We start from the raw sequence: 115,343 nt of genomic DNA, 5'->3' as shown, positions 1-115,343 counted from the left end.
AGCACGGTGAGCATGGCGGCGAAGCCGGCCGCGCGCAGGCGGCTGCGCAGCACCCCGGACAGGTAGAAGAACTGCAGCCCGATACAGGCCGCCGCCGAGACCAGATAGGCCTGCCAGAACGGGATGTGCTCGGACAGGCTGAGCAGCAGCAGGAAGAAGATCGCCAGCGCCAGGCCGACCAGCAGGTACTGCAGCGGGTGGATCGGCAGGCGCTTGATCAGTTCGAACAGGCCGAAGGCGACGAAGGTCAGCACCACGAACAGCAGGCCGTACTTGCTGGCGCGCTCGGCCTGGGTGTACACATCCACCGGGTCGACCAGATCCACGCGCAACGCGTCCAGCTCCTGGCCGCCGGATTCCGGAAGCGGCGACGGCCCGCGGGTGTCCAGCGCGGACTGCACCTGCGCCTGCGCGCCGGTCGCCAGCGACGACAGCGCCCAGTTCGCCTGGAATCCCTGCGCGGTGATGCGGCGCTCGTTGGGCAGGAAGCGGCCGCCGAACAGCGGATGCGGCCACGGCGAACTCAGCGCGATCTGGTTGTCGTCGCCCACCGGCACGATCGACAGCGCCTGGGTGCCGTCGAGCACGAACTCCATCTGCACGTCGTGCAGGTCGCTCAGCCGGCCCTGCTGCGGGTCGCGCAATGCCGGCAACATGGCGTGCACGCCCCTGGAGAGGCTGGCCAGGCCCTTCGATCCCGGCTGCAACGGCAGCGCACGGCCGTCGGTGCGCAGGTTCGGCGTACCGACCAGGCCACGCACGTCCTGCAGGCCGATCGCCAGGTACGGCGTGCCGTAGCGGCGGCCGTCGACGGCGGCGTAGTCGAGATCGTCGAATTCGGCCTTGAGCCGTGCATGCCAGCTGTAGACCTGCACCTTGAACAGGCCGATATGGCGCTGCGACGGCGTCAGCTCGCCCTCCACCTGCAGCCGCCGCGGCGCCTGCAGCACGTAGCCGGTCTCGGTCTCGCGCTTGGTCACACGCTTGCCGTCGGTGTCGAGGACGGCGACCTCACGGTCCTGGGTCCACGGGATCACCCGCAGCGGCCCGAGCAGGCGCTGTTCGCCCGCCTTGCTCTGCGACACTCGCTCTACCGCCTCGCCGCGGTAGTGCTGGCGGTCTTGCACGGTGCCGCGAATCATCAGCAACGGGATCAGCAACAACAGGATCAATCCGCCGATGGTGGCGAATCGCAGGAGCAGTTTCAGGGATTTCATGGCCGCCTCGCGTCTTGAGAGGGCGCCAGGATGCTGTCGCTGCGTGGGCAGGGTTTGAGGCGAATTTGAAGTGGGTGTGAAGTGGGAGGAGCCGGGATTGGGGATTGGGGAATCGGGATTGGTGGCCGGCATCCCGTCGACGCGGCGCCCCAACTGTGGGAGGGACTTCAGTCCCGACGAGGGAGCCTCGGCACCCCACTTCACGCGCTCTCGCGCGAATCGATCCGGCTCAGGCCAGCGGCAACGCCAGGCAGGCCACCGCGCCTCCGCCGGCGCGATTGCGCAGGCTGGCGTCGCCGCCGTGCAGGCGCGCCACCTCGCGCACGAACGGCAGGCCGAGGCCGGAGCTGCGCTGGCCGGTGGCCGGGCGCGCCAGCGAGTAGAAGCGCTCGAACACCCGCTCCAGCGCGTAGTCGGGCACGCCCGGGCCGGCGTCCTCCACCAACAGCAGCACGCGCGCATCGGCGCCGCGTTCGGCACGCAGCACGATGACCGCGCCCTCCGGCGAGAACGCGATGGCGTTGTCGAGCAGGTTGTGCAGCGCCTGGCGCAGCAGGTAGGGATCGCCCGAGACCACCAGGGTCGGGTCCGGCGCCTGGACCTGCAGTTGCAGTCCGCGCGCCTGCAGTTGCGGCGCCAGCGCTTCGGCCAGGTCGGCGCACAGCGGCGCCAGCGCCACCGGCGCGCGCCGCTGCAGCCAGCCATACTGCTCCACCTCGGCCAGCGCCAGCAGCTTGTCGATGGTCTCGGTGAGGCGCTGCTGCTGTTCGGCGATGTTGCGCACGAAGCGCTGCCGCTCCGGCTCCGGCAGCGGCTCCTGCAACAGTTCCGCGGCGCCGCGGATCGCCGCCAGCGGGCTCTTCATCTCGTGGGTCAGCGACTGCACGTATTGCTCGACGTATTGCTTGCCCTCCAGCTTGCGCCGCATCGTCTCCAGGGCGCGGCCGAGATCGCCGATCTCGTCGCGGCGCGGCGGCGGCGGCGGTACCGGCGCACCGGCGCTGACCGCCTGCGCGTAGCGGTTGAGCCGGCCGATCCCGCGCAGCAGGCCCCAGGTCATCAGGATGCCGATCAGCGCGGAGATGCCGATCAGCCAGGCGCCGCGCAGCAGGATGCTGCGCTGGCTGGCGACGATGAACGGCTCGATGCTGCGGTTGGGCTGGGACAGGCTCAGCACGCCGATCAGCCGCCGCGGGTCGGCCGGATCGTAGATCGGCGCGGCCACGTGCATCACCGTGTGGTTGGGGTCGCCGTCGGCCTCGGGACTGGAGCGGGCGCCGTATTCGCCGCGCAGGGTGCGGTACACGTCGTTCCAGCGCGCGTTGTCGCGGCCGATGTCCTGCCCGCGCGAGTCGAACACCACGATGCCTGCCGCATCGGTGATGGTGACGCGGTAGTCGACGCTGTGCTTGGGGAAGCGCCAGACCATGGCGCGCGGATCGCGCCGTTGCGCGGCGGCCAGGTCGCGGGCGAACCGGCCGCTGGCGATGCGCCCGTCCTGCAGATCCTGTGCGGCCATCTGCGCCAGCACGTTGGCCGCGTCCACCAGGGTCGATTCCATCGCCTGACGCACGCCCGGCTTGACCTCGTTGACGAACACCCGCATCACGAAGAACGCGGCCACGCCGACGATCAGGAAGAAGCCGAGGAACAGCTTCAGCCCCAGCCGCACCTCAGGCCTCCAGCGCGTAGCCGAGGCCGCGGTGGGTGCGGATCGGATCGTGGGCGGCGCCGGCCGCGCGCAGCTTGGCGCGCAGGGTCTTGATGTGGGTATCGACAGTGCGGTCGGCGCTGTCGGCGCTGCTGTCCCAGCCGCGGTCCATCAATTGCGCGCGGCTGAGGATGGCGCCGGGCCGCTGCAGCAGCGCCGCCAGCAGCGCGTACTCGTAGCGGGTCAGGTCCAGCACCGCGCCCTGCCAGCGGATGCGGCGGCCGTCGCGGTCGATGGCGAAATCGCCGTGCTGCCGCCAGCCGGCATCGGCATCGCCGACCACCACCGCCGGACGCCGCAGCCGCGCCCGCACCCGCGCGACCAGTTCGCGCGGCGAGAACGGCTTGGCCATGTAGTCGTCGGCGCCCAGTTCCAGGCCGAGCACGCGGTCGATCTCCTCGTTGCGCGCGGTCAGGAACAGCACCGGCACCTGGCTGAAGCCGCGCAGCGTGCGGCACACCTCGAACCCGCTCAGGTCCGGCAGGCCCACGTCCAGCACCACCACGTCGATGCCGCCCTCGCGCAACTGCGCCAGGGCCTCGCGCCCGAGCTGGCAGTGGCGCACCTGGTAGCCCTCGCTGCGCAGCGCGTACAGCACGGTGTCGGCAATGGCGGATTCGTCCTCGACCACGAGGACACAGGCGGCGGCAGGCGTGGACATGGCGCGCAGCATAGCCGCCACGCGGGCGCCGCGGCAGTCCGTGCCGCCAGCGCCGGCATTGGCCGTCATCGCCTCAGCTGGCGGCGCGTGCGTTGGCCGCGCCCGGCGGCAACGCCAGTTCCACCCGGTTGCGGCCTCCGTGCTTGGCCCGGTACAGCGCGGCATCGGCGCGCGCCAGCAGCGCCTGGCTGCTCTCTCCGGCACCGGCCTCGGCGACGCCGATGCTCACCGTCAGGCGCAGCCCCGGCACGATCGCATCGAACGCCTGCCGTTCCAGCACCTCGCGCAGCTGCCCCGCCAGCTGGCTTGCCTCGGCGCAGGTCGCCCCTGGCAGCAAGGCCAGGAACTCCTCGCCGCCGGTCCGGCCAAAGCTGTCGTTCCTGCGCAGGCGCTGACGTAGGGTCGTGGCGACCAGCCGCAGCACCTGGTCGCCCGCCGCATGGCCGTGCTCGTCGTTGATGCGCTTGAAGTGGTCCACATCCAGCGCCAGCACCGACAGCGGCATGCGCCCGCCGCGCGGCAGCGCCGCCAGCGCGGTGTCCAGTTCGCCCAGGACCTGGCGCCGCGAGGCGACGCCGGTGAGGCTGTCGATGCGCACCTCACGGCGCGCGCCGCGCAGGCGACTGAGGGTCAGGAACAGCACGCCGCCGAGTACCGCCAGCAACAGCAGCGCCGCTCCCAGCAGCGCGCGCCGCAGGGTCGCCTCGCGCTCCATCGCCTGCAGGCGGTTGCGCTGGGTTTCGGCTTTCTGCGCCAACTGCAGTGCCGCCAGGTCGCGCTCTCGGCTTTCCGATTCGGCGATCAGGAACTGCGATTGCTCGCGCTGCAGGCGCGTATCCAGTTCCTGCTGCACGCGCATCTGCGCCTCGCGCGCATCCAGCGCCTGGCGCCATGCGCCGAGCGCACGCAAGGCCCTGGCCTTGAGGTCCAGCACATCGCTGAGGCTGCGCAGGTCGCCGTTGGCGCGGTAGCCCTGCTCGGCCTGCTCGGCCAGCGCCAGGGCGGCGCGCGGGTCGCCGCTGCGCTCGGCGAGCAGTGCATCCACGTCGTCACGCCGCGCGCGCATCAGCCGCGTGGCGCCCATCGCGACCAGTTGTGCCTCGGCCTGCTGCCGCTGCGTCCGCGCCTGCGGCAGATTGCCCAACAGCGCGTTGACCCGCGCCGCGCGCAGCAGCAACGACGCCTGCGAGCCCTCCAGCGGATGCCGGCCATGCAGCTCGGCCGCACGCAGATAGGCCGCCAGCGCCGCCCGCAGGTCGCCGCGCTGCTCGGCGATGGCGCCTTCGCGCTCCGCTGCCAGCGCCTGCATGTAGCCGCCGTCGCCGTGCCTGGCCCGCTGCTGGACCTCGGCGACGACCTGTTGCGACAGGTCCGGCAGGCCCATGTCCAGGTAGGCGTCGGCGATCCCGATCAGGGTCAGCAGCGCCACCCAGCCGCCATCGCGCTGCGCGTCGAGCCGGCGCAGCTCCTGCAGGGTGCGCAGCGACTGCGCGTAGCGGCCGGCGTCGCGCTCGCCGAAGGCACGCATGCGCAGGGCCGCCGCGCGCAAGCGCGGGAACCGCTGCGCGTCGGTCAGCGTCAGGATCGTGGTGGCGGGCCGCAGGTAGGCAGGGCGCTGGCCGTCGTTGTACAGCGCGTAGGTCTCGCACAGCAGGTACTCCAGGCGCACCTGCACATGGGTCCGCGCGATGGCGCCGCGCTCGCCGCGCCGCGCCTGCTCCACCGCTGCGGCCGGCCCCTGCGGGAAGTGCTGGCAATCGAAGGCGTCCAGGCGCGCGCGCCGCACCGGATCGTCGGCCGGCAGCAAGGCCTGCAGGCGCGCATGCGCGACATGGTAGGCCTGCTCGTCGGCGGCCATGTCCTTGCCATGCGCGCCGACGTCCTCGATCAATGCATCGAACGCAGCGGCCTGCCCCGCGCGGGGGGCGGACGCCTGGTCACGGGCGGCGCCGAATGCGGCGAACGGCACCGCCAGCGCCAGGACTCCAAGCAACAGGGAAAAAGGCATCGACATGCGAACCGTGGCACTCGCCGGCCGCCCACGCGGCACCGGCACTGCGCACCCGAACGCTCCGAACGACGCCTGCGCCCGGATGCACAGGCCCATCGTCCACACCTTCCAGCCTCATGCCCGGCAGGCGCCGCGCGACCGCCAGCGGTCGCCCCGCTAGTGTACAGCGGCCGCGGACCGTCCCTGCGCCGACGCCGCAGCCAAGCGTGGCCGGCTGGCGTGGCGCCCCGTACACTGCGCGGATGAATTACCGCCATGCCTTCCACGCCGGCAACCATGCCGATGTCCTCAAGCACATCGTGCTGCTGGCGCTGCTCGATGCGTTCAAGCGCAAGGACAGCCCGTTCTTCGTGCTCGATACCCACGCCGGGCGCGGCCGCTACCTGTTCGCCGCCAACGAGGCACGCAAGACCGGCGAGGCGGCCGCCGGCGTGCTGCGGTTGATGGGCCAGCCAACCCTGCCCGAGGTGGTGGAGCGCTACCTGCGCGCGGTGCAGGCCGACAATCCGGTGGGGGCGCTGGTCGCCTATCCGGGCTCGCCGCTGCTGGTCGCGCAGGCGCTGCGCGCACAGGACCGGCTGGCCGCCTGCGAGCTGCAGGCCGAGGAAGCCGCCGAACTCAAGGCGCTGTTCGCCCACGACCGCCGCGTGCAGGTGCACGCCGGCGACGGCTATGCGGCGATCAAGGCGTTCCTGCCGCCGAAGTCCGGGGCCAACCGGATCGGCCGCGGGCTGGTGCTGATCGACCCGCCCTACGAGGCGCAGGATGCCGAGTACCCGCTGATCGTGGCCGCGCTGCGCGAGACCCTGAGCCGCTGGCCACAGGCGGTGTGCGCGGTGTGGTATCCGATCAAGCAGCGCCGCAGCCTGCAGCCGTTCTTCCGCAAGGCCGCGGCGCTGCCGGTGGCCTCGGCGCTGGTCGCCGAGCTGCAGGTACGCCCGGACGATTCGCCGCTGCGGCTCAACGGCAGCGGCATGCTGCTGCTCAATCCGCCCTGGCAATTCGAGCAGACACTGGCGCAGGCACTGCCGCCGCTGAAGGCGCACCTGGGCGAAGCCGGCGCCAGCACGCGCCTGGAGTGGCTCAAGCGCGAGGCGTGAGCGGACGGAACGCGGCGGACCGCAGCAGCTCGCGCGCAGCGCGCATGCGCACGCTCAGAAGCAATCCCAGTTGTAGGCGACGCGGCTGAAATCGCCGCGCCGCAGGTCGTCCGGATCGATGAAGAAATTGGCGACGCCGCTGTCGCCCCACATCATCTCCTCGTCGCTGTCCAACTGCAGCAGCAGGACCTGCCGGTCCTGCGGCGTCCGCGGGTCTTCCTGGGTGAACTCCGGGTAGCCGCCGAGCTTGTGCCCGCCCCGGCTCAGCGCATCGAACAACGCGTCGTCCACCGTATCCTGCGACACCGCGTGGTCACGGGCGGACGCGGCGGCGACCTCCTCCAGCGGCTTCCCCAGCACCTGCTCGAACCGCACGTCGCTGCTGCCGATGGTTTCCTCACCGGCGTCGAACCGCATCGCGCACGGCTTCGCCGGATCGAACGGCAACGTGTCGGCGGCCGGCAACGGCACCTCGACCTGCCGCGCCGATATCTTCGGCTGCGGCCAGTACACCACACGGAAATTGCGTTGTTCGCTCAGCGCAGCCAGGTCGATGCGTGCGTCGCCCAGGTTGGCGCCAAAGAAGTCGTCGCCGCCGATGAAGAACTGCAGCATGCCCTGGCGCGGATAGCCCGGCAGGGGCGGCATCCGCGCCAGATCGATCTGCGCCAGCAGCGCCAGCGGCTGGCCATCGGCCGCGTGCGGATAGGGCTTGCCACCGGTCCAATAGGGACGCCCGCCGACCTTGCTGGCCAGGCGATCGTCCTGCGCCATCGGCTGCAACTGCAGCTGCAGCACCGGCCGGCGCGTGGCCTGCAGGCGCGCCCGGTACGGCGCCAGCGCGCGTGTCGCCAGTTGCTCCGCATCGGCGGCAGGGGCGGCAGGGGCGGTCGTCGGCGTGGCACTGTGCTGCGTGCGCAGCAGCCACCGGCCGCCGCCCACCAGCAGCAGCACCAGCAGCGCGGCCAGTCCCAGCCCGATCGCCGCGGACACGGCGACGGCATGCGATGTCTTCATCGTCGTGCATTCCCTTGGACGAAGCGCCACTGTAGCAAGGCCACCGCAGCCGCACACGCGCAGGACGCTGCGTTCACGGACGCAGGTGTCGGCTAATGCGAGAATCCAGGCTTCGTCGAGGATCATACGGCCATGGCTACCCGCAACCGCATGCCTCCGTGGCATGAAACCTTCACCCTGCCCAGTGGGCGCGAATTGTTGATCCGGCCGATCCGGCCGGAGGACAGCGCGCCCCTGCAAGGCGCCTTCGGCCTGCTCGGGCCGACCGAGATCCGCGAGCGCTTCCTGCATTCCACGCAGGAACTGACCGAGGACATGGCGCAACGCCTCACCCATCCCAATCCGAAGTCGGAACTGATCCTGGTCGCGGCCGAGCCGCTGCCGCCGGGCGAGGCCGTGGTCGGCGCGGTGGCGCGCGCGGCGATCATCCCCGGCACCCGCGAGGCGCAGTACGCGATCCTGGTCAGCAACTTCGTCTCCGGCCAGGGTCTGGGCCGGCAACTGATGCGCAAGCTGGTCAAGTGGGCGCGTCGCAAGTACCTGGACCGGCTCTACGGCGACGTGCTCGAACGCAACGTGCCGATGCTGCAACTGGCCGAGTCGCTGGGCTTCCAGCGCATGCCGCATCCGGACAATCCGGACCTGGTGCGGGTGGTGCTGGAACTGGGCAACTGAGCCCGACGCGCACCGCCGCCCCTCACTCCATTCCCTCCCGCGCAGCCAGCCGGCGCGCGGCGTTTGCCGGGTCGCGCCGCGCCGGTCGCGGCACCCGGCTTTGCTAAACTCCACGGTCCATGCCGCCCCTTCCCTTCCCCGTTCCGCCGCTGCCCAAGTCCGGCCAGCTCCGCGCGCACTGGCGCGCTCCCGCCTCCTCCACCGCACTGGCCTGGCACATCGCCTGCGCCGCGTCCGCGCACCGCGGGCCGTTGCTGGTGGTGGCCCGCGACAACCAGAGCGCGCATCAGCTCGAAGCCGATCTGCACAGCCTGCTCGGCGACGACGCCAGCCTGCCCGTGGTGCCGTTCCCGGATTGGGAAACCCTGCCCTACGACCAGTTCAGTCCGCACCCGGACATCGTCAGCCAGCGCCTGGCGGCGCTGCACCGGCTGCCGACGCTGACCCAGGGCATCGTGGTGGTGCCGGTGCAGACGCTGATGCAGCGGGTGGCGCCATTGCGCTACATCGTCGGCGGCAGTTTCGACCTGCGCGTGGGCCAGCGCCTGGACCTGGACGCGGAGAAGCGCCGGCTGGAAAGCGCCGGCTACCGCAACGTGCCGCAGGTGATGGACCCCGGCGATTTCGCCGTGCGCGGCGGCCTGCTCGACGTGTACCCGATGGGCACCGATGCGCCGCTGCGGATCGAACTGCTGGACGAGGACATCGATTCGATCCGCGCCTTCGACCCGGAATCGCAGCGCTCGCTGGACCATGTGCAAGCGGTGCGCATTCTGCCCGGGCGCGAGGTGCCGATGGACGATGCCAGCGTGGAGCGGGTGCTCACGGCGCTGCGCGAGCGCTTCGACGTCGATACCCGGCGCAGCGCGCTGTACCAGGACCTGAAGGCCGGGCTGGCGCCGTCGGGCATCGAGTACTACCTGCCGCTGTTCTTCCAGGAGACGCGCAGCAGCGGCGCGCGCGAGGCCACCGCCACCCTGTTCGACTACCTGGGCGAGCACGTGCTGCCGCTGATCGCCCCGGGCGTGGGCGCCGCGGCCGATGCGTTCTGGACGCAGACCCAGGCCCGTTACGAGCAACGCCGCCATGACGTGGAGCGTCCGCTGCTGGCACCGGAGGAGCTGTATCAGGCGCCGGACACCTTGCGCGAGCGTCTCAACGGACTGCCGCGCATCGACGTGTGGGCCGCCGACCATCCGCGCATCGACGAGGCGCAGGCGCTGGGCGACCAGCCCCTGCCGCCGCTGCCGGTCGCGGCCAAGGACGCCGCGCCGGCCGCGGCACTGAAGAGCTTCCTCGACCACTACCCGGGCCGGGTGCTGATCGCCGCCGACTCGCCGGGCCGCCGCGAGGCGCTGCTGGAGGTGTTGGCGGCTGCGGACTTGAAGCCGGAGGTGTTGCCGAACTTCGCTGCATTCCTCCCTTCTCCCACCGGTAGAAGGTGGCGCGAAGCGGTGGATGAGGGTGCGGCTTCTGCACCATCTTCATCGAAGAAGACTGCTTCGTCCGCATCTTCTACAGCAGCACAGGCAAAACTCCCTGGCAGTCGTACCCTCACCCCAACCCCTCTCCCGGAAGGAGAGGGGCTTGATGCTGCGCGCTTCGCCATTGCGGTGGCGCCGCTGGACGACGGCTTCGCGCTGGAGGCGCCGCGCATCGCGGTGCTGACCGAGCGCCAGCTGTTCCCCGAGCGCGCCAGCCAGCCGCGGCGCAGCCGGCGGGTCGGGCGCGAGCCGGAAGCGATCATCCGCGACCTGGGCGAGCTGTCCGAGGGCGCGCCGATCGTGCACGAGGACCATGGCGTCGGCCGCTACCGCGGGCTGATCGTGCTCGATGCCGGCGGCATGCCCGGCGAGTTCCTGGAAATCGAATACGCCAAGGGCGACCGCCTGTACGTGCCGGTCGCGCAATTGCACCTGATCAGCCGCTACTCCGGCGCCTCGGCCGAGACCGCGCCACTGCATTCGCTGGGCGGCGAGCAATGGACCAAGGCCAAGCGCAAGGCCGCCGAGAAGGTGCGCGACGTGGCCGCGGAGCTGCTGGAGATCCAGGCGCGCCGCCAGGCCCGTGCCGGGCTGGCGCTGCAGGTGGACCGTGCGATGTACGAGCCGTTCGCCGCCGGTTTCCCGTTCGAGGAGACGCCCGACCAGTTGGCCGCGATCGACGCCACCCTGCGCGACCTGGCCAGCAGCCAGCCGATGGACCGCGTGGTGTGCGGCGACGTCGGCTTCGGCAAGACCGAGGTCGCGGTGCGCGCGGCCTTCGCCGCGGCCAGCGCCGGCAAGCAGGTGGCGGTGCTGGTGCCGACCACGCTGCTGGCCGAACAGCACTACCGCAACTTCCGCGACCGCTTCGCCGACTATCCGCTCAAGGTCGAGGTGCTGTCGCGCTTCAAGAGCAGCAAGGAGATCAAGGCCGAACTGGAGAAGGTCGCCGCCGGCAGCATCGACGTGATCGTCGGTACCCATCGCCTGCTGCAGCCCGACGTGAAGTTCAAGGACCTGGGCATGGTCATCGTCGACGAGGAGCAGCGCTTCGGCGTGCGCCAGAAGGAAGCGCTGAAGGCGCTGCGCGCCAACGTGCATCTGCTCACCCTCACCGCCACGCCGATCCCGCGCACCTTGAACATGGCCATGGCCGGCCTGCGCGACCTGTCGATCATCGCCACCCCGCCGCCGAACCGGCTGGCGGTGCAGACCTTCGTTACCCAGTGGGACAACGCGCTGCTGCGCGAAGCCTTCCAGCGCGAACTGGCGCGCGGCGGCCAGCTGTACTTCCTGCACAACGACGTGGAGAGCATCGGCCGCATGCAGCGCGAGCTGAGCGAGCTGGTGCCGGAGGCACGCATCGGCATCGCCCACGGGCAGATGCCCGAGCGCGAACTGGAAAAGGTGATGCTGGATTTCCAGAAGCAGCGCTTCAACGTGCTGCTGTCGACCACCATCATCGAATCGGGCATCGACATCCCCAACGCCAACACCATCGTCATCAACCGCGCCGACCGCTTCGGCCTGGCGCAGTTGCACCAGTTGCGCGGCCGCGTCGGCCGTTCGCACCACCGCGCCTACGCCTATCTGCTGGTACCGGACCGGCGCAGCATCACCCCCGATGCGCAGAAGCGACTGGACGCGATCGCCTCGATGGACGAACTGGGCGCCGGCTTCACTCTCGCCACCCACGACCTGGAAATCCGCGGCGCCGGCGAACTGCTGGGCGAGGACCAGAGCGGGCAGATGGCCGAGGTCGGCTTCAGCCTGTACACCGAGCTGCTGGAACGCGCGGTGCGCAGCATCCGCCAAGGCAAGCTGCCGGATCTGGACGCCGGCGAGGAAGCGCGCGGCGCCGAAGTGGAACTGCACGTGCCGGCACTGATCCCCGACGACTACCTGCCCGACGTGCACACCCGCCTCACCTTGTACAAGCGCATTTCCAGCGCCCGCGACAGCGACGGCCTGCGCGAACTGCAGGTGGAGATGATCGACCGCTTCGGCCTGCTGCCGGATCCGGTGAAGCACCTGTTCGCGATCGCCGAACTGAAGCTGCAGGCCAACGCGCTGGGCATCCGCAAGCTGGAACTCGGCGAGCACGGCGGGCGCCTGGTGTTCGAGGCCAAGCCGAACGTGGATCCGATGACCATCATCCAGATGATCCAGAAGCAGCCCAAGCTGTACGCGATGGACGGCCCGGACAAGCTGAAGCTCAAGCTGCCGCTGCCGGAAGCGGCCGATCGCTTCAATGCCGCACGCGGCCTGCTGACCGCGCTGTCGCCGCGCTGAGCGGCGCGGGCGATCCTGCCCGCGTCTGTTCACGCACCATCGGCCGCCGCACACGGGCCGTACTCTTTTCGTTCTGAAATACCGCCGCCACGTGCGGCGGCGTACGGCGCCTGCAGCTTGCACAACACCTGAACGCAGCGATCTTCACGTGAAGACCAAAGGACGCGCCCTGCGCGGCTTTTTTGACGTCCTCACGCCCTCTCGATTGGCACGGCACGTGCAACAGGACTGCAGGCACACCGCTCTGAGCCGTTATGGGATGCGCATCTTGCGTTGATCTGAACCACTCAGGCTTGTGTGCGGCGTGGGAGACAAATGCTTCACGCGCGCCAAATATTTCTAAATATTTCCTGTCCGCGCCGATATCGCTCTTACCGAAGCCGGCGATCCGGCTTTCCCCTCTTCCCTGCAGGAGACCCGCCATGCGCTCGACGCCCCCCGACGAACAGGATCCGCCACTGCAGCTGATCGTGGACGGCGACATGACCATCCGCCGTGCGGCCGAACTGAAGCCGCTGCTGCTGCCCGCGCTGGAGCATCCCGGCGGCCTGCGCCTGCAGTTGCAGGAGGTGACCGACATCGACGCCACCGGCGTGCAGCTGCTGCTGGCCACCCAGGCCGCACTGCGCGCGCTGGGGCGGCCGTTCCAGCTCGAGGGCTGCAGTACGGCGGTCGGCGATGCGCTCGCCCTGCTCGGCCTCGACGACGCCTTCGAGTGCGTCGGCGCCGACACTCTTCACTAATCGGCAGCACGACATGAACATGGATCAATTGCTGCAGACCTTCATCGCCGAGAGCCGCGACCTGCTCGAGGACATGGAACGCAATCTGCTGGAAGCCGAGCGCGGCGAAGCCGGTCCCGATGCGGTCAACGCGATCTTCCGCGGCGCCCACACCATCAAGGGCTCCGGCGGCCTGTTCGACCTGGCGCAGTTGGTCGGCTTCACCCACGTGGTGGAGAGCGTGCTGGACCTGGTGCGCGAGCATGCCGTCACATTGGATTCGGACTTGATCCAACTGATGCTGGCCTGCTGCGACCAGATCCGTGCGCTGGTGGAAGCCGCCGCCGGCGCCGAGGCCGACGAAGCCACGCTGGTCGCCCAAGGCGCACCGCTGCTGGAACGCCTGCAGACCTATTTGCAACCTGCCGCTGCGCCCACCGGCGCGGCGGGCGCAGCGGCGGCGGCAACGCCCGCCACGCCGGCAGCGCCCGCGCACACCGGCTACTGGCGGATTTCGCTGCAACTGTTCGCCGACGCGCTGCGTTTCGGCAATTCGCCGCTGCATCTGATCCGCTGCCTGCGCAGCCTCGGCAGCCTCGAAGCGGTGCGCACCCGCCACGAGCGCGTGCCGGCGCTGCCGGAACTGGATCCGGAGGCCTGCTACCTGGGCTTCGACATCCTGTTGCGCAGCGATGCGCAACAGGCCGCGATCGAGGACATCTTCGAGTTCGTGCGCGACGACTGCGACCTGCAGGTGCTGGCGGTGGAGCCGAACGGCGACGCCGCCAACCTGGACCTGCCATTGCTGGTGGCCGAAGCCGGCAGCCAGGCCAGCGCCGACGATTTCGCCGGGTTCGAAAGCGTCGACGCCCCGGCGGCCGCGCCCGCCGCCGCCGCACCGGCCATGGCCAGTGCGCCGGCCGCGGCCGCGAATGCCACCGCCAGCGCCGGCACCGCCAAGGCCGCGGGCGCACGTGGCGAAGGTGGCTCGATCCGCGTCGACGCCGACAAGCTCGACCGCATGATCGACCTGGTCGGCGAATTGATCATCGCCGTCGCCAGCACCGGCGCCAATGCGCAACGCACCGGCGATGCGCAGTTGCTGGAATCCACCTCGATCCTCGCCGGCCTGGTCGAGGAAGTGCGCGAAAGCGCGCTGCAGCTGCGCATGGTCAAGATCGGCGCCACCTTCAACCGCTTCCACCGCGTGGTCCACGACGTCGCCCGCGAACTGGGCAAGGACATCGCCCTGGTGGTCAACGGCGAGGACACCGAGCTGGACAAGTCGGTGGTGGAGAAGATCGCCGATCCGCTGACCCACCTGGTGCGCAACGCCATGGACCACGGCATCGAACCGGCCGAGGTGCGCCAGGCGCGCGGCAAGCCGGTGCGCGGTACGGTGCGGCTCAACGCCTTCCACGATTCCGGCAGCGTGGTCATCCAGATCAGCGACGACGGCGGCGGTCTCAACCGCGACCGGATCCTGGCCAAGGCGCTGGAGCGCGGCCTGATCGAACCCGGCCGCCAGCTCTCCGACCGCGAGGTGTTCGCGCTGATCTTCGAGCCGGGCTTCTCCACCGCCGAAAAGGTCACCAACCTGTCCGGCCGCGGGGTCGGCATGGACGTGGTCAAGCGCAACATCACCGCGCTGCGCGGCAGCGTGGACATCAGCAGCCAGCAGGACGTGGGCACCACCATCTCGGTGCGCCTGCCGCTGACGCTGGCGATCATCAACGGCTTCCAGGTCGGGGTCGGCAAGTCGGTGTTCGTGGTGCCGCTGGACGCGGTCGAGGAATGCGTGGAATTCGCGCCGAACTACCAGAGCGAGTACATCGACCTGCGCGGCAACGTACTGCCCTACGTGCGCCTGCGCTCGCTGTTCGCCATCGCCGGCGCGCCGCCGGCGCGCGAGAGCATCGTGGTGATCCGCCAGGGCGCGCAGCGTTTCGGCCTGGTGGTCGACACCCTGCTCGGCGAGTGGCAGACCGTGATCAAGCCGCTTTCCAAGGTGTTCGCGCAGGTCAAGGGCATCAGCGGTTCGAGCATCCTCGGCAGCGGCGGGGTCGCGCTGATCCTGGACGTGCCGTCGCTGCTCGGCCAGTTGCAACCCGGCGCCGAATCGCTGGCGGCCTGAGCCGTCGCGCCGCCGGTCATTCCCCCGCCGCACCCTTCATCAGGAATCCTTGTCATGTCCCAGAACCGGACGCTCCCGTTCCCGCTCTCGACGGCCGCCATCGTCGCCGTCGCCCTGCCTGCCGCCGCAACCATCGCGGCGCTGGCGCTGCCGCTGGCCGGCGGCCTCGCCTGGACGCTGGTCGCCGTGGCCACGCTGGCCGCCGCCGCGGTACTGGGCCGCAGCGTGCGCGCAGCGCAGCAAGCGGCCGCGGCCGCGCAGCGCGAACTGGAAGTGGCCCGCACCGGCCTGCAGGCGCTGGCGCAGGGCGAACTGGATCGCGTGGACGTGGCGGCGGCGGGCGGCAGCGAGATCGGCCAGGCCCTGCTCGCCGCGCAGCGGCCGCTGCGGCAGCTGCAGGCCGACGTGGCCCACATGGCCAGTGCGCACGCCGCCGGCGACTGCGACGTGATGCTGGACGCGGCAAGCGCCAACGGCGCCTACCGCATCGTGGCCGGCGACATCAATCAGCTGGTCGGCGGCCACATCGGCCTGTGCAAGCAGGCGATCGACTGCGTGGGCGAGTTCGGCCGCGGCAACTTCTCCGCTCCGCTGGCCGCGTTCCCGGGCAAGAAGGCCTTCATCAACGACACCATCGAGCAGGTGCGGCGCAACATGCTCGGCCTGATCGCCGAGATGCGCCGCGTCTCCGAGCAGCACGAAGCCGGCGAGATCGACGCCAGCATCGACAGCGCGCACTTCCAGGGCGACTTCCGCAGCGTGGCCGAGGGCATCAACCGCATGGTCGGCAGCCACATCGCGGTCAAGAAGCAGGCGCTGGGCGTGGTCGCCGAGTTCGGCCGCGGCAATTTCGACGCGGGCATGCCGCAGCTGCCCGGCAAGAAGGCCTTCATCAACGAGACCCTCGAGCAGGTGCGGCGCAACATGCTCGGCCTGATCGCCGAGATGCGCCGCGTCTCCGAGCAGCACGAAGCCGGCGAGATCGACGCCAGCATCGACAGCGCGCACTTCCAGGGCGACTTCCGCAGCGTGGCCGAGGGCATCAACCGCATGGTCGGCAGCCACATCGCGGTCAAGAAGCAGGCGCTGGGCGTGGTCGCCGAGTTCGGCCGCGGCAATTTCGACGCGGGCATGCCGCAGCTGCCCGGCAAGAAGGCCTTCATCAACGAGACCCTCGAGCAGGTGCGCGGCAACTTCAAGCGCCTGATCGGCGAGATCGCGCGCATGTCCGAGGAACACGACAGGGGCGACATCGACGTGCAGATCGACTGCACGCACCTGGACGGGCAGTTCTGCGCCATCGGCAAGGCCATCAACCGCATGGTCGCCGCGCACATTGCCGTCAAGAAGCAGGCGCTGAGCGTGGTCGCCGAGTTCGGCCGCGGCAACTTCGACGCACCGATGCCGCAGCTGCCCGGCAAGAAGGCCTTCATCAACGAGATCATCGAACAGACCCGCGGCAACCTGCGCAGCGTCGGCGACGTGATCAAGGTGATGGGCGCGATGGCCGAGGGCGACCTCAGCCGCCAGGTGCAGGGCCATTACGAAGGCGCCTTCGCCGACATGCAGCGCTACGTCAACGCCACCATCGACAAGCTCACCAGCATCGTCACCGAGGTCAACGGCAACGCCGCCACCCTGGCCAGCGCCGCCGAAGAACTGTCGGCGACCGCGCAGTCGCTGAGCCAGGCGGCCAGCGAGCAGGCCGCGGGCGTGGAGGAGACCAGCGCCTCGCTGGAGCAGATGACCGGCTCGATCGCGCAGAACGCCGAGAACGCCAAGATCACCGACGGCATGGCCGGCAAGGCCTCGCGCGAGGCCGCCGAGAGCGGCGAGGCGGTGCGCGCCACCGTCGCCGCGATGAAGGAGATCGCCCGCAAGATCGGCATCATTGACGACATTGCCTACCAGACCAACCTGCTGGCGCTGAACGCGGCGATCGAGGCCGCACGCGCCGGCGAGCACGGCAAGGGCTTCGCCGTGGTCGCCGCGGAGGTGCGCAAGCTGGCCGAGCGCAGCCAGGTGGCCGCGCACGAGATCGGCGATGTCGCCGGCACCAGCGTGAACCTGGCCGAGACCACCGGGCGCCTGCTCGGCGAGATGGAACCGTCGATCCGCCGTACCTCCGACCTGGTGCAGGAAATCACCGCCGCCTCCGAAGAACAAAGCACGGGCGTCGGCCAGATCAATGCCGCGGTGGTTCAGCTCAGCCAGACAACACAGCAATCCGCTGCCAACGCTGAAGAATTGGCCGCCACGGCCGAAGAAGTAAGCAGCCAGGCAGAACAGTTGCAAACGCTCATGAGCTTCTTCACCACCGGCGCCACCACCTCCCCGGCGCCGGCCCCGCAACCGCGACGCCTACCGATGTCGACGCAGCGCGCACCACGCGCCCGCAGCTTCGGTGGCCCGGCGGCCACCGCCCAGGCCGCGCGCCTGGAAGAAGCGGCATTCGTTTCGTTCTGAACTCTCTCCGTCCCGGCCTGTCAGGCCGGGGACTTTTCACCCGCACAGGTACACCGGCATGTCCAACTCCCTTTCGCTGTCCTCCAAGCTGTGGACCGGTTCGGCCATCGCCGTCGCGCTGCCATTGGCCGCCGCCGCGTGCGGGTTCGCGCTCGGCCTGCCCGCCGGGCAGACCCTGGCGCTGAGCATCGGCGCCACGGTGATCGCCGCCGCGGTGCTGGCCTATACCGTCCACGCCATCACCCGCTCGCTGCGGATCGCCACCACCACCCTGGCACGCTTCGCCACCGGCAATTTCGAGGTGGTGATGCCGACCATACGCAACGATCAGGCCTGCGAAGTACTGCTGGCGCTGCGCCAAGTGCAGACCGGGGTGCGCCAGATCAACGACGAGATCGTGCGCATGTCCGCGCAGCATGACGCCGGCGACATCGACGTGGTGATCGACAGCCAGCGCTTCGACGGCGAGTTCAAGGTCATCGCCGAAGGCATCAACCGCATGGTCGGCGACCACATCGCCACCAAGAAGAAGGCGCTGGCCTGCGTGGCCGAATTCGGCCGCGGCAATTTCGAGGCACCGCTGGAGACGTTCCCGGGCAAGAAGGTCTTCATCAACGAGATCATCGAGCAGGTGCGTCGCAATCTGCTGGGGCTGATCACGCAGATGAAGCACATGTCGGCCCAGCACGATGCTGGCGACATCGACGTGGCGATCGAGAGCCACCGCTTCGAAGGCGACTTCCGCAGCATGGCCGACGGCATCAACCGCATGGTCGGCGACCACATCGCCACCAAGAAGAAGGCCATGGCCTGCATCGCCGAGTTCGGCCGCGGCAACTTCGACGCGCCGCTGGAAGCCTTTCCGGGCAAGAAGGCGTTCATCAACGACACGGTCGAACAGGTGCGCTCCAACCTGCGCGCGCTGATCCGCGACACCAGCCTGCTGGCCGACGCGGCCGCGGCCGGGCGCCTGGACGTGCGTGCCGACGGCAGCCAGCACCATGGCGACTTCCGCCGCATCGTCGATGGCATCAACCTGACCCTGGATACGGTGATCGGGCCGATCAACGATGTCGGCGCCGTGCTCAAGGCGATCGAGGACGGCGACCTGACCCGGATGGCGGACGTGCAGTGCCAGGGCAAGCTGAAGGAACTGTGCGACAGCATCAATGCCACCGTCGCGCGGCTGGCGCAGGTGGTCGGCGAGGTCAACATCAACGCCGAGGCGCTGGCCAGCGCCTCCGAGCAGGTGAGCGCCACCGCGCAGTCCTTGAGCCAGGCGGCCAGCGAGCAGGCCGCCGGCGTGGAAGAGACCAGCGCGTCGCTGGAGCAGATGACCGCGTCCATCGCGCAGAACACCGAGAACGCCAAGGTCACCGACAGCATGGCCGCCAAGGCCGCGCGCGAAGCCAACGAAGGTGGCGATGCGGTGCGCTCGACGGTGGCGGCGATGAAGCAGATCGCGCAGAAGATCGGCATCATCGACGACATCGCCTACCAGACCAACCTGCTGGCGCTGAACGCGGCGATCGAGGCCGCACGCGCCGGCGAGCACGGCAAGGGCTTCGCGGTGGTCGCCGCGGAAGTGCGCAAGCTGGCCGAACGCAGCCAGGTGGCCGCGCAGGAGATCGGCCAGGTGGCCGAATCCAGCGTGGAACTGGCCGAGAACGCCGGCAAGCTGCTGGACCAGATGGTGCCGTCGATCCGCCGCACCTCCGACCTGGTGCAGGAGATCACCGCCGCCTCCGAGGAACAGACCTCCGGCGTCGGCCAGATCAACGCTGCGGTCGGCCAGCTCAACCAGACCACCCAGCAGGCCGCGGCCAACTCCGAGGAACTGGCCGCCACCGCCGAGGAAATGAGCGGCCAGGCCGAGCAGTTGCAGCAACTGATGAGTTTCTTCCGTACCAACCAGGTCGTGGCGCCGCGGCGTCCGACCGCCGTCCCCAGCGTCCCGTCCCGCAAGGCGGCGCCTGCGCGCAAACGTGGCTTCGGGGAGGTCGGCCTGGCGCTAGTGTCGGCGCCGGACGAAGCCCACTTCGATACGTTCTGACAATCACTTCCACGACATCACATCCAGGGGGATCACGATGTTTCAGCACATGAAAATCGGCACGCGTATCGGCATCGGCTTCGGCCTGGTGTTGCTGCTGTTGCTGGGGACCGGCATTTTCGCCACGATGCAGATGGCCCGCATCAACGGCTCCTCCACCGAGTTGGCCACCAACTGGCTGCCCAGCGTACGCAACGTCGAGGAGATGAGCGCGAATTTCAACAAGCTGCGTCTGCTCGAGCTGCAACGGGTCGTCGCCACCAGTCCGGCCGAGATGCAGGACTACGACACGCGCATGATCAAGACGCTCGAGGCCTTCGAGAACAACAAAAAGGCCTACATCCCGCTGATCTCTTCGCCCGAGGAGCAGGCGCTGTACGCGGATTTCGCCAAAAAATTCGACCGCTACAGCGAACTGCACAGAGAGCTGCTGGCGCTCACCGCGCAGGCAAAGACCCAGGAGGCGACGGCCGTGCTGAACGGTGAGCAGCGGCAGATCTTCCGTAGCACCGCCGAGGCGATCGACAAGCTGGTGGACCTGAACGTCAAGGGCGGCCAGGACGCCAGCGACAGCGGCGACGAACTCTATGCGTCCGCGCGCTCGCTGATCATCGCCACCATCGTGGTGGCCGTGCTGCTGGGCGCGGTCGTGGCGTTCTTCATCGTGCGCATCCTCACCCGCCTGCTGGGCGGCGAGCCGGCCTACGTGGCCGAGATCGCCAACAAGGTGGCGCAGGGCGACCTCAACCTGGAGGTGGCGGTGCGCGCCAACGACACCGGCAGCGCGCTGTATGCGATGCGGACCATGGTCGAGCGGCTGAAGCTGGTGATCGACGGCCAGCGCCGCGTGGTCGCGGCGGCCAACCGCGGCGACTTCTCCGAGCGCATCGCGCTGGACGGCCTGGCCGGGTTCCAGCGTGAGATGGGCCAGGGCCTGAACGAGCTGGCGACCACCACCGGCGGCAGCATCCAGGACGTGGTGCGGGTGATGGGCGGCCTGGCCGAGGGCGACCTGACCCAGAGCATCGACAAGCACTACGACGGCGCCTACGCCGAGATGAAGAACTACATCAACGACACCATTGCGCGCCTGTCGCAGGTGGTCAGCGAGGTCAACAGCAATGCCGAATCGCTGGCCAGCGCCTCGGAAGAGGTCAGCGCCACTGCGCAGTCGCTGAGCCAGGCGGCCAGCGAGCAGGCCGCCGGCGTGGAGGAGACCAGCGCTTCGCTGGAGCAGATGACCGCATCGATCTCGCAGAACACCGAGAACGCCAAGATCACCGACGGCATGGCCAGCAAGGCCTCCAGCCAGGCGCTGGACGGCGGCGAATCGGTGCGTGCGACCGTGCAGGCGATGAAGCAGATCGCGCAGAAGATCGGCATCATCGACGACATCGCCTACCAGACCAACCTGCTGGCGCTGAACGCGGCGATCGAGGCCGCGCGTGCCGGCGAGCACGGCAAGGGCTTCGCCGTGGTGGCCGCGGAAGTGCGCAAGCTGGCCGAACGCAGCCAGATCGCGGCGCAGGAAATCGGCGATGTCGCCAGTTCCAGCGTCGAACTGGCCGAGAACGCCGGCAAGCTGCTGGACGAAATGGTGCCGTCGATCAAGCGCACCTCCGACCTGGTGCAGGAGATCACCGCCGCCTCCGAGGAACAGACCTCCGGCGTCGGCCAGATCAATGCCGCGGTCGGCCAGCTCAACCAGACCACCCAGCAGGCCGCGTCCAACTCCGAGGAACTGGCCGCCACGGCCGAGGAGATGAGCGCGCAGGCCGAGCAGCTGCAGCAGCTGATGAGCTTCTTCAAGGTGCAGGGCACCCCGCCGGCCAGGACCGCGGCGCGGCGTCCCGGCACCGTGCGCGGCCGCAGCGGGCACGCCGGGGCCAAGCCGATCGCACGCGTCGCCAACGGCCAACTGGTCCTGGCCGACTCGCTCGACGAAGCCCACTTCGAAACCTTCTGAGACATGGCCATGAACGCTCCCGCTTCGCTCTCACCCTCCGACGCCGGCGACCTGGCGACGGACCAGTTCCTGACCTTCCTGCTCGGCAAGGAAATGTTCGGCGTCGGCATCCTCGGCATCAAGGAGATCATCGAGTACCGCACGCCGACCGACGTGCCGATGATGCCGCCCGCCCTGCGCGGGGTGATCAACCTGCGCGGCGCGGTGGTGCCGGTGGTGGATCTGCAGCAACGCTTCGGCCGTGCGCCCAGCGAGATCAGCAAGCGCACCTGCATCGTCATCATCGAAGTCGCCAGCGGCGAGGAGCGCCAGGTGCTCGGCCTGCTGGTGGACGCGGTCAGCGAGGTGCTGGAGATCGCCACGGCGGACATCGCGCCGCCGCCGGCGTTCGGCACCGGCATTCGCCGCGATTTCATCCACGGCATGGGCAAGGTCGGCGAGCGGTTCGTGATCCTGCTCGCCGCCGACGCGGTGCTGGCGCCTCAGGAGTTCGCCAGCATGGCCGGCCTCGACGCCCACGTGGAAGAAGGCATCGCCCCCTCAGCGGCCTTCGCCGCGTAGCGCCCTGCCCTTTCCTCGAAACGGATTTCGCATGCCCACGCCCCCCGACACCGCCGCCCTGCACCACTTCGGCACGGTCCTGGTGGTCGACGACAGCCAGGTCCAGCGCGAACATGCGCTGGCGCTGTGCCTGCGGATGGGCGCGGTGGCGGTGGAAGGCGCGGCGGACGGCCATGCCGCGCTGGCGCGGGTGACCGAGGGTTTGCCGCTGGGGCTGCTGATCGTGGATCTGGAGATGCCCGGCATGGACGGTGTGCAATTGCTCGATGCACTCGCCCGCTGCGGCGCGCGCGTGCCGATCGTGGTCGCCTCGCAGCGTGGCGCGGCCTTGATCGACTCGGTGTTGCAGGTCGGCCGCAGCAACGGCCTGCAGGTGCTGGCGGGATTGGAGAAGCCGCTGCGCGCCGCCCAGCTCGCGGCCGCGGTGCGCGCCCACGCGCCGCCGACCCCGGCGCCGCGGAACGAGGCCGAGGCCCCGGGCGAGGCGACCATGGCGGCGATGCTGCGCGAGGCGCTGCAGCGCGGCGAGATCGAGGTGGCCTACCAGCCCAAGGTGGACATGCGCAGCGGCCGGGTCGGCGGCGTGGAAGCGCTGGCGCGCTGGCGCCATCCCAGCGCCGGTCCGATCGCGCCGGACCGCTTCATCGCCGTGGCCGAGCGCGAGGGCCTGATCCACGCGCTCACCGCCTGCGTCGCCGACCAGGCGCTGGCGCGGCTGGCGGCGTGGAAGCAGGACGGGTTTCAGCTGACCCTGGCGCTGAACCTGTCGCCGCGGATGCTGCAGGATCCGAACCTGCTCGACGAACTGCTCGGGCTGCTGCGCAAGCATGGCCTGGCGCCATCCGACCTGGTGCTGGAGATCACCGAGAGTTCGCTGGTCTGCGGCAGCGCGCTGGGCATGCTGGCGCGGCTGCGGCTGCAGGGCTTCGGCCTGTCGCTGGACGACTACGGCACCGGCTTCTCCTCGCTGCAGCAACTCACCCGCATTCCTTTCACCGAGTTGAAGATCGACCGCATCTTCGTCCACGACGCACACCGCAGCCGCAACCTGCGCACGGTTCTGGAATCGGCGCTGGGCATGGCCCAGCGGCTGGGCCTGCACACCGTCGCCGAGGGCATCGAAACGGTGGAGGACTGGACCCTGCTGCAGGAGCTGGGGTGCGACTTCGGCCAGGGCTACCTGCTGGCGCGCCCGCTGGGGGGCGGCGCGCTGCACGCCTGGCTGCTGGAGCACCAGCGCCTGCTGCAGGAACACGGCCCCACCGGCGCCGCCAGCGCCCCCACTTCCGCCTCCACTCACTGACCGGCCACGACCATGACCAGCCACGACACCATCACCGAGCAGGAATTCGGCCGGTTCCAGCGTTTTATCTTCGACGCGGCCGGCATCACCATCTCGCCGGCCAAGAAGGCCATGCTGTGCGGACGCCTGGGCAAGCGCCTGAAGGCGCATTCGCTGCAGACCTACACCCAGTACCTCAAGCTGCTGGAAAGTCGCGAGGGCAGCGGCGAGGTGCAGACCGCCATCGACCTGCTGACCACCAACGAAACCTACTTCTTCCGCGAGCCCAAGCACTTCGATCTGCTACGCAGCGTCGCCGCCGCGCATACCGGCAGTGCGCCGTTCCGCTGCTGGAGCGCAGCCAGTTCCAGCGGCGAGGAAGCCTACAGCATGGCCATGGTGCTGGACGACACCCTGCAGGGCCGTCCCTACGAGGTGGTCGGCACCGACATCAGCACCCGCGTGCTGGAAAAGGCGCGGACCGGCCACTACCCGCTGATGCGCATCGAGCACATGCCGCCGGCCATGCTCAAGCGCTACTGCCTCAAGGGCCGTGGCGAGTACGAGGGTAGCCTGCTGATCGACCGCAAGATCCGCGACCACGTGCGCTTCCTGCACGCCAACCTCAACGCGCCGCTGCCCAACCTGGGCCAGTTCGACGTGGTGTTCCTGCGCAACGTGATGATCTACTTCAACGCCCAGACCAAGCGCGAAGTGGTGACGCGGGTGCTCGGCGCGCTCAAGCGCGGCGGCATCTTCTGCATCGGCCACTCCGAGAGTCTCAACGACGTCAACAGCGACGTGGTGCAGATCGCGCCGTCGGTGTACCGCAAACCATGAAGGCCGCCGTGCCAGGAGGGAACCCCGCATGACCACGATCAAGGCCATGGTGATCGACGATTCGGCGGTGGTGCGCCAGGTACTGGTCGCCGTGCTCAATGACGCGCCCGGCATCGAGGTGATCGCCGCCGCGGCCGATCCGCTGCTGGCGATGGACAAGATGCGCCAGCAATGGCCGGACGTGATCGTGCTGGACGTGGAGATGCCGAAGATGGATGGCATCACCTTCCTGCGCAAGATCATGAGCGAGCGCCCCACCCCGGTGGTGATCTGCTCCACGCTCACCGAGAAGGGCGCGCGGGTGACCATGGATGCGCTGGCCGCCGGCGCGGTGGCGGTGGTGACCAAGCCCAAGCTGGGGCTCAAGCAGTTCCTCACCGACTCGGCCGAGGAAATGATCGCCACGGTGAAGAGCGCCGCGCGCGCCAACGTCAAGCGCCTGTCGGCGCGTCCGGCGGTGGCGCCGGCCGAGCCGGAGATCAAGCACACCGCCGACGTGATCCTGCCGGCGCAGGGCAATCGCCCGCTGTCGCAAACCACCGAACGGGTGGTGGCGATCGGCACCTCCACCGGCGGCACCCAGGCGCTGGAGGAAGTGCTGACCGCGCTGCCGCGGGTCAGCCCGGGCATCGTCATCGTCCAGCACATGCCGGAGAAGTTCACCGCCGCCTTCGCCGCGCGCCTGGACACGCTGTGCCAGATCTCGGTGAAGGAAGCGGCCAACAACGACCGCGTGGTTCCCGGGCGCGCGCTGATCGCGCCGGGCGGCAAGCACATGCTGTTGCGGCGCAGCGGCGCGCAGTACTTCGTCGAGGTGCTGGACGGGCCGCCGGTGAACCGGCACCGGCCGTCGGTGGACGTGCTGTTCCGCTCCGCCGCACGCGCCGCCGGCGGCAACGCGCTGGGCATCATCATGACCGGCATGGGCGACGACGGCGCGGTCGGCCTGCTGGAGATGCGCCAGGCCGGCGCGCGCACCGTGGCCCAGGACGAACAGAGCAGCGTGGTGTTCGGCATGCCCAAGGAAGCGATCAAGCGCGGCGGCGCGGAGAAGATCCTGCCGCTGAACGCGATGGCGCGCGAGATCGGCCAGCAGTTGAGCTAGCAACCAACGCGGCGTTGACCGGACCGTAGGAGCGGCTTCAGCCGCGACGGCGCGTTTCGGTAAAAGCGCAGAGCTAGCAACCAAAAGCCGCGTTTGCTGTAGGAGCGGCTTCAGCCGCGACCGAGCTTTCCCATGGAAAGCCCGTCGCGGCTGAAGCCGCTCCTACGACGCAAGCAGGCTACGCACTGCGACCGCAGCAGCCAACCGACACCCGCGCACCCGCAAAGAAGTGCGCGGCATGCAGCACGCGCACCGCCCCCACAAGCCTCATCAACCCGAGTTGATGTGCTCCTTGCAGTACAGGCGCCGGTAGGCGCTGGGGGTCATGCCCAGGCGCTGGCGGAACACGCGCCGGAAATAGCCGCTGTCGCTGAAACCGGCGCGCTGCGCAACGTCGTCCACCGCACAGGTATTGACCAGCAGCAGCTTCTCGGCGAAGGCGATGCGCTGGCGGTGGATCGCCTCGGTCAGCGTGGTGCCGAAGCTGCGCCGGTAGATGCGCCCCAGGTAGTCCGGATTGCAGTGCAGCTGCGCGGCCAGCGACGAGGCGGTGAGCGCGGTGTGGAACTGGGTGCCGATCAGCTGCTTGGCACGGTAGGCCAGCGCCACCCCAGCGCGCTCGGACGCATGCGGATCCGGCCAGGCACCGGCCACGCATTGCAGCATCGACAGCACGATCGGCTCGAGCATCGGCAGCGTGCGCCGTTCCTCCTGCTCGGCCAGGAACCAGCGGAACAGGCCGACGAAACGGTCCGGATCGCGGATCGCGGTGCGCTGCGGCATCGACAGCGGCACCGCGTGGTCCGCCGGCGCCACGCCCGGTTCCAGTTCGAAATGCACCCAGTAGAACCGCAGGTCGTCCGGGAACTGGCCCAGCCCGGCATGCGCACGGCCGGGCCACAGCAGCAGCGTCTCGCCGGCGCCCACGTGGAAGTCGTTGTCCTGTTCGCGAATCGAGAGGACGCCGCGCTCGACGAAGATCAGCTCGTAGGACTGGATGACCCGTGCCGGATGCGCACCCACCCCGCGGGAGATGAACAGCCCTCCGTTCTGGACCCGGATCGGATAGGCGACAGCGAATTCGAGCATGTCGGAAACGTCTCCCTTTGTCTGTGCCGCGCTGCACTGCAGCAATCGAATGCGCGGTGCTGCCCATGGGCAAATCGGCCGCCATGGTCGGAATCGTACCGGTTTTATACCGCACAGACTCTTGTCGCAGTGGCGTCGCCATGCCACTTTGCGCTGGCGCCGGACCGGGCGCGCCAGGAGCCGCCCGTTGAACGCGACCGCCATCGGCCACGCCGCCGCAGACGCCGCACCGGCCGCCGCCACGCCACGCCTGTCGCGCCTGGAGAAGTTCGGCTATGGCCTCGGCGATGCTGGCGGCACGGTGGTCACCTGCCTGATCGCCAACTTCCTCACCTTCTTCTACACCGACGTGTTCGGCCTGACCCCGGCGCTGGTCGGCACCCTGTTCACCGTGCTGCGCGTGGCCGACGCGGTGTCCGATCCGGTGATGGGCCTGATCGCCGACCGCACCCGCAGCCGCTGGGGCCGCTTCCGTGCCTGGCAACTGTGGGTCGCGCTGCCGATCGGCATCGCCTGCGTGCTGACCTTCAGCGCGCCGCAGCTGAGCGCCGGCGCGAAGATCGCCTACGCCTTCGCCAGCTATTTCCTGCTGTCGCTGTGCTACACCGCGATCAACGTGCCCTACTGCGCGCTGATCAACAGCATGACCGGCGACCACCGGGACGTGGTCTCGGCGCAATCCTGGCGCTTCGTGCTGTGCGGCATCGCCGGCTTCCTAGTGTCGGTCGGGCTGCCATGGCTGGTGCGGGAACTGGGCAACGGCGACGCCGCGCGCGGCTACCAGCTCGGCGTGGGCGTGCTGGCCGCGCTGGCGGTGGCGATGTTCCTGTGCTGCTTCTTCGCCGTGCGCGAGCGCGTGCCGGTCAGCCTGCTCGGCGGCGCCGGCATCGGCGCGCACCTGCGCGGCCTGCTGCGCAACGACCAGTTGCGGCTGGTGCTGCTGATGTCGTTCCTGCTGATCAATGTGTACAACATCCGCGGCGGCGCCTATCTGTACTTCATCACCTACGTGCTCGGCGGCAGCAGCGGCTATGCCTCGCTGTTCTTCGCGATGGTGGCGCTGGCCACGGTGCTCGGCGCGATCGTGGTCAACGCGCTGTGCCGCCGCTTCGACCCGCTGGCGCTGTACCTGCACACCAACCTGGCGCTGGCCGTGTTCGGCGTGGCGCAATGGTGGCTGCCCACCGGGCCGGCGCAGCAGACGCTGTGGCTGGGGGTGATCTTCGTGCACTGCCTGGTGCTGGGTTTCGCGCTGCCGCTGCACTTCTCGCTGATGGCCTTCGCCGACGACTACGGCGCCTGGAAGAACCGGGTGCGCTCCTCGGGCATCAACTTCGCCTTCAACCTGTTCTGCATCAAGCTGGCGTGGGCCTCGAGCGCGGTAGTGATCAGCGCGCTGTTCGTGTACGCCGGCTACCGCGCCGGCGCCGCGCAGCAGAGTCCCGCGTCGCTGCAGGCCATCACCCTGCTGGAAACCCTGATCCCCGCCGGCCTGCACCTGCTGCTGGCCGCGGTGATCCTGCGCTGCAGGTTGCGCCGGCCGCTGCTGTCCAGCATCGCCGCCGACCTCGCCGCACGCCCGGTGCACTGACCTTCCCCACCCTCCAGGATCTCCGCTCCATGCCGCATTTGCCCGCGCCGTCCCCGGAACTGCCGCTCGCCCACCTGCGCATCGCCGATCCGTTCTGGCAGCGCTACCAGCGCCTGGTGCAGGAGGTGGTGCTGCCCTACCAGTGGGACGCGCTCAACGACAAGGTCGCCGATGCCGAACCCAGCCACGCCATCGAGAACTTCCGCATCGCCGCCGGCCGCAGCGACGGCGCGTTCTACGGCATGGTGTTCCAGGACAGCGACGTGGCCAAGTGGCTGGAGGCGGTGGCCTACCTGCTGGCGCAGCATCCGGACCCGGCGCTGGAGCGCGATGCCGATGCCACCATCGAACTGATCGGCGCCGCGCAGCAGGCCGACGGCTACCTCAACACCTACTTCACGGTGAAGGCGCCGCAGGAACGCTGGAGCAACCTGGCCGAATGCCACGAGCTGTATTGCGCCGGGCACATGATCGAGGCCGGCGTGGCCTACTTCCAGGCCACCGGCAAGCGCGCCCTGCTGGACATCGTGTGCCGGCTCGCCGACCACATCGATGCCGTTTTCGGCCCTGGCCCGACGCAGTTGCACGGCTACCCCGGGCATCCGGAGATCGAACTGGCGTTGATGCGCCTGTACGAGGCCACCGGCGAGGCGCGCTACCTGGCACTGGCACGTTATTTCGTCGAACAGCGCGGCACCACGCCACACTACTACGACGAAGAGTACGCCAGGCGCGGCCACACCTTCTTCTGGGGCGGGCACGGCCCGGCCTGGATGATCCAGGACAAGGCCTACAGCCAGGCACACCTGCCGGTGGCGCTGCAGGACACCGCGGTCGGCCATGCGGTGCGTTTCGTGTACCTGTACGCAGGCGTGGCGCACCTGGCCCGGCACAGCGGCGACGCCACCCTGCGCGCGGCCTGCGCGCGGCTGTGGGACAACGCCACGCAGCGACAGATGTACCTGACCGGTGCGATCGGCGCGCAGAGCTACGGCGAAGCCTTCAGCGTCGACTACGACCTGCCCAACGACACCGCCTACAACGAGAGCTGCGCCTCGATCGGGCTGATGATGTTCGCCAACCGCATGCTGCAGCTGGCACCGGACGGTCGCTACGCCGACGTGATGGAGCGGGCGCTGTACAACACCGTGCTGGGCGGCATGGCCCTGGACGGACGCCACTTCTTCTACGTCAATCCGCTGGAAGTGCACCCGCCCACGGTGCACGGCAACCACACCTTCGACCACGTCAAGCCGGTACGCCAGCGCTGGTTCGGCTGCGCCTGCTGCCCGCCCAACATCGCCCGCGTGCTGACCTCGCTCGGCCACTACATCTACACCCGCCGAGACGACACCCTGTACGTGAATCTCTACGTCGGCAGCGATGCGCGGTTCGAGGTCGGCGCGCAGACCCTGACCCTGCGCCAGCGCGGCGAGTATCCATGGCAGGACACGATCGCCTTCGACGTGGAGTGCAGCGCACCAGTGGACGCGGCAGTGGCACTGCGTTTGCCGGACTGGTGCCAGGCGCCGCAGCTGCGGCTCAACGGCGAGCCGGTAGCGATCGAGGCGCACCGCCAGCATGGCTACTGCGTGCTGCGCCGGCGCTGGCAATCCGGCGACACCGTGCAACTGCGCCTGCCGATGCCGCCGATGCGGGTCAGCGGGCATCCGCGCGTGCGTCACCTGGCCGGCAAGGTCGCGGTGCAGCGTGGACCGCTGGTGTACTGCCTGGAGCAGGCCGACAACGGCGCCGACCTGCATCAGTTGCGCCTGCCGGCCAGCGCCACGCTGCAGGCCGTGCCCGGCAGCGGCGCGCTGGACGGCCAGGTGCTGCTGCAGGCCACGGGCGAGCGCCTGCACGGCGATGCCGACGCCGCGGCCTCGCCGCTGTATCGCTACGACGCGCCGCCGCCGGCGCGGCAGCCGCAGACCCTGACCTTCGTGCCCTACTTCGCCTGGGCCAATCGCGGCGAGGGCGAGATGCGGGTGTGGGTGGACGCCAGCGACGGCTGAAGGCATCGCTGCGGGACGCAGCGTGTAGGAGCGGCATCAGCCGCACAAGGGGACAAGAGCCGCTCCTGCCGGGCACGCTGCATCCGGGTGAATCGTGGCGGAAGCAGGTCGCCGACGCGACGCCTGCGTGCGACGCTCCACCGGCCGCGTCGCATGCCCGCAACGACCGGCACACGCTCTAAGCTAGGGCCATGGATGCCCTGGCCCCCGTCGCAGCGCCGTTCGCCCGCCTCGCCCTCGGCGCGCATGGCATCGCCGTGCCGGACGCCTGGCTGCTGGCGTTCGAGGTCGGGGCCTTCGACAGCGAAGATTTCCAGCGCCACGGCTTGCAGCGGCCGGCGTCGATCGCGCGCAGCGTGCGCAAGCGCCAGGCCGAATATCTGGCCGGTCGGCGCGCGGCGCTCGCCGCGCTGCGGGCCGCAGGCAGCGCGGCAACCGATCTTCCGATCGGTGACGACCGCGCGCCAGTCTGGCCGGCCGGCTTCCTCGGCAGCCTCTCGCACACCGACGGCCTTGCGGTCGCCATCGCCTTGCCGGCATCCGCCGGGGCACATGGCATCGGCCTGGACGTGGAACGCGTGGTCGCGGCGGACCAGCTCGAGGCGATCCGCAGCGTGGCCCTGGACGCCAGCGATTGCGCCGCGCTGGCCGGCCTGGCCCGCGCCCGCGGCTGGCCGTACGCGCTGACCCTGGGCTTCTCGGCAAAAGAGAGTTTCTACAAGGCTGCGGCGGCGACCGTCGGCCGCTTCTTCGACTTCGACGCCTTGCGCATCGAAGGCTGCGATCCGCACAGCGGCAGCGTGGACACGCGCATCGCCGCGCCGCTGGCGCCGGCCTTGCCGGTTGGACAAGTGCATCGCCTGCGCTGGGTGGACGTGCAGCCCGGCCTGCTGCTCACCAGTTGCGTCTGGTAGCGCGTACTGGCGCCAACCCCTAGCAACTCATGAAGCATGCGACACGCCGCGCATTGCGCGCACTCGCACTGCGCCGTCTCGCCAGACCACGAAGACGCGCCGCCTGCCGCGGCGCCATGCACTCACACCGCGGCCAGGATCTGCTCGCGCCGGCGCACATACTCCGCGGCGTCGATCAGCCCTTGCGCCTTCAACTGCTCCAGCGCGCGCAGGCGCTGCTCGACCGAGGCGGTGGGCGGCAGTGGCGGCGGCGCGGCCGCCGGCCGACGCCGCTGGGCGCGGATCGCCAGCCACACCACCACAGCGATCAGCAGCGGGAAGGCGAGCACGACCAGGAGGACGAGCCAGTGCCAGATGCTGAATCCACCCATGACGTCCTCCTGACGACCGCGCGCCGGGCCGGGCGCTTACTTCGCCTTGCCCTGATTGGCCACCGCCTCGGCTGCCTTCTTCGCCGCTTCCGGATCGCCCAGGTAGCGGTAGGACTGCACCTGCAGGGTGTCGTCCAGTTCGAACAGCAGCGGGATGCCGGTGGGGATGTTGAGTTCGAGGATCTCCTCGCGCGACACGTCGTTCAAGTACTTGTACAGCGCGCGCAGCGAGTTGCCGTGGGCGGTGACCAGCACGGTCTGCCCGGCCTTGAGCTGCGGCGCGATGGCGTCGTGCCAGTACGGCAGCACGCGCTCGAGCGTGGTCGCCAACGACTCGGTGGCCGGCAAGGCGTTGCGGTCCAGGGTGGCGTAGCGGCGATCGTGCAGCGGATGGCCCGGATCCTCGGCGTCCATCGGCGGCGGCGGAATATCGTAGGAGCGGCGCCAGATCTTGACCTGGTCCTCGCCGTGCTTGGCCGCGGTCTCGGCCTTGTCCAGGCCCTGCAGGCCGCCGTAGTGGCGCTCGTTGAGGCGCCAGCTCTTGTGCACCGGCAACCAGTCCTGGTCCAGTTCCTTCAGCGCGCCCTGCAGGGTGTGGATGGCGCGTTTGAGCACGGAGGTATGGGCGACGTCGAACTGCAGGCCCTCCTCGCGCATCAGCCGGCCGGCGGCCACGGCTTCCTGGCGGCCCTGCTCGGTCAGGTCGACATCGACCCAGCCGGTGAAGCGGTTATCCAGGTTCCACTGGCTCTGGCCATGGCGCAACAGTACGAGTTTGCGGGTCACTGCGACGGTCTCCGTTGGGGGATGCGTGGATGGTGCAGCCCTGGATTGTAGCTCTTGGCTGGGAATGGGGAATCGGGAATGGGGAATGGCAACGGCTGGGTTCTCCAGCAAATCGGGCAGTCGGGCGCCGCCTGATCGCCAGAGCCGCGCGCGAACAAGCTTTCACGATTCCCCATTCCCGGCTCCCCACTCCCAGCCTCTCCACACCCCAGCCACGACCGCAGCGCGATCATTTACGCATGGAGACTTCCACGCACCCCGTGTTCGGCGACTGGGACGGCAGCATCGTGCAGGCGCGTGCGCTGCAGGCGACCCTGGCGCGCCAGGTCAGCCTGCAGGACGCGGTTCCCGACCCGCCGCGCTGGCTGGCCGGTTTCGACGTCGGCTTCGAGGACGACGGCCAGGTCACCCGCGCCGCCGCGGTGCTGCTCGATGCGCAGACCCTGCAGTTGCACCAGGCCGAGATCGCCCGCGTACCCACCTCGATGGCCTACGTGCCCGGCCTGCTCAGCTTCCGCGAACTGCCGGCGCTGCTGGCCGCGTTGGGCCTGCTGCGGCAACGCCCGGACCTGGTGTTCGTCGATGGCCAGGGCATCGCGCATCCGCGCCGGCTCGGCATCGCCGCGCACTTCGGCGTGGTCACCGGGCTGCCCAGCATCGGCGTGGCCAAGACCCTGCTGGCTGGCCGCTTCGAGGAACCCGGCGCGCAGGCCGGCGACCACAGCCCCATCGTGCACCGCGGCGAAGTGGTCGGCTGGGCGCTGCGCAGCAAATTGCGCTGCAATCCGCTGATCGTCTCGCCAGGCCACCGCGTGGCGGTGGACAGCGCGCTGCACTGGACCCAGCGCTACCTGCGCGGCTACCGCCTGCCGGAACCGACCCGGCTGGCCGACCGGCTGGCCTCGCGCCGCGGCGAGATGCCGGCGCCGGCCGCGGACACCCGATCGCTGTTCTGAACCGGGCGCTGCGGCCGGCAGCCGCGTCGCTCAGCGGTTGCTGATGTTGATGCCAGTGTCGACGATCTGGATGTACATGCCCGCCGGACGCGGACGCGCGAGGAACTGGAGGTTGACGCCGGCGATGCCGCTGGCGGCGGCGCAATTGGCGGTCGACATGCCGATCGCCGTGTAGCGGACATTGGTGCGCAGGGTCGGGCCGGCGATGCGATGGCCGTTGGACACCGCATAACAGCCGGCGCCCTGTCCGCCGGTGACCAGCAAGGCCTTCGCGTCCCACAGATCGTTGATGATCTCGGTGGGCACGTTCATGTCCGGCACGCCTTGCGCCTGGGCGGAAAACCCCGCGCAGGCGATGAGGGCCAGGCCAAGGCGCGCCCAGACCGGGCGGCGACAGCGGATGTGCGATGCGACATTCTTCATGTGTGTACTCCGTCGGGGGAAGAGGGATCGATGCAGCGCCACGGGCCGTGCGCGCGTATGACCGGCCACGACGCGCGCCGATTATTCACAGGCCATTCGCCGCGTTGCAGACAAGACGCGCGCGCAATTCGCACTATGCGATTCCGGGACACCGGTATAACCGCGCGACATAGCGCGAATGCATCGCGGATCGGCCCGCCGCGCATGAGCGCATGCGGGACAGTCCGTCTTGCCATGGCACCGCACTGCAGCCGCTGCGCATGCGAAGCTTCGCTTCCGTTTTTGCGACTGCGAGCGTCCGCATGCCCACCCTCATCGCCCCCCGCGTCCACGATATCGGCGGCTTCGAAGTGCGTCGCGCCGTTCCCAGCGTGCAGGCGCGCAGCGTCGGTCCCTTCGTCTTCATCGACCACATGGGGCCGGCGGTGTTCGAGCCGGGGCACGGCGTGGACGTGCGCCCGCATCCGCACATCGGCCTGGCCACGGTCACCTTCCTATGGTCCGGCGAGATCGGCCACCGCGATTCGCTCGGCTCGGACCAGGTGATCCGCGCCGGCGACGTCAACTGGATGACCGCCGGGCGCGGCATCTCCCACTCCGAACGCACGCCGACCGCGCTACGCGCGCATGCGCACCCGCTGCACGGCATGCAGACCTGGGTGGCGCTGCCGAAATCGGCGGAAGAGACCGCGCCGGCGTTCTACCACCACGCCGCCGCCAGCCTGCCGCAGCAACGCCGCGACGGCGCCTGGCTGCGGGTGATCGCCGGCCGCGCCTACGGCGAGGAATCGCCGGTGACGGTGTTCGCCGACACCCTCAACGTGGCCCTGGATCTCGACGCGGACGCGGAACTCGACCTGGACGCCCGCCACGCCGAGCGCTCGCTGTACATCCTGGAAGGCGAGGCGCAACTGGATGGCGTGGACATCCCGGCGCGGCATCTGGTCCTGCCCGAGCCGGGCGCGCGCGGTCGGCTGCGCGCCAAGACCCCGCTCAAGGCGATGCTGATGGGCGGCGAACCGCTGGATGGGCCGCGCCACCTGTGGTGGAACTTCGTGTCCAGTTCGGTGGAGCGCATCGAGCAGGCCAAGCAGGACTGGCGCGAGGGCCGCTTCGGGACGATCCCGGGCGACGACCAGGAATTCATCCCGCTGCCCGAACCGGGCCGCTGAGACCCCAATCGCCGCCACAGCGGAGCGGCCCGTGCGGTCGCCATCGCTCCCTCTCCCGTCCCTCGTCCGCCGGCGCCGCATTCCATAAAGACCTGCCTGTCGGCGCAGCGAGGCGGGTGCCGCCACGCCATACCGCGCGTGCGGATATCCCGGAATCCGCATCCCAATTGTCAGCGCGGCTGCGCTGGGCTATGGTGCAGACGCGGCCGCGCACGCGTGGCCGCACGCGGGACACGCACTGCGTCGGGGATGCACTGCCGGGATCCCGCACAGGATGGGCGCTCCCGCAGGCGACGCCACAGGCGTGCGTATGGATCGAACGCGTCGCATCGCGGCGTATGGGGAACATCGCGAATGAAGACATTCTTGCGCAAAGCGCTGCTCACCGCTGCGGCGGCGTTGCCCGCCGCTGCCGCCACCGCGCAGCAGGCCCAGAACTGCCCCCCGCTGCCGCCGCAGAGCAAGCTGCAATGGAGCGAGCGCAGCGACAAGGGCTTCATCGTCTGCCGCGCCAGCGATGCCAACGGCCGTCAGGTGCTGGGCATGATGCTCACTGCGCGCGACCCGAAGATTCCGCTGCAGCGCACGCTGCGCGAGGAAAAGGGGGCCATCGACGGCGAGCAGGTGTATTGGTACCGGCCGGACCTCGGCGGCGCCGATCTGCCGGGCCTGGCCTCGCGCCGGATCGCGGTGGCGGAACTGAAGAAGGGTCAATTCGCGCAGGTGTGGATCGACGCCGCCGACACCCAGGAACTGCAGACCCTGCAGTCGCTGGTGCAGGGCCTGGACATGCGCCAGTCGAGCCTGGCGCTGGAGCGCTAAGGCCACAGGTCCGAGACATGACGTAGGAGCGGCGTCAGCCGCGACAGCGGTTCACGGGAACGCGTGTCGCGGCTGACGCCGCTCCTACGAGCAAGCAAACCCTCGCACCAGCGACGCTGCAAATCACGTCCTCAGAAGCGCCCTTCCTGGAAATCCACGAAGGCCTGCATCAGTTCCTGGCGCGTATTCATCACGAACGGCCCGTGCCGCGCCACCGGCTCGCGCAGCGGCCGGCCGGCGACCAGGATCAGCCGTGCGCCCTGCACGCCGGCCTGCAACGGCAGCAGATCGCCACCGCCGAGCACCGCCAGCGTCTGCGCGGGCAACATGCGCGCCGCCTCGCCCTCGCCCAGCGCCGCCTCGCCCTCGAACATGTAGGCGAAGGCGTTGTGCCCGGACGGCAACTCGAACGCCCAGGACGCGCCAGCGTCCAGCGCGATGTCCAGATACAGCGGATCGGTGGCCGGCTGCGCAATCGGGCCGTGCACCTCGCCGACCTGGCCGGCGATCACCTTGACCGTCACGCCCGGCGCCGGCTGCACCACCGAGATGCGCTCGGGGGAGAACTCCTGGTAGCGCGGCGCGGTCATCTTGTCGCGCGCCGGCAGGTTCACCCACAGCTGGAAGCCGCGCATGCGCCCTTGCTCCTGCTCCGGCATCTCCGAATGCACCAGGCCGCGGCCGGCGGTCATCCACTGCACGCTGCCCGGGGTCAGCAGGCCCTCGTTGCCGTGGTTGTCCTTGTGCCGCATGCGCCCGTCGAGCATGTAGGTGACGGTCTCGAAGCCGCGGTGCGGATGGCTGGGGAAGCCGCCGATGTAGTCCTCGGCACGATCGGTGCCGAACTCGTCGAGCAGCAGGAACGGATCCAGCTCGGGCAGCGCCCCGCCACCGATGACGCGGGTCAGCTTGACCCCATCGCCGTCGGCGGTGGCGTGGCCGCGGATGGCGCGCAGGATGCGCGCGGGGACGACGGTGGTGGAAGCGATCATGGGACGATCTCCTGATGAGATCCCCACCATGGGTGCCACCGCCGCCGCGACCAACCGCGCCCGGCGCAACCCATCGTTCCATCGCCCGCGGCGCTCCCCTCGCCTTCTCCCACCGGGAGAAGGTGCCCCGAAGGGGCGGATGAGGGTCCGGGCGCAGCCTCGTGCGGCGTCTGGTGGCACAGGCGGGTCTTGCGAGCGCTTCGCTCCGGACCCTCACCCCAACCCCTCTCCCGAGGGGAGAGGGGCTTGAGCATCCTGACGCCTCCTTCTCTTGCTCGAGGCCATGAATCCCCTTCTCCCCCCGGGAGAAGGTGCCCCGCAGGGGCGGATGAGGGTCTGGGCGCCGCCTCGTGTGGCGTCCGGCAGCGCAACCTGGGTTTGCGAGGGGCTTCGCCCCCGTACCCTCACCCCAACCCCTCTCCCGAGGGGAGAGCGGCTTGAGCATCCTGACGCCTCCTTCTCCTGTTCGAGGCCATGAATTCCCTTCTCCCTCCGGGAGAAGGTGCCCCGAAGGGGCGGATGAGGGTACGGGCGCAGCCTCGTGTGGCGTCCGGCAGCGCGGGTTGGGTTTGCGAGGGGCTTCGCCCCCGCACCCTCACCCCAACCCCTCTCCCGTAGGGAGAGGGGCTCAAACGCCGCGCGCCGACCACCCATGCCGCAAAGGGCATCGCCAGGGCTGTCTACGACCAAAGTACTAGCCCCGTGGCCGTCCCCACCATTGACCCCCCAGGCCATCGGGGCGACCCTTGCACGCATCTCGTGGGGGAGCGTTCTGCATGAAAGGGTTTTCCAAGCTGGCCTGGGCCGCACTCGCCATCCTGGCGGCGTTCTGCCTGGGCACCATCGCCCTGCGCCGCGGCGAACACATCAATGCGCTGTGGATCGTGGTGGCCGCGGTGTCGATCTACCTGATCGCCTACCGCTTCTACAGCCTGTTCATCGCCGACAAGGTGATGCAGCTCGATCCCACCCGGGCTACCCCGGCGGTGCTCAACAACGACGGCCTGGACTACGTGCCGACCAACAAGCACGTGCTGTTCGGTCACCACTTCGCCGCCATCGCCGGCGCCGGGCCGCTGGTCGGGCCGGTGCTGGCCGCGCAGATGGGTTACCTGCCCGGCCTGCTGTGGCTGGTGGTCGGCGTGGTGGTCGCCGGGGCGGTGCAGGATTTCATGGTGCTGTTCCTGTCCAGCCGCCGCAACGGCCGCTCGCTGGGCGACCTGGTGCGCGAGGAGATGGGCCAGGTGCCCGGCACCATCGCCCTGTTCGGCGCGTTCCTGATCATGATCATCATCCTGGCGGTACTGGCGATGGTAGTGGTCAAGGCGCTGGCGGAAAGCCCCTGGGGCATGTTCACGGTGATCGCGACCATGCCCATCGCGATCCTGATGGGCGTGTACATGCGCTACATCCGCCCCGGCAAGATCGGCGAGATCTCGGTGGTGGGGCTGATCCTGCTGCTGGCGGCGATCTGGTTCGGCGGCAAGGTCGCCGCCGATCCCACCTGGGGACCGGCCTTCACCTTCACCGGCACGCAGATCACCTGGATGCTGATCGGCTACGGCTTCGTCGCCTCGGTGCTGCCGGTGTGGCTGCTGCTGGCGCCGCGCGACTACCTGTCGACCTTCCTCAAGATCGGCACGATCATCGCCCTGGCGATCGGCATCCTGGTGGTGATGCCGGAGCTGAAGATGCCGGCGCTGACCCAATTCGCCGCCAGCGGCGACGGCCCGGTGTGGAAGGGCGGCCTGTTCCCGTTCCTGTTCATCACCATCGCCTGCGGCGCGGTGTCCGGCTTCCATGCGCTGATCTCCTCGGGCACCACGCCCAAGCTGCTCGCCAACGAGTCGCACATGCGCTACATCGGCTACGGCGGCATGCTGATGGAATCGTTCGTGGCGGTGATGGCGCTGGTGGCGGCCTCGATCATCGACCCGGGCGTGTACTTCGCGATGAACAGCCCGGCCGCGGTGATCGGCGCCGACGTCGCCTCCGCCGCGCACCACATCAGCACCACCTGGGGCTTCGCCATCACCCCGGAGCAGCTGACCGCCACCGCCACGGCGATCGGCGAACCCACCATCCTGCATCGCGCCGGCGGCGCGCCGACGCTGGCGGTGGGCATCGCGCAGATCCTGCACCAGGCCATCCCCAACAGCAGCGACGCGATGATGGCCTTCTGGTACCACTTCGCGATCCTGTTCGAGGCGCTGTTCATCCTCACCGCGGTGGACGCCGGCACCCGCGCCGGCCGCTTCATGCTGCAGGACCTGCTGGGCAACTTCGTGCCGGCGCTGAAGAAGACCGAGTCGTGGACCGCCAACATCATCGGCACCGCCGGCTGCGTGGCGCTGTGGGGCTACCTGCTGTACACCGGCGTGGTCGATCCGTTCGGCGGCATCCAGACGCTGTGGCCGCTGTTCGGCATCTCCAACCAGATGCTGGCCGGCATCGCGCTGATGCTGGGCACGGTGGTGCTGTTCAAGATGAAGCGCGACCGCTACGCCTGGGTGACCGCGGTGCCGGCGGTGTGGCTGCTGATCTGCACCACCTATGCCGGCCTGATCAAGATCTTCGACGCCAACCCGTCGCAGGGTTTCCTGGCGCAGGCGCACAAGTTCCAGGACGCCATCGCCAGCGGCACCGTCACCGCACCGGCCAAGTCGGTGGCGCAGATGCAGCAGATCGTCACCAACGCCTACGTCAACACCGGCCTGACCGTGCTGTTCCTGTGCGTGGTGTTCGCGGTGCTGGTCTACGCGATCAAGACCATCCTCGTCGCCCGCCGCACCCCGCAGCGCAGCGACCGCGAGACCCCGTACGTGGCTTTGCAGCCGCACCAGATGGCGGACCTGTAATGGGCGGCGCACTGGTTCCGATCGGGCAGTACCAGGCGCACCGCCGGCTGTGGCGGCGCCTGGTGCAGACCGCGCGCCTGTGCTGCGGCATCCCCGACTACGACAACTACGTGCGGCACATGCTGGAAAAGCATCCGGACCGGCAGCCGATGGACTACAAGACCTTCTTCCGCGAGCGCCAGGAGGCGCGCTACGGCGGCAAGAGCGGGTTTCGCTGTTGTTGAAAGGCCGGGAGTGGGGAGTCGGGATTGGGGATCGGTGGCGGGCGCCTGAAGGCGCCTGACCATTCGACCGGATCACACGGCGGCCAACGTGCTGAAGAACGCGGCGATGCCTGGCGACAGGCATCGCCGTTTCGTTGTTGAGCGCCAGGGTTGGAGCGGGATCAGGATTCGCCGCCCTTTCGGACAATCAGGGTTCTGAGCTGATCACAGACGGCGGCCAACGTTCGGGCAGCAGTGCCAGCGGCGCTGTTGTAGGAGCGGCTTCAGCCGCGACGCATTACTGGTAACGCGTCGCGGCTGAAGCCGCTCCTACGGAGAAGCACGCGGATGCCACGCACTCGCGGGGCTACTCCCATTCCCGAATCCCGATTCCCCAATCCCGGCTCTTCAGGCCGCCGCGGCGCGCACCAACGCCGCATAGGTCTGCGGCAACTCACGCATGTGCTCCATCACCGCGGCCACGCCAAGCTGGCGCAGGGTCGCGGCGTGCCCATCGGGAATGTGCGCGGCACCGGTGAAGCCGATCACCGTCATGCCCGCGGCCAGCGCGGCGCTGGCGCCGGTGGCGCTGTCCTCGATCACCAGGCAGCGTTCCGGCGCCACCTCCAGCGTGCGTGCCGCCAGCAGGTACACGTCCGGCGCGGGCTTGGGCCGCGCCACCATGTCGGCGCTGAAGATGCGCTCGCCGACACGCTCGCGCAGGCCCGCGCGCGCCACCGAGGCGACCACGCTTTCGCGCATGCTGTTGGAGGCGACCGCCAGCGGCAGCGGCAATGCCAGCAAGGCCTCGCGCACGCCGTCGATCGGCTGCACTTCCGCGGCGATCAGCGCTTCGGAGCGCGTGCGGATCTCCTGGTACAAGCCAGGCGGCAGGTCCAACGCGTACTGCCGCTGCACGCGCTGCACGATCTCCTGCGCGGTGAGGCCGAAGCTGCCGGCGAGAAACTGTTCCAGTTCGACCCGCGGCACATAGGCGCCCAGTGCGTCGAGCATCACTCGGTCGGCCAGCACTTCGCTGTCGACGAGCACGCCGTCGCAATCGCTGATCAACAGGTCGAAGGGGGTCGCCGTCATCGCGCGCTCCTGTGGGGAAACTCCCATTATGCCGCTGTGCACATGTCCCTCGCCTGTGTGGCGCTTGCAGCCGCAGCAGCGCGACCGATCCCGGGACGTAGGGGGCGCATGCAACGTACATGCATGCAGCACTGCCCCGCGCGCCCTGTGCGTGTCCCCTGCCCGTTCGCCGCCGCCACCCATCGCAGCGGCAGCTGTCCGGCAAACGTTGGTTTCCGGTTAAACCAACGACCACCTGAGACGACGCCGCCCAAGATCCGCAGACCGCGTCACAAAACTGCCGCGAAATCCCGGCGATCGGCTGCTAGCATCGGCAACGGCGCCAGGACACGCGCCGTCATCCAGGACCGCGAACAGGAAAGGAGCCTTGCATGCGTACGCCCGTCCCCGCCCTGATCGCACTCGCGACCTCGCTGTTCTTCTCGGTCAGTTGCGCCGCCCAGTCCGGCGCCAAGGAGCATTCCGCCATGTCAGCCTCGCTGCAGGATCATTCGGTCGCGTTCCGCGACCCCGCACTCGCCGACATCGCCGCCGCCATCGCGCGCGGCGACGTCGCCCGCATCGCCGCCCTGGCGCCCAGCACGGACCTGTCCGCGCACGGCGACCAGCACGTCACCCTGCTCGAATGGGCCATCTGGAACGAACAGCCGCGCGCCCTGGCGGCGCTGCTCGACGCCGGTGCCGACCCGTCGCTGCCGGGCATGGACCAGGAAACCGTGGTGCACATGGCGGCCATGGCCAAGGACCCGCAGTACCTGCAACTCCTGCTGCAGCACGGCGCCCCGGTCGACCCGGTGAGCGCGCGCGCGAACTGGACGCCGCTGTTCCGCGCCGTGCAGAGCAAGCGCGATGCGCAGATCGAGATGCTGCTCAAGGCCGGCGCCGATCCGAAGCGGGTCGACGCCACCGGCAACTCGCTGCTGCACTTGGCCGCGCAGAGCAGCGCCGGCAATCCCTGGGTGCCCAAGCTGCTGCAGGCCGGGGTCGACCCGAACCTGCGCAACGCCCAGGGCAAGACCTTCCAGGCGTACTTCTTCAACACGCCCGAGCGCCTGCTCAACGCCAGCGCGCAACAGACCCGCAACGCCGTGCGCGACTGGCTGAGCGCCCACGCCATTCCCCTGGAAGCGACCCGCTGATGCGGTCGGTCGCCACACTCGCACGGAGCCGCGCATGAACCAGAGCGATCTTTCCCCGTCCGATCCGTCCACCGCGTTCTCCGAGTCCGTCCGCGGCCAGCAGCCGCAGGCGGTGGACCGGCAACTGCCGCCGCTGCTGCAGGACCTCTACCACACCGCGGCCGAGCGCCGCGTCGGCGGCGCCGAGACCTTCGCCGCGCTGCCCGATGGCTGGTCGCGCATGGACGACGCCGCGCTGCAGCGCGCCGGCATCGACCCGAGCCTGCAGCACGACGCCAAGAGCGGCTTCGATGCCGCGTTCTACCGCAACCCGCAAGGCAACGTGGTGCTGGGGTTCTGCGGCACCGACGAACTGAAGGACTGGAAGCACAACCTCGGCCAGGGCCTGGGCTTTTCCGACGCGCAATACGCCTCGGCGATCCAGCTCGGCAGCCAGGCCAAGCAGGCCTTCGGCGACAATCTGCTGATCTCCGGACACTCGCTGGGCGGCGGCCTGGCCGCGGCCTCGTCGATGGTCAACGACGTGCCCGCGGTGACCTTCAATGCCGCCGGCGTCAACAACAAGACCCTGGAGCGCGAAGGCCTGGACGCCGACGCCGCCAAGGCCTATGCCGCCGACGGGCTGATTCGCGGCTATCACGTCAAGAACGAACTGCTGACCTACCTGCAGGAAGACAACCTGCTCACCCGCGGCCTGATGCCCGACGCCGCCGGCCGCCAGATCCAGCTGCCGGAACCGGACCCGCTCTCGTTCGGCCAGCGCCTGATCCCCGGCATGATGCTCAAGCATCGCCTGGACCTGCACGGCATCGACTCGGTGATGAAGGCCGAGGACCTGGCGCAGCAGCAGGGCCAGGCGCCATCCGGCACGCTGTCCACCGGCAGCCGCCTGTTCAACGACGCAGTGGTGCAGTTGGACGGGCAGCGCGACCGGCTCGGCCTGCACGACGATGCGACCTTCCTCAACACCGCCGCCAGCGTCGCCGCGCGTGCCGGCCAGGACGGCCTGCAGCGTATTGACCAGGTCCTGCCGAGCCGCGATGGCGATCGCCTGTTCGCGGTCCAGGGGCAGCCGGAAAACCCGGCGCACCTGCGCAGCCAGGTACAGACCGCCGCCGCCGCCCACGAGCCGTCGCAGGCCAACGTCGGCCAGCTGCAGCAGCAGAACCTGCAGGCGCCGCCGCAACAGCAGGAAGAACGGCAACGCAGCGTGGCGATGCAGTAATCGCCGCCACGGGCTGGGTCATGGCAGGCGTCCGCGAGGACGCCTGCCGAATCAGACCAGGACGGCGAAAGCGACAGGCATGCTGCGAGCCAGGGTAATCCGACAGGAAGCCTTGGAGGTGAGAGGCGCAGCACGCGGAACCCCACCGTAACGCTCGCCCGAAGCGGTCGGCACGAATGCTTACCTCCTGCGGTGGCGCGCCCGCGCGACTCAGCCGGCGCCGGCCATTGCGCGCAGCACGATGCCCACCACATAGGCCAGATAGGTGCCGGTGGCGTAGCCCATCGTGCCGAGCAGCACGCCGACCGGTGCCAGCGCCGGATGGAACGCGGCCGCCACCACCGGGGCCGACGCCGGGCCGCCGACGTTGCTCTGCGAGCCGATCGCGAAATAGAAGAACGGCACCCGCAGCAGCTTGCCCAGCGCCAGCAGCAGCAGGATGTGCACGACCAGCCAGATCAGGCCGAGCGCGAAGATCCAGGGCCGGTCGAACAGCGCCAGCAGGTCCATCTGCATGCCGATGCAGGCGATCAGGAAGTACAGCAGCAGCGTGCCGATGCGCGAGGCGCCGGCGCCCTCGAGGGTGCGCGCGCGGGTGAAGCTGAGCAGCAGGCCGAAGGTGGTCGCCAGTACCACCACCCACACGAACGGCGAGCCGAGGCTGAACTGCTTGGCCCAGCTGACGTTGGCGTCGAACCACGCCGCCGCTGGCGTGGCGATCGCATGCGCCAGGCCGACCGCGCCGAAGGCGACGCCGACGATCAGCATCAGGTCGGTGAGGCTGGCCACGCGTTCGTGCTGGGCCTGGAACTGGGCGATGCGCTGCTTGAGCTCATCGATGCCGCGGGTATCGGCGCCCGTGCGCGCGTCGATGGCCGGCGCACGCTGCGCCAGGAAGATCAGCAGCGCCATCCATACGTAGCCGACGCCGACGTCGACCACCGCGAACTGGCCGAAGGTGGTGGCATCGACCTGGAACACCTCGCGCATCGCCAGCATGTTGGCGCCACCGCCGATCCAGCTGCCGGCCAACGCCGCCATGCCGGCCCAGGTGTCGCCGGCCACGGTGACCGGGTGCAGCCACTTCATGATCTGGAACGCCGCCACCGCGCCCAGCATGATGCTGAAGGACGCGCCCAGGTACATCGCCACCAGCTTGGGCCCCAGCCGCAGGATCCCCTTGAGGTCGACGGTGAGGGTCAGCAGCACCAGTGCCGCCGGCAGCAGCACATCGCGCGCGACCGGGTTGTAGAGCGAATTGTGCTGGCCGTCGATCAGGCCGACGGTGTTGTAGATGCCGGGGATCAGGTAGCACAGCAGCAGCGCCGGCACGATGCCGTAGAAGCGCTTCCAGAATCCCGACGGCCGCGCCGCGCTCCAGAACACCGCCCCCAGGGTGGCAGCGATCAGGCCGAAGATGACGATGTCGTTGGTGATCAGGGGCGTCGAGGGCATTAGGCAGTGGGCTGGGATTCGGGATTCGGGATTCGGGATTGGCGGCTGGCGGTGAAACAAGGATCGAAAAAAGCAGCAAATGCGCGCGAGTTCGCAAGGTAGACGCGCTGCAAGCACCCTGTTTTTGTGGGAGGGGCTTCAGCCCCGACGCTTCATCGGCAAGGCGTCGGGGCTGAAGCCCCTCCCACAAGGGCTGCCGGATTACTGGAATCGCGGAAAAATCCCGAATCCCGAATCCCGAATCCCGAATCCCGAATCCCCAATCCCGGGACCTGGGCCATGACCGAAAAGGGGCCCGGAAACCCGAGCCCCAGGTCCCTCACTGCCCGATATGCTGCTTCAGCCAGCCATTGACCGTGTCGTGCCACATGAGGCTGTTCTGCGGCTTCAGCACCCAGTGGTTCTCGTCCGGGAAGTACAGGAACTTGGACTCGATGCCCTTGCGCTGCAACGCGCCGAACGCGGCCAGGCCCTGCTCCATCGGGATGCGGAAATCCTGCTGGCCATGGATCACCAGCATCGGCACCTTCCACTTGTCCACGTGCAGGATCGGGTTGAACTTCTCGTAGCCGGCCGGGTTCTGCCACGGCGTGCCGCCGTTCTCCCACTCGCTGAACCACAGTTCCTCGGTGGCGTAGCCCATCATGCGGTTGTCGAACACGCCATCGTGGTCGACCAGGCACTTCCACGGCTGGTTCCAGTTGCCGGCCATCCAGTACACCATGTAGCCGCCGTAGCTGGCGCCCAGCGCGCAGGCCTTGTCGCCGTTGAGGAAGCCGTACTGCTTCTGCGCCGCGGCCCAGCCCTTCTGCAGGTCTTCCAGCGGGCGGTCGCCCCAGTGCTGGCTGATCGCATCTGTGAAGGCCTGGCCGTAGCCGGTGGAACCGTGGAAATCGATCATCACCACCGCATAGCCCTGCCCCGCATAGGTCTGCGGGTTCCAGCGGTAGCTCCAGCCGTTGCCGAAGCTGCCCTGCGGGCCGCCGTGGATCAGGAACGCCACCGGGTAGGTCTTGCCCTCCTGGTAGTTGTACGGCTTGACCACGTAGCCATGCACGGTGTCGTTGTTCCAGCCCTTGAACGAGAACTGCTCGTAGTCGCCGAACTTCACGTCCGGGAGCATCTCGCCCGCGCTGGGCGTGATGGCGCGCGGCTGCTGGCCGTCGGCGTCGGCGACCATGATCTGGTCGCCGCTCTTGAGGCTGTTGCGGGTGAAGGCCAGGGTGTTGCCGGCCAGCACCGGCGCGCCGACGCTGCCGTCGGCCGCCACCGTGCGGACCTTGCCGCTGGCCACGTCGACCGCGAACAGCGGATGCTGGCCCATGTCGTCGGCGGTGGTATAGACGGTCTTGCCGTCGGCCGAGAGCACGATGTCGCCGGCGGAACGGTCCCACTGCGGGGCGATCTCGCGGCTCTTGCCGCTGGCCACGTCCATCGCCATCAGGCCGAAGCGGTCGGCCTCGAAGCCGGGGCGCTTCATCGCGCGGTAGTACAGGGTCTTGCCGTCGGCGGAGAACACCGGGCCGGCGTCCCACGCCGGGTTGGCCGCGGTCAGGTTGACCGGCGCGGCCTTGCCGGCCGCATCCAGCCGGTACAGGTCGAAGTTGGTGGACCACGGCTCCTCGCGGCCGGCCACGCGCACGCTGGCGACCAGCGACTGCCCGTCCGGCGCCCAGGTGTAGTCCTCGCCGCCGCCGAACGGTTTGGAGGGGATGTCGCCGGCCAGGGTCACGCTGATCGCCGAGGCGCCGGCGACCGGCTTGGCCTTGGCGCCGGTCGGCAGCGGCGCGACGAACAGGCTGTTGCGGCGGCCGTCGTTCCAGGTATCCCAGTGGCGCACGAACAACTGGTCGAACACCACGCCGGTGGCCTTGGACTGCTTCTTGGCGTCCAGGCGCTTCTGCGTGCAGGCCAGGTCCGAGCCGCAGTCCTGGTACACGCCGGCGCTGAAGGCCACGCGGTCGCCCTGCGGGGCGACGTGGTAGCTGTCCACGTCCAGCGCGAAATCGGTGAGCTGGCGCGGCGCGCCGCCGGACAGCGGCAGCGCGTACAGCTGCTGGCGGCCGGACTTGGCGCTGAGGAAGTACACGGTCTTGCCGTCGGCCGACAGCTCCGGCGAGTTGACGTTCCAGCCGTCCGGGGTCAGCCGCTTGGGCGGCGCCGCATCGCGGGTGCGCAGGTCGCGCAGCCACAGGCTGGTGCTGGACTTCTCCAGCGCCTTGTCCATCTGCCGCTTGGCGAAGACCACCGTGCCGCCGTCGGGCGTCAGCAGCGGCGAGGACACCCGGTCCAGCGCGACCATGTCGCGGACATCGAAACCGCGGGTGGCGGCCAGCGCGGGCAGCGCGGTCAGCAGGGCCAGGGGCAGCAAGGCGTAGCGCAGGGTCATCGGGTGTCTCCGGAACACGGCAAAACGTCGATGGTAGGGGCCGTGGTGGGCGTGGCGCAAAGGACTGAAGTCATGGAGGAGCCGGGAATGGGGAATCGGGATTGGGGATTGGGAAGAGCGAGGCGCTGGCTCGGCTGGGGCTACGGAGATCCGCACTGGCCGGTGACGGACAGTGGTAGTCCTGCGCGCGGTTGGGATGCGCGTTGGATCGGGAGTGACCGCGCGATGCGCTGGGCCGGCGAGGTGCAAAGGCTGGTGCCGACGGTGAGGCGGACAGCGTACGCAGCTGGGCACGATTCGATCTTGGCCCACGCGATGCACGTGCCGCGGGCAGCCGACGAGCGCTGATGGGATCGGCATGCGCGGCGGCTCTTGGCCGCAAATGCGAAGCCCGGCGCGGGGCCGGGCTTCGGATGTTGCGTTGCGGGAGGCGGTTGCGCCGGTTACGCGCGCGGCGGGGCCGCGGCTTCGCCCTTGCGGCCGGTGCGGTACAGCAGCCAGCCGACGAAGGCCAGCAGGGCCAGGCCGTACCACTGGTTGAGGTGGAACGCCTCCGGCAGCGCCAGCACGTCGGCGCGACCGGAGGCCACGATCGGCACCGCGATGGCGATGCCCATCAGCGCCTCGCCGGTGATCAGGCCCGCGGCGAACAGGGTGCCCGGACGGTGCACGCGGTCGCGGCCCTCTTCGTCGTCGGCGCGGATCTTGTGGAAGCGCTCGACCAGATGGGTCAGCAGGCCGCCGAGGAAGATCGGCACCATCAGCTCCAGCGGCAGGTAGATGCCGATCGCCGCGGCCAGCACCGGCACGCGGAAGCGCTTGCCGGTCTTCTTCAGCCACTCGTCCAGGGCGATGATCGCCGCGCCGACGCCGGCACCGATGCCGATCATGGTCCACGGCAGTTCGCCGCCGAACAGACCCTTGGCCACCGACGCCATCAGCGTGGCCTGCGGCGCCGCCAGCGCATTGGGATGCTGCGGCGTGGCCGCACCGATGCCGTAGGCCTGGGCGAGCAGGTTCAGCACCGGCGCCATGATCAGCGCACACGAGAACGCACCGATCGCCAGCATCAGTTGCTGCTTCCACGGGGTGGCGCCGACCAGGTAGCCGGCCTTCAGGTCCTGCAGGTTGTCGCCGCCGACCGCGGCGGCGCAGCAGACCACCGCACCGATCATGATCGCGGCAACCGCACCGATCGGCGAATCGCGCCCGAGCAGCAGCACCAGCACCGCCGAGGCGAACAGGATGGTGGAGATGGTGATGCCGGAAACCGGATTGTTCGACGAACCGATCAGGCCGGCCAGATAGCCGGACACCGACACGAACAGGAAGCCGGCGACGATCATGATGATGGTCATCGGCACGCTGACGTGCCACTGGCCGACGATGGCCTGGTACAGGCCCAGCAGCGGCAGCGTGCACAGCAGCAGCGCCACCAGCATCCACTTCATCGGCAGGTCGCGATCGGTCTCGGCCACCACGCCACCGCCGGTGCTCTTGCGCGCGGCGGCAAAGCCGCTCTTGACGCCCGACAGCAGCGACTTGCGCAGCGAGAACAGCGTCCACACGCCGCCGATCAGCATCGCGCCCACGCCCAGGTAGCGCACCTTGGCCGCCCAGATCCCGAACGCGGCCTCGGCCGCCGGCGCATTGGCCAGGCTCTGCGCCAGTGCCGGATCGGAGCCCATGAAGAACTGCTGGTACAGCGGGATGGCCAGATGCCAGGACAGGATCGAGCCGGACAGCACCACGATGCCGACGTTGAGCCCGACGATGTAGCCCACGCCCAGCAGCGCCGGCGACAGATTGGTGCCGACATAGCCGACCATCTTGCTGCTGCCGATGTACGCGGCCTGCGCCCAGGTATCCGGGATCACCTTCAAGCCGCTGGCCGCGCCGAGCTTGACCAGCCCGCCGATCGCCGCCGACAGGCCGAGGATCTTCAGCCCCGGCCCGGGATTCTCGCCGGCCTTGAGCACTTCCGCGGCGGCCTTGCCCTCCGGGAACGGCAGCGGATCCTCGACGATCATCGAGCGCCGCAGCGGCACCGAGAACAGCACGCCGAGCAGGCCGCCCATGCCGGCGATGCCCAGAACCCACCAGTACTTGAAGTCCGGCCAGTAGCCCATGATCACCAGCGCCGGGATGGTGAAGATCACCCCCGCCGCGATCGAGGACCCGGCCGAGGCGCCGGTCTGCACGATGTTGTTCTCGAGGATGGTGCCGCCGCCGAGCAGGCGCAGCACGCCCATCGACACCACCGCCGCCGGAATCGCGGTGGCGATGGTCAGGCCGGCGAACAGACCGAGGTAGGCATTGGCGGCGGACAGCACCACGGCCAGCACGATCGCCAGCACCACGGCACGGAACGTGAGCTGGCGCGGCGCGGCAGCGTTGTTCATGGTTACCCCTGAAACGACAAAAACGCTTTGCACGCTAGCGTCTGGGGCCGGGCAAGTCCAGCCTAATGGCACCCAGCTTGTGGCACATGCCTGGGGAGTGGGGATTGGGGAGTTGGGATTAGGGATTCGCAGAAGTAGCAGCGCTCAGGGGCGGATGGTTGCCCCTCTCCCACCGGGAGAGGGGTTGGGGTGAGGGAGCGGCGGCACGCGGCGCCCCCCGCAATGACTGCTCTACCCGACCCTCATCCGCCCCTGCCGGGCACCTTCTCCCGATGGGAGAAGGAACAGCAGTTAGCCCCTCTCCCACCGGGAGAGGGGTTGGGGTGAGGGTCCGGCGGCACGCGGCGCCCCACGCAATTGACTGCTCTGCCCGACCCTCATCCGCCCCTGCGGGGCACCTTCTCCCAATGGGAGAAGGAACAGCAGTTAGCCGCTCTCCCACCGGGAGAGGGGTTGGGGTGAGGGTGCGGCGGCACGCGGCGCCCCACGCAATTGACTGCCCTGCCCGACCCTCATCCGCCCCTGCCGGGCACCTTCTCCCGATGGGAGAAGGAACAGCAAGAGCCCCTCCCCCACCGGGAGAGGGGTTGGGGTGAGGGTACGGCCCCAGGCCGAACCCTCCATGCCGCGCACCGCCATTCGAGCGGGCGCCGGCGCCCCTATACTCCGCCGCTGCCTTCCTGCACCGAGAGCCGCCGTGTCCGTGTCCTCCCTGCCGCTGCGCGACGCGCGCGACGATTTCCTCGGCCATCCCAAGGGCGTCTACGTCTGCTTCTTCACCGAGATGTGGGAGCGCTTCTCCTTCTACGGCATGAAGGCCCTGCTGTTGCTGTACCTGACCAAGTACCACCTGTTCGGCGACGACGCCGGGCTGGACCTGCTTGGCGCCTACGGCGGCCTGGTGTACTGCGTGCCGGTGCTCGGCGGACTGCTCGCCGACCGTTGGCTGGGCATGCGCAAGGCGGTGGTGTTCGGCGGCCTGCTGCTGGTGCTCGGCCACATCGGCATGGCCTTCGAGGGTCACGCCGCCACGAGGATCAACGGCGAGGTGGTGCGCGATACCGCATCCCTGGGCGTGACCTACCTGTCGCTGGCGCTGATCATCACGGGCGTGGGCTTCCTCAAGCCCAACATCTCCACCATCGTCGGCAAGCTGTACCCGGCCGACGATCCGCGCCGCGACGCCGGCTTCTCCCTGTTCTACGCCGGCATCAACCTCGGCGCATTGTTTGCCTCGCTGGTGTGCGGCTTTCTCGGCGAAGCCTACGGCTGGCGCTACGGCTTCGGTGCGGCCGGCATCGGCATGCTGCTCGGCCTGGGCATGTTCCTGTGGGGCCAGAAATACCTGCACGGCCACGCCGAACCGGCGCAGCCGGCGCTGCTGCGCGAGCGCGTGCTCGGCGTGCCGCGCGAATGGGCGATCTATCTCTGCGCGGTGCTGGGCGTGTTGCCGGTGGCCGCCTTGATGTGGGCCGCGGCCAACGGCGCCTTCAGCCTGGGTGGGGAAATCTCCCTGGCCCTGCTGCTGATGCTGCTGGTGCTCGGCGCGGTGCTGCTGTGGTTCGCCTGGTTCACCGGCACCCAGTGCACCCCGGTGCAGCGCCAGCAGATGATCGCGCTGATGGTGCTGATCGCGATGGCGCTGGTGTACTTCACCCTGTACGAGCAGACCTATGGCTCGTGGGTCACCTTCACCGATCGGTTGATGACCAAGGACATCGTGCCGTCGCTGGTGATCCGCGGCGGCACGCCCCTGCCCTGGTCGATCGCCTCGCTGCTGCTGGCGCCGCTGGGCTTCGTGCTGGCGGCCTCGCTGTCCGACCGGCGCCCCGGCTCGTCGGCGCCGCGGTTGCTGTTCGTCGGGGTCAGCGCCCTGATGCTGCTGTTCCTGATCCGCGACTGCCTGGTGCTGCCGCAGACCGCCGGCTCCCTGACCTACCTGGGCGCGCTGTTTCTGGTGCTGCTGGCACCGCTGTTCGCGGCGCTGTGGGCATGGCTGGCGCGGCATGGGCGCGAGCCGTCCAAGCCGGCCAAATCGGCGTTAGGGCTTCTGCTGGCCGGCCTGTCCTTCGTGCCGCTGGCGCTGGCCGCGCAACAGGTCGGCGTCACCGGACAGATGGCGAGCGTGTGGTGGCTGGTGCTGGCCTACTTCGTGCTGGAGGCCGGCGAGATGTGCCTGTCGCCAGTCGGCCTGTCGGCGGTGACGCAACTGGCGGTGCCGCGCGTGGTCAGCCTGATGATGGGCACCTGGTTCCTGGCCACGGCATTCTCCGAGGCGCTGGCGGCGCTGTTCGGCAAGCTCGCCGCGATCGAGGTCCCGGACGGCCAGACCCTCAACATCGCCGACGCCGCGGCCAAGTACGCGCATTTGTTCTGGCTATTGCTGTGGATCGGCGTGGGCTGCGGCGTCCTTGCCTTCCTTGCCGCGCCGCTGCTGCGGCGGATGATGCACGGGGTGCGTTGAGCGGCTGCGTCGCCCGAGCCGCGACGCGACCGGTTCACCCATCGGCGCGCGCATCTTGAGTCGTCAGTGACAACGACGGCGATAAGACCTGCTGGTCACGCTGAGCAATCAAACGCACTGGACCCAGTGCAGCCGCCGCGCATCCCGCTGGAGCGCCCCTAGTCAGGCATTAGCGCTAACAAGGTGGCTGCAGCTGTCACCGCCTGGGCAGCACAGCGCCCGATTCAGGAATTCCATCAGAAAAGTGGAGAGCGCGCGTCGATACTCTTTTCGGAGCACCAATGACCATTCGTTGGCACGTATAACATCCCCGCTGCCATACCGGCCTTGTCCGGCGCCACCTCAAGGCAAATCAACAGCGCGTACAGGCGTCATTCGCACATAAATGTAGAGAAGCATTTGAAACGCCTAGTTTCATATGTTTCACATGAAACAATTGCACCCATAAAAACTTGTCTTGCCATGGGCGCGGTGCTAGCTTCTGCTCGTCGCCACATGACGACATCTAGAAAAAGGAGTTTTGTGATGAAAATTCAAGATGGCAAGCTTGAGAAACAAGATTCTCTTTCCAATCCTTTCGCTATCCAGCTCGACGAGCCCATGCAAAATATCGCGGCGGCTGGCGTCTGCGAGATGAAGCCTTATCTTGGTGAGGATTCTCGCGGGTACTCCACGCAACCTGGCGGCTAAAAACGACGGCGATTGCACCAAGGCATCGCGATAAAGAGCGCCGCCATCAGGCGGCGTTCTTCTGTTCGAAAGCGCGATAACCACCCGACGCCGATCGCAGGCAGCCGAGTCGCCATGATCAAGGCCAACGTCGCTTTTTCCGACCTCGAACATTCCCCGGTGTGGCAGGACAATCTCCTGTGTCTCGGGAACAGCCAGATCGCGCCCTACCGTCACCCTGCGCTGGAAACCGTCGTGGTTCGCACGCAGGGACAGTGGTTCGCAACAGTACGCGAGCGCTGCACGGATATCGCATTTGGAAAAACCGAGGCGGACGCGTTGGTCGACGCCGATCGATTCAACCAACTCTACAAAGAAGCCCTTCTTTGGCCGCTTGATTATCTGATGATCGAAGTGGCCCAGGCCGGATCCCGACTGAAATTGCGCGCGGGCCTTCTCGGATCGGTGCCGGTCTATTGCCGGGTCACCGATACCACAATAGAACTCTCCTACGATCTGGCCGACTTTTTTTCCCGGCCCACCACCATCGACCTGGAGATGGCCAGTCGGCGTCTCGCACTCAACGCGGACTACGCCGCCAGGCAGCTGTGTTCGGGCGTCGTGATGCTGACAGAACGCGCCACGCTTTACGCCGAGCCGGGCAAGACGCGTTACGTCTATCCCTTGCCTGCTGAAACCGTACCCCCTTCCGAAGAAGCACTGATCGACTGCGGCGTAGCGCGATTCGAGCAGCTGTTGCACCGTGCCACATCGATTCGTCCCGCGTCGAAGCGGGTGGCCACGGAGTTGAGTGGGGGCATGGACTCGGCGACCGTTGCGTGCGCTCTGACGCGATCGCATGACAACATCCTGAGCTTTGGAATCTTGCTCGACGAGGGAGACAGTCAAAACCAGGTCCAACGCCGCCGCATGCTTGTTGAAAAGCTCGGCCTTCGCGACACGAGCGTCTCTATCGTTTCATTTCCGCCAACGCTCGATCTGCAACCGCGTGCGGCTCGACCGGACTATCCCCTTGCCGAGTTCTATCTCGAAGCGTTCGAACATTTGTGGGACTGCGCTCAAGCACAGGGCAGCGAATGGCTTTTCACCGGTATTGGTGGAGACCAGCTGCTCCCAATGTACCGGAACGAGGAACATCCCACCGCCGGTCCCGGCAGCGGCGTGGCCGCAGAAGCCAAGCGTCGCGCGAACCTGTTGTTGACGCCCCGCGCGCTCACTGCATCGCGCTCGATCAGTGGATTTGATGCTCCCGCCGGCCTGTTGTCCGCATCCCTATTGGCGTCTAACGCGTGCCAGGCTCCCCATCTGCTTCGGCGAGGCCTCTGGCCGGTCAATCCCTTAAGCGATCCACATCTGGTGGCTTTCTGTCGGGGCCTCCCCCTCGAGTGCCGTAAAGATCGAGAAACGATGTGGCGCTATTTACGGGCCAAGGTAGGCGACATATTTCCGCGGAATTATTGCAAGGAAACGTTCGCGCATGTGCTCCCCGCGTTGATCGCACATCACGCCAGGACGATCGCCATGCAGTTGAGCGAATGCGCCCTCGCCGACTTGGGCCTGGTCGACCGAGACGCCGTACTGCAATTGCTGGACGAGTTGGTGGCGACGCGCGCGCGTCCACTGACGGCACCGTTGATCTCGTTCCTTTGGCTGGAGCGCTTCGTTCGGCAGTTTGCCTGACAGTCGCACTCAGCAGGCCTCGAAGCGGCCGTCCCGGCAGGCCCGGACGTGGCGGCACGACGGTGTCGAAGTGGTGATCGGTACTTGATGCAGCGCCAGTTTTCACCTCGCAAGTAACCCGCGGCACACGCTGAGCAGGGGCAACCGAGGATCGCGACTCAGCCCGCGCCATCCACGACGATGACGGCGACAAATCCTCCAAGTGCCAATTGCTCACACTGAGCTATGGCATCCCCCCGCATCAGTGCGATCCGGACGCACCGGACCGCACTGATGCCGCACTGCTGTAGCGCATAGGACCTCGGCGCGGCTTGTCAGGCGCCGATCACTTACTGCTTGGTTGGCGCCGGCGCCGCCTGCGCACCACCCAACGACTTGCTCAGGAACGCCAGCAGCCGGGTGTAGAACTCGCGTCGATGCGCCTCGGTGTAGAAGCCGTGGCCCTCGGTCGGCACGTACAGTGTCTCCACCGGCACGCCCGCCTTCTTCAGCGCGGCTTCCATCTTCTTGGAGTGCTGGATGGGCGCGCGCTCGTCCTCGCCGCCAGCCGCCAGGAACACCGGCACCTTGATCTTGTCGGCCAGGTTGACCGGTGAGATCGCGGCCAATTCGCTGCCCGTCCCCATCCATTCCCGCAGAAAATTCTGGCTGGCTTCATGCAGTTGGGCGTCGCCCCTGACATACATCATCGGCAGGTCGTAGACACCGACATAACCGGCCGCGCAGCGATACAGCGTCGGCTCCTTGGCCACGCCCATCAACGACGCATAGGCGCCATAGCTGGCACCGTACATGCAAATGCGTTGCGGGTCGGCGATGCCCTGGTCGATGGCCCAGCGCGTGGCGTCGGTGACGTCGTCCTGCATCTTGCCGCCCCACTGGCCGGCGCCCGCCTGCTGGAACGCCCGCCCGTAGTTGCCGGAACCCCGATAATTGACCTGCAGCACCGCGTAACCGGCACTGGCCAGGATCTGCGCATCGTCATCGAACATGCCCTTGTCGGATTCACCGAACGGGCCGCCATGCGGCATCACCACCATCGGCACCTTGCCGGACTTGGCCGCCGCCGGCAGCGTCACGAACCCATGCAGTGACAGGCCATCTCGCGCCTGCAACGCGATCGGCCGCACCTCGGCCAGCTTCGGCGGCTGCAACGCGGCACGGCGTGCGAACACGAAATCGGCCTTCTTGGCGACGGTGTCGAACAGGTAGAACTCACCCGGATTGCGACCGGACTGCACGTTGACCAGGTTGAGTCGGCCATCGCGCGTGCTGGAGGTGACGTAGACCGCCTGTCCCGGGAATGCCGCTTCCAGCGAGCGCTGGGTCTTGGCTTCGGGCGAGGCGCTATCGAAGAACAGGCTACGCGGCGTGTCGCCCAGCACTTGGACACCAACCGGAACGCGGGTGCCATGGCGATAGATGATCGCGTAGGGATCGGCCAGTGCATCGCGCGCCACCACCTTGCGCTCCCCGTTGTCCACATTCCAAGACTCAACCACGTCGCTGCCCTTGGTCTGCTGGACCAGGAGATAGGCGGTATGTCCATCCTCGGAGAACCCGATCGGCAATTCGACGTGTTGGCTGACGTTTTCGTCGTTGATCAGCTTCCAGTCGCTGCCCTGCGCATCGCGATAGAACAGCTTCTTGGCATTGTCGGCATCGGCTCCCGAGGCGAAGCGCACATTGCCTTGCTCATCGCTGTAGAAATCTGCACCACGCACCTTCGGCGAACCGGTCAGCAATCGACGACGACCGCTATAGACGTCCATGATTTCGGTACGGCTGTAAGGATCCTGGCTGGTGCTGAACGGTTGCGCCTGGATGATGTAGTTGCGATCGTCGCCGGGTAGCGGCCCCACCCACTGGGCGATGACCTTCTCCACCTTCTTGGTCTGAATCAGCGTACCCGGCCCGTTGCCGGTCACGCGCTGGCCCACCAACAACTCCGCCGCGCCGCCGTCGGCGTTGATCGCGAACAGTTCTCCGGTCCCCCAGGGCCGGTCCCGCTGCCCGATCTTCTGGACCATGTTGAACAGCACGCGCGTGTCGTTGACCCACACGAAATCGGAGACGTGCGTGTTCTTCTCCATCGAGAAGCTGCCGACGATCTTGTTGTCGGCACGGCGCATGATCGCCAGCGCGGTGCGATCCTCCAGGGGCACCGTCGTGGCGTAGTACTCGCCGGTGGGCGACAACTTCAGTGTTTCCACCTGCTCCTTGACCAGGTACGGCGCCAGATCCACCTGCGCCCACGCATTCCCCGCTCCCAGCAGACACAACAACGCGACTGCGTGCAGTCCCCTTTTCATTCCTTGTTCCCCTGTTCCTGTTGGCGTGACGTACGCGTGAAGTCTAATCCAAGCGCTGCCACTGGCGCACCGGAACCCCGGGCGCCGACCTCCAGCGACGTCACGGCCGAAAGCCAAAAAGGGCGTGCAGCCTGGAGGCCGTACGCCCTTCCTCTGCCACGGAAACGGAAACGGAAGCGGAAGCGGGCACCGATCGAACCGATCGCCCCACATCCCGCGGTCGCCTACCCCCTCGGCGCCGCGGTCGACCCGCGCACCATCAAGCGGAAATCCAGCGTCTGCTGCAGCGGCACGTCCCCCCGCTCGATGATGGCGAGCAGCAGGTTGACCGCGCGGACCCCGATGTCGCGCATGGGCTGCCTGATGGTCGTCAGCGGGGGCGTGAGGTAACTGGACGATGCCAGATCGTCGAAGCCGACGATGGACAGGTCGTCCGGCACGCGGATGCCCAGGTCCCGACAGGCCGCCAGGGCCCCCAGTGCCATCTGGTCGCTGAAACAGAAAATCGCGGTCGGTGCGGGCGCACGGCCCAGGAGCGCCACCGCAGCCGCATGGCCGGATTCCACGGAGAAGTCGCCCGGCACGACGGTCAGGCTGCGCAGGCGGCGGTGCGCCTTGGCGCAGGCCCGGACCCCTTCCAGGCGTTGCTGATGCAGGGGATTGTCGGGCGGGCCGCCCACCACGGCGATCCGCTCGTGCCCCAGGCCATACAGGTGGTCCATCACGGCGCGCGCGGCGGCCGCGTTGTCGATGTGGACGCTGGGAATCCCCAGCGCCGGGTCGAACTCGCAGCCGTTGACCACCGGCGCAGCCGCGCCCTGCTGCTTGACGATCTCGCGCGCCGTCGGCGGGAGGCGGTGCCCGAGCACGATCAGGCCGTCGGCCTCGTTGCGCCGGAGCATCTGCGCATAGCGCTCCTCGCGGTCGGGCTGGTGCTGGGTATCGCCCAGCAGGACCGCGTAGCCGACCGCCTGCGCGGCGTCTTCCGCGCCCTGCAGGATCTGCGCAAAGAACGGATTGGCGATGTCCGGGACGGTGACCAGGAGCTTGCCGCTGCGCTGGGTCTTGAGCGTCCTGGCCACCGTGTTGGGGACATAGCCCAGCGCGGCGGCGGCCTGCTCGATGCGCGCGCGCGTGGCGGGCAGGACTTTCTCCGGCCGGGAAAGCGCCCGCGACACCGTGCCGGCGGTGACGCCGACGTGCTTTGCGATGTCGTAGATGGTTGTCGCCATGAACTGAGCTCTTCTTCTTTCTGCTGTGCAGTGCACAACGGGTCTTGCGGGAGGCCCATGCTAGGATGATTCAATCGATTGCATGAGGGCGAATCACGTTGAAGACGCTCAAGGGTCCAGCGCTGTTCCTGGCACAGTTCATCGCCGACACACCTCCCTTCAATCGCTTGGACACGCTGGCCGAATGGGCCGCGGGCCTGGGCTATTCTGGCCTACAAGTGCCGACCAGCGCGCCCCACCTGTTCGATCTGGCCCAGGCCGCGCACAGCCAGGCGTACTGCGACGACCTCGCCGGCATGCTGGCCGGGCACGGCCTGCAGATCACCGAGCTGTCCACCCACCTGCAGGGGCAACTGGTCGCGGTCCACCCCGCCTACGACAGCCTGTTCGACGGATTTGCCCCGCCGGACAAGCGCGGCAACCCCGCCGCGCGCCAGGCCTGGGCGGTAGAGCAACTTCAGTTGGCCGCCAAGGCCAGCCAGCGCCTGGGGCTGACGGCGCATGCCACGTTTTCCGGCGCGCTGGCCTGGCCTTACTTCTACCCCTGGCCGCAACGCCCGCCTGGCCTGGTGGAAGAAGCCTTCGCCGAACTCGGCCGGCGCTGGCGCCCCCTCCTGGATGCCTTCGACGCCTGCGGCGTGGACCTGTGCTTCGAGATCCACCCGGGCGAGGACCTGCACGACGGCGCGACCTTCGAGCGCTTCCTCGACGTGGTCGACCACCATCCGCGCGCCAAGATCCTGTACGACCCCAGCCACCTGCTGCTGCAGCAGATGGACTACCTGGGCTTCATCGATCGCTACCACGCGCGGATCGGCATCTTCCACGTCAAGGACGCGGAGTACCGGGCCAGCGCGCGCAGCGGCGTCTATGGCGGCTACCAGGACTGGATCGATCGTCCGGGGCGGTTCCGGTCGCTCGGGGACGGCCAGATCGATTTCAAGGCGATCTTCTCGAAGTTCGCGCAATACGATTTCCCGGGCTGGGCCGTGCTGGAGTGGGAGTGCTGCCTGAAGCATCCGGAAGATGGGGCACGCGAGGGTGCCGCGTTCATTCGCGACCACATCATCCGCGTGACCGAGCGCGCCTTCGACGACTTCGCCGGCAGTGGCGCCGATCCGGAATCGCTGCGCCGCATGTTGGGGACCTGAGCCATTACCGCCCTGGGAGGGGACGTCATGACGCACACCATGTCGCGCTTGGGCGCGATGATGTTTCTGCAGTTCTTCATCTGGGGGGCCTGGTTCGTGACCCTGGGGACGTACCTGGTGCAAGGTCCCCTGCAGGCCAGCGCGAGCCAGGTGGCGACGGCGTTCCTCAGCCAGTCCATCGGCGCCATCGTCGCGCCGTTCCTGGTCGGCCTGATCGCCGATCGCTACTTCGCGGCGCAGCGCATCCTCGCACTCCTGCACCTGGCTGGCGCGGTGCTGCTGTGGCTGGCGTCCACCGCGACCACCTTCGGCGTGTTCTTCGCCTGCGTGATGGGCTACATGCTGCTGTTCATGCCGACGCTGGCACTGGCCAACAGCGTGGCGATGCGGCACATGCAATCGCCGGAAAAGCAGTTTCCGCCGGTGCGGGTCGTCGGCAGCGTCGGTTGGATCGTGGCAGGCGTGTTGATCGGCTGGCTGGGCTGGGAACAGGCGCATCGGCTCGAACTGACGTTCCGGATGGCGGCAGTGGCCTCGTTGGCCCTGGGCCTGTATGCCTTCACCCTGCCGCACACACCGCCCCTGGCGCGACAGCGCGACGCCGGGCTGGGGCAGATCCTGGGCCTGGACGCGCTGCGGTTGCTCAAGTCGCGCTCCTATCTGGTGTTCTTCCTGGCGTCCATCGCCATCTGCATCCCGCTGGCGTTCTACTACAACTTCACCAATCCGTACCTCAACGATCTGGGCGTGCGCGGCGCGGCCGGCCTGCAATCGCTGGGCCAGGTGTCCGAAGTCCTGCTGATGCTGGCCATGCCGTTCCTGTTCGTGCGGCTGGGAGTCAAGACGATGCTGGCGGTGGGCATGGCGGCGTGGGTGGTGCGCTACGCGATGTTCGCCTTCGGCGATGCCGGCGGCGGCTTTGCCCTGCTGGTGATCGGCATCGTGCTGCACGGCATCTGCTACGACTTCTTCTTCGTCACCGGCCAGATCTACACCGATGCGCATGCCGGCCCCGCCGCGCGCAGCAGCGCGCAGGGCTTCATCACCCTGGCCACGTATGGCGTGGGCATGCTGATCGGTACGTTCCTGTCCGGCGCGGTGGTGGAGCACTACACCACCGCGACGGGCCCGGACTGGCAGCGGATCTGGCTGTTCCCGGCCGGCGTCGCGCTGGTCGTGCTGGTCGCTTTCCTGCTGCTGTTCCGCGACCGGCCCAGCGTTGCGGCCGCCCCTTCCGCGCCTTGAGGAGCCCACCGATGCCCAAGCTTGGAATCGCCATCGTCGGCACCGGCATGATCGGCGCCGTGCATCGTCGCGCGGCGCTGCTGGCCGGCGCCGCGGTCCGCGGCGTCGCCGCCTCTTCCCCGCAGCGCGCACGCGAGGTCGCCCAGTCGTGGGATGTCCCGCGCGCCTATCGCGATCTCGAGGACGTGGTCGCCGATCCGCAGGTGCAGGTCGTGCACGTCTGCACGCCCAACCATCTGCACCGCGCCATGGCGCAGGCGGCGCTGGACGCCGGCAAGCACGTGATCTGCGAGAAGCCGCTGGCGACGACGCTGGAGGACGCCCGGGCGTTGGCGGCCTTGGCCCGCTCGACCGGATTGGTCGCCACGGTGCCCTTCGTCTACCGCTACCACCCGGTGGTCCGCGAGGCGCGCGCCCGCATCGCCCAGGGCGAACTGGGGCCGTTGCGTCTGATCCACGGCAGCTACCTGCAGGACTGGCTGCTGGACCCTGCCAGCAACAACTGGCGCGTGGACCCGGCGCTGGGCGGCGCGTCGCGCGTGTTCGCCGACATCGGCTCGCACTGGTGCGACCTGGTGGAATGGGTGAGCGGCGAGCGCTTCGCCGAGGTCAGCGCGGCCTTCGCGACCGTGATCGCCGAGCGCGGCGCCAACACCGGGCAGAGCTTCACCACGCCGGCGGCGGGCGGCGCGATGCAGGCGGTCGCGAGCGAAGACGTGGCCATGGCGATGCTCAGGACTGGCGCGGGCACGCTGGCCGCGTTGACGGTCAGCCAGGTCTCGGCGGGCCGCCGCAATCGGCTCTGGTTCGAGATCGATGGCGCCAGCGCCAGCGTCGCGTTCGACCAGGAGGACGCAGAGCGTCTTTGGATCGGCCGGCCCGACCAGCGCGAGGAAATCTTCGTGCGCGGGCCGGGTGCCGGCAGCGCCGAACAACGCCGGCTGGCGACGCTGCCGGCCGGGCACGCGCAGGGCTACGGCGATTGCTTCGAGGCGTTCGTCGCCGACACCTACCGCGCCATCGAAGGCGAGCGGCCGGACGGCCTGCCCACCTTCGACGACGGGGCGCGCTCGGCGCTGATCGTCGATCGCGTCATCACATCGGCCAGGACACGCGGCTGGACATCCATCGATTGACTCCCGGGAGGACTTCTTGATGAACACACCGACACGCAGAACCGCAACCCTCGCACTGCTGCTCCTCGCTGCCCTGCCCGCCTTCGCCCACGACATGGCCGGACCGCAGGCGCCCATCGCGGTGCAGATGTACACGCTGCGCAACGCCGGCTCGCTCGACCAACAGTTGAAGATCGTCCATGACGCAGGCGTGGGCGCAGTGGAAACGGTCGGCACGCAGAACGTCGGCGCGGTCGAACTCAAGCAACTGCTGGACAGGTATTCGATCAAGGCGATCTCGTCCCACGTGCAACTGGCCGACCTGCGCAAGGACCTGGACGGGGTGGTGGCGTTCAACCGGTCGATCGGCAACACGATGCTGGTGGTGCCGTATCTGGACCAGAAGGAGCGGCCCACCGACGCCGCAGGCTGGACCGCGCTGGGCAAGGAACTGGGCCAGCTCGCGACGCGGGTGCGCGCCAAGGGCATGCGCCTGGCCTATCACAACCACGACTTCGAACTGGTCGACTTCGATGGCAAGACCGGCCTGGAACTGCTGTTCGCCGCGGCCGGCCCCGATCTGCAGACCGAGCTGGACCTGGCCTGGGTCGCGCGTGCGGGCTACGACCCGGCGGCGATGCTGGGCAAGTTCAAGGGCCGCCTGTTCTCGGTCCACGCCAAGGACAATGCACCGAAAGGCCAGGCCACAGACGAAGGGGGCTTCGCCGCCGTCGGCCAGGGCGTGCTGGACTGGAGCGCGATCCTGCCTGCCGCGGCGGCGAGCGGCGTGCAGTGGTACATCATCGAGCACGACCAACCGCGCGATCCGGCCACCGTCATCAAGACCGGGGCGGCGTACCTGCGCGACCACCTGCCCGCCGCCGCGCCGCGTTAATCCACAAGGAGGCCCGCTTGAAAACGATCCTGACGATGGCCGTGATGCTGCTGGGGACGACGCTTGCGGCCACGGCGTGGTCCAAGGACGACCCGACGGCCGGCGCGCAGCTCTACGCAACCCACTGCACCGCCTGCCATGGCGCGAATCGCGCGGGCGTCCCGCCGACGTTCCCCGCGCTGACCGACGTGGGCAAGCGTCTGCAGCCCGCGCAGATCAAGGAGAAGATCCGCAACGGCGGTGGGCTGATGCCGCCCTTCTCGCAGCTGTCCCAACAGGACGTGGACAACCTCGCCAGCTTCCTGGCGCAGTAGGGACTGTCGCCAATTCCTGAGCCTGCCGCACTGAGTGTGGCAGGCGCACGGCCGGCGTTGCGTGGCGCAGCGCCTGACCGGCTGTCAGGGCAAGCAGCACTGCATGGGCCGCGCGCCTGCCCGCCCCAAGCCGAAAGACCGTGGTTGTGTGCGCCCATCGCTGGGTCATCGCTTGGGCGTGGACATCCACTGCTTTCGCTTTTCTTGCCACAAGCGCGCGCGATCGCGGCACGTCAGGTTCGGGAATGATCAGACGTCCCAGGCGACCGGCGCCGACTGCGCGCCGGCGCTAAAGCTCGCGCACCCAGATGTTGCGGTAGCTGACCTTCGAATCGTGCTCCTGCAGCAGGATCGGCGCGCAGGCATGCGGCGCATACGACGGCGCGCCGATGTACTCGGTCTTGCCGGACAGCACGGTGTCGTCCTGCACCAGGACGCCGTTGTGCAGGACGGTGATGCGGGCCGGTGAAGTAAGACCGCCGCCCTGCGAGAAACGGGGCGCCTTCCAGATGATGTCGTACACCTGCCACTGGCCCGGCGCACGCGAGGCATTCACCAGCGGAATGGCCTGCTTGTAGATCGCACCGGCCTGGCCGTTGGCATAGGTCAGGTTGTTGTCGCTGTCGAGCACCTGCAACTCATACCGTTCCTGCAGGAAGATGCCGCTGTTCCCCCGCTGCTGGCCTTCAAATCCGCGGGTCTCGGTGGGCGTGCGCCACTCGACGTGCAACTGGATGTCGCAGAAGCGCTGCCTGGTGCGGATGCCCTTGCTGCCCGGCACCACGGTCAGCGCGCCGTCGGCGACGGTCCAGGGCGCGCGTCCGCCCTGCTCCGACTCCCAGGCCGACAGATCCTTGCCATCGAACAGCACGATCGCATCGGAAGGCGCGCCGCCTGGGGGCGTGGCCACGATCGCAGGCACGGGCTTCCACACTTCGGTCTTGGTCGGGTCGCGTGCGGGATCGCCGTCGGCCTGCGCGAATGCAGGCGCCGCGGCCAGCAGGCAGGCGGCCATCAGCAGGGGTCTGGTCATCGTGTTTCCAGAAACGGGAGGAAGGTAAAGCGTGGTGGTCCATCAACTGGTTGCCCAAGCAGGCGTACCGGGAACATAGGTGATGTCCTCGTAGCGGCCCGGCACGGCGACGTAGCGCAGCACGTCGGTCGCGCCGACCTGGGAGGTGAAGAAGCCGAAGATGGTCAGCTGCTTGAGCATCGTGAAGGGATGCGGCATCGCGTCCGCCGCTTTGGCGGTCCCGGTGTCGGTCACGTCGATGAGCTGTGTCCTGGCTTCCGCATCCAGGGCGCGCAGCAGCTCGGTGCGGGCCTGTGGCGTGAGCGACACGAAACGACCGCCGGCACGTTTGTCGATCTCGGCCAGGCCGGCGCGGAACGCCACCTGCTGCCGGGGGGTGTAGCAGTCGGTGACGAATTTGGCCATGAACGCGCCGGCGCCGGCGTCCTTCGCCCCCGGTGTCTTGGTCCGCGGCAGGATGGTCTCGGCGATCTCGTCCAGCGTGGCGACATCGGCGACGGTGAAGAGGGCCTTCGCCCCCGCGACCGGCGCCTGTGCCTGGACCAGCGCGGGCAGGCCCACCATGGCCGCGCCCGTGGCGGCAAAGATCATCTTCAGCAGTTCGCGGCGTTCCATCACAGATTCCCCGCTTTCAGTTCGCGCACGGCATGATCGGCGGCACGTGCGGTCAGCGCCATGTAGGTCAGCGAGGGATTGACGCAGGCGCTGGAGGTCATGCAGGCGCCGTCGGTCACGTAGACGTTCGGCGCATCCCAGACCTGGTTGTACTGGTTCAGCACGGAGTTCTTGCGGTCCCGGCCCATGCGCGCGGTGCCCATCTCGTGGATGCCCTTGCCCGGCGCGTAGTCGGCATCGTGCATCTTCACGTCCTTGACGCCGGCCGCCTCCAGCATCTCGGCGGCATCGGCGGCCATGTCCTTGCGCATGGCCTTTTCGTTCTCGCGCATCGCCACGTCCATCGCCAGCACCGGCAACCCCCATTTGTCCTTGCGCTGCGGGTCCAGGCGGATCGTGTTGTCGTGGTGCGGCAGCATTTCGCCGAATCCGGTCATGCCGATGCGCCAGTCACCCGGCACGGTCAGCGCTTCCTTAAGGTCCGCGCCGATGTTCAGTTCGGCGATCTCGCGCGACCAGCCGGTGCGGCTCGCGCCGCCCTGGTAGCCGAAGCCACGCAGGTAGCCGCGCTTGTCTCCGGCGACGTTGCGGAACCGCGGCACGTAGAAGCCGCAGGGACGCCGGCCGAAGTAGTACTTGTCGTCGTAGCCCTCGACCCGGCCAGAGGCACCGGCGCCGAAATGATGGTCCATCACGTTGTGCCCGAGCTCGCCGGACGACGACCCGAGGCCACCGTCCCAGACATCGGTGGCCGAGTTCATCAGCAACCAGGTCGAATTGAAGGAGGACGCGTTGAGGAAGATGACACTGGCCGTGTACTGGTAGGTCTGCCCGCTCTCGGCGTCGATGATCTCCACGCCGCGCGCACGCTTGCGGTCCTTGTCGTAGAGCACCTCCTTGACGATCGAGAACGGCCGCAAGGTCAGGTTGCCCGTCTTCATGGCCGCCGGCAGCGTGGCCGCCTGGGTCGAGAAGTAAGCGCCGAAAGGACAGCCCAGGATGCACTTGTTGCGATACTGGCAGTTGACGCGGCCCTGCTCGACCTTGGGCTGGGTGATGTTGGCGGTGCGCGAGTGGATCAGGTGCCTGGTGCCGCCAAAGGCCTTCTTGATCCGCGCGGCGACGTCCTTCTCGACGATGTTCAACGGGATCGGCGGCAGGAACTCGCCGTCCGGCAACACGTCCAGTCCCTCGCGCGTGCCGGCGATGCCGGCGAACTTCTCCACGTGGTCGTACCACGGTGCGATGTCGGCGTACCGGATCGGCCAATCGGTGGCGATGCCGTCCTTGAGGTTCGCCTCGAAATCCAGGTCTGACAGGCGATAGCTCTGCCGTCCCCACATCAGCGAGCGGCCACCCACGTGATAGCCGCGGAACCAGTCGAACCGCTTGATCTCGGTGTAGGGCGATTCCTGTTCGTTGGCCCACATTCCCTGCAGGTTCTCGACCAGGCCGTAGTCGCGCATCAGCACCGGATAAGCGGCCTTCATCGCCTGGGTCGGGCGGTTGCGGTGCGGGAAATCCCACGCCTCCTTCATCGCGTTGACGTAGTCCTTGACGTGCTCGATGTTGCGTCCGCGTTCCAGCATCAGGACCTTGAGTCCCTTCTCGGTCAGTTCCTTCGCCGCCCAACCGCCACTGATGCCCGAGCCGACGACGATGGCGTCGTAATGATTGTCTGCCATGGGTTCTACTTCACCTGGGTGGATATCGTTTCAGACGTCGCAGAGGCGGATCGCCTCGCGCAGCGAGCCGACGGGATCCGGTGCCGCAGGAACGAACTCCTGCGCCAGATAGCCGTCGAAACCGGTATCGCGGATCGCGCGACAGATGGCGGGATAGTGGAGCTCCTGAGCGTCCCCGATCTCGTGCCGGCCCGGAACGCCGGCGGTGTGGTAATGCTTGAAGAACGCGTGATGCTTGCCGATGGTGGCGATGATGTCGCCCTCCATGATCTGCATGTGGTAGATGTCGTAGAGCAGGCCGAAATGGTCCGAGCCGATCCGCCGGCACAGCTCGACGCCCCAGGCGGAGTGGTCGCACAGGTAGTCGGGATGATCGACCTTGGAGTTCAGCAGCTCCATCACCAGCACGACACCGCGCTTCTCGGCATGCCGGAGGATGCGCTTGAGCCCGACTTCGGCATTAGCCATGCCGTCCTGGGGATCCATGCCATTCCGATTGCCGGAAAAACAGATGAGGTTGCGATAGCCGGCATCGGCCACCAGGTCGATGTGCCGCGTGTAGCGCTCGACCAGCTCGTCGTGGAACTGGCTGCCGGCAAAGCCCTTGTCCAGGCCGAGTTCCGCGCCGTTGCACATCGCGCTGTACACGCCATTCGCCTTGAGCGTGGGCCAATCCTTCGGGCCAACCAGATCGATGGCGGCGAACCCCATGCCCTTCACCACCTGGCAAAGCTGTGCGGTCGACAGCTGCGGAAACGTCCAGCGGGCCACGGATTGCTTCAGGTTGCCCCTGAGCGGCGTGCCAGCAGCACGCGCCGACAGCATGCCCGCTGCCGCCCCAAGGCCAAGGCTCCCGGCGACCGCCAAGCGCAGCGCGTCTCGCCTCGTGAACCCCGAGGCCGGCGCCGGTTCGATCGAATGGATAGACATCCACCTTCCGGCCTCCCAACCGGTCTCAAACACTGACGAATCGCCGCGATTCAATCGATTGAACCATACGGGAGGGAATGACTTTTTTGCAAGACGCGGTGCACGAAAACCCATGCTGCAGGGCACAACGCCTGTGGCGCTGATCGCTGCGTGACGGTAATGAGTTTGGCCGGCGCACGGAGGTGGCCGAGCAGATATGCAGCGAAGAGCTGCTGACATGTGCGTGGACATGCCCACGCAGCGAAGCATGGCGACACGCCGGTAAAGCCGTGTTCCCACGGCACTGGACGGCCTGCAAGGTGACTGGGATGACGATTGCGATCGAGAGCTTCAGAGCATCCCCACCACGCTGCTACGCGCATTCATGGGACACGATCGCGGCGCGGCGAAGAGTGCCGCCGATGTGCTTTTTCGTAGGAGCGGCTTTAGCCGCGACAGGTTTTCCCGGGAACGCCGTCGCGGCTAAAGCCACTCCTACGACGCTTGGTCCGTCCGGCCACGCCCGCCTGCCGTAAGCGACAGCATCAACCCGGCACGAGACGCCGCGCAAAGGCGGCGCGCAAAGGCGGCGCGCGAAGCGACGGCGCGCGAAGCCACGTTGGCGATCAACCTGATTCGGCGAAGGCGAGAACAGCGGGGCACTCGCCGCGTGCATGCACGCGTCGGCCCACCCGATGCCCATCGCCCATCGTTTACACCATCTCGGCGCAGAACACAGAGCCCAGGCCGGCAGAAAGGAAAATATCTCGTGCAAAAAGAAAAACCCCGGCAAGCACACTGGCTTACCGGGGTTTGTCTGCATCGCAGAACCACTAAAAATCAGAACGGAATATCATCGTCCGCAAAGTCGTCCATCGGCGCGGACTGCTGCGGGGCCGGCTGCTGCCGGCGCGGCGCGTAATCCTGCCCGCCACCGCCACCGCCACCACCGCCCATGCCGGAGCGTTCCTGGCGCGGCGGGGCCGAGCGCTGCGGACGGTCGCCACCGCCCATGCCGCCGCCACCGCCCTCGCCGCGGCCGCCGAGCATCTGCATCTCGTCGGCGACGATGTCGGTGGAGTACTTCTCCACGCCGTCCTGGCCGGTGTACTTGTCGTAGCGGATCGAGCCTTCGACGTAGACCGAGCTGCCTTTGCGCAGGTACTCGCCGGCGATCTCGCCAAGCTTTCCGAAGAACACGACGCGGTGCCACTCGGTGCGTTCCTGCTGGTTGCCGTCGCGATCCTTGCGCACGCTGGTGGTCGCCAGGCTGATCCGGGTGATGGCCATGCCGGCCTGGGTGTACTTGGTGTCGGGATCGTTGCCGAGGTTGCCGACGAGGATGACTTTGTTGATGCCGCGGGCCATGAGCTGCTTCCGTCTGGGGTCTCCGCGGCCGGGGGGCGCGCAGAGCGGTAAAGAAGATTTCGGGGAGCAATCCTAACATCGCCGGGCTGGAGCGGCCTGCGCCAGGCGCCCGCGGGCACCCCGGAAAACGCCGCATTGGCCTGTCGGAATCCTGCCGGGGCGCGGCCCACAGGGCGCGCGGACCCAGGCGTGGCAAGCCCTCCGCCCCCTGCCCCGGCCCACAGCGGGACGGATGTGGCCGCGCAGCCTATACTTTGCGCACGTTTCCAGTCCTGTCCGCATGAGCATCGCCGAATCCCTCAGCCCCGCCCTGGGCCTGCCCCAGATCCAGATGCTCGCCGCGCCGGACATGGCCGCGGTGGACGCCCTGATCCGCCGCCGCCTGGCGTCGGACGTCGTGCTGATCAACCAGATCGCCGACCACATCGTCTCCGCCGGCGGCAAGCGCCTGCGGCCGATGCTGGTGGTGCTGGCCGGCCGCGCCTGCGGCGCCGGCGGGCCGATGCAGCACCAGTTGGCGGCGATCATCGAATTCATCCACACCTCGACCCTGCTGCACGACGACGTGGTGGACGAATCGGACCTGCGCCGCGGCCGCAGCACCGCCAATGCCCTGTGGGGCAACGCGCCCAGCGTCCTGGTCGGCGACTTCCTGTATTCGCGCAGCTTCCAGCTGATGGTGGAGCTGGACAGCATGGCGGTGATGCGCCTGCTGGCCGACACCACCAACCGCATCGCCGAGGGCGAGGTGCTGCAGCTGCTGCACGTGCACAACCCCGACACCGACGAAGCCGCCTACCTGCGCGTGATCGAGCGCAAGACCGCGGTGCTGTTCGCCGCCGGCACCCGGCTTGGCGCGCTGGCCTCCGGCGCCAGCGAGGACGTGCAGGAGCGGCTGTACGACTACGGCATGCAACTGGGCTACGCGTTCCAGATCGCCGACGACGTGCTCGACTACACCGCCGACGCCGCCGACCTGGGCAAGAACCTGGGCGACGACCTGGCCGAGGGCAAGGCCACGCTGCCGCTGATCCACGCCATGGCGCATGCCGACGACGCCACCCGCGCACGCCTGCGCCAGATCGTCGAACAGGGCGACGCCAGCGCGATGCCGGAGGTGCTGGCGGCGATCGAGGCCAGCGGCGGCATCGACTACAGCCGCCGCCGCGCGGCCGACTACGCCGCCGCCGCCGAGCGCGCCCTGGACGGCCTGCCGGAGAACGAGGCCGTGGCCGCCCTGCGCGGGCTGGCGCGGTACGCCGTCGAACGCAGACATTGATCGCTGCGCGGGCATGATCGCCTTTAACGCCGAGGACCGTGCCGTGCTGCTGGCGGTGAAAGGCGTCGGCCCCACCGTGGTCGCGCGCCTGGAACAATTGGGCGTGCATTCGCTGCAGGCGCTAGCTGCCTGCGATGCACGGCAACTCACTGAACAGGCTGCGGCGCTGCTCGGCTCCACCTGCTGGCGCAACAGCCCGCAAGCGCGCGCGGCCATGAACGGCGCCATCGCCGCGGCGCAGGCGCACTTACTCAAGCGCTCCTCCAAGACATCGTAAGGGCTCATTAGGCCCGTTTGGCCGCCATCGCCGCCCTACCGCGCGCCGGAGGGATTGGGGATTGGTCAAAGCGATTCGTGACACCTGACGTGTTGCGGACTCATCCGCCCGAGTCAGCGGCGCATACGCGTTGCGCCTGGCTACCACAGTGGAATTGGCAAAGCGCGACCCATCGCTTTTGCCAATCCCCAATCCCGCCAAGCGCGCTGCGCGAGGCACCTCCCGAATCCCGGAGGCACCTCCCTACTCCCGCCCGAACCGCTCCTCGAAAAAGTCCTCGAGCATGCGATAGGCACGCTTGGCGGCGCGGGGGTTGTACTGGCAGCCCGGCGGGCTGTTGGCATCGGCTTCGGCGAAGCAGTGCACGGCACCGCTGAAGTTGACGAACTGCCAGTCGGCGCCGGCGCGGTTCATCTCCTGCTCGAAGGCGACGATGTCGTCGCGGCTCACGCTCTTGTCGTCGGCGCCGTTGAGCACCAGCACCGGTGCCTTGGCGCTGCCCGCGGCCGCCGGGGCGGCGGTGGCCAGGCCACCGTGGAGGCTCACCACCCCGGCCAGCGGCGCACCGGCACGGACCAGTTCCAGCACCGTGGTGCCGCCGAAGCAGAAGCCCACCGCGCCGATCCGGGCCGGATCCAGCGGCGCCTTGCCCACCTGCGCCTTCAGCGCCGCCACCGCCGCCAACGCCCGCGCGCGCAGCGTGGCCGGATCCTTCTTCAACGCGCCGGCGAACTGCCCGGCCTCGGTGTCGTTGGCCGGTCGCTTGCCCTTGCCGTAGACGTCGGCCACCAGCACCACGTAGTCGTCGCCGGCCAGGCGCTTGGCCTTCTCCACCGCGGAGTCGTTGACGCCGCGCCAGTTCGGCACCATCACCAGGCCGGGGCGCGTGTCGTGCTCGGCATCGTCGTAGACCAGCACGCCGCTGAAAGTGTCCTTGCCGACCTGCCACTCCACCGGCTTGGCCTGCATCGCCGCCAAAGCCGGCAGCGGCAGCGCCAAGGCCAGCCCGAGCAAACCGGTCCACCGCATCATCGAACGTGTGCGCATCGCCCTTCTCCCGTGGGAACCCGCGCGGGAGTGTACGCAAGGCGCCGCCAGCGCGATGTGTGCGCCGAGGCGCCGAGGTTCAGGCGATACCCAACCCCGGAATGGCGCTGATCGCGTCCGGGTCGAAGCCGGCCAGCGCGGCGAAATGGCGGCCGCGCGCCACGTAGTCGCGGTAGGCGCCGAAGCTGGGCGCACCGGGCGACAGCAGCACCACGCCGCCCTGCTCGCCCAGCGCCGTGCGCGCCAGCGCCACGGCTTCCGCCAGGTCGGCCGCGGCATGCAGGCCGAAGCCGGCGTCGACGGCCAGCGGGGCCAGCAACGCATGGATGCGCGGGCCGTTGGCGCCCAGGGTGACGATCTCCAGCGGTGCACCGCCATCGCGCATGTGCGCGGCGAAATCCTGCCAGTCCAGGCCGCGGTCGTGGCCGCCGACCAGCAGTGCGATGCGCCGCCCGCGGAAGCACTCCAACGCGGCAAGGCTGGCGTGCGGCGTGGTGCTGATCGAATCGTTCACATAGGTCACGCCGTCGCACGTGCCCAGGGTCTGCAGCCGGTTCGGCAACGGCCGGAAGCGATCGGCCGCCGGCGCCAGCGCCGCCGCGTCCAGGCCCAGCGCCTCGATCGCGGCCAGCACCGCGCACAGGTTGCCGCGGTTGTGCCGGCCCGGCAACGGCGCCTGCGCGCTGTCGTACACCGCCGTATCGCCGCGATAGACCACCTCGCCGCGCATGTGCCAGCCGTCCTCGCGGTTGAACCAGCGCACCTCGCTGTCGGGCAGTTGCAGGCTGGCCAGCTGCGGATCGGCGGCATTGAGCAGGGCGATGCGCGGCCGCGCGTGCGTCACCAGCTCGAGCTTGTCGGCGATGTAGCGCGCCTGGCTGCCGTGCCAGTCCAGATGCTCGGGAAACAGGTTCAGCACCAGCGCCAGCTGCGGCCGCGCGCCGCTGCGGGCGACGTCGCCGGTCTGGTAGCTGGACAGTTCGATCGCCCAGTACTGCGGCGGCGGCATCGGCGCCAGCACTTCCAGCAGCGGCACGCCGATGTTGCCGACCAGGCCGGTGCGGTGGCCGCCGGCGCGCAGCAGGTGCGCCAGCAGCGCGGTGGTGGTGCTCTTGCCCTTGGTGCCGGTGACGCAGACGCTGCCGGGCACCACCCCGTCCGCGCCGGCGTGCTCGGCAAACCACAGCGCGGTGCCGCCGATGAAGCGCGTGCCGCGCGCGGCGGCAGCCTGTGCCTCGGGTCGATACGGACTGATCCCGGGCGACTTGATCACCACATCGAACGCGGCCAGGCGCTCGGCGCTGGCCTCGGTGTCCACGTGCAGGTCGGGATCGTGCAAGGCGGCGATCTCCGCCGCCTCGTCAGCCGAACAGAACACCGTCAGCGGCAGCGCGCGTCGCGCTTTCCCGATTCCGGCTCCCGATTCCCAGCCACGCACCGCGACATACGCCGCACGGCCCTCGCGGCCCCAGCCCCACAACGCGACGCGCTGCGCCTCAAGCTGCGAAATTCGCACGCACGCGTTCCCACAGGTCGGCCGGGATGCGGTGCTGCGCGTCCAGTTCCAGCAACGGCTCCACGCGCAGGTCGGCCGGGTCGAGCTGCGGCTGGATCTCGCGGATGAAGCGCGCCACCAGCGCGTCCTCCTTCCATTCCGCACGCGCCGCCAGCGCGGCCATCGCCGCACGCGATTCGCGGCCTTCGCCGACGCACTCGAACGGCTTGTGGTCCTGGAACTCCAGCAGCGCATCGAAGCCGCCGGCCTGGCCGGCATCGTCGAGCAGGTTGCGGCCGAAGATGCGCACCAGCCGCGTCTTGGGCATGAACGGCGCCAGCGCCAGGAACACGAAATGGCACTTCGGGCAGACTCCGCACCAGCGGTGCGCCGGACGCTCGCCGAGGATATGGAAATTGCGGTTACAGCTGGAGAAATGCGCGTCGTAGTGGTCGGTCTTGGCGAACTGCCGCGCCACCGCCAGTTCCGACAGCGGGCGCAGCAACGAGTAATAGTGCAGGTCCGCGGCCACGTAGCGCTGCACCTGGGCGCCGAACGCCTGCTCGAAGGCCCAGCCCTTGGACCACTGGTGGTTGACCTCGCCGGTGCCGGCGATCTGACTGCCGTAGCTGGCCGAGTGCTCGTTGGAGAACACCACCTGGCCGGCGTCGTGCAGCACCGCGGCGAACACCAGGATCGCCGAGTTCACCGCGGTCACCGGGATATGCCCGTTCCACGCGCCCTGCCGGTTCAGTTCGAACAGTTCCGGCGCCAGCGTGCGACCGATGTTCAAGGTCGGCAGCCCGGTGCGCTCGGCGCAGGCGCGGATCAGCTGCGAGCCGCCGATCCAGGTCACCGTCTGCGCCACGCCGGCCGCGCGCAAGGCCTCGATGCTGACCAGCGAATCCTTGCCGCCGCCGATCGCCACCAACGCCTGGTCGCGCAGGCCCAGCGCCGCCGCATCGGCCGCGCCGGCCTCGGCGGCCGGGAAGCGGATGCGCCCGCGCAGGTCCATACCGTTGCGATAGGCGAACTCGCCCAGGCCATGCAGGTACACGCTGTCCAGCAGCGCGGCGGTCTCGGCATCGATGGCGTACTCGTCGATGACGATGCGCGGCGGCACCGCCGCCTTGTAGTAGCTGACGCCGGCGACCAGGTGCAGCAGGCGCAGGGCGCGCTGTGCCGCCTGCGCGCGCGCCGGGTCGAGCGCGAGCGGCGCGCCGGGCACGGTGATGGTCTCCACCAGCTCCGGGCCGTCGTCGAACGCGTAGACCAGGCGCGCCACGCCGCTGTCGGCGTCGAAGCCGCAGCGCACGAAGCGGAAGGTGGCGATCTGCTGTTTGTCGAAAGCGGTCATGGACGTCCTGCAAGCACACGGGTGTGCCGCAGATAGCGGCGGCACAGAAGAAATTCGATCATCGAAAACGGCAAGGCGGCCCACAGCAGCGGCAGGCAGCCGAACACGAAGGCCATCAGCAGCAATTGCCCATGCTGTCCGGCTGGCACCGACGCGGCGGAGGCCAGGACGGCCACCAGCACATACAGCGCCAGCGCCGGCAGGTAGGCCAACGCGGCCAGGAGTGAGGTGCGCAGGGCCAGCGCACCGGTGCTCGCCGCGGGCCCGCGGCGCTGCCAGCGCACCGCCAGCCCTGCGCCGATGGCAGCGGCGGCCAGCGCCGGCAACGCCCATTTCAGGCTGTCGGTCCACGGCAGCGACGTACCCGACTGATCCACCGCGGTGGCAGCCACCATCGCAAGCGCACCGGCGGCGCCGCTGACCGCGACGAACTCAGTCCGTGCGCGCATCGATCGCCTCCTCGCGGGGCAACTCGCGCTGGTTGTAGGTGCTGGCCATGCTGTAGCCATAGGCACCGGCGTCGGCGATCAGCATCACGTCGTCGGGCGCGGTGCCCGCCGGCAGGCGCCGGCGCTTGCCGAACACGTCGCTGGACTCGCAGATCGGCCCGACCACGTCGAACACGGTCTCGGCCGGCTGCTCGAGCCGGCTCAGGTTCGCCACGTCGTGCCAGGCGTCGTACAGCGCCGGGCGGATCAAGGTGTTCATGCCGGCATCCAGGCCGACCCGACGGATGCCGTCCTTCTCGACCACCTGCGTGGCCCGGGCCAGCAGCACGCCGCATTCGGCGACCAGGTAGCGGCCCGGCTCGATCGCCAGGCGGAACGCCGGATGCACCGCCTTGGCCTCGGCCAGGCCCTGCGCGAAGGTCTCCAGGTCGAACGGCTCGTCGTCGGCGCTGTACGGGATCGGCAGGCCGCCGCCGATGTCGATGACCTCGACGCTGCCGATGCGCCGCGCGAACCCGGCCAGTTCATCGCACATGCGCCGCCAATGCTGCGCCGTCTCCACGCCGCTGCCCAGGTGCGCGTGCAGGCCGACGATGCGGATATCCAGCGCGCGCGCGGCCTCGACGAACTCGTCGACGCGGGTCGCCGACAGCCCGAACTTGGAGGCCTTGCCGCCGGTGTTGACCTTCTCGTGGTGGCCGTCGCCATGGCCCAGGTCGATGCGCAGCCACAGGCTGCGGCCGCGGAACAGCTCCGGCCAGCGCTGCAGCGCCTCGACGTTGTCCACGGTCACGGTCACGCCCAGCGCGAACGCGGCTTCGTACTCGGCGCGGGGCGCGAAGCTGGGGGTGAACAGCACGCGCCGCGGCGACAGCTCCGGCACGATCTCGAACACCCGGCGCAGTTCGCCGTGCGAAACGCACTCCAGGCCGAAGCCCTCCTCGACCAGCGTCTGCAGGATGGCCGGATGCGCATTGGCCTTGATCGCGTAGTAGCGCTGGTCCACCGCCGCGATCGCCTTGAGCGCACGCGCGCGCTCGCGCAGCGTCGGCAGGTGATAGACGTAGCGCGGCGTGCCGGCCTCGGCCAGGCGCAGCAGATGCGCGCGCTCGCCCTGCCACCACGGTACCGGCCGCGGCCGCACGGTGCCGGCGATCTCGCGCCAGCGCGGACCGAACACCTCGGTCTCCTCCACCGGCATCGCGCCGCTGTCGATCAGTTCGGCGTGCAGGATCGGCAGCAGCCCGTCGGCGTCGGTTTCGTCGATGACGAAGGTCAGGTTCAGGTCGTTGGACGACTGCGAGATCATGTGCACGCGCTCCTTGCCGAACGTGGCCCACACGTCCGAGAGCTTGTGCAGCAGCGAGCGCATGCCGCGCCCGACCAGGGTGATCGCCGCGCACGGCACGATGATCTTGACCCGGCAGATCTCCGCCAGATCGGCCGACAGCGCCGCCAGCACGTCGGTGTTGACCAGGTTCTCGCTCGGGTCCAGCGACACGGTGACGTTGGTCTCGGCCGAGCCGATCAGGTCCACCGACAGCCCGTGCTTCTTGAACAGCGCGAACACGTCGGCGAGGAAGCCGACCTGCTGCCACATGCCGATGCCTTCCATCGACACCAGCACGATGCCGTTGCGGCGGCTGATCGCCTTGACCCCGGGCACGGTGCGGGCGTCGCCGTCGATGCTGGTGCCGGGCAGTTCCGGGCGCTCGGTGTCCAGGATCGCCATCGGCACGCCGCCGTCGCGGCACGGCTTGATCGAGCGCGGGTGCAGCACCTTGGCGCCGGTGGTGGCGATTTCCTGCGCCTCGTAGTAATCCAGGCGGGTCAGCAGGCGCGCATCCGGCACCTCGCGCGGATTGGCGCTGAACATGCCCGGCACGTCGGTCCAGATCTCCACCCGGCTGGCGCCGAGCAGCGCGCCGAAGTACGCCGCCGAGGTGTCCGAGCCGCCGCGGCCGAGGATGGCGGTGCCGCCGTCCTCGTGCCGGGCGATGAAGCCCTGGGTGATCAGCATGCGCGTGGGCTGGGCGACAAAGCGCGCGCGCCACTGCGGATCGGACTGCCACTGGCACGACACCGACAGGCGTCGCGACCAGGCGCTCTGGTTCGGCTGCGGCGGCAGCGCGTCCAGCCACTGCCGCGCATCCATCCAGCCCATGTCCAGGCCATTGGCGCGCAGGTAGGCCGCGCCGAGGGTGGAGGACAGCAGTTCGCCCTGCCCCAGCACCTCGGCCTGCCAGTCCAGCGTGCGCTCGACCGCGCGCGGATCGGCGAGCAGGCCGCGCAGCGCCGCCAGGCGTTCGCCCAGCACCGCCTCGGCGTCCAGCTCCAGTTCGGCCAGGAAATCGCGGTGGCGCTGCTCCAGCGCGGCTACGCGCTGCGCGCTGTCGGCACTGCCGTCGGCGATCGCGGTCAGCTCGTTGGTGACCCCGGACAAGGCCGACACCACCACCAGTACCCGCGCACCGGTCTCGTCCGCGCGTTTTTTCGCCAGCCTTCCAATCGTGTCCCAGCGATGACGACGCGACACCGAGGTGCCGCCGAACTTGAGGACGATCCAACGATCGGCAGGAGAGGAAGCTGACATGGAGTGGGGTGTCTGGAGTGTGGGGAAAACGCCCGAATGCTCGGGCGCAACCCCCGATTCTACTGCCAACGGCGCGCCGGTGAGCGGCCGCAGTGCCCCGGTTTGCGCGCGTCGAGGCGGGCCGCCAGCGGCACTGCGAGGCCCGCCGCGCCAGCGGCTCGCAGCGGCTCGTCCATGCTGGGCTGGCGTGCGCCCCTTGTCGGCGCCTGCGCGCGCAACGCGGTGCGCCGGGCGCGCAGGCGCGCGAACGCACAATGTCCTCCCCTGGACCGGGATGCCTTCTAGAATCGCAGCTACTCCTGCCACCGAAAGGGCGCTCCCCAGGGGCCACCTGGTCGCACCCGCAGCGCAAGTGCTCACTGACTCCGTGCCGATGCCCTCCAGCCAATCCATGTCCTTGCTTGCCTCGCCCTCGGACCGCGAAGCGGTCTATCGCGACCACACCCGCAAGCGTCTGCAGCTCACCGCGTTCGAAATGGGCGTGACGGCCGTGGTGGGATCGGCAGCGTCGCTGCTGGCGCGGCTGCTGATTCCGACCCCGGAATTTGTGGTGCTGCGGGTGCTGTTGCTGCCACTGACCGCGCTGTTCGCCTTCCTGATCGTGCGCGCACCGTCGGTGCGCCTGTATGGCCTGGCCTGCATGGCCACCATCGCCACGGTGAGCCTCAACAGCTACCTCGGGGCTCTGGGGACCGACCGCCCGCTGATGTACTACCTGCCGGCGGCGATCCTCCTGATGATTACCACCAGCTTCTTCTGGATCACCCCGGCGCAGTGGCTCGGCGGCACAGTGGCCTGCTACGCCTTCTTCCTGCCCTTCGTGGTCGATCACACCGCCAGCCGAACCGAGACCGTCTTCAGCGTATTGTTCGCCGCAACGGCCTTGGCGACCGGCTTCGTCACCCACTTGCGGATTCGGGACTACCAGCGCCGCGCATTCGATCAGGAGTGCCGGCTGGCCGAACTCAGCGCCACCGACACCCTGACCGGTGCGCGCAGCCGGGCGGAGTTTCTGCAGCAGGCCGAGCAGGCAGCGGTGCGTGCGCGGGCCGTGGGCGCACCGCTGACGCTGCTGTACCTGGACATCGACCATTTCAAGCGACTCAACGACGGCCACGGCCATGCCGCCGGAGATGCCGTGCTGCGCGGCATGTCCGGCGTGCTGCAGCGCGCCCTGCGCGACAGTGATGTGTTCGGCCGGCTCGGCGGGGAAGAATTCTGCGTGTTGCTGCCGAACCAGGACGAAGACAAGGCGCATGCCCTGGCCGAGCGCCTGCGTACGCGCTTGGCCGAGGTACCAAGGCCCGATGGGCGCCTGACCGTCTCCGCGGGCATCGCCGGGCTGCGCGATGGCGAAACCCTCCTGCAGACCTTGCATCGCGCGGACCTGGCGATGCTGAAGGCCAAGCAGTCCGGCCGCGACCGGGTCTGCGTCGCCGATTGATTCGGCTGTCGCACCCGTACGCCTGGCGGTCGAGTGCGCGCACGCCGCCAGGGCAAGGGCGGTAGTCGAGCGCTTGCTTGCGCCAGAGGGGATGGGGGCAGTGGCAGCGGCGCGCATCACCTTCCTTGCGAGGTCGCCATGCCCCCGCCAACGACATCGCAGAAAAGCCCGCGGACACCCTCTAAGCTTGCCCCTCCCCCACCGCAGTCCGGAGTTTCCCGCCATGGCCGCACGCCGCTTCTTCCAGGTCGATGTCTTCTCCGCTCGCGCCGGCAACGGCAATCCCTTGGCCGTGGTGCTCGATGCCGATGGCCTGGACGCCACCACGATGCAGGCCATCGCGCGCTGGACGCGCCTGCCGGAAACCACCTTCGTATTCGCGCCGACGCGGCCGGACGCCAGCTACGGCCTGCGCATGTTCAGCCCGCAGAAAGAGGTGCCGTTCGCCGGCCATCCCAGCGTCGGCACCGCGCACGTCGTGCTGGAAGCGGGCATCGCCACGCCGCGCGACGGCGTACTGGTGCAGGACGGCATCGCCGGCCTGCTGCCGCTCCGGGTCGACGTGGACGCCGGCGTGCGCAGCATCGCCATCCGCACCCCGCGCGCGCAGGTGGCCGAGATCGCCGATGCCGCCGATCCGCGCCTGCAGGCGGCGCTGCGCGGCTGGACCCTGGGCGCGCTGCCGCCGGTGCGCATGGACGGCGGCCGCTGCTGGTGGCTGGTCGAAGTGGCCGACGAAGCCGCGCTGCGCGCGCTGGCACCGGACTGGGACGCGATCGCCGCCCTGGCCGAAAGCACCGCCAGCATGGGCGTGTTCGCCTACGCCCGCGCCAGCGGCCAGGCCTATGCACTGGCGGTACGCGCTTTCGTCGGCAACGGCCGGCGGTTCGAGGACGCCGCTTCCGGCGCCGCCAATGCGGTGCTGGCGGCATGGCTGGACCACAGCGACGCCCTGCCCGGCCACGGCGGCCGCTATGTCGCCAGCCAGGGCCGCGAGGTCGGCCACGATGCGCTGCTGACGCTGCACGTGGACGCGGCCGGCGAGGTGTGGTCGGGCGGGCAGGTGCAGACGGTGATCGAAGGCCACATCGACTGGCCCTGATCGCCGTCGGCCGCCGCACCCGTCTGCAGCTGCGGACGGGCGCGCAAAACAAAGGGCGCCTCGCGAGGAGGCGCCCTTTAAGTCAGTCAGGCAGTACGTCAGTCGGGCAGGACGTCGACGCGGACGCGGATGCGGTCGCCCGGAGGCGAGGCGGTGCGGGTGTGGTAGTAGCGGCCGCCGTATTCGTAGGTCACGTCGTAACCGTCGACGCGGTCGTAGCGTTCGGTCCGATAGGACACCGGATCGCATTCGCGGACCACGCCGCCACCGTAGCCGCCGCCATAGGCGCGGGTATTGGTGTCGTAGATCGAGCGGCCGGCCAGGCTGCCGAGCATGGTGCCGACCGCGGTACCGACGAAACGGCCATTGCCGCCGCCGACGCGGCTGCCCAGCACGGCACCGGCGATACCGCCGACCACCGAGGAGGCGGTGCGGCCGCCATCGGTGCCGCGGTAGCCGTAGTCGCTGGCGTAGCTACCGGAGGCCGGACGGTCGTAGCAGCGCTCGGTGGTCTCGCGCGGACCATTGACCTGCACCAGGATCGGATCGGCGCGTACCACGCGCGCGTATTCGTAGGTGCCGGACGCATAGCCGCGGTCGCGGTAGTCGTCGTAGCGGGTGTAACCGTAATCCTGCGCGGCGGCGGAGCCGATGACGCCGACAGCGAGCGCAGCGGTCAACAGACGGGTCGAGAGCTTGTTCATGGCGATGGTTCCAAGCGCGTGGATCGCGCGACTGCATGCTCGATCCGACGCGGTGAAACCAGACTGAATTGGGACCGCCGCGGCACGCGCATTTAGTGTCGCGACAGCTAGGCACTGCATCGGGCGCTCGTGCCAGAGAGAGAAAAAGCGCTGAAGAACGAAGCGCACTGCGTGCCGGACATCGTGCCGGTGGCGCTGCAGGCGCGGTGTACGCAATGGCGGCCCGGCCTGCTGCCGGGCCGCGTCGGGCTCAGCCGAGCTCCGCTTCCAGGCTGATCGGCACCGCACTGAGCGCCTTGGACACCGGGCAGTTCTGCTTGGCGTCGTCGGCCAGCTCGCGAAAGCGCGCAGCCTCGATGTTCGGCACCACGGCCTTGACCTTCAGGCGGATCTGCGACAGTTGCGGACCGCCCTCCATCGACAGGTCGACGTCGGCGCGCGTGTCCAGCGCGGTCGGCGGGAAGCCGGCTTCCGTCAGCTTGGCCGACAGCGCCATGGTGAAGCAGCCGGCGTGCGCGGCGGCGATCAGCTCCTCGGGGTTGGTGCCCTTCTCCTCGCCGAAGCGGCTGTTGAACGCGTAGCGGGTGTTCTCCAGCAGGCCGCTCTGCGGCGTGTGTAACCGGCCCTGGCCAGTCTTGAGATCGCCTTCCCAATGCGCGGTGGCGTGACGCGAAATGCCCATGCGAGGCTCCTGTCGGTGAGTGGAACGCGGACCATAGGCCAGGCGGCGTTATGCATGCGTGCTCCTGCGCAGCCATCGCGTTGGCCGCGCGTGCCGTAGCAAGGACCCGCGGCACCCCGCGGATTTGCCGGTGCCGGCGCCGGCCGCCGACAGAAAAGTCCGCGTTCGCGGCGAATATTCGCGCTTTTTTGCTTCCGGCCTATTGGCGCGGCGTAGCACATGCCCTACATTTCGCCATGCCGACGGGGTCGGCGCGACCCAAAACCACCAAATACGGAATCAGGACATCATGGCAAAGACCGCAAAAAAGGCTGCCCCGAAGAAGGCAGTGAAGAAGGTAGCGACCAAGGCCGCCGCCAAGCCGGCCGCTCCCAAGCCGATCAAGGACGTGCTGAGCAAGTCCGCGCTCGTGGCGCACATCGCCGAGACCAGCGGCGTCATCGCCAAGGACGTGCGCGCCGTGATGGCCTCGCTGGAGCATGCCGTGGCCGGTTCGGTCAGCAAGAAGGGCGCCGGCTCGTTCACCCTGCCGGGCCTGCTGAAGATCACCGCCGTCAGCGTGCCGGCCAAGCCGAAGCGCAAGGGCATCAACCCGTTCACCAAGGAAGAGCAGTGGTTCGCCGCCAAGCCGGCCACCACCAAGCTCAAGGTGCGCCCGCTGAAGAAGCTCAAGGACGCCGCGCTCTGAGCAGCGTCGCCTGATCCAGGCAAGCACATCGACGAGACGGCTTCGGCCGTCTCGTTTTTTTTGGCCGCCTGCGCATTCGGGTTGACGGCCCGCTAAGGCCGCGGCGGCTATACCGGTGCTTCCCTTCGACAGGATCACCTGCATGAAACTACAGGGCTTTCTCGACCAACTGCTGCAATCGGCGCAGGGCGCCGCCGGCCAGGCCATGGGCAAGACCGGCACCGCCGCTCCGACCGCACCGGCGCAGCAGGCCGCCGGCGGCCTGGGCGGCCTGCTCAACGCCGACTTCGGCAAGGGAGCCCTCAGCGGCGGCGCGCTCGGCCTGCTGCTCGGCAAACACCGCACCACCCGCAAGCTGGCGACCTACGGCGGCCTGGCCGCGCTGGGGCTGATGGCCTATCGGGCCTACGGCGACTATCGCCGCCAGCAACTCGGCGCCGCCGCACCCGAACCGCAGACGCTGGACCGGCTGCCGCCGCTGGAAGTGGAACAGCACAGCCAGGCGGTGCTGCGCGCGCTGGTCGGCGCGGCCAAGGCAGACGGCCACCTGGACGAACGCGAACGCAGCCTGATCGAAGGCGAGTTCGCCCGCCTCCATGGCAACGACGCCGGCGTGCAGCAGTGGTTGCATACGGAACTGGAAAAGCCGCTGGATCCGGCCGAGGTGGCGCGCGCGTCGACCACCCCGGAGATGGCCGCGGAAATGTACCTGGCCAGCCTGCTCGCCGCCGACGCGCAGAGCTTCATGGAGCGCAGCTACCTGGACGAACTGGCACGGCAGCTCGGCATCGACGACGCCCTGAAGCAGCGCCTGCAGGAACAGGCCGCGACGCTGCACGCGGACTGAGCGCATGACCGCTGCGCCCGCGCCTTCGCCAGCGCAGCGCCTGCGCCGCGAATTGCTGCGCGCGGCGATGCTTGCCGCGCTGGCGGTGGCTGCCGCCTGGGCCTGGCGGCATCCCTGGGCGCAGCGCCTGCGCGTCGGCTGGGAGCTGGCCCGGGCGCCGGCTCCGACTGCGCTGCACATGCCGGTCGAAGGGGTAGATCCGCGCCGCGTCGCCGCCACCTTCGGCGCGCCGCGCGGGCGCGACCGCCAGCACGCCGGCGTGGACATCTTCGCCAAACGCGGCACGCCGGTGGTGGCGGCCACGCGCGGCATCGTCGTGGCCATCGCCGACGGCGGCCTCGGCGGCCGCCAGGTCTGGGTGCTCGGCCCGGCCCGGCAGCGGCACTATTACGCGCACCTGGAGACATGGGCGCCGGGGCTGCAGGTCGGCGACCTGGTGGAACCCGGCGACCCGCTTGGCGCGGTGGGCGACAGCGGCAACGCGCGCGGCACCCCACCGCATCTGCATTACGGCATCTACGCCGAGGGCGGCGCCTACGACCCGTTGCCGCTGCTGCGCGCCGGACGCTGAACGGAAGCACTGGAACAGAGCGTCGCGGGCAGCAGGCTCGTGGTGGCGCCTGGCCGCGCCTATCTTGGAGGCACACACCGCGTGCGCCATTGCCATGACCGCCTCCCAACGCTACCGCGTCACCGTCACCCCGATCCAGGACGACGGCCTGCCCTGCCAGGGCCGCTGCACCATCGAACTGGAGGCACGCTGCCGGCAGGACTGGATGCGCCTGCTGGAGGCGGCGCAGCGCCAGCCGGGATTGCGCGGCGACGAGCGCGCCGCGCTGATCGTCGGCACGCAGTTGCTGCGCAGCCTGGGCGAGCGCAGCGACGGCGAGGCGCGCGCGCTGCTGGCGCCGTTGCAGCCGGCGCTGGATGCCCTGCTCGCACGGCTGGCGCCTGCGCCTGTCGCGTAAGGCCGCGACGCGGGGAGCGCGGCGATTCCGCTAATCGCGCATTCACCGCCTGCGGTTATGGTGAAACCCACTTCGTTGCCAGGGCCCGCTCGATGACCTTCCGCCAGTTCACCCTGCGCGCCGCGGCGCTGCTGCTGCTCGCCACCGCCGCTCAGGTCCAGGCCGAGCCGTCCATCCAGGGCCGCCAGGTCAGCGTCGGTGCGGCCGACGTGCAGCACTATCTGGACGGCAGCTTCCCGCAGACGCACAAGGCGCTCGGCGGGCTGATCAAGATGACCGTTCGCGACCCGAAGCTGAGCCTGCCGCCGGGCGATCGCCTGAAGATGCAGTTCGACCTGAGCATGGCCACCGGCGGTGGCGCGGCGACGCCACTGGGACAGGTGCTGCTGACCAGCGCGCTGCGCTACGACCAGCAGAGCCAGAGCTTCCACCTGCAGTCGCCGACCATCGACGACTTCCGCCCGGCCGCCAATGGCGGCAAGCTCGACGCCAACACGCGCGAACTGCTCAATGCCTGGCTGGAGGACTATGCGCGCAAGGAGCCGATCTACAAGCTGGATCCGCGCCTGACCGCCATGCTCGGCGACGTGCAGATCCAGTCGGCCGGCGTGGAGAACGGGGCGCTGGTGGTGCGTTTCAATCAGGACATCAGCAAGCTGGTGCCCGCAGGCATGCTTCCCGGGCAATAACCCACACGCTGGCCTGCGCATGCCGGCGACGGCCGTCCGGCACACCGCGCACGCAAAAAAACGGCGGCCAAGGCCGCCGTTTCTACGTCGATCGCGCTTCGGCATACGCCACCAGCATGGCGGCGCAGGCGCACCGCCGCGGACTCAGCCCAGGGCCTTGGCCACGGCCTGCGCGAATGCCGGGATGTCGTCCGGCTTGCGGCTGGTGATCAGGTTGCCGTCCACCATCACCTCCTGGTCCTCCCAGCGTCCACCGGCATTGGACAGGTCGGTCTTCAGCGACGGCCACGAGGTCACCTGGCGGTCGCGCACCAGCCCGCTCTCGGCCAGCAGCCACGGCCCATGGCAGATCGCCGCCACCGGCTTGCCGGCGCTGGCGAAGGACTGGATGAAGGCGATCGCGGTCGGCTCGGTGCGCAGGTTGTCGGGATTGATCACCCCGCCCGGCAGCACCAGCGCGTCGTAGTCGCCGGCCTGGGCCTGCTGCAGGCGCTTGTCCACCGGCACGCTGTCGCCCCAGTCCTTCTTGTTCCAGCCGCGGATGCTGGTGGCCTCGCCCGGCGCGATCACATCGACCTGGGCGCCCCAGGATTCCAGCAAGCGCTTGGGCTCCTGCAGTTCCGACTGCTCGAAACCGTCGGTGGCCAGGACAGCCACCTGCTTGCCGGCAAGGGAAGGCATTGCGCTCATGGGACACTCCTCGAATGGGGGAACATCCACCCTAGGAGCGCCGCAGTGGCAAGGCCGTGAACCACGCGTCGGCGCGGCGTGCACGGCTGGACGTGACGCTAGCGCTTGGGCTGCAGCATGGTGCCGGTGCAGTTCCTGGCGCCGCAGCGGCATTCCCAGATCTTCTTCAGCCGCGGCGTGTGCCGCTCGGCCAGGGTGATGCCGTAGTTGTAGGTGAGCTCCTCGCCGGGCTTGATGTCGCGCAGCGCCTCGATCACCACCTTGTCCTTGCGGCGGTCCTCGCCCTCGGCCTCGACGATCACCGCCTCGCAGTTCGGCGCGCAGCTGTGGTTGATCCAGCGCGCGTCGTTGCCCTCGTAGTTGGCGTCGATCACGTAGTCGTCGCTGAGGGTGAACAGGAAGGTGTGCCCGGTCTCGACGTCGCCGGCCTCGTCGCGGTCGACCTCGGCGTGGGTGCGGCGGCGGCCCTTGTACTCGATGACCCGCTCGCCTTTCTTGAGCGGCAGCACGGCGAACACGCCGTTGCCATGGATACGGGACTTGCGGGCGGCGATCTTGCGGGGCATGCGGCGATCCGGACAGGAAAGCCTAGATTCTGGCGCACATCGCCCGCGATCCCAAGCCCACGCGTGCCAGGCCGTCAGACGCCACCCCGGCGAGGCCGAATCGCAACGATCGAAAGAAAAGATGAATGGCCGGGTTGGACCCTGCGGCGCAAAAGAGTACAATTTCGGTCCGCATTGAAATTCGACCGTGTCGCCATGCTCCGCGTCACCAAGCTCACCGATTACGCCACCGTCGTCCTGACCGTGCTCGCCGCGCGTCCGAACGAAGTGTTGAGCGCGACCGAACTGGCCGAGCAGGCCGGGCTGGAGTCGCCCACGGTCAGCAAGCTGCTCAAGCCGTTGGCCCAGGCCGGCCTGGTCGAAGGCCTGCGCGGCGTGCGCGGCGGCTACCGGCTGGCGCGCCCGGCCGACGCCATCACCCTGATCCAGATCGTCGAGGCGATGGAAGGCCCATTGGCGATCACCGAATGCAGCCACCACGGCAGCCAGTGCAGCATCGCCCAGACCTGCGGCGTGCGCTCCAACTGGCGGCTGATCAACGACGTGGTCGCCGACGCGCTGCGCGGCGTGACCCTGGCGCAGATGCTCCACCCCCTCCCCCCCTCCGGCGATCCGAAACGGCGACCCATCGCCGTGCGGTTCGCGACCACCTGACCTGTAGGCAGCCCCATGGCCACCGAAAACGCTGAAATCCTGGAACGGCTGGGACGTCGCTACGACGCCGGCTTCATCACCGACATCGAATCCGATTCGTTCCTGCCCGGCCTCAACGAGGACGTCGTACGCGCCCTGTCCGTGAAGAAGGACGAGCCGGAATGGATGACCGACTGGCGCCTGGCCGCCTACCGGCACTGGCTGAAGATGCCGATGCCGCACTGGGCCAAGCTGGACATCGCGCCGATCGACTTCCAGGCGCTGAGCTACTACTCCGCGCCCAAGGGCCCGAAGTACGCCTCGCTGGACGAGGTGCCGAAGGAGCTGCTGGACACCTACGACAAGCTCGGCGTGCCGCTGCACGAGCGCGCCAAGCTCGCCGGCGTGGCAGTGGACGCGGTGTTCGACTCGGTTTCGGTCGGCACCACCTTCCGCAAGGAGCTGGCCGAGAAGGGCGTGATCTTCTGCTCGATGTCCGAGGCGATCAAGGAACACCCGGAGCTGGTCAGGCAGTACCTGGGCAGCGTGGTGCCGGTCGGCGACAACTTCTTCGCCGCCCTCAACTCGGCGGTGTTCTCCGACGGCAGCTTCGTGTTCATCCCCAAGGGCGTGCGCTGCCCGATGGAGCTGAGCACCTATTTCCGCATCAACGCCGGCCACACCGGCCAGTTCGAGCGCACCCTGATCGTGTGCGAGGACAAGGCCTACGTGTCCTACCTGGAAGGCTGCACCGCGCCGATGCGCGACGAGAACCAGTTGCATGCGGCGGTGGTCGAGCTGGTGGCGCTGGAAGACGCCGAGATCAAGTACTCCACCGTGCAGAACTGGTATCCGGGCGACGAGGAAGGCCGCGGCGGCATCTACAACTTCGTGACCAAGCGCGGCGAGTGCCGCGGCGCGCGCAGCAAGATCACCTGGACCCAGGTCGAGACCGGCTCGGCGATCACCTGGAAGTATCCCTCGTGCGTGCTGCTGGGCGACGACTCGGTGGGCGAGTTCCACTCGGTGGCGCTGACCCATCATCGCCAGCAGGCCGACACCGGCACCAAGATGATCCACGTCGGCAAGCGCACCAAGAGCAAGATCGTCAGCAAGGGCATCAGCGCCGGCCGCGGGCAGAACACCTACCGCGGCCTGGTCAAGGTGGAGCGCAGCGCCGAGGGCGCGCGCAACTACACCCAGTGCGACTCGCTGCTGATCGGCAAGCAGTGCGGCGCGCATACCTTCCCGTACATCGAGGTGCGCCACCCCACCGCGACCGTCGAGCACGAGGCCACCACCTCCAAGATCAGCGACGACCAACTGTTCTATTGCCGCGCGCGCGGCATCGACCAGGAGAACGCGGTGTCGATGATCGTCGACGGCTTCTGCAAGCAGGTGTTCCGCGAACTACCGATGGAGTTCGCGGTGGAAGCCAAGAAGCTGCTGGAAGTGTCGCTGGAAGGCTCGGTGGGCTGACGCCTGCGAAGCCGGGAATCGGGAATGGAGAATCGGGAATCGGTTCTCTTCCCGCATCTTTCCGCTGCACCGCTACCTGCTCGTCCCTATTCCCCATTCTCGACTCCCGATTCCCAATATCATGCTGACCATAGACAACCTCCACGCCTCCGTTGCCGGCAAGGACATCCTCAAGGGCCTTTCGCTGCAGGTGAAGCCCGGCGAAGTGCACGCCATCATGGGCCCCAACGGCGCCGGCAAGTCCACCCTGGGCAACGTGCTGGCCGGCCGTGACGGCTACGCCGTGACCGCCGGCAGCGTGCGCTTCGAGGGCGCCGACCTGCTCGAACTGGAACCGGAGGAGCGCGCCGCCGCCGGCCTGTTCCTGGCCTTCCAGTACCCGGTGGAAATCCCCGGCGTGAACAACACCTACTTCCTGCGCGCCGCGCTCAATGCGCAGCGCAAGGCGCGCGGCGAGGCCGAATTGGATTCGATGCAGTTCCTCAAGCTGGTCCGGCAGAAGCTGGCGGTGCTGCACCTCAAGGACGAACTGCTGCATCGCGGCGTCAACGAGGGCTTCTCCGGCGGCGAGAAGAAGCGCAACGAGATCTTCCAACTGGCGGTGCTGGAACCGAAGCTGGCGATCCTCGACGAGACCGACAGCGGCCTGGACATCGACGCGCTCAAGACCGTCGCCGAAGGCGTCAACGCGCTGCGTTCGCCGGAGCGCGCGTTCGTGGTGATCACCCACTACCAGCGCCTGCTCGACTACATCAAGCCCGACGTGGTGCATGTGCTGGCCGATGGTCGCATCGTGCAGACCGGCGGCCCCGAACTGGCGCTGGAACTGGAAGCGCACGGCTATGCCTGGCTGAAGGAGCGCGTGGCGCCCGAGGCGGCAGTGCAATGAGCGCCCTGCTCGACTCGCTGGCCGCCGCGTTCCACGGCGATGGCGCGCGCCGCGCGCCGCTGGAGCAGGCGCTGCGCGATGGCCTGCCCGGCGCGCGCAGCGAAGCCTGGAAGTACACCTCGCTGCGCGCGCTGGAGCGGCGCAGCTTCGCGCCCGCACCGCAGACCGCACCGGCAGTGGATGCGGCGCTGCTCGACGGCATCCCGGCACCGCGCCTGGTGTTCGTCAACGGCCGCGCCAGCGATACGCTGTCGGACCTGTCCGGCCTGCCGGCCGGGGTGGAACTGCAGCGCCTGTCGACGATCCTGCAAAGCGGCGACGATGCCATGCGCTTCCTCGGCCGCCGCTTCGAGCGCAGCGACGAGGTGTTCGCCCGACTCAACGCCGCCCTCGCCGACGAAGGCAGCGTGCTGCGGGTGGACGCCGGCGTGCGCGTGGCGCAGCCGCTGCACCTGGTGTTCGTCTCCACCGCCGCCGAGACCGACCTGGCCTGGCACCATCGCCACCTGATCGAACTGCGCCAGGACGCGACGCTGGCCCTTGTCGAGCATCACCTGCATGCCGGCGACGCCGCGCACCTGAGCAACAGCCTGGCGCACGTGCACCTGGCCGCCGGGGCGCAGCTGAGCCACGCCCGCGTGCAGGACGAGGCGGCAGGCGTCACCGCGCTGCTGCGCACCGATGCGGTGCTGGCGCGCGATGCGCAGTACCGGCGCGTGGACCTGGAACTGGGCGGCGCGCTGGCCCGGCACGAACTCAACGTGCGCCTGGAGGGCGACAACGCCCGGCTCGTCGCCAACGGCGTGCTGCTCGGCAACGGCCGGCGCCAGCTCGACACCCGCCTGGGCATCGAGCACATCGCCCGCGACACCGCCTGCGAACTGCTGTGGCGCGGCGTCGCCACCGGGCGCAGCCGCGTGGCCTTCCATGGCGGCATCCAGATCCGCCACGGCGCCGACGGCACCGACGCGGCGCTGTCGAACAAGAACCTGCTGCTGTCCGCCGACGCCGAGATCGATACCCAGCCAGTGCTGGTGATCGATGCCGACGAGGTCAAGGCCGCGCACGGCGCCACCGTCGGCCAACTCGACACCAACGCGTTGTTCTACCTGCGCTCGCGCGGCCTGCCGCAGGAGCGCGCGCAGCAACTGCTGACCGCTGCGTTCTGCCGCGAGCCGCTGGGCGCACTGGAGCCGGCACTGGGCGAAGGCTTGCTGGCACGGCTGGAGCGGGCGCTCAGCGCCGCAGGCGTGGCATGAACGGGCCCGCCGCGCACACCGCCACGCCGCAGGCGCCGGACTGGGACGCGGTCCGGCGCGACTTCCCGCTGCTGATGCGGGAAGTGCATGGCAAGCCGCTGGTGTACTTCGACAACGCCAACACCGGGCAGAAGCCGCTGCAGGTGATCGCGGCGACCGACGCCTTCTACCGCCGCCACAACGCCAACGTCAGCCGCGCCGTGCACGCGCTCGGCAGCGAGGCCACCGAGGCCTACGAAGGCGCACGTACCCGGCTGGCGCGATTTCTCAACGTGCGCGCCGACGAACTGGTGCTGTGCAGCGGCGCCACCTTCGCGCTGAACCTGGTGGCGTACTCGTGGGCACTGCCGCGACTGCGCGCCGGCGACACCATCCTGGTGTCGCGCATGGAGCACCACGCCAACATCGTGCCCTGGCAACTGGTCGCGCAGCGCACCGGTGCCACGATCAAGGTCGCCGAAATCACCGCCGACGGCGCGCTCGACCTGGACGCGCTGCGCGCGGCGATGACCGCCGACGTCAAGCTGCTGGCCTTGGCCCACGTCTCCAACGTGCTGGGCACGGTCAACCCGGTCCGCGAGATCTGCCGCGAGGCGCGCAAGCGCGGCATCGTCAGCGTCATCGACGGCTCGCAGGCGGCGCCGCACCGGCCGCTGGACGTGGCCGCGATCGGCTGCGACTTCTACGCCATCACCGGCCACAAGATGTGCGGCCCGACCGGTACCGGCGCGCTGTGGGCGCGGCGCGAGCACCTGCAGGCGATGCCGCCGTTCCTGGGCGGCGGCGAGATGATCAAGGAAGTCAGCTTCGACGGCACCGTGTTCAACGAGCCGCCGCACAAGTTCGAGGCCGGCACCCCCAACATCGCCGGCTTCGTCGGCCTCGGCGCGGCGGTGGACTATCTGCAGACGATCGGACTGCAGCACGTGGAAACGCGCGAGAGCGAACTGCTCGCGCACCTCACCGAGGAACTGCAGCGGATCGACGGCCTGCGCCTGTTCGGCACCGCACCCGGCAAGGCCGCGGTGGTCTCGTTCCTGATCGAGGGCGCCCACGCCCACGACCTGGCCACCCTGCTCGACCTGGAAGGCGTGGCCGTGCGCTCCGGCCAGCACTGCGCGCATCCGCTGCTGCAGTTCTACGGCGTCGCCGCGACCTGCCGCGCCTCGCTGGCGTTCTACAACACGCACGCCGAGATCGAGCGCTTCGTGGCGGCGCTGCGCAAGGTGCGCACGCTGTTGGCGTGATTTGAGCCGGGAATCGGGATTAGGAAATCGGGAATCGGCAAAGCACTCCACGTGCGGACTTTGCCTGGCAGAAGTGGTGCTAAAGGCGCCCTTCCCACGTTAAGCGCGCGCATCTCGATTCCCGAGTCTCCATTCCCCATTCCCTGCGGCACGCCCTAAAATCGGCCCCATGCACACCCTCACCTTCCGCACCGCCACTGTCGACGATCTCGACGCCATCGCCGCCTTGGTCACCTCGGCCTATCGCGGCGACAGCAGCCGCGTCGGCTGGACCACCGAAGCCGACCTGCTCGACGGCAACCGCATCGACCGCGAGGTGCTGCGCGACGACATCCTGCGCCCGCGCAGCCTGGTGCTGCTGGCCGAGCGCGATGGCGTGCTGGTCGCCTGCGCGCACGTCGCCGACGAGGACGGCGCCGGCTATTTCGGCATGTTCTCGGTGCAGCCGCAGGCGCAAGGCGGCGGCCTGGGCAAGACCGTGCTGGCCGAGGCCGAGCGCATCGCCTGGCAGGAATGGCGCTTGCCGCTGATGCGGATGACGGTGATCGACCTGCGCGACGAACTCATCGCCTTCTACGAGCGCCGCGGCTATCGCCGTACCGGGATCAAGAAGCCGTTTCCGTACGGCGATGCGCGCTTCGGCCTGCCCCGCCGCGACGACCTGCGCTTCGAGGTCCTGGAAAAGCCGCTGGGCGGTGCCGCATGAGCGAGACCTGGACCTTCGTCTGTGCGGACGGCGAACTGCTTCCGGGCGAAATGAAGACGGTGTGGGACGAAGTGACCGACACGCCGATCGTGGTGTTCAACTTCGACGGCCAGTTCTATGCGTTGGAAGACCGCTGCAGCCACGAAGACTACGAACTGTCGCCGGGCACCTTCGATGCCGCCGCCGGCAGCATCGAGTGCGTGCTGCACGGCGCCCGCTTCGACGTACGCGACGGGCGCGCGCTGTGCGCGCCAGCCTATGGGCCGGTACCGAAATTTCCGGTGAAGTCCGAGCATGGCGGGCTTTGGACCCGCGACGACCGCGGCTGAGGCCGCGCACTTTCGTCGCGATCGGCGCTGGGCGTGCTGTCGAGGCGCGCGCTGAACCTCTCGTTTGCTTCACGCCACACCCAACGATCTCCCTCTTCCGACACTCCTAGCAGCGGACGCCAGCGGCCTCGCTGGCGCTGCCGCGTGCGCGCCAAGGACGCGACAACTGTGACGCAGAGGGCAACTCGACCGATTCGATTAAAGAACGCGGGCTCCACGCCGCTAAGGGGAGACGAAGTAGACGGATATGCAATTGCGTCACGATTACGTGAAATATTCGTTGCTTTTCGTATCAATCAAGTGCCGCGACCATCTCTGGTACTCCCATCCCCTCCTGCCAGGACCAGCGCATGACCGCTCTTCTGCATCGCTACAACGTCTCGCGACGCCTCTCCTTCTCCTTCGGCCTGCTCATCCTGTTGTCCTGCGGACTGGTGGTCGGCGGCCTGCTCACCCTCTCGCAGGCGCGCAGCCAGTTGGACACCGTGGCCCGTCGCACGGTCTCCACCATCGTCTACACCAACGAAATGCTCGATGCCAGTTCGGACATCGGCATCCAGTTGCGCAACATCGTGTTGCCGACCACCCAGGAAGAGAACATCGCCTTCGCCAAGATCATGGTGAAGGAATTGCGCCGTTATCGCGAATACAGCGCCAAACTGTTCGCCATCCCGGCGACCGGCCCGCGTGATCGCGCCTTGCGCGAGCAGATGAACCGGACCTACGCGCAGGCGACCGAGCTCAACCAGCAGGTGCTGGAGCTGGGGCTGACCTACAAGTCCGACGATGCAATGAAGGTGCTGCTGTACCAGGCGGCGCCGGCCACCCAGCGCTGGCGCGAGGCGATCGGCGGCTATGCGGTCTGGCAGCGCAACAACGGCGAGCAGGCCTATGCCGCCGCCACCGCGGCGATGGAGCGCGGCCGCATCCTGCTGATCTCCGGCGGTCTGGCCGTGGTGCTGGTCAGCAGTCTGCTGGCGTGGATGATCACCCGCAGCCTGACCGTGCCGCTGGCCCGCGCCACCCGCGCGGCCGAAGCCATCGCCGAGGGCCGCCTGGACAACGACGTGGCCACCGATGCGCGCGACGAACCCGGCCGCCTGCTGCAGGCGATGGGCCGCATGCAGACCCAGTTGCAGCGTTTCTCCGGCGAAACCGCGCGGATGATCGAACTGCATGCCGACAAGGACATCAGCCACCGCATGCCGCAGGACTTCCCCGGCGTGTACGGCGAGCTGAGCAAGGGCATCAACACCATGATGTTCGAGCACCTCGATGCCATCGTCGATGCCATCGACGTACTCAACGAATACGCCAACGGCGACCTGCGCCGCGACGCGCGCCGCCTGCCCGGCAGCCGTGCGGTACTGCATGAATCGATGGATGCGGCCAAGGCCAGCCTGCTGGCGATCAACACCGAGATCAAGCGCCTGGCGGCGGCCGCCGCGGCCGGCGACTTCAGCGCCCGTGGCGATGCCGCGCGCTTCCAGCACGACTTCCAGCTGATGGTGCAGGACCTCAACGCGATGATGGAGGTCAGCGACGTCAACCTGGGCAAGCTGTCGGCGTTGCTGCAGGCCATCGCCGCCGGCGACCTCACCGCGCGCATGCACGGCGAGTTCCAGGGCGTGTTCGCGCGGATGCGCAACGACGCCAACGCCACCAGCGATCAGTTGACCGGCATCGTCGCGCGCATCCAGACCGCCGCCAACAGCATCAGCGCCGCTGCCGGGGAGATCGCCACCGGCAACGACGACCTGTCGCGCCGCACCGAGCAGCAGGCCGCGAGCCTGGAGGAAACCGCCGCGTCGATGGAAGAACTGACCTCCACGGTCCGCCAGAACGCCGAACATGCACGCCAGGCCAACCAGTTGGCGGTCGGTGCGGCCTCGGTGGCCTCGCAGGGCGGCGACGTGGTCGGCCAAGTCGTGCAGACCATGAGCGGCATCGAGGCGTCCTCCAAGAAGATCGGCGACATCATCAGCGTCATCGACGGCATCGCGTTCCAGACCAACATCCTGGCGCTCAACGCCGCGGTGGAAGCGGCACGTGCCGGCGAGCAGGGCCGCGGCTTCGCGGTGGTCGCCAGCGAAGTGCGCACGCTGGCGCAACGCTCGGCCAACGCCGCCAAGGAGATCAAGGACCTCATCGACGACTCGGTCAGCCGCGTCGCCGAGGGCTCGGCCCTGGTCGACCAGGCCGGCAAGACCATGCACGAGATCGTGTCGTCGGTGCAGCGCGTCACCGACATCATGGGCGAGATTTCCGCCGCCTCGCAGGAACAGACGGCCGGCATCGAGCAGGTCAACCAGACCGTGACCCAGATGGACGAAGCCACCCAGCAGAATGCGGCGCTGGTGGAAGAAGCCACGGCCGCGGCACGGTCGATGGAAGACCAGGCCGGGCAACTGGCCCAGGCGGTGGCGCTGTTCAAGATCGACACGGGCCACGCGGCGCCGGGCGTGACCCGCAGCGTCGCCGCGGCGCGCACCCAGGCGCCCGCCGCCGAAGTGCTCGCCCCCGCGGCCTGAGCCCGGCCTCGGCATGGCCTGCGACGCGCACGATCGGCGCGTCGCAGGCCATGCGCGCGGCATGCGCCGGCATCGGACACCTGGCGGCGCCGGAGCCGGCTGCGGCACACTGTGCGCCTCCCCCTTGCGAGCGCGCCCATGAAGATCGTCGAAGTCCGCCACCCGCTGGTGCAACACAAGATCGGCCTGTTGCGCGACGCGGCGCTGAGCACCAAGGGCTTCCGCGAGCTGGTCACCGAACTGGGCACCCTGCTCGGCTACGAGGCCACCGCCGACCTGGAGACCGAGACCCACACGATGGACGGCTGGGCCGGCCCGACCCAGGTGCAGCGCATCGCCGGCGCCAAGATCACCCTGGTGCCGATCCTGCGCGCCGGGCTGGGCATGCTGCCCGGCGTGCTGGCGTTGATTCCCGCGGCGCGGGTCAGCGTGGTCGGCCTGCAGCGCGACGAGGAAACGCTGCAACCGGTGCCCTACTTCGAACGCCTCACCGGCCGCCTGGAGGAGCGCGACGCGCTGATCCTGGACCCGATGCTGGCCACCGGCGGCACCCTCATCGCCACCGTGGACATGCTCAAGCGCGCCGGCGCGCGGCGGATCAAGGGCATCTTCCTGGTCGCCGCCCCGGAAGGCCTGCAGGCGCTGGAAGCGGCGCATCCGGACGTGGAGGTGTACACCGCCGCGATCGACGAACGGCTCAACGACAAGGGCTACATCCTGCCGGGCCTGGGCGACGCCGGCGACCGCATCTTCGGCACCCGCCTGGGGTGAGCGGCGCCATCGCGCCGGCGGTGGCTCAGCGCTGCAGGTTCTGCAGCGCCGCGCTCACGTACACCAGCGGCGCGTTCCAGTTGATCGCCACTTCGTTGGTGGCGTAGCTGCATTCCTTGTCCAGGTACGACAGCGCTGGCAGCTTCGACACGTAGGCGTGCTTGCAGGCCTCGGCATCTTGCTGGCCCGGCTGCGGGCCGCCGACCAGCAGGCCGGGGACCGGCGTGGCCACGCCGTCGGCGATGGAGATGCGATGGTGGATGTGCATCGGCGAGCGCGCGCCGATGCCGGTGACGAAGGACATGCCCAGCGGATTGCGGCCGAGCACGTAGTCCAGCTGCGACTGCGCGGCCTGCAGGTATTCGGGCTTGCGCTGCAACTGGTAGGCCTGCAGCAGCATCATCGCCTGGTTCATCGCGGTGCCGTTGCTGCCCCAGTGGAAGTCGACCTCGCGCATCGTCACCCGCCAGGCCGACCCCTGCCAGACCTGCACCAGGTGATCGGCCAGGCCCTCGATCTCGCTGGCGATGCGCGCCTGGTCGGCGCGCGGGGTCAAGCGCGCGCGGTGCTGCGCCAGCGACATCCAGGCCAGTCCGCCGACCTGGCGCCAGTCCGGCACGCTGGCCGGCACGTCGCGCGCCATCGCCGCCGCATAGAACGCGTCGTCGGCGGTGGCCAGGTACAGCTCGGTGGCGGCCCAGGCGAATTCGTCGTCGAACTGGTTGTCCCCGTAGGTGCCGGTGTGCACGTCGTCCGGCTGCCGGTAGGCCACGTCCGGGTGCGCCTGCGCCCACGCCCAGGCGCGCCGCGAGGCGTTGAGCATGCGCGTGGAGAGGCCGCCGAACTGCGCATCGAACGGCGCGTAGACACGGCTGGCCTGGGCCATCACCGCGGCGAAGTCGAGCGTGGCCGCGGTGCTCTTCTGCACCACGTAGCGCGGCGCGCGCGCCTGGTCCGGCATCTGCATGCCGGCGAAGTCCAGGTTGGTCAGCTTGTGGTACACGCCGCCGTCGTGCGGATCCTGCATCGCCAGCAGCCACTGCAGGTTCCAGTCGACCTCGCGCAGGATGTCCGGCACCCCGCCGCCGCTGTCGGGAATGCCTTCCGGATGCGCGGCGAAATACGCCGGGAACTGCTCGTAGGCGGCCAGCAGGGTGTAGACGGTGATGCCGGAGTTGACCACGTACTTGTTGTAGTCGCCGGCGTCGTACCAGCCCTTGGGAGCCGCGATCACGGTGCCGGCCGGGCGCTCCGGCGAGGCCGCCGAGGCATGCACCAGCACCTGGTCGTCAGGATGCCCGGCGGCACGCGCGTGGCGGCCGGCGTAGGCGCCGTCCAGCGCGGTGCTGGCGCGGTTGTAGTAGTAGGCCTTGAGCGCGGCGCGTGACAGCGCGTTGTAGGCGTCCTCGCCGATGACGAAACTGTCCGACGGCGGCAGGCCGTCGACCCGCAGGCGGTAGCGGCCCGGCGTGCGCAGCGCGGAGAAATCGGCGATGCGCACCGTCTGCTGCGCCGGCGGCCACACCGCGGCGGCGCCGAGGGTACCGCTCAGCACAACCTCGTCGCTGTCGGCGCGCGTGATCGAAAACGCGTCGCCGTGGCCGTCCGGCACCACCGCCAGCTTGCTCGCCGCGGGCAGGAAACCGACTTGGTTCAGGCGAATTGGCGACGGCATGGCGGTGTCGGCACGGGAGGTGCAACCGCCCAGCAGCAGGCAGGCGAGGAACAGGCAGGACAGGGCGTGGGGCAGCTTCATGCGCCGATATTCGCCGGCAAGGATGACGGCTGCAAGCGCGACGGCAGGCGCCGGCACGCCGCACGCAGTTGCGTCACGCGGCGCTCAGGCCGCCAGCAGCCGCGCCTGCAGCGCCGGCAGTTCGTGCACGGTGCCGAACCGTCCCTTGGCGTCGCGTTGCACTTGCGCCAGCGCGCAGTCCGGGTCGTGGGTGAAGAACAGGCGCACGTCGCGCGCCAGCGCGTCCTCCAGGAACGCGCGCTTCTCGTCGATCAGCAGCTCGGCGTTGCGGTCGTAGCCCATGGTGATCGGCACGTGCACCCACGAACGGCCCGGGATCAGGTCGGCGCAGAACGCCACCCCGCCGTGCGCCTGGCCGTCCTCGCCGTGGCGGGGGCCGACGATCTCGGCCAGCATCAGCCCCGGCGTGTGGCCGTCGCTGAAACGGAACCGGACCGCCTCGCCGAGTGCGCGCGAGTACGCGCCGTCGACCAGTTCCAGGCGGCCGCTGGCCTCGAGCAGGCCGGGCAGCTCCGGGATGAAGCTGGCGCGGTCGCGCGGATGCGGCTGCAGCGCGCGCTGCCAGTGCGCCGCGCCGACCAGGAACTGCGCGTTGGGGAACAGCAGTTCCGGCGCCGCTCCCTCGCGCCACGGCGCCAGCAGGCCGCCGGCATGGTCGAAGTGCAGGTGGCTCAGCACCACCACGTCGATGTCGGTGTGGGCGAAGCCGGCGTCCTGCAGCGAATCCAGCAGCACGTGGCGGGCCTCCTGCACGCCGTAGCGCTCGCGCAGCGCCGGCGCGAAGAACGCGCCGATGCCGGTCTCGAACAGCACGGTCTTGCCGGCCAGCGGGCTGGCCAGCAGCGCGCGGCAGGCCAGCGCGATGCGGTTGCCGTCGTCGGGCGCGGCCCATTGCTGCCACAGCGCCTTGGGCGCGTTGCCGAACATCGCGCCGCCGTCGAGTTTCTGCGCGTTGCCTTGGATGGACCAGAGCTTCATGGGCGGGGATTCGGGAGTCGATATTAGGGATGGGAAATTCGCAAAACGCGCGTTAGGGCGCCGGCGCGGTCTGCAGCACTTCGGCGCTGCCAACGGGGTTGCGCGGGTCGCTGCCGCCGCTGAGCACGTTGCGGCGCTTGTCCCATTCCACCGTCTGCAGGTTGCCCCAGACGTGGCTGGAGCCGTGGCCGTCCTCGGCGGTGTCGCCGGGCAGCTTGAGCGCATGCCCCATCGCTTCCAGGCCCTTCGCCGTGGCCGCGTCGAAGGTGCCGGTCTCGGCTTCGATCACGTCCGGCAGCCACTGGTGGTGGTAGCGCGGCAACGCCGCGACCTGCTGCGCAGTGAGGCCGTCGTCGTAGCCGAGGATGCCGAGCAGCACCATGGTGATGATGCGGCTGCCGCCCGGGGTGCCGAGCACGATCGCCTTGTCCGCGTTCTCCATGAAGGTCGGCGACATCGAGCTGAGCGGGCGCTTGCCCGGCTTGGGCGCGTTGGCCGCGTAGCCCATCACGCCGAAGGCGTTGGGCGTGCCCGGACGCAGCGCGAAATCGTCCATCTCGTTGTTGAGCAGCACGCCGGTGCCCTTGGGGATCAAGCCCGAGCCGTACAGCAGGTTGACCGTCTGGGTGGCGCCGACGCGGTTGCCCTCGCCGTCGATGATCGAGAAATGCGTGGTCTCGTCGTCTTCCAGCGGGGTCGGCTGGCCGGACAGCAGGTCGCTGGGCGTGGCCTTCTCCGGGTCGATGCCCGAACGCAGACCCACCGCGTAGTCCTTGCTCAGCAGGATGCGCTGCGGCACGTGGGTGAAGTCCGGATCGCCCAGGAAGAAGGTGCGGTCGCGGTAGGCGCGGCGCATCGCTTCCACGGTCAGGTGCACGCGGTGCACAGGATCCATGGTCTTGAGGTCGTAGCCCTCCAGGATCTGCAGCATGCTGGCCAGGGCGATGCCGCCGGAGGACGGCGGCGGCGCGGTGGTGATGGTCCAGCCCTTGTAGTCGAAGCGGATCGGCGTGCGCTCCTTGACCGTGTAGCCGGCCAGTTCCTCCGCGGTCCAGCGCCCGCCGGCCTGCTTCACGCCGGCCAGCAGCTTCTTGGCGGTGGCGCCGCGGTAGAAACCGTCGAAGCCCTTGTCGGCCAGCAGCTGCAGCGTATTGGCCAGTTCCGGCTGCTTGAACACGTCGCCCACGGCGATCGGGCGGCCGTTGCGCAGGTAGACCTGGCGGGTACCGGGATAACGCTCCATCACCTTGCGCCGCGACTGGTAGCCCTCGGCCATGCGCGCGTACACCGGGAAGCCTTCGCGGGCGATGCGGATCGCCGGCGCCAGCGACTGCCGCAGCGGCAGCCGGCCGTGCTTGGTCGCCAGTTCCACCAGCGCCGCCGGCAGCCCGGGGATGCCGGCCGACCACGGGCCGTTGATCGAGCGGTCGCGGTCCAGCTCGCCCTTGGCGTCCAGGAACGCGGCCGGCGTCGCCGATTCCGGCGCGGTCTCGCGCGCGTCCAGCATCACGTCCTTGCCGGTCCTGGCGTCGTGCAGCAGGAAGAACCCGCCGCCGCCGAGGCCGGAGCTGATCGGTTCGACCACCGACAGCGTCGAGGACACCGCCACCGCGGCGTCGAAGGCATTGCCGCCCTCGCGTAGGATCTGCAGGCCGGCCTCGGTGGCCAGGCGGTGGCCGCTGGCGATGGCGGCGCCGGGCGGATGCGCGGCCAGGGCGGTGGCGGTCGCCTCGGCGACCGGCGCCTCGGCCCACGCCGACGGCGTCAGGACCAGGGCGAGCAGCAGGACACGGCGGACGAGGCTTCTCATGCGGCAGGGGGCTCCTGTGGGTACAACTCGGGGTGGTCGCGCTGCAGGCGCTGCAGCTTGGCCAGCAACTGCGCGTGCGTCTCCGGGATGGCCGGATCCGGGTCGATGCATTCCACCGGGCACACCACCACGCACTGCGGCTCGTCGAAATGGCCGACGCATTCGGTGCAGCGGGCCGGGTCGATCACGTAGATCGTCTCGCCCATGGCGATGGCCTGGTTCGGGCAGGCCGGCTCGCAGACGTCGCAGTTGACGCAGAGCTCGTTGATCTTGAGGGACATGTGGCGCACTTCGGCACTGACCGGTGCAGTTTACCGGATCGGGGCGGGACGGCCCCGCGAAGGCGGCGTCGCGGTGCGGAACGCTGTATCGCCACCGCGCCGGAAGCCGCGCAGCGAACGGCCTGTGGCGATTGACGCCGGTGGCGGCCGCGCCTAGAGTCGCCGCGTCGAAAATGGCTGGCCTGGTCTCGGTAGGCCCTGGCCCTTCTCCGCGCTGGCGGAGAGGCTCTGTTCGCGCCGTGCCGCGCGATTCCCCGACAGTCCCCGTGTCCATCGTCCCGGGGTCTGTCCGTGGGCCGCCTTCGACCGGGCTTGCTGCGGCGGATCCCTCCAGCAGGAGCCAACGCATGTCCCCGATTCCCCTTTCCGGTCCCCTCCTCGTCTATCTGGGCAACGGCGTGCAGGGCGCCGCCGTGGTCCGCGCCGCCCGCCGGCACGGCCTCGCCGTCCGTGCCCTGGTTCGCGAAGGCGCCGCCACCGCGGCGCTGCGTGCGCTGGGCGCGGAGGTGGTCGAAGCCGACCTGGACGATCCTGCCGCCGTGCTCGCGGCCAGCCGCGGCGTCGCCCACGCGGTCCTGCAGTTTCCCGCCGGTCCCGGCACGACGACGCTGGCGCGGGCCAGACATGCGCTGGCCGCCGCGCGCGCGGCGCGGCTGACCTCATTCGTGCTGAAACTGAGCAGCGCGCCGCTGCCGGCGCCGTGTCCCGAACCGAGCCTGCGCACCAACGCCGAACTCGCGGCGCTGGCGCGCGGCGCCGGCCTGCCCTGCGCGATCCTGTGGCCGACGCTGTACCTGGACAACCTGCTGAAGCCCTCGGCACGCGCCGACATCGTCACGCACGGCGTGTTCGCGCCGCCGATCGCCGCCACGCAACGCATCGCCTGGACCTCGGCCGACGCCTGCGCCGAGGCCGCGCTGGCGCTGCTGCGGCACGGCGCGCACGGCGGCAGCTACCGGATCGCCGGCACCGAGAGCCTGACCGGCGCGGAACTGGTGCAGCGGCTCACCGCCGGACTCGGCCGCCCGGTGCGCTATCGCGCGCAACCGCTGGACGCGTTCGAGCGCGAAGTCGATGCGGCGCTGGGCGCCGGCCAGGGCCACGTGGTGGCATCGAAGTTCCGCTTCTTCGCCGCGCATCCACAGCAGGCCGATGCACTGCTGGCCGCACCACTGCAGGCGCAGCCGGGACTGGAGGCGTTCCAACCCGAGTCGATCGACGCCTGGATCGCCGCGCATCGGCAGGCCTTCCTGGCGCCGTCCTCGGCACCGGGCGGCCTGCCCGCCGACTAGCCCAGCGGCGGCGGCAATCGCGCGCGCGGCTGTGGCGGATCAGCACGGTCCTGGCGCGGAACGGCGCCAGTTTGGTCCGCAGCAGCGCGCTCCTCGCAGTGGTCGTCGCGGCTCCAGGCAGCCGCGCCAAGCGCGGGCGACAGGCGGAAGCCTCCAGGCCCAGCCATTGCCGGCCCGGCCGCAGCACGATCTGCAGGGTGGTGCGCCAGGACGGCGCATCGATCACCACGATGTGGTCGGCGCGCGCGAGCGCCGCGTCGGCCCATTTGAACTGCGCGCCTTCGACGATGCGCTGCAGCAGCGGCAGCTTTTCCTCGAGCGGGCGATGCATGTCCCCCTCGGCACCGCGGACCCCGTGCAGATCGTCCAACGCGTGGCAGGCAATGCGGAGACGGTGGCCGAGCCGGCGCGCCAGGGTGGTCTTGCCGGCGCCGGTGGGGCCGGTGATGCAGATCCGCATCGCCTGTACCCCGCCCGGAACGGCGGAACTGCGCGATGGCTACCAGCACGTCCGCGCGACGCGGCCGCCCGTTGCAGGCGGCGCGCCATGGCGGAGCCGGCGCGCGTCGGCGCGCCGGCCCTGCGGGCTTACTTGGCTTCGACGAAGATGTAGTCGGCGCCGGTCGGCTTGACCACGGCTTCGACGCGGGCGTTGTCGGCCGGAGCGCCGATGTAGACCACGCGCACGCCCTTCATGCTGTTCGGCTCGACCTTGGCGAACGCCGCGGCGATCAGGTCGGCCATCTTGGCCGAGGCCGAGGAGCCGAACGCCAGCATGTTGCCCGGCTGGATGCCGCGGCCGATGGCGGTGGTGGCGCTTTCGACCTGGCGATCGTACTTGGCCTGGAACTCCGGATCCGATTCCGGCGGCAGGTAGTACAGGAACGGGCTGTTGGTGACGGTGCCCATGTTCTGGATCGCCACTTCCTGCAGGTACTTCTTCCAGCCGGCGTCGTCGTCCTTGGCCGGGGCGGTCAGCGCGGGCTGCGCGTCGGCGGCCGGCTTGGCGGCCTCTTCCTTCTTGCAGGCGGTGAAGCCCAGGGCCAGCGAAGCGATCAGCAACGCGCGTGCGGTGGTGTTCATGGAACGGCTCCCTCTGTGTCGTCAGTGAATGGTGGACGGCTCAGCGCTGCGCGGCGGCCTGGCGGGCCTGGACCAGCGCCTGCACCACCGACGGCGGCACGAAGCCGGAGACATCCCCGCCCAGGCGCGCGATCTCGCGCACCAACGAGGACGAAATGAAGCTGTGTTGCTCGGCCGGGGTGAGGAACAGCGTCTCCACCTCCGGGATCAGATGCCGGTTCATGCTCGCCATCTGGAACTCGTATTCGAAATCGGACACCGCGCGCAGGCCGCGCAGCAGCACGCCGCCGCCGACCGAACGCACGAAATGCGCCAGCAGCGTATCGAAGCCCAGCACTTCCACGTTGCGGTGCCCGGCCAGCGCCTCGCGGGCCAGCGACACGCGCAGTTCCAGCGGCAGGGTCGGCCCCTTGGACGGGCTCTGCGCCACGCCCACGATCACCTGCTCGAACAGCGGCGCCGCACGGTTGACCAGATCGATATGGCCGTTGGTGATCGGATCGAAGGTGCCGGGATAGACGGCGATGCGGCTATGGGCCACGGTCATGCGTCGGGTACCGCGTGAAGGTCGCCGGGAAGTGTAGCAGCGGTGCGCCGGTACAGGGCAGCGCGCACCTCGCGGCTGCCGCCCTCGCGGTACAGCGCCCAGGACGCCGGCACTGCGGGCGCATGCCCGGCCGGCGACTCCAGGTACAGCCAGGCGTCGGCCGCCAGCCGCGCCGGCAGGCGTTGCAGCACCGCGTCCCACAGCCCGGCGGCGAACGGCGGATCGACGAAGGCGATGTCCGCCGGGACCTCGGCCGGCGCCTCGGCCAGCCAGCGCAGCGCATCGCCCTGCACCACCTGCACCTGGTCCTGCGCCTGCAACCGCGCGACCGTGGCGCGCAACTGCGCCGCCTGGCCCGGATCGCGTTCGACCAGCACCGCAGCGGCCGCGCCGCGCGACACCGCCTCCAGCCCGAGCGCGCCGCTGCCGGCGAACAGGTCCAGCACCCGCGCCCCGGGCAGGACCGGCTGCAGCCAGTTGAACAGGGTCTCGCGGACCCGGTCGGAGGTGGGGCGCAGCCCGGCCAGGTCCGGCACCGGCAGCCGCGTATTGCGCCAGCACCCGCCGATGATCCGCACCTGGCCGGTGCCGGGACGGCTCATCGGCGGCCTCGCAGGGGCCAGGTCAGGCGGGACGGGGAACGCAGGAACGGCATGGGCGGCGGGAAGTGGGTGGCGCGGAAACGGGGTCCGGATCATAGACCAGCGCGGTGTCGCGCGTATGCGCGGCGCGGCGCTTGAAGCCGGCCGCGGCCGCCACCATGTCGGCCGGCAGAGCCGCGCGCTCCTCCGCGCGGCCGCCCATCCTTCATGGAGCACCTACCGATGAGCGTGGAAACCCAAAAAGAAACCCTGGGCTTTCAGACCGAGGTCAAGCAGCTGCTGCAGCTGATGATCCATTCGCTGTATTCCAACAAGGAGATCTTCCTGCGCGAGCTGATCTCCAATGCCTCCGACGCCGCCGACAAGCTGCGCTTCGAGGCCCTGGTCAAGCCGGAACTGCTGGATGGCGACGCGCAGCTGCGCATCCGCATCGGCTTCGACAAGGAGGCCGGCACCGTCACCATCGACGACAACGGCATCGGCATGAGCCGCGAGGAGATCGTCGCGCACCTGGGCACCATCGCCAAGTCCGGCACCTCCGAGTTCCTCAAGCACCTGTCCGGCGACCAGAAGAAGGATTCGCACCTGATCGGCCAGTTCGGCGTGGGTTTCTACAGCGCCTTCATCGTCGCCGACCAGGTCGACGTGTACAGTCGCCGCGCCGGGCTGCCGGCCAGCGAAGGCGTGCACTGGTCCTCGCGCGGCGAGGGCGAGTTCGAAGTCGCCACGGTCGAGAAGGCCGAGCGCGGCACCCGCATCGTGCTGCACCTGAAGGACGACGAGAAGGGCTTTGCCGACGGCTGGAAGCTGCGCGGCATCGTGCGCAAGTATTCCGACCACATCGCCCTGCCGATCGAGTTTCACAAGGAACACTACGGCGAGGACAAGGACAAGCCCGAGGCCCCGGAATGGGAAACCGTCAACCGCGCCAGCGCGCTGTGGACGCGCCCGCGCACCGAGATCAAGGACGAGGAATACCAGGAGCTGTACAAGCACATCGCCCACGACCACGAGAACCCGGTGGCGTGGAGCCACAACAAGGTCGAAGGCAAGCTGGAGTACACCTCGCTGCTGTACGTGCCCGGCCGCGCGCCGTTCGACCTGTACCAGCGCGACGCCTCGCGCGGGCTCAAGCTGTACGTGCAGCGCGTCTTCATCATGGACCAGGCCGAGCAGTTCCTGCCGCTGTACCTGCGCTTCATCAAGGGCATCGTCGATTCCAGCGACCTGCCGCTGAACGTCTCGCGCGAAATCCTGCAGTCCGGCCCGGTGATCGACTCGATGAAGTCGGCGCTGACCAAGCGCGCCCTGGACATGCTGGAGAAGCTGGCCAAGGACGACGCCGAGCGCTACCAGGGCGTGTGGAAGAACTTCGGCCAGGTACTGAAGGAAGGCCCGGCCGAGGACTTCGGCAATCGCGAGAAGATCGCCGGCCTGCTGCGCTTCGCCTCCACCCACGGCAGCGACGGCGCGCAGACCGTGTCGCTGGCGGACTATGTGGCGCGGATGCAGGACGGCCAGGACAAGCTGTACTACCTGACCGGCGAGAGCTACGCGCAGATCAAGGACAGCCCGCACCTGGAAGTGTTTCGCAAGAAGGGCATCGAAGTGCTGCTGCTCACCGACCGCATCGACGAGTGGCTGATGAGCTACCTCACCGAGTTCGACGGCAAGTCCTTCGTCGACGTGGCGCGCGGCGACCTGGACCTGGGCAAGCTCGACAGCGAAGAAGAGAAGCAGGCCAAGGAAGAAGCCGCCAAGGCCAAGCAGGGCCTAGTCGAGCGCATCCAGAACGTGCTCAAGGACGACGTCTCCGAAGTGCGCGTCTCGCACCGCCTGACCGACTCGCCGGCGATCCTGGCCATCGGCCAGGGCGACCTGGGCCTGCAGATGCGGCAGATCCTCGAAGCCAGCGGCCAGAAGCTGCCCGAGAGCAAGCCGGTGTTCGAGTTCAACCCCGCGCACCCGCTGATCGAGAAGCTGGACGCGGAAGCCGATGGGGAGCGCTTCGGTGATCTGGCTCGGGTGCTGTTCGATCAGGCTGCGCTGGCTGCGGGGGATAGCCTCAAGGATCCGGCGGCGTATGTGCGGCGGCTCAACAAGTTATTGTTGGAGTTATCGGTGTAACCCTGAGACGTGTCATCGCGAAAAGAACGAAGCCGGCATCTGCCGGCTTTGTTTTTACATAGCTCCATTCCGATTGCCCGAAGCCTAACAACCTTTCAGGATTTTGATGCCGCATCGCGAGCGATCATGCACGACGCTTCCTCGGCGGTGGTGCAGGATATGCAGGCCCCTGCCAGCACGCGGGTAAAGCGTCCAGGTGAGCTGACACTCCTAGGCTTTTCGCGAAGCGTCTTGCAGGCGAGAATCCGCTCTACTCTCTGCCTCCCCTCTTCGATGAGCAGCAACCCCACCATCACGCTATCCCTGGACCAGGCCACCACCCTGGTCGACCGCATCCTGTCCCATGCCGGCTTCGGCCCAGCGCATGTGCACGCCCTCACCCACACCATTGTCGCCGGCGAGCGCGACGGTTGCGCCTCGCACGGGTTGTACCGAACGCTCGGCTGCGTGGCGACGCTGCGTAACGGCAAGGTGGTGGGCGATGCCGAGCCTGTCGTGCACGACCATGCACCCGGCATCGTGCGGGTCGATGCGCGCGGCGGGTTCTCGCTGCTGGCGTTCGAGCGCGGCCTGCCGCTGTTGATCGAGAAAACCTGTGCCAATGGCCTGGCGGCACTGGCGATCAACCACTGCGTGCATTTCTCTGCGCTGTGGCCGGAAGTCGAGCGCATCACCGAGGCCGGGCTGGTCGCGCTGATCTGCAATCCCAGCCACGCCTGGGTCACGCCGGCCGGCGGTCGCGCGCCGCTGCTGGGCACCAACCCACTGGCGTTCGGTTGGCCGCGCGCGGATGCGCCGCCGTTCGTGTTCGATTTCGCCACCAGCGCGGTGGCGCGCGGCGAGATCGAGCTGCGCCGCCGTGCCGGCCAGCCGATTCCCGAAGGCTGGGGCGTGGACGCGGCGGGCGCGCCGACTACCGATCCGGATGCAGTGACCCATGGCGGCGCGATGCTGACCTTCGGCGGGCACAAGGGTTCGGCGCTGTCGGCGATGATCGAGCTGATCGCCGGGCCCTTGATCGGCGATCTCACCAGCGCCGAATCGCTGGCCCACGACGCCGGTGCCGGCGCGGCGCCCTACCACGGCGAATTGATCCTGGCGCTGGATCCGGCGCGCTTTCTTGGGGCCGACCGGGACACGCATCTGGCCCGCGCGGAAGCCTTCTTTGCCGCCTACGAGGCCACCGGGGCGCGCCTGCCGTCGCAACGCCGCTACCAGGCGCGGGCACGCAGCCACAGCGAAGGCGTGCGGATTCCGCAGGCCCTGCATCAGGATCTGCTGGCCTTGCTCGATTGAGGCGCGCCGCTAACAGCATGCTTTGCCGTAGCTCAGCGGGACATGGCGTTGCCGTGTAGGAGCGGCTTCAGCCGCGATAGGCATCATCGGTAATGCCGCGTCGCGGCTGAAGCCGCTCCTACGAGTGGCCTTCCGTCTTTACTAGGTACGCGGCGCAATCGTGTGATGCGCCGCGCCAGATGCAGCAGCCAACCCGCGCAATCCGCACGCCGTGCCGACGCAACGCCACCGGTGCGGAATCGCATCAACCGAGCGCACCGCGGCGGACTCCACCCGCCGCGGCACCCACTCGCCCGAGCAAACAGGCTCCACTCAGAACTTCACCGTCGCCCGCGCCCAGTAGTAGCGGCCGAGCAGATCGTAGGTGGCCACGTCGGTGTTGGCGTTGGTGACGTTGTTGGCGTAGTACAGCGGCGGCTGCCGGTCGGCCAGGTTGTCCACGCCCACTTCGAAACGCGTCTTCCACGGCTTGACCTGATAGCCCACCTGCACGCTGTGGTAGACGTAGGCGCCGATGTCGCGAACCACGGCGGGCTGGTCGGCGTCGGCCGACAGGCTCTGGCGGGTATCGGCACTGCCGATCTCGGTGCGGCCGATGTAGCGCACGCGCCACGACGCGCTCCAGTCGCCCAAGTTCCAGTTCAGCGTGCCCAGCGCGCGCCAGCGCGGGAAGTTGCCGTAGGCGTAGGTGTACTTGCCGGCGTTGTGGATGGTGACGGTGCTGGGGTCGGTGGTGTCGGGGTTGATGTCGTAGCGGATCACGTAGGTGCCGTTGAGGCCGGCGCTGAAGCTGCCCCAGGCGGTCTCCGGCAGCCGGTAGGTGAGGCTGAAGTCCGCGCCGCTGGCCCACAGCTTGCCCAGGTTCACGGTGGGCTCGGCGATGTAGTTGACGGTGCCGTTGTCGTTGCGATGGATCAGCGCGCAGAACGCGCTGGCGTCGTTGGCGTAGCACTGGTTGAGCACGGTCTGCGCCGACACCTGGGTAATGGTGTCCTTGAGGTTGATCTTCCACAGGTCCGCGCTCATCGACAGGCCCTCGACCCAACCCGGGTCGTAGACCACGCCGAAATCGTAGGACATGCCGGTCTCAGGCTTGAGCTGGTAGCCGGCCACCGCCGCGCCGGAAGCCTTGGCGCCCACCTGGTTGTCGGCCTGCTGGTAGCTGCCGTCGGTGGGCACGTTGGCGCAGGCCGCAGCATGGCCGCCGGTGTAGCCGTTGCACGGATCGGTGACCGACGGCGAATCGCCAGCCACGCCGGCATACAGTTCGCTGATGTTGGGCGCACGGAACACCTGCGAAGCGGTGCCGCGCAGCAGCAGGTTCTCGATCGGGCGGTATTCCAGCGAGACCTTGCTGTTGGTCTTGCTGCCGACGGTGTCGTAGTCGGAGAAGCGGCTGCCCACGGTCAGGTTGAGCGAGTGCACACCGGGCAGCCCGGCCAGCAAGGGGAACAGTGCTTCGGCATAGGCTTCCTTGACGCTGAAGCTGCCGCCGAGCACCGAGGCGCAGTACTCGAGCACCCCGCACATGCCGTTCTCATCGCCGGTCCACAACGGATCGGCCGCAGTGCTGGTGCTCTCCTTGCGATAGGAGACCCCCACTGCCAGGCTCGCGGTGCCGGCCGGCAGCGCGAACAGCTCGCCGTTGGCGTTGGCCTCGAACTGCTTGACCGTGTAGACGTTGGTGACGATCGGGTTGACCACCAGCGCTTCCAGCGCGGCCTTGTTGCTGGCCGCGTTGAGGTTGAACACGTCGATCGGGGTGCAGCCGGCGATCACCGCGCCGGCGCTGCCGCACTTCACCGTGCCGTCGGCGGCCAGGAACGACGGTCCCACCGCGGCATTGAAGCCGGCGTAGTCGAGGAAGCCCTGGTTGATCGACTTCTGCTTGACCTTGCCGTAGTTGAGGCTGGCATCCCACTGCCAGGAACTGTCGCCGAAACTGCCGCGCAGGCCCGGATTGATCTGGAAATTGTAGGTGTTGTACTGGTATTGCCGATTGCCGAGCACGGTGGCGCGGGTGTTGAAGTTGTTGTACGAGGTGCCGGTGCTGCGGTCGGTGCCGAAGTTGACCCCGAACGGGTTGTAGTAGCTCGTGGAGGAGACCAGGAAGTTGTCGCCGTTGGCGAAGATCGGGATCGGCGCGATGATCGAGGACGAGGTGGTCTTGCTGAAATAGGTGTTGACGTAGCCTTCCAGGTGATCGTTGAAGCGGTAGCTGCCGAGCACGAAGGCGTTGGTGCGTTCCTGTGGGGTCTGCAGCAGGTTGTACGGCTGGTAGTTGTAGGAATCGGTCGAGGCGACGTAGCAGTGGTACTGGCTGGCGTTGGTGGGACTGCTGCTGCCGCCGTTGAACGTGACCCGCGAACAGCCATTGCTGGCCGCCAGCGCCTTGGCCACGGCCGAGCCGTCGTTGAAGCTGATGCTGCCGGTCGGCGTGGCCGAGGAGCCCTGCTTCACGCCGACGCCATCGATCAGCGACAGCGCGTCCTTGGAATAGGCGCGCGCGCCGGCCGAGACCGGGTCGATGTCGTGGTAGGACAGACCGGCGACGATGCTGCCGCGCTCGCCGGTCTTGCCGGCGGTGAGCGAGAAGTTGCGGCGGTTGCCGTCGCTGCGCGAACTGGTGCCGAAATCGGCGCTGGCCTCGACGCCGTCGAAGCCCTTGCGAAGGATGAAGTTGACCACGCCGCCGATCGCGTCCGAGCCGTACACCGCCGAGGCGCCGTCGCTGAGCACTTCCACCCGCTCGATCATGGTCGCCGGGATCGCATTGACGTCGTTGCTGGCCAGGCGCGTACCGTTGACCAGCACCAGGGTGCGCTTGTCGCCGAGACCGCGCAGCGAGATCACAGAGGCGCCGGTGCCGCCGCCATTGTTGGTGTTGGGATTGGTGGCGTTGCCGGCGATCGACGGCAGTTCCTGTACCAGGTCGCCCAGCGTGGCCTTGCCGGTGGCTTCGATCTGTGCGCGGCTGATGGTCACCACCGGGTTGGCGGTCTCGGTATCGACGCGGCGCAGGCGCGAGCCGGTGACCACGATGCTGTCCAGGGTCTGGGTGGCGCTGTCGGCACTGGCCTCCTGCGCCTGCGCCGCGCCGGTGCTGCCCAGCGACAAGGCGGTGGCGACCGCCAGCGCCAGCGGCGTCGCGGCATGGCGGAAACAAGGGCGTGACGGCGAAGACGACATGAGTGAACTCCTGGAGGATGGCGAGACGGGACAGTGGACAAACGCAGGCCGAACGACACCGTGCCGGCGCCATGCCGACGGACGGACCTGCTGGACGGTGGCGCCTGCACGGCGCCTGCGATGGCGTGCCTGCACCCGACCACGACGGCCTGGCGCACCGCGGGGAAGCCGATGTCCTGCGCGCACGGCCGGTGCGCGCCTCCCCGCTCCTGCGATGACGTCCGACGACGCTGGCGGCGCTCCGGTGGCGCGCGCCGGCGCCACGGCCGGTGCAACGATGCGATCAGATTTTCATCACACGGTCACAACTGTGCCGTGGATGCGTGGCCGCGTCTTGTCGCGATTCGCGGTTTCGCGTGCGGAATCATGCATGGTCGTGCGCGGCGCCGCGCTGCACGTGGCGAGCGTGCCGAGACGTTGCGATGTGTCGCGCAGACGCCACCACGACAGGCACACGCTGCAATCCGCCGCGCGCGGCGACGCCGATGATGCGCGCTACACCACGTCATGCCGGGATCAGCCAGCCGCCAAACAGCGGGCCGGCGGTGTCGCCGTGCTGCGGCTCGATGCGCACGGTCAGCGGCTGCGCATCCCGGGTGAGCGCAGGTGGCAGCGGGTAATCGCGGTCGACGAAATCGATCACCTGGCCGCGCTCCACCGCCACTTCCACGGCCAGCTTCCCGTTGACCAGGATGTTGAAGCGGCCCTTGTCGCTGCCCCAGAAGCGCAGGCGCAGCGCCAGCGGTTGCGCACTGCCGCGCATGCGGAACTCGACGAAGCCCTTGCCGCGCACGTCGCGGCACTGCTGGCGACGGTAGGCGCCGCCGAAGGACGTGTCGCTGCGCAACTGGTGCGCCTGCTCGGAGGCCTCGTCGCCGAACTGGATCATGTCCACCGCGATCGCGCGCAGCTTGTCCTGCTCGGCCTGGCGGCGCGCCCGCCGCTGCGCCTCCTGCGCCCACTGCGTGGGGTCCATGCGCTTGAAGTACAGCGCACTGCGGCGCTCGTACTGCGCGTAGAACGGCACGAAGGTCAGGCCCGGCGGCTGCGTGCTGCTGGCCTGGAAATGGCCGGGCTGCGGCAGTTCGGCGAAGCCGCGCAGCGGATCGGCCGCGGCCACCAACGCCGGGTCCGGCGCATCGTAGGGGGTGCTCACCGGCCCCAGGTCGGCGGCCAGCGCCAGCGGCCCGCGCATCACCACCACGGTGTCCGTATCGCCGGCGGCATGTTCCAGCCGCAGCGGCGTGGCCAGGTCCAGGTCGATCACGTCACCGGCGCGCCAGTCGCGCTCCAGCGTCAGATAGCCGTCGGCCAGCGCCGCGCGTGCGGGCTTGCCGTTCACGCGCAAGGTGTAGTGGCCCTGGCACCAGGCCGGCACCCGCAACAGCAGGCGCCGCGGTGTGCGTGCACCAGCGCGCAGCAGCTGCAGGCGCACCTTGCCATTGTCGGGCACACCGCTGTCCAGTTCCAGCGCCAGGTCGCGCTCGCTCCAGTCCAGCCGCGAGGGGATGTAAAGATTCACGTACAGCGAGGTGGCGTCCTGCCAGTAGATGGCATCGCCGAACTGCGCATGCGCTTCCATGCCGCTGCCGACGCAGCACCAGAACGAGTCGAACTTGTCGGAGAAGCCACGCTCGCCGCCGCTGATCATCGGCGTCATGTAAGTGAACATGCCGGTGCCCGGATGCTGCGCGGCCATGGTGTGGTTCTGCAGCGTGCGCTCGTAGTAGTCAAAGTAACGCGCCTGCGGCGTCCACTGGTACAGATGCCGGGTCAGCTTGAGCATGTTGTAGCTGTTGCAATGCTCGCAGGTCTGCTCGGTCAGGAATGCGGCGATGGTATCCGGCTCCTGGAAGTACTCGCGGTCGGCATTGCCGCCGATCACGTAGCTGTAATGCGTGGTGACCGTCTCCCAGAAGAAGCGGGCCGCCGCGGCCGCATCGGCGTCGCCGGCGACCTCGAACTGGCGCGCCTCGCCGATGAACTTGGGCACCTGGGTATTGGCATGGATGTGCGGCAGTTCGTCGCGCCCGGCCGCGGCCGGATCGATCACCTTTTCGTGGCGCAGGCGCTTGCCGATCGCGATCCAGCGTGTATCGCCGGTGCGCGCGCCCAGTTCGATGTAGGACTCGTTGAGGCCGCCGAACTCGGTGTCCAGCAAGGTCTGCATCTGCGCATGGTCGAGCGCGTCGAACACGCCTCCCAGATAGCCGGCCAGCGGCAGCAGCACCTGCAGCGCTTGCGCGTTGCCGGCCAGTGCGTGTGCGTCGAGCAAGCCGGCGAACAGTTTGTGCACCGTGTACAGCGGCGACCAACTGCCGTTGAGATTGAACTTGCTGCCCTTGATGATGCCGCGGCGCACTTCCTCGAATACCACCTTGCCGCTGTCGATGGCGCCTTGGTCGTTCTTGCGGGTGAGCCCGCCCACGTAACCGTCCGCGTCCTTGGCCTGTGCGCGCGCCAGTTCGGCGACGATGTAATCGATGCGCTCACGCAGCGCGGGGTCGCGCGTCTGCGCGTGCATCTTGGCCAGTGCGCTGAGGTAGTGGCCCAAGGTATGGCCGGCGATGGTGTCGCCCTCCCAGCCGCCGTACACCGCGCCCTTCGGCGGCAGGCCGGCGTAGTGCAGGAAGTTGTGCAGCAGGCGGTCCGGCTCCAGTTCCAGCAGGTAGCGGCGGTTGGTCTGCAGCGACTCCAGGAACAGCGACGGTTTCAGCGTGACCTGCTGCAAGGGCAGCGCCTGCACGCGCCCGGGCGTGGACGCCGCAGCGTCCAGCGGAAAGCGCAGCATCCCGGCTGCCACCGCCAGTGCGCTCCATTGCAGGAAGCGGCGGCGCGAGGGGTCCAGCGCGGCGCCGGCCGCATCGGCGGATGCGTGCACGCAGGCGGCGGCGTGCCGATGCGTCCCCTGCCCGCTCATCGCCGGACTCCCGCGCGCGAGGTGACATGCGGGAAAGAAACGCATCGAGGCATGGACTGCTCCTGTGTGGTGTGTCGGGGCGCCGACTTCGCGCACAACGATCGGTGGATCCGGTGTCACTGTGTCACCCGGGTGACAGCGCGTCTTGTCCCCACTGATGCCTGCAGATGCGGATTTCTGCCGAAACGCCGCGCGGCATGCCACTGGCGACGGACTTCGCACGAAGAACGCCACAGACGACCAGGCCATGCGCGCATCGCAGGCGAACGCGGCCGGCATGCCAGGAGCCCTTCACGTCAGGAGCACCCCGCACCACACGTTGCTCATGTCATATCGAGGAAATGCGGCGGCGGCGAACGAATGCCCGGGCATCCGTCGCGACACCGCCGCCATGGTCATCACCAGTCGATCAGCGCGGTTCTGCCGTCACCTCTGGCACCGCCTCGGTGAGGTCGGCGCCGTAGTCGGGATTGGTCACCGTGTCCGCATCCACGTATCCGTAGAACACGCCCTTGCTCGCCGAAGCGCCTCGCTGCTCGACGTCGCCACGCAACTGCGCGGCGCCGGACAGCGTCAACCCGCCGAACGCCCCTGCCGGCTTGAACACCGTATGCACCTGGGCGCGATCCTTGACCGTCACCCCATCCTGCAGCAGGCTCAATCCGCCGACCACCGCGCTGTCCTGCACCTGCCCGCCCAGGATCGTCGCGTGATCCTCGATCCGCGCATCGCCGAGCACCTTGCCCCCGAGCACCCGCGCATGCGGGCCGACATAGGCCGTTGGCGCGACATACGCGTTCTGGGCGACCCAGCCACCGCCGTTGGGGTGGCGGCTGCCGACGCGTGTCGGCGTCGGCGCGCCGGGCTGCCGACCCGACGGATAGGCATTTTCCAGTGTGACGCTCCATGGATAGCGGTAGACCGAGTAGTAGGACTGATCCCACTTGATCTTCTGCATCGTGCTCGGCGTGCCCATGACCACCAGATACAGGTCGCTGTCACCGCTGCGGAGCTGGAACGACAGCGAGGCATCGGCGCCATGCTGCAACGCGCTGTAGCGCGGCTTGCCGTTGGCATCGATGGCGACCAGGCCCCAGCGCCAATCCGAGTCGGGTGAGCCGATCGTCTCTGGGTCGTTCGCCAGACCCGGCAAGGTGTCGATCGCCGACCTCTGCTGTACGTTGCCATGGAACTTCACCACCACCGCAGTCGCACTCTCGGCGGGAATCAGCCGGACCAGGTTGTAGCCCCACCGCTGCGGCGCCCAGTCGAACGGCACTTGGTAGACGCCCGCCTGGCCCTGCACCGGATCCAACTGGGTCAGGCGCAAGGCGCGATCCCGATTGGTCTCATCGGACGGGTTTTCCGGATCGAACGCGGTATTGCTGCCGTATTCCCGGCGCATCACGGCGCCATGATCGCGACCGTCCGGGTCGATGTAGTCCCACTGCACGTTGTGCATGGCCCAGTCGCCGAACACGTCGTTGAGTTGCGTCTGGCTCCAGCCCATGTTGTCGCGGATGATCGAGAACGGGTCGGCATCGGCCTGGCGGGAATCGCCGGGCTTGGGCGCCTTGGCCCACAGGTCGTTGATGATCGCGTAACCGAAGCGGTCCTTGAGGTATTCCATGAACTGCCAGTTGCAGTAGCGGTCGCGGGTCGAGCCGAGATAGAGATGCGGGTAGTTCACCAACATCTCCGAGCACTGCACATCGTCGTGGAAATACTGATGGGCCATCCAGTTGGCATGCGATTCCCAGATCCAGCCGACGTACGGCGAATCGCGCAAGCCGCCGGTACTGCCCTGCAACCCATGGGTCAGTTCATGCGCCAGGCCCCAGTGATATCCCAACTGGTCCGGATTGATCCACATGCCCATGCCGCCGCTGGCGGAGGTACCGCCGTTCAGGCCGAAGCTGTGGTCCAGGTAGACGCTGACCTTGTACTTCTTCGCCGTGTTGCAGTAAGGCTCGGGAAAACCGACACGCTCCATGTAGTCGTCCCAGATCAGTTCCAGTTCCTTGGCTGCCGAGGCGACCTCGTCCTGCGAAACGGCTTGCCCGTCCTGCCAGCGGAACGCGAAGTGTTCGGTTTCGTAGCGAACGGCCGGCATGTCGGTGTCGTCGGGATTGGCGATCCATTGACCGGCGGTGCAGACGGCCGCGGCCGCGGCATGCGCATGCTGCGCAGCCAGGGCCAAAACGGCCGACAGGCACACCGTGGACACCCTACGCACGAATCGAGAAGCAGCGATTTTCACGGCTCTACCCTCCTCTTGTCCGATGAGATTGGATGGATTGGACGATCGACGCGCTACGCCGCACAGCCGGCAGTGCGGGATGAATCCGCCGCCCCCCCCCCCCCCCCCGACGGCGTGCCGGTTAAAAAATGCGGCCGGCGAAACGCCGACAACAGACGGCGCTTCAGCCACTCGCACAGCGGCAACCCGTCGCCAGCCTAATGCAGTCAAACGCAACGCACCTTACGGTTATCCCCACGGAATCGGGCTAATTCCGCACACATGTCGAAAATCGAACTGGCGTCACGACAGGAACATGATGCGGACGGTAACGGCGGCCGACGTTGGCGGCAGGTCTCGCCACCGGAACGCGCGCGAAGGTCGGCGACATTTGCTGAATCGGCATCCGGGCCTGGCCTCAAGGCGTGTCGCAGTGCTGCGCATCCGCGACGGTGGCCTGAGGCAGGCGCTGCGCCTGCGGCGCGAACATCTCCCACTCCTGCACCGCCAGCGCAGCGTAACGCTCGCTGCCGCCGGCGGCATCCAGTACCGCGCGCACGCAGCGCGTGGTCACCGGGTCGAAGCGCAGCGTCTGCCAGC

General features: G+C 68.8%; 93 protein-coding genes (2 of these 93 only partly in view). 52 read left to right on the top strand and 41 right to left on the bottom strand.

Annotated features, from left to right (window positions below):
- The 4 genes from creD to M3U25_RS03425 all read right to left on the bottom strand — a co-directional run.
- A protein-coding gene (gene creD, locus M3U25_RS03440; protein WP_355500179.1) for a cell envelope integrity protein CreD crosses the window boundary here: on the bottom strand, window positions 1-1,217 show its 5' portion. It extends 142 nt beyond the left edge of the window; only the first 1,217 of its 1,359 coding nucleotides appear in the window; it begins with the start codon at window positions 1,215-1,217; its stop codon lies off the left edge, out of view.
- A gap of 229 nt (window positions 1,218-1,446) precedes the next feature.
- Window positions 1,447-2,889: a two-component system sensor histidine kinase CreC gene (gene creC / locus M3U25_RS03435; protein ID WP_355500182.1), complete on the bottom strand. Its 1,443-nt coding sequence runs from the start codon at window positions 2,887-2,889 to the stop codon at window positions 1,447-1,449.
- 1 nt (window position 2,890) lies between these two features.
- Window positions 2,891-3,601: a two-component system response regulator CreB gene (gene creB / locus M3U25_RS03430; RefSeq protein WP_355500185.1), complete on the bottom strand. Its 711-nt coding sequence runs from the start codon at window positions 3,599-3,601 to the stop codon at window positions 2,891-2,893.
- 61 nt (window positions 3,602-3,662) lie between these two features.
- Window positions 3,663-5,597, bottom strand: coding sequence for a GGDEF domain-containing protein (locus tag M3U25_RS03425; protein ID WP_355500188.1), 1,935 nt, complete (start codon window positions 5,595-5,597; stop codon window positions 3,663-3,665).
- A gap of 245 nt (window positions 5,598-5,842) precedes the next feature.
- Here M3U25_RS03425 and rlmJ point away from each other — a divergent pair, with 245 nt between their 5' ends.
- A complete protein-coding gene (gene rlmJ, locus M3U25_RS03420; RefSeq protein ID WP_160948201.1) occupies window positions 5,843-6,700 on the top strand; it encodes a 23S rRNA (adenine(2030)-N(6))-methyltransferase RlmJ in 858 nt (285 codons plus the stop codon).
- Window positions 6,701-6,754: 54 nt separating this feature from the next.
- On the opposite strand, the gene M3U25_RS03415 is transcribed toward rlmJ, so the two are convergent.
- Window positions 6,755-7,717, bottom strand: coding sequence for a YwqG family protein (locus M3U25_RS03415; protein ID WP_355500192.1), 963 nt, complete (start codon window positions 7,715-7,717; stop codon window positions 6,755-6,757).
- 132 nt (window positions 7,718-7,849) lie between these two features.
- Between M3U25_RS03415 and M3U25_RS03410 the strand changes: the two genes are divergently transcribed.
- The 11 genes from M3U25_RS03410 to M3U25_RS03360 all read left to right on the top strand — a co-directional run bounded on the left by M3U25_RS03410 (window position 7,850) and on the right by M3U25_RS03360 (window position 25,297).
- On the top strand, window positions 7,850-8,392 hold the full coding sequence (locus M3U25_RS03410; RefSeq protein ID WP_242156912.1) for a GNAT family N-acetyltransferase: 543 nt from the start codon (window positions 7,850-7,852) through the stop codon (window positions 8,390-8,392).
- Between the two features lie 119 nt (window positions 8,393-8,511).
- Window positions 8,512-12,168 carry a transcription-repair coupling factor gene (gene mfd, locus M3U25_RS03405; protein ID WP_355500196.1) on the top strand — a complete coding sequence of 1,219 codons (3,657 nt, stop codon included), beginning with the start codon at window positions 8,512-8,514 and terminating at the stop codon, window positions 12,166-12,168.
- A 422-nt stretch (window positions 12,169-12,590) separates the two neighbouring features.
- On the top strand, window positions 12,591-12,911 hold the full coding sequence (locus M3U25_RS03400) for an STAS domain-containing protein (RefSeq protein WP_355500199.1): 321 nt from the start codon (window positions 12,591-12,593) through the stop codon (window positions 12,909-12,911).
- A 13-nt stretch (window positions 12,912-12,924) separates the two neighbouring features.
- The gene (locus M3U25_RS03395) at window positions 12,925-15,024 is read left to right on the top strand and encodes a chemotaxis protein CheA (RefSeq protein ID WP_355500202.1); all 2,100 of its coding nucleotides are present in this window, start codon (window positions 12,925-12,927) and stop codon (window positions 15,022-15,024) included.
- Between the two features lie 414 nt (window positions 15,025-15,438).
- Window positions 15,439-17,490, top strand: coding sequence for a methyl-accepting chemotaxis protein (locus M3U25_RS03390; RefSeq protein WP_355500401.1), 2,052 nt, complete (start codon window positions 15,439-15,441; stop codon window positions 17,488-17,490).
- A 58-nt stretch (window positions 17,491-17,548) separates the two neighbouring features.
- Window positions 17,549-19,543 (top strand): methyl-accepting chemotaxis protein, encoded by a 1,995-nt coding sequence (locus tag M3U25_RS03385; RefSeq protein ID WP_355500205.1) that lies wholly within the window; start codon window positions 17,549-17,551, stop codon window positions 19,541-19,543.
- Between the two features lie 49 nt (window positions 19,544-19,592).
- Window positions 19,593-21,509, top strand: a complete 1,917-nt coding sequence (locus tag M3U25_RS03380) for a methyl-accepting chemotaxis protein (protein WP_355500207.1) — start codon at window positions 19,593-19,595, stop codon at window positions 21,507-21,509.
- A 9-nt stretch (window positions 21,510-21,518) separates the two neighbouring features.
- Window positions 21,519-22,070, top strand: coding sequence for a chemotaxis protein CheW (locus M3U25_RS03375; protein WP_355500210.1), 552 nt, complete (start codon window positions 21,519-21,521; stop codon window positions 22,068-22,070).
- A gap of 31 nt (window positions 22,071-22,101) precedes the next feature.
- The gene (locus M3U25_RS03370) at window positions 22,102-23,373 is read left to right on the top strand and encodes an EAL domain-containing response regulator (RefSeq protein ID WP_355500213.1); all 1,272 of its coding nucleotides are present in this window, start codon (window positions 22,102-22,104) and stop codon (window positions 23,371-23,373) included.
- 12 nt (window positions 23,374-23,385) lie between these two features.
- Entirely contained in the window at window positions 23,386-24,192 is an 807-nt protein-coding gene (locus tag M3U25_RS03365; protein ID WP_242156883.1) for a protein-glutamate O-methyltransferase CheR, read from the top strand.
- Between the two features lie 28 nt (window positions 24,193-24,220).
- Complete coding sequence (locus tag M3U25_RS03360) at window positions 24,221-25,297, top strand: chemotaxis response regulator protein-glutamate methylesterase (RefSeq protein WP_242156881.1); 1,077 nt, start codon at window positions 24,221-24,223, stop codon at window positions 25,295-25,297.
- A 270-nt stretch (window positions 25,298-25,567) separates the two neighbouring features.
- On the opposite strand, the gene M3U25_RS03355 is transcribed toward M3U25_RS03360, so the two are convergent.
- Entirely contained in the window at window positions 25,568-26,386 is an 819-nt protein-coding gene (locus tag M3U25_RS03355; RefSeq protein WP_355500218.1) for an AraC family transcriptional regulator, read from the bottom strand.
- A 187-nt stretch (window positions 26,387-26,573) separates the two neighbouring features.
- On the opposite strand from M3U25_RS03355, the gene M3U25_RS03350 reads away from it, so the two are divergent.
- From M3U25_RS03350 to M3U25_RS03340, 3 genes are all read left to right on the top strand, one after another.
- Window positions 26,574-27,977 carry an MFS transporter gene (locus M3U25_RS03350; protein WP_355500221.1) on the top strand — a complete coding sequence of 468 codons (1,404 nt, stop codon included), beginning with the start codon at window positions 26,574-26,576 and terminating at the stop codon, window positions 27,975-27,977.
- A 29-nt stretch (window positions 27,978-28,006) separates the two neighbouring features.
- On the top strand, window positions 28,007-29,992 hold the full coding sequence (locus tag M3U25_RS03345; RefSeq protein WP_355500224.1) for a beta-L-arabinofuranosidase domain-containing protein: 1,986 nt from the start codon (window positions 28,007-28,009) through the stop codon (window positions 29,990-29,992).
- A 191-nt stretch (window positions 29,993-30,183) separates the two neighbouring features.
- A complete protein-coding gene (locus M3U25_RS03340) occupies window positions 30,184-30,906 on the top strand; it encodes a 4'-phosphopantetheinyl transferase superfamily protein (protein WP_355500227.1) in 723 nt (240 codons plus the stop codon).
- A 122-nt stretch (window positions 30,907-31,028) separates the two neighbouring features.
- Here M3U25_RS03340 and M3U25_RS03335 read toward each other — a convergent pair whose 3' ends face one another.
- Window positions 31,029-31,277, bottom strand: a complete 249-nt coding sequence (locus M3U25_RS03335) for an SHOCT domain-containing protein (RefSeq protein ID WP_242156873.1) — start codon at window positions 31,275-31,277, stop codon at window positions 31,029-31,031.
- Between the two features lie 36 nt (window positions 31,278-31,313).
- Window positions 31,314-32,063, bottom strand: coding sequence for a 2,3-diphosphoglycerate-dependent phosphoglycerate mutase (gene gpmA / locus M3U25_RS03330; protein ID WP_019798779.1), 750 nt, complete (start codon window positions 32,061-32,063; stop codon window positions 31,314-31,316).
- Between the two features lie 239 nt (window positions 32,064-32,302).
- Between gpmA and nfi the strand changes: the two genes are divergently transcribed.
- Window positions 32,303-33,019, top strand: coding sequence for a deoxyribonuclease V (nfi, locus tag M3U25_RS03325; RefSeq protein WP_355500231.1), 717 nt, complete (start codon window positions 32,303-32,305; stop codon window positions 33,017-33,019).
- Between the two features lie 30 nt (window positions 33,020-33,049).
- Here the strand turns inward: nfi and M3U25_RS03320 are convergent, their stop codons facing one another.
- Window positions 33,050-33,442, bottom strand: coding sequence for a hypothetical protein (locus tag M3U25_RS03320; RefSeq protein ID WP_019798000.1), 393 nt, complete (start codon window positions 33,440-33,442; stop codon window positions 33,050-33,052).
- Window positions 33,443-33,744: 302 nt separating this feature from the next.
- Here M3U25_RS03320 and M3U25_RS03315 point away from each other — a divergent pair, with 302 nt between their 5' ends.
- Window positions 33,745-34,614 carry a pirin family protein gene (locus M3U25_RS03315; RefSeq protein ID WP_019798001.1) on the top strand — a complete coding sequence of 290 codons (870 nt, stop codon included), beginning with the start codon at window positions 33,745-33,747 and terminating at the stop codon, window positions 34,612-34,614.
- 354 nt (window positions 34,615-34,968) lie between these two features.
- Window positions 34,969-35,436, top strand: coding sequence for a hypothetical protein (locus tag M3U25_RS03310; protein WP_242081213.1), 468 nt, complete (start codon window positions 34,969-34,971; stop codon window positions 35,434-35,436).
- A gap of 131 nt (window positions 35,437-35,567) precedes the next feature.
- Here the strand turns inward: M3U25_RS03310 and M3U25_RS03305 are convergent, their stop codons facing one another.
- Complete coding sequence (locus M3U25_RS03305) at window positions 35,568-36,425, bottom strand: pirin family protein (protein WP_355500404.1); 858 nt, start codon at window positions 36,423-36,425, stop codon at window positions 35,568-35,570.
- A gap of 779 nt (window positions 36,426-37,204) precedes the next feature.
- On the opposite strand from M3U25_RS03305, the gene M3U25_RS03300 reads away from it, so the two are divergent.
- Both M3U25_RS03300 and M3U25_RS03295 read left to right on the top strand, forming a co-directional pair.
- Complete coding sequence (locus M3U25_RS03300; RefSeq protein ID WP_355500235.1) at window positions 37,205-39,286, top strand: carbon starvation CstA family protein; 2,082 nt, start codon at window positions 37,205-37,207, stop codon at window positions 39,284-39,286.
- On the top strand, window positions 39,286-39,510 hold the full coding sequence (locus M3U25_RS03295) for a CstA-like transporter-associated (seleno)protein (protein WP_019797654.1): 225 nt from the start codon (window positions 39,286-39,288) through the stop codon (window positions 39,508-39,510). The genes M3U25_RS03300 and M3U25_RS03295 overlap by 1 nt, the downstream gene beginning before the upstream one ends.
- 387 nt (window positions 39,511-39,897) lie before the next feature.
- On the opposite strand, the gene M3U25_RS03290 is transcribed toward M3U25_RS03295, so the two are convergent.
- A complete protein-coding gene (locus M3U25_RS03290; RefSeq protein ID WP_355500239.1) occupies window positions 39,898-40,584 on the bottom strand; it encodes an HAD-IA family hydrolase in 687 nt (228 codons plus the stop codon).
- 371 nt (window positions 40,585-40,955) lie between these two features.
- On the opposite strand from M3U25_RS03290, the gene M3U25_RS03285 reads away from it, so the two are divergent.
- Complete coding sequence (locus M3U25_RS03285; protein ID WP_355500242.1) at window positions 40,956-41,723, top strand: ankyrin repeat domain-containing protein; 768 nt, start codon at window positions 40,956-40,958, stop codon at window positions 41,721-41,723.
- A 34-nt stretch (window positions 41,724-41,757) separates the two neighbouring features.
- A complete protein-coding gene (locus tag M3U25_RS03280; RefSeq protein ID WP_355500245.1) occupies window positions 41,758-42,948 on the top strand; it encodes an XVIPCD domain-containing protein in 1,191 nt (396 codons plus the stop codon).
- Window positions 42,949-43,158: 210 nt separating this feature from the next.
- Here M3U25_RS03280 and M3U25_RS03275 read toward each other — a convergent pair whose 3' ends face one another.
- From M3U25_RS03275 to M3U25_RS03265, 3 genes are all read right to left on the bottom strand, one after another.
- Window positions 43,159-44,403 carry a DUF819 family protein gene (locus M3U25_RS03275; RefSeq protein WP_355500248.1) on the bottom strand — a complete coding sequence of 415 codons (1,245 nt, stop codon included), beginning with the start codon at window positions 44,401-44,403 and terminating at the stop codon, window positions 43,159-43,161.
- Window positions 44,404-44,722: 319 nt separating this feature from the next.
- Window positions 44,723-46,792 (bottom strand): S9 family peptidase, encoded by a 2,070-nt coding sequence (locus M3U25_RS03270; protein ID WP_355500251.1) that lies wholly within the window; start codon window positions 46,790-46,792, stop codon window positions 44,723-44,725.
- A 443-nt stretch (window positions 46,793-47,235) separates the two neighbouring features.
- A complete protein-coding gene (locus tag M3U25_RS03265; protein WP_355500254.1) occupies window positions 47,236-49,194 on the bottom strand; it encodes an oligopeptide transporter, OPT family in 1,959 nt (652 codons plus the stop codon).
- Window positions 49,195-49,897: 703 nt separating this feature from the next.
- Between M3U25_RS03265 and M3U25_RS03260 the strand changes: the two genes are divergently transcribed.
- The 3 genes from M3U25_RS03260 (at window position 49,898) to M3U25_RS03250 (ending at window position 54,028) form a co-directional block, all read left to right on the top strand.
- Window positions 49,898-51,658: an oligopeptide:H+ symporter gene (locus M3U25_RS03260; RefSeq protein ID WP_355500407.1), complete on the top strand. Its 1,761-nt coding sequence runs from the start codon at window positions 49,898-49,900 to the stop codon at window positions 51,656-51,658.
- A 525-nt stretch (window positions 51,659-52,183) separates the two neighbouring features.
- Window positions 52,184-52,348 (top strand): hypothetical protein, encoded by a 165-nt coding sequence (locus M3U25_RS03255; protein WP_242156848.1) that lies wholly within the window; start codon window positions 52,184-52,186, stop codon window positions 52,346-52,348.
- 114 nt (window positions 52,349-52,462) lie between these two features.
- Entirely contained in the window at window positions 52,463-54,028 is a 1,566-nt protein-coding gene (locus M3U25_RS03250; protein WP_355500258.1) for an asparagine synthase-related protein, read from the top strand.
- A gap of 329 nt (window positions 54,029-54,357) precedes the next feature.
- Here the strand turns inward: M3U25_RS03250 and M3U25_RS03245 are convergent, their stop codons facing one another.
- Both M3U25_RS03245 and M3U25_RS03240 read right to left on the bottom strand, forming a co-directional pair.
- Window positions 54,358-56,340 (bottom strand): S9 family peptidase, encoded by a 1,983-nt coding sequence (locus M3U25_RS03245; protein WP_355500410.1) that lies wholly within the window; start codon window positions 56,338-56,340, stop codon window positions 54,358-54,360.
- 224 nt (window positions 56,341-56,564) lie between these two features.
- Complete coding sequence (locus M3U25_RS03240; protein WP_160947024.1) at window positions 56,565-57,572, bottom strand: LacI family DNA-binding transcriptional regulator; 1,008 nt, start codon at window positions 57,570-57,572, stop codon at window positions 56,565-56,567.
- Between the two features lie 98 nt (window positions 57,573-57,670).
- On the opposite strand from M3U25_RS03240, the gene M3U25_RS03235 reads away from it, so the two are divergent.
- The 5 genes from M3U25_RS03235 to M3U25_RS03215 are packed head-to-tail and all read left to right on the top strand — an operon-like array spanning window position 57,671 to window position 62,292.
- Complete coding sequence (locus M3U25_RS03235; RefSeq protein ID WP_355500262.1) at window positions 57,671-58,723, top strand: sugar phosphate isomerase/epimerase family protein; 1,053 nt, start codon at window positions 57,671-57,673, stop codon at window positions 58,721-58,723.
- 27 nt (window positions 58,724-58,750) lie between these two features.
- The gene (locus M3U25_RS03230; protein ID WP_355500265.1) at window positions 58,751-59,968 is read left to right on the top strand and encodes a nucleoside permease; all 1,218 of its coding nucleotides are present in this window, start codon (window positions 58,751-58,753) and stop codon (window positions 59,966-59,968) included.
- An 11-nt stretch (window positions 59,969-59,979) separates the two neighbouring features.
- Complete coding sequence (locus M3U25_RS03225) at window positions 59,980-61,104, top strand: Gfo/Idh/MocA family oxidoreductase (RefSeq protein ID WP_242156838.1); 1,125 nt, start codon at window positions 59,980-59,982, stop codon at window positions 61,102-61,104.
- Window positions 61,105-61,123: 19 nt separating this feature from the next.
- Window positions 61,124-61,978, top strand: a complete 855-nt coding sequence (locus tag M3U25_RS03220; RefSeq protein ID WP_355500270.1) for a sugar phosphate isomerase/epimerase — start codon at window positions 61,124-61,126, stop codon at window positions 61,976-61,978.
- 17 nt (window positions 61,979-61,995) lie between these two features.
- Window positions 61,996-62,292, top strand: coding sequence for a cytochrome c (locus tag M3U25_RS03215; protein WP_355500273.1), 297 nt, complete (start codon window positions 61,996-61,998; stop codon window positions 62,290-62,292).
- A 289-nt stretch (window positions 62,293-62,581) separates the two neighbouring features.
- On the opposite strand, the gene M3U25_RS03210 is transcribed toward M3U25_RS03215, so the two are convergent.
- The 5 genes from M3U25_RS03210 to M3U25_RS03190 all read right to left on the bottom strand — a co-directional run bounded on the left by M3U25_RS03210 (window position 62,582) and on the right by M3U25_RS03190 (window position 67,902).
- Entirely contained in the window at window positions 62,582-63,325 is a 744-nt protein-coding gene (locus M3U25_RS03210) for a DUF1080 domain-containing protein (RefSeq protein WP_355500276.1), read from the bottom strand.
- 42 nt (window positions 63,326-63,367) lie between these two features.
- A complete protein-coding gene (locus M3U25_RS03205) occupies window positions 63,368-63,940 on the bottom strand; it encodes a gluconate 2-dehydrogenase subunit 3 family protein (protein ID WP_355500279.1) in 573 nt (190 codons plus the stop codon).
- A complete protein-coding gene (locus tag M3U25_RS03200; protein ID WP_355500282.1) occupies window positions 63,940-65,625 on the bottom strand; it encodes a GMC family oxidoreductase in 1,686 nt (561 codons plus the stop codon). Before M3U25_RS03200 ends, M3U25_RS03205 begins: the two co-directional genes overlap by 1 nt.
- Window positions 65,626-65,655: 30 nt before the next feature.
- Window positions 65,656-66,555, bottom strand: coding sequence for a TIM barrel protein (locus M3U25_RS03195; RefSeq protein WP_355500285.1), 900 nt, complete (start codon window positions 66,553-66,555; stop codon window positions 65,656-65,658).
- An 819-nt stretch (window positions 66,556-67,374) separates the two neighbouring features.
- Window positions 67,375-67,902, bottom strand: coding sequence for a single-stranded DNA-binding protein (locus M3U25_RS03190; RefSeq protein WP_048489408.1), 528 nt, complete (start codon window positions 67,900-67,902; stop codon window positions 67,375-67,377).
- Between the two features lie 280 nt (window positions 67,903-68,182).
- Between M3U25_RS03190 and M3U25_RS03185 the strand changes: the two genes are divergently transcribed.
- Complete coding sequence (locus tag M3U25_RS03185; RefSeq protein WP_242156824.1) at window positions 68,183-69,181, top strand: polyprenyl synthetase family protein; 999 nt, start codon at window positions 68,183-68,185, stop codon at window positions 69,179-69,181.
- Window positions 69,182-69,194: 13 nt separating this feature from the next.
- Entirely contained in the window at window positions 69,195-69,458 is a 264-nt protein-coding gene (locus M3U25_RS03180; protein ID WP_355500290.1) for a helix-hairpin-helix domain-containing protein, read from the top strand.
- 243 nt (window positions 69,459-69,701) lie between these two features.
- Here M3U25_RS03180 and M3U25_RS03175 read toward each other — a convergent pair whose 3' ends face one another.
- The 5 genes from M3U25_RS03175 to M3U25_RS03155 all read right to left on the bottom strand — a co-directional run bounded on the left by M3U25_RS03175 (window position 69,702) and on the right by M3U25_RS03155 (window position 76,399).
- Complete coding sequence (locus tag M3U25_RS03175) at window positions 69,702-70,505, bottom strand: dienelactone hydrolase family protein (protein ID WP_355500293.1); 804 nt, start codon at window positions 70,503-70,505, stop codon at window positions 69,702-69,704.
- A gap of 79 nt (window positions 70,506-70,584) precedes the next feature.
- Window positions 70,585-72,021 carry a UDP-N-acetylmuramoyl-L-alanine--D-glutamate ligase gene (gene murD / locus M3U25_RS03170; RefSeq protein ID WP_355500296.1) on the bottom strand — a complete coding sequence of 479 codons (1,437 nt, stop codon included), beginning with the start codon at window positions 72,019-72,021 and terminating at the stop codon, window positions 70,585-70,587.
- Window positions 72,002-73,357: a UDP-N-acetyl-alpha-D-muramoyl-L-alanyl-L-glutamate epimerase gene (gene murL, locus M3U25_RS03165; RefSeq protein WP_355500299.1), complete on the bottom strand. Its 1,356-nt coding sequence runs from the start codon at window positions 73,355-73,357 to the stop codon at window positions 72,002-72,004. The genes murD and murL overlap by 20 nt, the downstream gene beginning before the upstream one ends.
- Window positions 73,354-73,806 carry a hypothetical protein gene (locus M3U25_RS03160; RefSeq protein ID WP_355500303.1) on the bottom strand — a complete coding sequence of 151 codons (453 nt, stop codon included), beginning with the start codon at window positions 73,804-73,806 and terminating at the stop codon, window positions 73,354-73,356. Before M3U25_RS03160 ends, murL begins: the two co-directional genes overlap by 4 nt.
- Window positions 73,790-76,399: a bifunctional aspartate kinase/diaminopimelate decarboxylase gene (locus M3U25_RS03155; RefSeq protein ID WP_355500306.1), complete on the bottom strand. Its 2,610-nt coding sequence runs from the start codon at window positions 76,397-76,399 to the stop codon at window positions 73,790-73,792. Before M3U25_RS03155 ends, M3U25_RS03160 begins: the two co-directional genes overlap by 17 nt.
- A gap of 391 nt (window positions 76,400-76,790) precedes the next feature.
- Here M3U25_RS03155 and M3U25_RS03150 point away from each other — a divergent pair, with 391 nt between their 5' ends.
- Together M3U25_RS03150 and M3U25_RS03145 are read left to right on the top strand one after the other, a co-directional pair.
- The gene (locus M3U25_RS03150) at window positions 76,791-77,843 is read left to right on the top strand and encodes a GGDEF domain-containing protein (RefSeq protein ID WP_355500309.1); all 1,053 of its coding nucleotides are present in this window, start codon (window positions 76,791-76,793) and stop codon (window positions 77,841-77,843) included.
- A gap of 223 nt (window positions 77,844-78,066) precedes the next feature.
- On the top strand, window positions 78,067-78,945 hold the full coding sequence (locus M3U25_RS03145) for a PhzF family phenazine biosynthesis protein (RefSeq protein ID WP_355500312.1): 879 nt from the start codon (window positions 78,067-78,069) through the stop codon (window positions 78,943-78,945).
- Window positions 78,946-79,043: 98 nt separating this feature from the next.
- Here the strand turns inward: M3U25_RS03145 and M3U25_RS03140 are convergent, their stop codons facing one another.
- Together M3U25_RS03140 and M3U25_RS03135 are read right to left on the bottom strand one after the other, a co-directional pair.
- A complete protein-coding gene (locus M3U25_RS03140; RefSeq protein ID WP_160947040.1) occupies window positions 79,044-79,649 on the bottom strand; it encodes a glycine zipper 2TM domain-containing protein in 606 nt (201 codons plus the stop codon).
- 250 nt (window positions 79,650-79,899) lie between these two features.
- Entirely contained in the window at window positions 79,900-80,331 is a 432-nt protein-coding gene (locus tag M3U25_RS03135; protein WP_019796894.1) for an OsmC family protein, read from the bottom strand.
- Between the two features lie 289 nt (window positions 80,332-80,620).
- On the opposite strand from M3U25_RS03135, the gene M3U25_RS03130 reads away from it, so the two are divergent.
- The 5 genes from M3U25_RS03130 to M3U25_RS03110 all read left to right on the top strand — a co-directional run bounded on the left by M3U25_RS03130 (window position 80,621) and on the right by M3U25_RS03110 (window position 83,523).
- The gene (locus tag M3U25_RS03130) at window positions 80,621-81,019 is read left to right on the top strand and encodes an HU family DNA-binding protein (protein ID WP_026143706.1); all 399 of its coding nucleotides are present in this window, start codon (window positions 80,621-80,623) and stop codon (window positions 81,017-81,019) included.
- Between the two features lie 142 nt (window positions 81,020-81,161).
- Window positions 81,162-81,866, top strand: coding sequence for a tellurite resistance TerB family protein (locus M3U25_RS03125; protein WP_355500317.1), 705 nt, complete (start codon window positions 81,162-81,164; stop codon window positions 81,864-81,866).
- A gap of 4 nt (window positions 81,867-81,870) precedes the next feature.
- On the top strand, window positions 81,871-82,437 hold the full coding sequence (locus M3U25_RS03120; protein ID WP_355500320.1) for a M23 family metallopeptidase: 567 nt from the start codon (window positions 81,871-81,873) through the stop codon (window positions 82,435-82,437).
- 94 nt (window positions 82,438-82,531) lie between these two features.
- Window positions 82,532-82,834 (top strand): DUF3861 family protein, encoded by a 303-nt coding sequence (locus M3U25_RS03115; protein WP_160947043.1) that lies wholly within the window; start codon window positions 82,532-82,534, stop codon window positions 82,832-82,834.
- A 92-nt stretch (window positions 82,835-82,926) separates the two neighbouring features.
- Window positions 82,927-83,523 (top strand): DUF1439 domain-containing protein, encoded by a 597-nt coding sequence (locus M3U25_RS03110; RefSeq protein WP_242156805.1) that lies wholly within the window; start codon window positions 82,927-82,929, stop codon window positions 83,521-83,523.
- 144 nt (window positions 83,524-83,667) lie between these two features.
- Here the strand turns inward: M3U25_RS03110 and M3U25_RS03105 are convergent, their stop codons facing one another.
- Together M3U25_RS03105 and M3U25_RS03100 are read right to left on the bottom strand one after the other, a co-directional pair.
- The gene (locus M3U25_RS03105) at window positions 83,668-84,213 is read right to left on the bottom strand and encodes a type 1 glutamine amidotransferase domain-containing protein (protein ID WP_355500325.1); all 546 of its coding nucleotides are present in this window, start codon (window positions 84,211-84,213) and stop codon (window positions 83,668-83,670) included.
- A gap of 98 nt (window positions 84,214-84,311) precedes the next feature.
- Window positions 84,312-84,779 carry an SET domain-containing protein-lysine N-methyltransferase gene (locus tag M3U25_RS03100; RefSeq protein ID WP_160947046.1) on the bottom strand — a complete coding sequence of 156 codons (468 nt, stop codon included), beginning with the start codon at window positions 84,777-84,779 and terminating at the stop codon, window positions 84,312-84,314.
- Window positions 84,780-84,974: 195 nt separating this feature from the next.
- On the opposite strand from M3U25_RS03100, the gene M3U25_RS03095 reads away from it, so the two are divergent.
- The 9 genes from M3U25_RS03095 to upp all read left to right on the top strand — a co-directional run bounded on the left by M3U25_RS03095 (window position 84,975) and on the right by upp (window position 94,623).
- Window positions 84,975-85,433 carry an SUF system Fe-S cluster assembly regulator gene (locus tag M3U25_RS03095; protein WP_242156801.1) on the top strand — a complete coding sequence of 153 codons (459 nt, stop codon included), beginning with the start codon at window positions 84,975-84,977 and terminating at the stop codon, window positions 85,431-85,433.
- A gap of 15 nt (window positions 85,434-85,448) precedes the next feature.
- Complete coding sequence (gene sufB, locus M3U25_RS03090) at window positions 85,449-86,891, top strand: Fe-S cluster assembly protein SufB (RefSeq protein WP_242156799.1); 1,443 nt, start codon at window positions 85,449-85,451, stop codon at window positions 86,889-86,891.
- Window positions 86,892-87,012: 121 nt separating this feature from the next.
- Entirely contained in the window at window positions 87,013-87,780 is a 768-nt protein-coding gene (sufC, locus tag M3U25_RS03085; protein ID WP_355500331.1) for a Fe-S cluster assembly ATPase SufC, read from the top strand.
- Window positions 87,777-89,039 carry a Fe-S cluster assembly protein SufD gene (gene sufD, locus M3U25_RS03080; RefSeq protein WP_355500334.1) on the top strand — a complete coding sequence of 421 codons (1,263 nt, stop codon included), beginning with the start codon at window positions 87,777-87,779 and terminating at the stop codon, window positions 89,037-89,039. Before sufC ends, sufD begins: the two co-directional genes overlap by 4 nt.
- Window positions 89,036-90,286 carry a cysteine desulfurase gene (locus tag M3U25_RS03075; RefSeq protein WP_355500337.1) on the top strand — a complete coding sequence of 417 codons (1,251 nt, stop codon included), beginning with the start codon at window positions 89,036-89,038 and terminating at the stop codon, window positions 90,284-90,286. Before sufD ends, M3U25_RS03075 begins: the two co-directional genes overlap by 4 nt.
- 169 nt (window positions 90,287-90,455) lie before the next feature.
- A complete protein-coding gene (locus M3U25_RS03070; RefSeq protein ID WP_242156791.1) occupies window positions 90,456-90,992 on the top strand; it encodes a GNAT family N-acetyltransferase in 537 nt (178 codons plus the stop codon).
- Window positions 90,989-91,321: a non-heme iron oxygenase ferredoxin subunit gene (locus M3U25_RS03065; protein ID WP_242156789.1), complete on the top strand. Its 333-nt coding sequence runs from the start codon at window positions 90,989-90,991 to the stop codon at window positions 91,319-91,321. The genes M3U25_RS03070 and M3U25_RS03065 overlap by 4 nt, the downstream gene beginning before the upstream one ends.
- Before the next feature lie 350 nt (window positions 91,322-91,671).
- Window positions 91,672-93,852, top strand: coding sequence for a methyl-accepting chemotaxis protein (locus M3U25_RS03060; protein ID WP_355500342.1), 2,181 nt, complete (start codon window positions 91,672-91,674; stop codon window positions 93,850-93,852).
- Between the two features lie 138 nt (window positions 93,853-93,990).
- The gene (upp, locus tag M3U25_RS03055) at window positions 93,991-94,623 is read left to right on the top strand and encodes a uracil phosphoribosyltransferase (RefSeq protein WP_010342021.1); all 633 of its coding nucleotides are present in this window, start codon (window positions 93,991-93,993) and stop codon (window positions 94,621-94,623) included.
- A 25-nt stretch (window positions 94,624-94,648) separates the two neighbouring features.
- Here the strand turns inward: upp and M3U25_RS03050 are convergent, their stop codons facing one another.
- The 4 genes from M3U25_RS03050 to M3U25_RS03035 all read right to left on the bottom strand — a co-directional run bounded on the left by M3U25_RS03050 (window position 94,649) and on the right by M3U25_RS03035 (window position 99,448).
- On the bottom strand, window positions 94,649-96,379 hold the full coding sequence (locus tag M3U25_RS03050; RefSeq protein ID WP_355500346.1) for a glycoside hydrolase family 9 protein: 1,731 nt from the start codon (window positions 96,377-96,379) through the stop codon (window positions 94,649-94,651).
- A gap of 84 nt (window positions 96,380-96,463) precedes the next feature.
- Entirely contained in the window at window positions 96,464-97,357 is an 894-nt protein-coding gene (locus M3U25_RS03045; RefSeq protein ID WP_254458485.1) for an MBL fold metallo-hydrolase, read from the bottom strand.
- A 52-nt stretch (window positions 97,358-97,409) separates the two neighbouring features.
- Window positions 97,410-99,167 carry a gamma-glutamyltransferase gene (ggt, locus tag M3U25_RS03040; RefSeq protein ID WP_355500350.1) on the bottom strand — a complete coding sequence of 586 codons (1,758 nt, stop codon included), beginning with the start codon at window positions 99,165-99,167 and terminating at the stop codon, window positions 97,410-97,412.
- Entirely contained in the window at window positions 99,164-99,448 is a 285-nt protein-coding gene (locus M3U25_RS03035; RefSeq protein WP_017908325.1) for a YfhL family 4Fe-4S dicluster ferredoxin, read from the bottom strand. The genes ggt and M3U25_RS03035 overlap by 4 nt, the downstream gene beginning before the upstream one ends.
- Before the next feature lie 347 nt (window positions 99,449-99,795).
- Here M3U25_RS03035 and M3U25_RS03030 point away from each other — a divergent pair, with 347 nt between their 5' ends.
- A complete protein-coding gene (locus tag M3U25_RS03030; RefSeq protein WP_355500354.1) occupies window positions 99,796-100,740 on the top strand; it encodes an NmrA family NAD(P)-binding protein in 945 nt (314 codons plus the stop codon).
- 166 nt (window positions 100,741-100,906) lie between these two features.
- Entirely contained in the window at window positions 100,907-101,353 is a 447-nt protein-coding gene (locus tag M3U25_RS03025; protein ID WP_355500358.1) for a hypothetical protein, read from the top strand.
- On the opposite strand, the gene M3U25_RS03020 is transcribed toward M3U25_RS03025, so the two are convergent.
- The 3 genes from M3U25_RS03020 to rsmD are packed head-to-tail and all read right to left on the bottom strand — an operon-like array spanning window position 101,329 to window position 102,972.
- Window positions 101,329-101,823, bottom strand: a complete 495-nt coding sequence (locus M3U25_RS03020; protein WP_160947056.1) for a hypothetical protein — start codon at window positions 101,821-101,823, stop codon at window positions 101,329-101,331. The genes M3U25_RS03025 and M3U25_RS03020 overlap by 25 nt on opposite strands.
- 40 nt (window positions 101,824-101,863) lie before the next feature.
- A complete protein-coding gene (coaD, locus tag M3U25_RS03015; RefSeq protein WP_019801822.1) occupies window positions 101,864-102,370 on the bottom strand; it encodes a pantetheine-phosphate adenylyltransferase in 507 nt (168 codons plus the stop codon).
- On the bottom strand, window positions 102,367-102,972 hold the full coding sequence (gene rsmD, locus M3U25_RS03010) for a 16S rRNA (guanine(966)-N(2))-methyltransferase RsmD (RefSeq protein WP_355500361.1): 606 nt from the start codon (window positions 102,970-102,972) through the stop codon (window positions 102,367-102,369). Before rsmD ends, coaD begins: the two co-directional genes overlap by 4 nt.
- A gap of 222 nt (window positions 102,973-103,194) precedes the next feature.
- On the opposite strand from rsmD, the gene htpG reads away from it, so the two are divergent.
- Both htpG and M3U25_RS03000 read left to right on the top strand, forming a co-directional pair.
- Complete coding sequence (gene htpG / locus M3U25_RS03005) at window positions 103,195-105,099, top strand: molecular chaperone HtpG (protein ID WP_355500364.1); 1,905 nt, start codon at window positions 103,195-103,197, stop codon at window positions 105,097-105,099.
- A gap of 9 nt (window positions 105,100-105,108) precedes the next feature.
- The gene (locus M3U25_RS03000; RefSeq protein ID WP_355500367.1) at window positions 105,109-106,395 is read left to right on the top strand and encodes an Ldh family oxidoreductase; all 1,287 of its coding nucleotides are present in this window, start codon (window positions 105,109-105,111) and stop codon (window positions 106,393-106,395) included.
- Window positions 106,396-106,707: 312 nt separating this feature from the next.
- Here the strand turns inward: M3U25_RS03000 and M3U25_RS02995 are convergent, their stop codons facing one another.
- The 4 genes from M3U25_RS02995 to M3U25_RS02980 form a co-directional block, all read right to left on the bottom strand.
- Window positions 106,708-109,584, bottom strand: a complete 2,877-nt coding sequence (locus M3U25_RS02995) for a TonB-dependent receptor (protein ID WP_355500370.1) — start codon at window positions 109,582-109,584, stop codon at window positions 106,708-106,710.
- 505 nt (window positions 109,585-110,089) lie between these two features.
- Window positions 110,090-112,504 (bottom strand): glycoside hydrolase family 127 protein, encoded by a 2,415-nt coding sequence (locus tag M3U25_RS02990; protein WP_355500373.1) that lies wholly within the window; start codon window positions 112,502-112,504, stop codon window positions 110,090-110,092.
- Window positions 112,505-112,913: 409 nt separating this feature from the next.
- On the bottom strand, window positions 112,914-114,764 hold the full coding sequence (locus M3U25_RS02985; protein WP_355500376.1) for an Svx/AvrXca family virulence/avirulence protein: 1,851 nt from the start codon (window positions 114,762-114,764) through the stop codon (window positions 112,914-112,916).
- Between the two features lie 397 nt (window positions 114,765-115,161).
- Window positions 115,162-115,343 carry the end of a family 43 glycosylhydrolase gene (locus M3U25_RS02980; protein ID WP_355496314.1) on the bottom strand. Its footprint extends 1,399 nt past the window's final position, so 182 of the gene's 1,581 nt are visible here — the last part of the coding sequence; the start codon falls outside the window, past its right edge; its stop codon occupies window positions 115,162-115,164.

It is taken from the genome of Xanthomonas sp. PPL134 (genome assembly GCF_040595915.1).
GTDB lineage: Bacteria > Pseudomonadota > Gammaproteobacteria > Xanthomonadales > Xanthomonadaceae > Xanthomonas_A > Xanthomonas_A indica.
Note: the sequence above shows the minus strand (reverse complement) of the source record. Positions and strands in the feature narration are given on the sequence as shown.

Excerpts from the sequence above, each read along its gene's own strand:
- creB (WP_355500185.1), bottom strand. The coding sequence starts at position 3,601 with ATGCTGCGCGCCATGTCCACGCCTGCCGCCGCCTGTGTCCTCGTGGTC.
- M3U25_RS03425 (WP_355500188.1), bottom strand. The coding sequence starts at position 5,597 with ATGCCTTTTTCCCTGTTGCTTGGAGTCCTGGCGCTGGCGGTGCCGTTC.
- rlmJ (WP_160948201.1), top strand. The coding sequence starts at position 5,843 with ATGAATTACCGCCATGCCTTCCACGCCGGCAACCATGCCGATGTCCTC.
- M3U25_RS03415 (WP_355500192.1), bottom strand. The coding sequence starts at position 7,717 with ATGAAGACATCGCATGCCGTCGCCGTGTCCGCGGCGATCGGGCTGGGA.
- M3U25_RS03410 (WP_242156912.1), top strand. The coding sequence starts at position 7,850 with ATGGCTACCCGCAACCGCATGCCTCCGTGGCATGAAACCTTCACCCTG.
- mfd (WP_355500196.1), top strand. The coding sequence starts at position 8,512 with ATGCCGCCCCTTCCCTTCCCCGTTCCGCCGCTGCCCAAGTCCGGCCAG.
- M3U25_RS03400 (WP_355500199.1), top strand. The coding sequence starts at position 12,591 with ATGCGCTCGACGCCCCCCGACGAACAGGATCCGCCACTGCAGCTGATC.
- M3U25_RS03395 (WP_355500202.1), top strand. The coding sequence starts at position 12,925 with ATGAACATGGATCAATTGCTGCAGACCTTCATCGCCGAGAGCCGCGAC.
- M3U25_RS03390 (WP_355500401.1), top strand. The coding sequence starts at position 15,439 with ATGGCCAGTGCGCACGCCGCCGGCGACTGCGACGTGATGCTGGACGCG.
- M3U25_RS03385 (WP_355500205.1), top strand. The coding sequence starts at position 17,549 with ATGTCCAACTCCCTTTCGCTGTCCTCCAAGCTGTGGACCGGTTCGGCC.
- M3U25_RS03380 (WP_355500207.1), top strand. The coding sequence starts at position 19,593 with ATGAAAATCGGCACGCGTATCGGCATCGGCTTCGGCCTGGTGTTGCTG.
- M3U25_RS03375 (WP_355500210.1), top strand. The coding sequence starts at position 21,519 with ATGAACGCTCCCGCTTCGCTCTCACCCTCCGACGCCGGCGACCTGGCG.
- M3U25_RS03370 (WP_355500213.1), top strand. The coding sequence starts at position 22,102 with ATGCCCACGCCCCCCGACACCGCCGCCCTGCACCACTTCGGCACGGTC.
- M3U25_RS03365 (WP_242156883.1), top strand. The coding sequence starts at position 23,386 with ATGACCAGCCACGACACCATCACCGAGCAGGAATTCGGCCGGTTCCAG.
- M3U25_RS03360 (WP_242156881.1), top strand. The coding sequence starts at position 24,221 with ATGACCACGATCAAGGCCATGGTGATCGACGATTCGGCGGTGGTGCGC.
- M3U25_RS03355 (WP_355500218.1), bottom strand. The coding sequence starts at position 26,386 with ATGCTCGAATTCGCTGTCGCCTATCCGATCCGGGTCCAGAACGGAGGG.
- M3U25_RS03345 (WP_355500224.1), top strand. The coding sequence starts at position 28,007 with ATGCCGCATTTGCCCGCGCCGTCCCCGGAACTGCCGCTCGCCCACCTG.
- M3U25_RS03340 (WP_355500227.1), top strand. The coding sequence starts at position 30,184 with ATGGATGCCCTGGCCCCCGTCGCAGCGCCGTTCGCCCGCCTCGCCCTC.
- M3U25_RS03335 (WP_242156873.1), bottom strand. The coding sequence starts at position 31,277 with ATGGGTGGATTCAGCATCTGGCACTGGCTCGTCCTCCTGGTCGTGCTC.
- nfi (WP_355500231.1), top strand. The coding sequence starts at position 32,303 with ATGGAGACTTCCACGCACCCCGTGTTCGGCGACTGGGACGGCAGCATC.
- M3U25_RS03320 (WP_019798000.1), bottom strand. The coding sequence starts at position 33,442 with ATGAAGAATGTCGCATCGCACATCCGCTGTCGCCGCCCGGTCTGGGCG.
- M3U25_RS03315 (WP_019798001.1), top strand. The coding sequence starts at position 33,745 with ATGCCCACCCTCATCGCCCCCCGCGTCCACGATATCGGCGGCTTCGAA.
- M3U25_RS03310 (WP_242081213.1), top strand. The coding sequence starts at position 34,969 with ATGAAGACATTCTTGCGCAAAGCGCTGCTCACCGCTGCGGCGGCGTTG.
- M3U25_RS03300 (WP_355500235.1), top strand. The coding sequence starts at position 37,205 with ATGAAAGGGTTTTCCAAGCTGGCCTGGGCCGCACTCGCCATCCTGGCG.
- M3U25_RS03295 (WP_019797654.1), top strand. The coding sequence starts at position 39,286 with ATGGGCGGCGCACTGGTTCCGATCGGGCAGTACCAGGCGCACCGCCGG.
- M3U25_RS03290 (WP_355500239.1), bottom strand. The coding sequence starts at position 40,584 with ATGACGGCGACCCCCTTCGACCTGTTGATCAGCGATTGCGACGGCGTG.
- M3U25_RS03285 (WP_355500242.1), top strand. The coding sequence starts at position 40,956 with ATGCGTACGCCCGTCCCCGCCCTGATCGCACTCGCGACCTCGCTGTTC.
- M3U25_RS03280 (WP_355500245.1), top strand. The coding sequence starts at position 41,758 with ATGAACCAGAGCGATCTTTCCCCGTCCGATCCGTCCACCGCGTTCTCC.
- M3U25_RS03275 (WP_355500248.1), bottom strand. The coding sequence starts at position 44,403 with ATGCCCTCGACGCCCCTGATCACCAACGACATCGTCATCTTCGGCCTG.
- M3U25_RS03270 (WP_355500251.1), bottom strand. The coding sequence starts at position 46,792 with ATGACCCTGCGCTACGCCTTGCTGCCCCTGGCCCTGCTGACCGCGCTG.
- M3U25_RS03265 (WP_355500254.1), bottom strand. The coding sequence starts at position 49,194 with ATGAACAACGCTGCCGCGCCGCGCCAGCTCACGTTCCGTGCCGTGGTG.
- M3U25_RS03255 (WP_242156848.1), top strand. The coding sequence starts at position 52,184 with ATGAAAATTCAAGATGGCAAGCTTGAGAAACAAGATTCTCTTTCCAAT.
- M3U25_RS03250 (WP_355500258.1), top strand. The coding sequence starts at position 52,463 with ATGATCAAGGCCAACGTCGCTTTTTCCGACCTCGAACATTCCCCGGTG.
- M3U25_RS03245 (WP_355500410.1), bottom strand. The coding sequence starts at position 56,340 with ATGAAAAGGGGACTGCACGCAGTCGCGTTGTTGTGTCTGCTGGGAGCG.
- M3U25_RS03240 (WP_160947024.1), bottom strand. The coding sequence starts at position 57,572 with ATGGCGACAACCATCTACGACATCGCAAAGCACGTCGGCGTCACCGCC.
- M3U25_RS03230 (WP_355500265.1), top strand. The coding sequence starts at position 58,751 with ATGACGCACACCATGTCGCGCTTGGGCGCGATGATGTTTCTGCAGTTC.
- M3U25_RS03225 (WP_242156838.1), top strand. The coding sequence starts at position 59,980 with ATGCCCAAGCTTGGAATCGCCATCGTCGGCACCGGCATGATCGGCGCC.
- M3U25_RS03220 (WP_355500270.1), top strand. The coding sequence starts at position 61,124 with ATGAACACACCGACACGCAGAACCGCAACCCTCGCACTGCTGCTCCTC.
- M3U25_RS03210 (WP_355500276.1), bottom strand. The coding sequence starts at position 63,325 with ATGACCAGACCCCTGCTGATGGCCGCCTGCCTGCTGGCCGCGGCGCCT.
- M3U25_RS03205 (WP_355500279.1), bottom strand. The coding sequence starts at position 63,940 with ATGGAACGCCGCGAACTGCTGAAGATGATCTTTGCCGCCACGGGCGCG.
- M3U25_RS03200 (WP_355500282.1), bottom strand. The coding sequence starts at position 65,625 with ATGGCAGACAATCATTACGACGCCATCGTCGTCGGCTCGGGCATCAGT.
- M3U25_RS03195 (WP_355500285.1), bottom strand. The coding sequence starts at position 66,555 with ATGTCTATCCATTCGATCGAACCGGCGCCGGCCTCGGGGTTCACGAGG.
- M3U25_RS03190 (WP_048489408.1), bottom strand. The coding sequence starts at position 67,902 with ATGGCCCGCGGCATCAACAAAGTCATCCTCGTCGGCAACCTCGGCAAC.
- M3U25_RS03185 (WP_242156824.1), top strand. The coding sequence starts at position 68,183 with ATGAGCATCGCCGAATCCCTCAGCCCCGCCCTGGGCCTGCCCCAGATC.
- M3U25_RS03180 (WP_355500290.1), top strand. The coding sequence starts at position 69,195 with ATGATCGCCTTTAACGCCGAGGACCGTGCCGTGCTGCTGGCGGTGAAA.
- M3U25_RS03175 (WP_355500293.1), bottom strand. The coding sequence starts at position 70,505 with ATGCGCACACGTTCGATGATGCGGTGGACCGGTTTGCTCGGGCTGGCC.
- murL (WP_355500299.1), bottom strand. The coding sequence starts at position 73,357 with ATGACCGCTTTCGACAAACAGCAGATCGCCACCTTCCGCTTCGTGCGC.
- M3U25_RS03160 (WP_355500303.1), bottom strand. The coding sequence starts at position 73,806 with ATGCGCGCACGGACTGAGTTCGTCGCGGTCAGCGGCGCCGCCGGTGCG.
- M3U25_RS03155 (WP_355500306.1), bottom strand. The coding sequence starts at position 76,399 with ATGTCAGCTTCCTCTCCTGCCGATCGTTGGATCGTCCTCAAGTTCGGC.
- M3U25_RS03150 (WP_355500309.1), top strand. The coding sequence starts at position 76,791 with ATGTCCTTGCTTGCCTCGCCCTCGGACCGCGAAGCGGTCTATCGCGAC.
- M3U25_RS03145 (WP_355500312.1), top strand. The coding sequence starts at position 78,067 with ATGGCCGCACGCCGCTTCTTCCAGGTCGATGTCTTCTCCGCTCGCGCC.
- M3U25_RS03140 (WP_160947040.1), bottom strand. The coding sequence starts at position 79,649 with ATGAACAAGCTCTCGACCCGTCTGTTGACCGCTGCGCTCGCTGTCGGC.
- M3U25_RS03135 (WP_019796894.1), bottom strand. The coding sequence starts at position 80,331 with ATGGGCATTTCGCGTCACGCCACCGCGCATTGGGAAGGCGATCTCAAG.
- M3U25_RS03130 (WP_026143706.1), top strand. The coding sequence starts at position 80,621 with ATGGCAAAGACCGCAAAAAAGGCTGCCCCGAAGAAGGCAGTGAAGAAG.
- M3U25_RS03125 (WP_355500317.1), top strand. The coding sequence starts at position 81,162 with ATGAAACTACAGGGCTTTCTCGACCAACTGCTGCAATCGGCGCAGGGC.
- M3U25_RS03120 (WP_355500320.1), top strand. The coding sequence starts at position 81,871 with ATGACCGCTGCGCCCGCGCCTTCGCCAGCGCAGCGCCTGCGCCGCGAA.
- M3U25_RS03115 (WP_160947043.1), top strand. The coding sequence starts at position 82,532 with ATGACCGCCTCCCAACGCTACCGCGTCACCGTCACCCCGATCCAGGAC.
- M3U25_RS03110 (WP_242156805.1), top strand. The coding sequence starts at position 82,927 with ATGACCTTCCGCCAGTTCACCCTGCGCGCCGCGGCGCTGCTGCTGCTC.
- M3U25_RS03105 (WP_355500325.1), bottom strand. The coding sequence starts at position 84,213 with ATGAGCGCAATGCCTTCCCTTGCCGGCAAGCAGGTGGCTGTCCTGGCC.
- M3U25_RS03100 (WP_160947046.1), bottom strand. The coding sequence starts at position 84,779 with ATGCCCCGCAAGATCGCCGCCCGCAAGTCCCGTATCCATGGCAACGGC.
- M3U25_RS03095 (WP_242156801.1), top strand. The coding sequence starts at position 84,975 with ATGCTCCGCGTCACCAAGCTCACCGATTACGCCACCGTCGTCCTGACC.
- sufB (WP_242156799.1), top strand. The coding sequence starts at position 85,449 with ATGGCCACCGAAAACGCTGAAATCCTGGAACGGCTGGGACGTCGCTAC.
- sufC (WP_355500331.1), top strand. The coding sequence starts at position 87,013 with ATGCTGACCATAGACAACCTCCACGCCTCCGTTGCCGGCAAGGACATC.
- sufD (WP_355500334.1), top strand. The coding sequence starts at position 87,777 with ATGAGCGCCCTGCTCGACTCGCTGGCCGCCGCGTTCCACGGCGATGGC.
- M3U25_RS03075 (WP_355500337.1), top strand. The coding sequence starts at position 89,036 with ATGAACGGGCCCGCCGCGCACACCGCCACGCCGCAGGCGCCGGACTGG.
- M3U25_RS03070 (WP_242156791.1), top strand. The coding sequence starts at position 90,456 with ATGCACACCCTCACCTTCCGCACCGCCACTGTCGACGATCTCGACGCC.
- M3U25_RS03065 (WP_242156789.1), top strand. The coding sequence starts at position 90,989 with ATGAGCGAGACCTGGACCTTCGTCTGTGCGGACGGCGAACTGCTTCCG.
- M3U25_RS03060 (WP_355500342.1), top strand. The coding sequence starts at position 91,672 with ATGACCGCTCTTCTGCATCGCTACAACGTCTCGCGACGCCTCTCCTTC.
- upp (WP_010342021.1), top strand. The coding sequence starts at position 93,991 with ATGAAGATCGTCGAAGTCCGCCACCCGCTGGTGCAACACAAGATCGGC.
- M3U25_RS03050 (WP_355500346.1), bottom strand. The coding sequence starts at position 96,379 with ATGAAGCTGCCCCACGCCCTGTCCTGCCTGTTCCTCGCCTGCCTGCTG.
- M3U25_RS03045 (WP_254458485.1), bottom strand. The coding sequence starts at position 97,357 with ATGAAGCTCTGGTCCATCCAAGGCAACGCGCAGAAACTCGACGGCGGC.
- ggt (WP_355500350.1), bottom strand. The coding sequence starts at position 99,167 with ATGAGAAGCCTCGTCCGCCGTGTCCTGCTGCTCGCCCTGGTCCTGACG.
- M3U25_RS03035 (WP_017908325.1), bottom strand. The coding sequence starts at position 99,448 with ATGTCCCTCAAGATCAACGAGCTCTGCGTCAACTGCGACGTCTGCGAG.
- M3U25_RS03030 (WP_355500354.1), top strand. The coding sequence starts at position 99,796 with ATGTCCCCGATTCCCCTTTCCGGTCCCCTCCTCGTCTATCTGGGCAAC.
- M3U25_RS03020 (WP_160947056.1), bottom strand. The coding sequence starts at position 101,823 with ATGAACACCACCGCACGCGCGTTGCTGATCGCTTCGCTGGCCCTGGGC.
- coaD (WP_019801822.1), bottom strand. The coding sequence starts at position 102,370 with ATGACCGTGGCCCATAGCCGCATCGCCGTCTATCCCGGCACCTTCGAT.
- rsmD (WP_355500361.1), bottom strand. The coding sequence starts at position 102,972 with ATGAGCCGTCCCGGCACCGGCCAGGTGCGGATCATCGGCGGGTGCTGG.
- htpG (WP_355500364.1), top strand. The coding sequence starts at position 103,195 with ATGAGCGTGGAAACCCAAAAAGAAACCCTGGGCTTTCAGACCGAGGTC.
- M3U25_RS02995 (WP_355500370.1), bottom strand. The coding sequence starts at position 109,584 with ATGTCGTCTTCGCCGTCACGCCCTTGTTTCCGCCATGCCGCGACGCCG.
- M3U25_RS02990 (WP_355500373.1), bottom strand. The coding sequence starts at position 112,504 with ATGAGCGGGCAGGGGACGCATCGGCACGCCGCCGCCTGCGTGCACGCA.